Annotated in this window: 77 protein-coding genes, 1 tRNA gene and 2 riboswitches (1 of these 80 cut by a window edge); of the genes, 17 read left to right on the plus strand and 61 right to left on the minus strand. The window is 63.5% G+C overall.

What is annotated here, in order from left to right; all coding sequences use genetic code 11:
• From ACMGE0_RS19250 to obgE, 10 genes are all read right to left on the minus strand, one after another.
• Positions 1-267, minus strand: partial view of an RNA pyrophosphohydrolase gene (locus ACMGE0_RS19250; RefSeq protein WP_436817486.1) — the beginning only. Its footprint begins 270 nt before the window's first position; only the first 267 of its 537 coding nucleotides appear in the window; its start codon is at positions 265-267; its stop codon lies beyond the left edge, outside the window.
• A gap of 17 nt (positions 268-284) precedes the next feature.
• The gene (locus ACMGE0_RS19255) at positions 285-1484 is read right to left on the minus strand and encodes a divergent polysaccharide deacetylase family protein (RefSeq protein WP_436817487.1); all 1200 of its coding nucleotides are present in this window, start codon (positions 1482-1484) and stop codon (positions 285-287) included.
• Between the two features lie 86 nt (positions 1485-1570).
• Complete coding sequence (locus tag ACMGE0_RS19260; RefSeq protein WP_436817488.1) at positions 1571-2902, minus strand: S41 family peptidase; 1332 nt, start codon at positions 2900-2902, stop codon at positions 1571-1573.
• A complete protein-coding gene (locus tag ACMGE0_RS19265; RefSeq protein WP_436817489.1) occupies positions 2892-4298 on the minus strand; it encodes a murein hydrolase activator EnvC family protein in 1407 nt (468 codons plus the stop codon). Before ACMGE0_RS19265 ends, ACMGE0_RS19260 begins: the two co-directional genes overlap by 11 nt.
• 107 nt (positions 4299-4405) lie before the next feature.
• Positions 4406-4888: a 23S rRNA (pseudouridine(1915)-N(3))-methyltransferase RlmH gene (gene rlmH / locus ACMGE0_RS19270; protein ID WP_436817490.1), complete on the minus strand. Its 483-nt coding sequence runs from the start codon at positions 4886-4888 to the stop codon at positions 4406-4408.
• Positions 4889-4997: 109 nt separating this feature from the next.
• Positions 4998-5450, minus strand: coding sequence for a ribosome silencing factor (rsfS, locus tag ACMGE0_RS19275; RefSeq protein WP_436817491.1), 453 nt, complete (start codon positions 5448-5450; stop codon positions 4998-5000).
• 134 nt (positions 5451-5584) lie between these two features.
• Positions 5585-6187 carry a nicotinate-nucleotide adenylyltransferase gene (locus tag ACMGE0_RS19280; protein ID WP_436817566.1) on the minus strand — a complete coding sequence of 201 codons (603 nt, stop codon included), beginning with the start codon at positions 6185-6187 and terminating at the stop codon, positions 5585-5587.
• Positions 6188-6229: 42 nt separating this feature from the next.
• Positions 6230-7510: a glutamate-5-semialdehyde dehydrogenase gene (locus ACMGE0_RS19285; protein WP_436817492.1), complete on the minus strand. Its 1281-nt coding sequence runs from the start codon at positions 7508-7510 to the stop codon at positions 6230-6232.
• On the minus strand, positions 7503-8681 hold the full coding sequence (gene proB, locus ACMGE0_RS19290; RefSeq protein ID WP_436817493.1) for a glutamate 5-kinase: 1179 nt from the start codon (positions 8679-8681) through the stop codon (positions 7503-7505). Before proB ends, ACMGE0_RS19285 begins: the two co-directional genes overlap by 8 nt.
• Entirely contained in the window at positions 8678-9739 is a 1062-nt protein-coding gene (gene obgE / locus ACMGE0_RS19295) for a GTPase ObgE (RefSeq protein WP_436817494.1), read from the minus strand. Before obgE ends, proB begins: the two co-directional genes overlap by 4 nt.
• Before the next feature lie 100 nt (positions 9740-9839).
• Between obgE and ACMGE0_RS19300 the strand changes: the two genes are divergently transcribed.
• Complete coding sequence (locus ACMGE0_RS19300; protein ID WP_436817495.1) at positions 9840-10703, plus strand: endonuclease/exonuclease/phosphatase family protein; 864 nt, start codon at positions 9840-9842, stop codon at positions 10701-10703.
• Between the two features lie 43 nt (positions 10704-10746).
• On the opposite strand, the gene ACMGE0_RS19305 is transcribed toward ACMGE0_RS19300, so the two are convergent.
• From ACMGE0_RS19305 to rplU, 4 genes are all read right to left on the minus strand, one after another.
• Positions 10747-11334 carry a GNAT family N-acetyltransferase gene (locus ACMGE0_RS19305; RefSeq protein ID WP_436817496.1) on the minus strand — a complete coding sequence of 196 codons (588 nt, stop codon included), beginning with the start codon at positions 11332-11334 and terminating at the stop codon, positions 10747-10749.
• Positions 11331-11966: a GNAT family N-acetyltransferase gene (locus tag ACMGE0_RS19310; protein ID WP_436817497.1), complete on the minus strand. Its 636-nt coding sequence runs from the start codon at positions 11964-11966 to the stop codon at positions 11331-11333. Before ACMGE0_RS19310 ends, ACMGE0_RS19305 begins: the two co-directional genes overlap by 4 nt.
• Before the next feature lie 129 nt (positions 11967-12095).
• Positions 12096-12365 (minus strand): 50S ribosomal protein L27, encoded by a 270-nt coding sequence (rpmA, locus tag ACMGE0_RS19315; protein WP_436817498.1) that lies wholly within the window; start codon positions 12363-12365, stop codon positions 12096-12098.
• Between the two features lie 31 nt (positions 12366-12396).
• Positions 12397-12708, minus strand: coding sequence for a 50S ribosomal protein L21 (rplU, locus tag ACMGE0_RS19320; protein ID WP_085421546.1), 312 nt, complete (start codon positions 12706-12708; stop codon positions 12397-12399).
• Between the two features lie 312 nt (positions 12709-13020).
• Here rplU and ACMGE0_RS19325 point away from each other — a divergent pair.
• Positions 13021-13110 (plus strand) — tRNA-Ser (locus ACMGE0_RS19325).
• Between the two features lie 169 nt (positions 13111-13279).
• Here the strand turns inward: ACMGE0_RS19325 and ACMGE0_RS19330 are convergent.
• Entirely contained in the window at positions 13280-13975 is a 696-nt protein-coding gene (locus ACMGE0_RS19330; protein ID WP_436817499.1) for an ankyrin repeat domain-containing protein, read from the minus strand.
• Between the two features lie 355 nt (positions 13976-14330).
• On the opposite strand from ACMGE0_RS19330, the gene ACMGE0_RS19335 reads away from it, so the two are divergent.
• Complete coding sequence (locus ACMGE0_RS19335) at positions 14331-15158, plus strand: RibD family protein (RefSeq protein WP_436817500.1); 828 nt, start codon at positions 14331-14333, stop codon at positions 15156-15158.
• Here the strand turns inward: ACMGE0_RS19335 and ACMGE0_RS19340 are convergent.
• From ACMGE0_RS19340 to ACMGE0_RS19355, 4 genes are read right to left on the minus strand one after another with little or no spacing between them, the layout of a single operon-like run.
• Positions 15117-15902, minus strand: a complete 786-nt coding sequence (locus tag ACMGE0_RS19340) for a class I SAM-dependent methyltransferase (RefSeq protein ID WP_436817501.1) — start codon at positions 15900-15902, stop codon at positions 15117-15119. The two genes, ACMGE0_RS19335 and ACMGE0_RS19340, sit on opposite strands and share 42 nt — an antisense overlap.
• The gene (locus ACMGE0_RS19345; protein WP_436817502.1) at positions 15899-16942 is read right to left on the minus strand and encodes a glycosyltransferase family 4 protein; all 1044 of its coding nucleotides are present in this window, start codon (positions 16940-16942) and stop codon (positions 15899-15901) included. Before ACMGE0_RS19345 ends, ACMGE0_RS19340 begins: the two co-directional genes overlap by 4 nt.
• On the minus strand, positions 16939-17337 hold the full coding sequence (locus ACMGE0_RS19350) for a 6-pyruvoyl trahydropterin synthase family protein (RefSeq protein WP_436817503.1): 399 nt from the start codon (positions 17335-17337) through the stop codon (positions 16939-16941). The genes ACMGE0_RS19345 and ACMGE0_RS19350 overlap by 4 nt, the downstream gene beginning before the upstream one ends.
• A gap of 11 nt (positions 17338-17348) precedes the next feature.
• Positions 17349-18350 (minus strand): zinc-dependent alcohol dehydrogenase, encoded by a 1002-nt coding sequence (locus tag ACMGE0_RS19355; protein WP_436817504.1) that lies wholly within the window; start codon positions 18348-18350, stop codon positions 17349-17351.
• 177 nt (positions 18351-18527) lie between these two features.
• Between ACMGE0_RS19355 and ACMGE0_RS19360 the strand changes: the two genes are divergently transcribed.
• From ACMGE0_RS19360 to ACMGE0_RS19370, 3 genes are all read left to right on the plus strand, one after another.
• Positions 18528-19358 (plus strand): CDP-alcohol phosphatidyltransferase family protein, encoded by an 831-nt coding sequence (locus tag ACMGE0_RS19360; protein ID WP_436817505.1) that lies wholly within the window; start codon positions 18528-18530, stop codon positions 19356-19358.
• On the plus strand, positions 19348-20094 hold the full coding sequence (locus ACMGE0_RS19365; RefSeq protein ID WP_436817506.1) for an FkbM family methyltransferase: 747 nt from the start codon (positions 19348-19350) through the stop codon (positions 20092-20094). The genes ACMGE0_RS19360 and ACMGE0_RS19365 overlap by 11 nt, the downstream gene beginning before the upstream one ends.
• 92 nt (positions 20095-20186) lie before the next feature.
• Entirely contained in the window at positions 20187-21746 is a 1560-nt protein-coding gene (locus ACMGE0_RS19370) for a sulfatase-like hydrolase/transferase (RefSeq protein ID WP_436817507.1), read from the plus strand.
• A 9-nt stretch (positions 21747-21755) separates the two neighbouring features.
• Here the strand turns inward: ACMGE0_RS19370 and ACMGE0_RS19375 are convergent, their stop codons facing one another.
• From ACMGE0_RS19375 to kynU, 6 genes are all read right to left on the minus strand, one after another.
• Complete coding sequence (locus tag ACMGE0_RS19375) at positions 21756-22469, minus strand: ABC transporter ATP-binding protein (protein ID WP_436817508.1); 714 nt, start codon at positions 22467-22469, stop codon at positions 21756-21758.
• Complete coding sequence (locus tag ACMGE0_RS19380) at positions 22466-24235, minus strand: branched-chain amino acid ABC transporter ATP-binding protein/permease (protein WP_436817509.1); 1770 nt, start codon at positions 24233-24235, stop codon at positions 22466-22468. Before ACMGE0_RS19380 ends, ACMGE0_RS19375 begins: the two co-directional genes overlap by 4 nt.
• A gap of 3 nt (positions 24236-24238) precedes the next feature.
• Positions 24239-25273 (minus strand): branched-chain amino acid ABC transporter permease, encoded by a 1035-nt coding sequence (locus ACMGE0_RS19385; RefSeq protein ID WP_436817510.1) that lies wholly within the window; start codon positions 25271-25273, stop codon positions 24239-24241.
• 226 nt (positions 25274-25499) lie between these two features.
• A complete protein-coding gene (locus ACMGE0_RS19390; protein WP_436817511.1) occupies positions 25500-26648 on the minus strand; it encodes an ABC transporter substrate-binding protein in 1149 nt (382 codons plus the stop codon).
• Positions 26649-26794: 146 nt separating this feature from the next.
• Positions 26795-27310 carry a MarR family winged helix-turn-helix transcriptional regulator gene (locus ACMGE0_RS19395; RefSeq protein ID WP_436817512.1) on the minus strand — a complete coding sequence of 172 codons (516 nt, stop codon included), beginning with the start codon at positions 27308-27310 and terminating at the stop codon, positions 26795-26797.
• A gap of 4 nt (positions 27311-27314) precedes the next feature.
• Complete coding sequence (gene kynU / locus ACMGE0_RS19400; RefSeq protein WP_436817513.1) at positions 27315-28508, minus strand: kynureninase; 1194 nt, start codon at positions 28506-28508, stop codon at positions 27315-27317.
• 163 nt (positions 28509-28671) lie between these two features.
• On the opposite strand from kynU, the gene ACMGE0_RS19405 reads away from it, so the two are divergent.
• Positions 28672-29604: an alpha/beta hydrolase gene (locus ACMGE0_RS19405; protein WP_436817514.1), complete on the plus strand. Its 933-nt coding sequence runs from the start codon at positions 28672-28674 to the stop codon at positions 29602-29604.
• Here ACMGE0_RS19405 and ACMGE0_RS19410 read toward each other — a convergent pair.
• From ACMGE0_RS19410 to cobA, 7 genes are all read right to left on the minus strand, one after another.
• Positions 29582-31582, minus strand: a complete 2001-nt coding sequence (locus ACMGE0_RS19410) for a CocE/NonD family hydrolase (RefSeq protein WP_436817515.1) — start codon at positions 31580-31582, stop codon at positions 29582-29584. The two genes, ACMGE0_RS19405 and ACMGE0_RS19410, sit on opposite strands and share 23 nt — an antisense overlap.
• Before the next feature lie 27 nt (positions 31583-31609).
• Positions 31610-33253 carry an ABC transporter ATP-binding protein gene (locus ACMGE0_RS19415; RefSeq protein ID WP_436817516.1) on the minus strand — a complete coding sequence of 548 codons (1644 nt, stop codon included), beginning with the start codon at positions 33251-33253 and terminating at the stop codon, positions 31610-31612.
• Positions 33246-34088 carry an ABC transporter permease gene (locus tag ACMGE0_RS19420; RefSeq protein WP_436817517.1) on the minus strand — a complete coding sequence of 281 codons (843 nt, stop codon included), beginning with the start codon at positions 34086-34088 and terminating at the stop codon, positions 33246-33248. The genes ACMGE0_RS19415 and ACMGE0_RS19420 overlap by 8 nt, the downstream gene beginning before the upstream one ends.
• Positions 34085-35092 carry an ABC transporter permease gene (locus ACMGE0_RS19425; protein ID WP_436817518.1) on the minus strand — a complete coding sequence of 336 codons (1008 nt, stop codon included), beginning with the start codon at positions 35090-35092 and terminating at the stop codon, positions 34085-34087. Before ACMGE0_RS19425 ends, ACMGE0_RS19420 begins: the two co-directional genes overlap by 4 nt.
• An 87-nt stretch (positions 35093-35179) precedes the next feature.
• On the minus strand, positions 35180-36769 hold the full coding sequence (locus tag ACMGE0_RS19430) for an ABC transporter substrate-binding protein (RefSeq protein ID WP_436817519.1): 1590 nt from the start codon (positions 36767-36769) through the stop codon (positions 35180-35182).
• A 335-nt stretch (positions 36770-37104) separates the two neighbouring features.
• Positions 37105-38418: a cobyrinic acid a,c-diamide synthase CobB gene (locus ACMGE0_RS19435; protein WP_436817520.1), complete on the minus strand. Its 1314-nt coding sequence runs from the start codon at positions 38416-38418 to the stop codon at positions 37105-37107.
• On the minus strand, positions 38415-39194 hold the full coding sequence (cobA, locus tag ACMGE0_RS19440; protein WP_436817521.1) for a uroporphyrinogen-III C-methyltransferase: 780 nt from the start codon (positions 39192-39194) through the stop codon (positions 38415-38417). The genes ACMGE0_RS19435 and cobA overlap by 4 nt, the downstream gene beginning before the upstream one ends.
• 53 nt (positions 39195-39247) lie before the next feature.
• On the opposite strand from cobA, the gene ACMGE0_RS19445 reads away from it, so the two are divergent.
• A complete protein-coding gene (locus tag ACMGE0_RS19445) occupies positions 39248-40357 on the plus strand; it encodes a cobalt-precorrin-5B (C(1))-methyltransferase (protein WP_436817567.1) in 1110 nt (369 codons plus the stop codon).
• Here ACMGE0_RS19445 and cobM read toward each other — a convergent pair.
• From cobM to cbiE, 3 genes are read right to left on the minus strand one after another with little or no spacing between them, the layout of a single operon-like run.
• Positions 40333-41115 (minus strand): precorrin-4 C(11)-methyltransferase, encoded by a 783-nt coding sequence (gene cobM / locus ACMGE0_RS19450; RefSeq protein WP_436817522.1) that lies wholly within the window; start codon positions 41113-41115, stop codon positions 40333-40335. The two genes, ACMGE0_RS19445 and cobM, sit on opposite strands and share 25 nt — an antisense overlap.
• Positions 41112-41498 carry a cobalamin biosynthesis protein gene (locus ACMGE0_RS19455; protein WP_436817523.1) on the minus strand — a complete coding sequence of 129 codons (387 nt, stop codon included), beginning with the start codon at positions 41496-41498 and terminating at the stop codon, positions 41112-41114. Before ACMGE0_RS19455 ends, cobM begins: the two co-directional genes overlap by 4 nt.
• Positions 41495-42763: a precorrin-6y C5,15-methyltransferase (decarboxylating) subunit CbiE gene (cbiE, locus tag ACMGE0_RS19460; protein ID WP_436817524.1), complete on the minus strand. Its 1269-nt coding sequence runs from the start codon at positions 42761-42763 to the stop codon at positions 41495-41497. Before cbiE ends, ACMGE0_RS19455 begins: the two co-directional genes overlap by 4 nt.
• Between cbiE and ACMGE0_RS19465 the strand changes: the two genes are divergently transcribed.
• On the plus strand, positions 42750-43502 hold the full coding sequence (locus ACMGE0_RS19465; protein ID WP_436817525.1) for a cobalt-precorrin-6A reductase: 753 nt from the start codon (positions 42750-42752) through the stop codon (positions 43500-43502). The genes cbiE and ACMGE0_RS19465 overlap by 14 nt on opposite strands.
• On the opposite strand, the gene ACMGE0_RS19470 is transcribed toward ACMGE0_RS19465, so the two are convergent.
• The 7 genes from ACMGE0_RS19470 to ACMGE0_RS19500 are packed head-to-tail and all read right to left on the minus strand — an operon-like array spanning position 43481 to position 51714.
• Positions 43481-44257 carry a precorrin-3B C(17)-methyltransferase gene (locus tag ACMGE0_RS19470; RefSeq protein WP_436817526.1) on the minus strand — a complete coding sequence of 259 codons (777 nt, stop codon included), beginning with the start codon at positions 44255-44257 and terminating at the stop codon, positions 43481-43483. The two genes, ACMGE0_RS19465 and ACMGE0_RS19470, sit on opposite strands and share 22 nt — an antisense overlap.
• Complete coding sequence (locus ACMGE0_RS19475; RefSeq protein WP_436817527.1) at positions 44254-45012, minus strand: precorrin-2 C(20)-methyltransferase; 759 nt, start codon at positions 45010-45012, stop codon at positions 44254-44256. The genes ACMGE0_RS19470 and ACMGE0_RS19475 overlap by 4 nt, the downstream gene beginning before the upstream one ends.
• Positions 45009-45638, minus strand: a complete 630-nt coding sequence (locus ACMGE0_RS19480; RefSeq protein ID WP_436817528.1) for a precorrin-8X methylmutase — start codon at positions 45636-45638, stop codon at positions 45009-45011. The genes ACMGE0_RS19475 and ACMGE0_RS19480 overlap by 4 nt, the downstream gene beginning before the upstream one ends.
• A complete protein-coding gene (cobG, locus tag ACMGE0_RS19485; protein ID WP_436817529.1) occupies positions 45635-46966 on the minus strand; it encodes a precorrin-3B synthase in 1332 nt (443 codons plus the stop codon). The genes ACMGE0_RS19480 and cobG overlap by 4 nt, the downstream gene beginning before the upstream one ends.
• On the minus strand, positions 46963-50253 hold the full coding sequence (cobN, locus tag ACMGE0_RS19490) for a cobaltochelatase subunit CobN (protein WP_436817530.1): 3291 nt from the start codon (positions 50251-50253) through the stop codon (positions 46963-46965). Before cobN ends, cobG begins: the two co-directional genes overlap by 4 nt.
• A gap of 10 nt (positions 50254-50263) precedes the next feature.
• Positions 50264-51301 carry a cobalamin biosynthesis protein CobW gene (gene cobW, locus ACMGE0_RS19495; protein ID WP_436817531.1) on the minus strand — a complete coding sequence of 346 codons (1038 nt, stop codon included), beginning with the start codon at positions 51299-51301 and terminating at the stop codon, positions 50264-50266.
• Complete coding sequence (locus ACMGE0_RS19500; protein WP_436817532.1) at positions 51298-51714, minus strand: DUF1636 family protein; 417 nt, start codon at positions 51712-51714, stop codon at positions 51298-51300. Before ACMGE0_RS19500 ends, cobW begins: the two co-directional genes overlap by 4 nt.
• Positions 51715-51815: 101 nt before the next feature.
• A riboswitch (cobalamin riboswitch) is annotated at positions 51816-52037 on the minus strand.
• 71 nt (positions 52038-52108) lie between these two features.
• A riboswitch (cobalamin riboswitch) is annotated at positions 52109-52321 on the plus strand.
• A gap of 37 nt (positions 52322-52358) precedes the next feature.
• On the opposite strand from ACMGE0_RS19500, the gene ACMGE0_RS19505 reads away from it, so the two are divergent.
• The 4 genes from ACMGE0_RS19505 to ACMGE0_RS19520 are packed head-to-tail and all read left to right on the plus strand — an operon-like array spanning position 52359 to position 55394.
• Positions 52359-52535 (plus strand): CbtB domain-containing protein, encoded by a 177-nt coding sequence (locus tag ACMGE0_RS19505; protein WP_436817533.1) that lies wholly within the window; start codon positions 52359-52361, stop codon positions 52533-52535.
• Between the two features lie 13 nt (positions 52536-52548).
• Positions 52549-53322, plus strand: a complete 774-nt coding sequence (locus ACMGE0_RS19510) for a CbtA family protein (protein ID WP_436817534.1) — start codon at positions 52549-52551, stop codon at positions 53320-53322.
• Positions 53319-53933, plus strand: a complete 615-nt coding sequence (gene cobO / locus ACMGE0_RS19515) for a cob(I)yrinic acid a,c-diamide adenosyltransferase (RefSeq protein WP_436817535.1) — start codon at positions 53319-53321, stop codon at positions 53931-53933. The genes ACMGE0_RS19510 and cobO overlap by 4 nt, the downstream gene beginning before the upstream one ends.
• 3 nt (positions 53934-53936) lie before the next feature.
• On the plus strand, positions 53937-55394 hold the full coding sequence (locus tag ACMGE0_RS19520; protein WP_436817536.1) for a cobyric acid synthase: 1458 nt from the start codon (positions 53937-53939) through the stop codon (positions 55392-55394).
• Here the strand turns inward: ACMGE0_RS19520 and cbiB are convergent.
• On the minus strand, positions 55378-56343 hold the full coding sequence (gene cbiB, locus ACMGE0_RS19525) for an adenosylcobinamide-phosphate synthase CbiB (RefSeq protein WP_436817537.1): 966 nt from the start codon (positions 56341-56343) through the stop codon (positions 55378-55380). The genes ACMGE0_RS19520 and cbiB overlap by 17 nt on opposite strands.
• A 5-nt stretch (positions 56344-56348) precedes the next feature.
• Here cbiB and cobD point away from each other — a divergent pair, with 5 nt between their 5' ends.
• Positions 56349-57359: a threonine-phosphate decarboxylase CobD gene (gene cobD / locus ACMGE0_RS19530; protein WP_436817538.1), complete on the plus strand. Its 1011-nt coding sequence runs from the start codon at positions 56349-56351 to the stop codon at positions 57357-57359.
• Here the strand turns inward: cobD and ACMGE0_RS19535 are convergent.
• From ACMGE0_RS19535 to ACMGE0_RS19545, 3 genes are read right to left on the minus strand one after another with little or no spacing between them, the layout of a single operon-like run.
• Entirely contained in the window at positions 57352-58365 is a 1014-nt protein-coding gene (locus ACMGE0_RS19535; RefSeq protein ID WP_436817539.1) for a P1 family peptidase, read from the minus strand. The genes cobD and ACMGE0_RS19535 overlap by 8 nt on opposite strands.
• Positions 58362-59903, minus strand: coding sequence for an L-piperidine-6-carboxylate dehydrogenase (gene amaB / locus ACMGE0_RS19540; RefSeq protein WP_436817540.1), 1542 nt, complete (start codon positions 59901-59903; stop codon positions 58362-58364). Before amaB ends, ACMGE0_RS19535 begins: the two co-directional genes overlap by 4 nt.
• Positions 59904-59959: 56 nt before the next feature.
• A complete protein-coding gene (locus ACMGE0_RS19545) occupies positions 59960-61243 on the minus strand; it encodes an NAD(P)/FAD-dependent oxidoreductase (protein ID WP_436817541.1) in 1284 nt (427 codons plus the stop codon).
• Between the two features lie 99 nt (positions 61244-61342).
• On the opposite strand from ACMGE0_RS19545, the gene ACMGE0_RS19550 reads away from it, so the two are divergent.
• On the plus strand, positions 61343-62266 hold the full coding sequence (locus ACMGE0_RS19550) for a LysR family transcriptional regulator (protein WP_436817542.1): 924 nt from the start codon (positions 61343-61345) through the stop codon (positions 62264-62266).
• 56 nt (positions 62267-62322) lie between these two features.
• Positions 62323-62559 carry an Lrp/AsnC ligand binding domain-containing protein gene (locus ACMGE0_RS19555; protein WP_085421505.1) on the plus strand — a complete coding sequence of 79 codons (237 nt, stop codon included), beginning with the start codon at positions 62323-62325 and terminating at the stop codon, positions 62557-62559.
• 68 nt (positions 62560-62627) lie between these two features.
• Here the strand turns inward: ACMGE0_RS19555 and ACMGE0_RS19560 are convergent, their stop codons facing one another.
• The 10 genes from ACMGE0_RS19560 to epmA form a co-directional block, all read right to left on the minus strand.
• On the minus strand, positions 62628-62825 hold the full coding sequence (locus ACMGE0_RS19560) for a hypothetical protein (protein ID WP_436817543.1): 198 nt from the start codon (positions 62823-62825) through the stop codon (positions 62628-62630).
• Positions 62826-63242: 417 nt separating this feature from the next.
• A complete protein-coding gene (locus ACMGE0_RS19565; RefSeq protein ID WP_436817544.1) occupies positions 63243-65891 on the minus strand; it encodes an aminotransferase class III-fold pyridoxal phosphate-dependent enzyme in 2649 nt (882 codons plus the stop codon).
• Positions 65892-65967: 76 nt separating this feature from the next.
• Positions 65968-66852 (minus strand): formyltetrahydrofolate deformylase, encoded by an 885-nt coding sequence (gene purU / locus ACMGE0_RS19570; RefSeq protein WP_436817545.1) that lies wholly within the window; start codon positions 66850-66852, stop codon positions 65968-65970.
• 286 nt (positions 66853-67138) lie between these two features.
• Positions 67139-69565: a glycoside hydrolase family 2 protein gene (locus ACMGE0_RS19575; protein ID WP_436817546.1), complete on the minus strand. Its 2427-nt coding sequence runs from the start codon at positions 69563-69565 to the stop codon at positions 67139-67141.
• Positions 69562-70545 (minus strand): DUF1839 family protein, encoded by a 984-nt coding sequence (locus ACMGE0_RS19580; protein WP_436817547.1) that lies wholly within the window; start codon positions 70543-70545, stop codon positions 69562-69564. Before ACMGE0_RS19580 ends, ACMGE0_RS19575 begins: the two co-directional genes overlap by 4 nt.
• Positions 70546-70549: 4 nt before the next feature.
• Positions 70550-71458, minus strand: coding sequence for an amino acid--[acyl-carrier-protein] ligase (locus ACMGE0_RS19585; RefSeq protein ID WP_436817548.1), 909 nt, complete (start codon positions 71456-71458; stop codon positions 70550-70552).
• 50 nt (positions 71459-71508) lie between these two features.
• Positions 71509-72690, minus strand: a complete 1182-nt coding sequence (locus tag ACMGE0_RS19590; protein WP_436817549.1) for an acyl-CoA dehydrogenase family protein — start codon at positions 72688-72690, stop codon at positions 71509-71511.
• Positions 72690-72941, minus strand: coding sequence for an acyl carrier protein (locus ACMGE0_RS19595; RefSeq protein ID WP_436817550.1), 252 nt, complete (start codon positions 72939-72941; stop codon positions 72690-72692). Before ACMGE0_RS19595 ends, ACMGE0_RS19590 begins: the two co-directional genes overlap by 1 nt.
• Before the next feature lie 267 nt (positions 72942-73208).
• Entirely contained in the window at positions 73209-74261 is a 1053-nt protein-coding gene (locus ACMGE0_RS19600; RefSeq protein WP_436817551.1) for a lysine-2,3-aminomutase-like protein, read from the minus strand.
• The gene (gene epmA / locus ACMGE0_RS19605) at positions 74258-75328 is read right to left on the minus strand and encodes an EF-P lysine aminoacylase EpmA (protein WP_436817552.1); all 1071 of its coding nucleotides are present in this window, start codon (positions 75326-75328) and stop codon (positions 74258-74260) included. Before epmA ends, ACMGE0_RS19600 begins: the two co-directional genes overlap by 4 nt.
• A 177-nt stretch (positions 75329-75505) precedes the next feature.
• On the opposite strand from epmA, the gene efp reads away from it, so the two are divergent.
• Positions 75506-76075 (plus strand): elongation factor P, encoded by a 570-nt coding sequence (efp, locus tag ACMGE0_RS19610; RefSeq protein ID WP_436817553.1) that lies wholly within the window; start codon positions 75506-75508, stop codon positions 76073-76075.
• An 83-nt stretch (positions 76076-76158) separates the two neighbouring features.
• Here efp and ACMGE0_RS19615 read toward each other — a convergent pair whose 3' ends face one another.
• The 5 genes from ACMGE0_RS19615 to ACMGE0_RS19635 all read right to left on the minus strand — a co-directional run bounded on the left by ACMGE0_RS19615 (position 76159) and on the right by ACMGE0_RS19635 (position 83840).
• Positions 76159-77601 carry an efflux transporter outer membrane subunit gene (locus ACMGE0_RS19615; protein WP_436817554.1) on the minus strand — a complete coding sequence of 481 codons (1443 nt, stop codon included), beginning with the start codon at positions 77599-77601 and terminating at the stop codon, positions 76159-76161.
• A gap of 133 nt (positions 77602-77734) precedes the next feature.
• Positions 77735-80833, minus strand: a complete 3099-nt coding sequence (locus tag ACMGE0_RS19620) for an efflux RND transporter permease subunit (protein WP_436817555.1) — start codon at positions 80831-80833, stop codon at positions 77735-77737.
• Between the two features lie 48 nt (positions 80834-80881).
• The gene (locus ACMGE0_RS19625) at positions 80882-82078 is read right to left on the minus strand and encodes an efflux RND transporter periplasmic adaptor subunit (RefSeq protein WP_436817556.1); all 1197 of its coding nucleotides are present in this window, start codon (positions 82076-82078) and stop codon (positions 80882-80884) included.
• A gap of 165 nt (positions 82079-82243) precedes the next feature.
• Complete coding sequence (locus ACMGE0_RS19630) at positions 82244-82846, minus strand: TetR family transcriptional regulator (RefSeq protein WP_436817557.1); 603 nt, start codon at positions 82844-82846, stop codon at positions 82244-82246.
• Positions 82847-82889: 43 nt separating this feature from the next.
• Complete coding sequence (locus ACMGE0_RS19635) at positions 82890-83840, minus strand: phosphoribosylaminoimidazolesuccinocarboxamide synthase (RefSeq protein ID WP_436817558.1); 951 nt, start codon at positions 83838-83840, stop codon at positions 82890-82892.
• Positions 83841-84186: the final 346 nt, after the last annotated feature.

Raw genomic sequence — 84186 nt, forward strand, 5'->3', positions numbered from 1 at the left:
GTCGCGCGATTGGGCCAGCAGCGTCACTGAGCGGATGCCGGTCTCCTCGTAAAGCTCGCGGCGGGCGGCGGGAAGAGGATCCTCACCCTTGTCGATGCCACCCTGCGGCATCTGCCAAAGTTGTGGAGAGCCATCGTATTCGCTATTGCCTTCCGAGATGCGCCGGCCGACCCAGACAAGACCGGCACGGTTCAGCACCATGATGCCGACGCAGGGCCTGTATGGCAGATCCTCTGCCCGCACGGGGCGTTTGTCTTTCTTGCTCATGCCGCAATTCCTGTCGATCAAGGTTCGATGCTTTCGCTCGCCAATGCCGCGATGCCGACGATCTCGATCCCGCGCCCCGATGCCTCCTCGCTCCATTGCCTTATCGCATCGATGCTCTCGTCGAAAGCGGACGCAATACCGACTGCCGTACCCTTCCGGCCGGCGATGCGCTCGAGCTCGTCCAATTTCTTGAGGATCGCGTCCTTCTGCAACTGCCCGTCAAGAACGAGGTCGCCGAAAGCATGGGGCAGTTCGATTGTCTTGGCGATGGTTCCGGTTTTGGATTGAGCGGACGTTCCGTCATCCAGGAACAGCAGGCCGCGCTTGGCGATGTCACGCAGAACGGGCTCCAGCGCACCGGCATCGGAAAGATAACGGCCACCAAGATAGTTCATGATGCCTGTGTAGTTCGTGATCCTGGCCATGGCTTCATGCAGCCGGCCGAGATTCTTCTCCGGCGATGTCCGTGTGAGCAGGGTGTCGGGGCCGGGATCGTTCGCCGGGTAGTCGAAAGGTTCGAACGGCACCTGGATCAGGATCTCATGGCCGTTGCGGCGAGCCTCCTGCATCCAGCGCTGCAGGCTGTTGCCGCTTGCGGCGAAGGCGAGCGTGACGGCCGGCGGCAATTGCCGGATCGCCCGCTGCGTGCCCGTCTGGCTGAGACCCAGACCGCCCACGACGATCGCGATCCGGGTGCCGCGCGCTCCGGACCACGGCCTTGCGTATTGATCCATTGGCCGAAACCCGTCAGGCCCGACGATCGGCAGCCGCCCATGGGAAGAGTCTTCGAGCAACGCTTCATTCGGCTGGGCGGCCATACGGGGATCCTGGCCGATCCTGCGCGCATCGATCAGAACCGGTCCGCCGCCGTCACGGGAGCCAGGCGTATATTTCGTCACGACGGTGCCGTCGTCTGTCAGCGTCCGCTCGACGTTGGCCCCCGAATTCGGGTTGACGCGGGACATGCCGGAGGACTGCTGCGCAGCAACGTCCTGACCGCTCCTGGCGGAAGACTGAACCTGTTCCGGCTTGGATGTCGTCGAGATGTTGGACGCGGCCTGTTTTAGAGCATCGTCCCCCTGCATGGCATAGATCGAAAGGCCGAGAATGCCGGCGGCAGCGAAAGCCACAACGACGATCGCGGGGGAAATCTTTCTGGTCCGTCGCCGAACGGCCGGCCGGTTTTGTCCGAGCGGTGCGTGGAGATCGGTGCCCAAGGTCAAGTCCGCGTCAGGTCTGCAGGTAAAGAAGAACCGGCCAGCAGGCGCTTTCGAAGCACTATGCTGGCCGGCCCCGGAATGGCTTATTTATTGACAGCGGCGGCAGCCTTGTCCGGGCTGGCCGGGAAGGACGGATCGGTCTTCACGCCGCGGAAGAGATCCAGGGCGTAGTTGAGCTGGATATCGTCCTTGGCTTCCGGCGGCACGTAGGCGACGGAGCCGGAACCTTCTTCCGTCTCGGCAGCGCCCTGGATGTGGCCGCGCAGGCTCGATTCACCTTCGGCGCGAACCTTGCCCTGCAGCTCCGGCGGCAGCGGCTGATCGATCTTGATGTCAGGGTTGATGCCGGTGCCCTGGATCGACTTGCCCGACGGCGTGTAATAGAGCGCCGTGGTCAGACGCAGCGCGCCGGCATCGCCGAGCGGAATGATCGTCTGGACAGAGCCCTTGCCGAAGGAACGGGTACCGAGAACCGTTGCACGTTTCAGATCCTGCAGCGCGCCGGCGACGATTTCCGAAGCGGAAGCCGAGCCACCATTGACGAGCACGATCACCGGCTTGCCGTCGGTGAGGTCACCCGGGCCGGCGTTGAAGCGGCGGGTTTCGTCGGCATTGCGGCCGCGGGTGGAAACCACCTCGCCGCGTTCCAGGAAGGCGTCGGAAACGTTGATCGCCTGATCGAGAAGGCCGCCCGGATTGAGGCGAAGGTCGAGGACATAGCCTTTCAGCTTATCGGCCGGCACGTCCTCCTTGATCTTCTTGATCGCCTTTTCGAGGTCGTCATAAGTCTTTTCGGTGAAGGAGATGACGCGCAGATAGCCGACGTCGCCGCCTTCGACGCGGGACTTGACGGCGCGAACCGCGATGATGTCGCGCACGACGGTGATGTCGAGCGGCTTGTCGGCGCCCTGGCGGATCACGGTCAGCTTGATCGGCGTGTTGACGGCACCGCGCATCTTCTCGACGGCGTCTTCCAGCTTCAGGCCGCGAACCGGCTGGCCGTCGATCTCGGAGATGAAGTCGCCTGCGAGAATGCCGGCGCGCGAAGCGGGCGTATCGTCGATCGGGGCGATGACCTTGACGAGTTCGTTCTCCATCGTCACTTCGATGCCGAGGCCGCCGAATTCGCCGCGCGTCTGGGTGCGCATATCCTCGGCATCCTTGGCATTCATGAAGCTCGAATGCGGATCCAGCGAGCTCAGCATGCCGTTGATGGCATTTTCGACCAGTTTCTCTTCATCCGGCGGCGTCACATACTGGGCACGAACCCGTTCGAATACGTCACCGAAAATCGACAATTCCCGATAGGTCGACGGACCCGCGGCCTGGGCCGGCACGCCCGCTGAATAGATCACACTCATCGCAGTCGCACCCATGAGTGCACCGACGATGACAAGAGAAGCCCTACGAATCATTTCGTGCCCTTCCAATTTCTTTCGCGGTCCACCACGGCCTGGAATCGACCGGAGTGCCGTCCTTTCGGAATTCAATGTAAAGCGTTGGACGATCTGTTTCCAGCGCCAATGCCGTTGCGCTTGCGACTCTTTTTTCACCCATCACGGCGATCGGCTCGCCCGCAAAGACGAACTTGCCCTGCCGCGCATTCACCTCATCCATGCCGGTCAGAACCAAATGGTATCCGTCTCCGGCATTCAGGATGATCATCTGTCCATAGCTTCGGAAAGCCCCGGCGAAAACGACGAGGCCGTCAGCCGGCGCCGTCACCACTGCCCCGGGGCTCGAAGCGATTGTCATGCCCCTCGCCGTATGCCCCGTCCCGTCAGCGTTGCCGAACCAACGCAATACATCTCCGGCAACCGGAAGCTCCAGCTTCTGCTTGAGGCTCGAAAACGCATATGCGGGCGCAATGCGGTTTTTGTCGGGCACACCGCTTTCGGCGAGCTGCTTCGCCTTCTCGCGCTCGGCTTCGGAGAGCATGCGCTGCCGCTCCTCTTCGGCGCGAGCCTGGTCGATCGCCTCACGCACCGAAGCAATCTCGCCCTCAAGCGATTGAATGAGGTTTTCAAGCGTGCCGGCCCGGCCGGCAAGCTCCTCCGAGCGGCGCCGTTCGGCGTCCAGATCGGTGATATTGCGCTTGTTCAACTTTTCGTTTTCGGCAAGCAGCAGGTCCATGCGCCGGTCTTCTTCGAGGCTCGCGGCGATGGTGTCGGAGACGTCCGCCTTCTCGGCCAGCGCCGCCGTCTGCAGCGAGGCGAGCGACTGGAGGTCTGCGACCAGCTTGTCCGCCTCATGGCGCATGCCGGGAACCACGGCGCCGAGCAGGATGGCACTCCGCACGGATGCGAGCGCGTCTTCGGGCGTGACAAGAAGAGCGGGGGGCGGATTGCGGCCCATGCGCTGGAGCGCGGCGAGCACCTCGGCCAGCACGGCGCGGCGGCCGTGCAGCGAGGCGCGGACGCCGTCCTCCTTGACCTTGAATTCCGCGATCTTCTTCCCGCTTTCCAGGATCTTCTTCTCGAGATCCTTGCGGCGCGCTGCGGAATCGATCAGCGCCTGACGGATATCCGCGCTGTTCTTCCTGACGTCGGCAATGTTCTTCTCGATGGCGGCGGCCTTGTCGGCCGAAAGCTTCATGTTCTTGGTCAGAACTTCGAGCTCGCCGCGCGTCTCGTTGCGCCGGCGCTGCAGATCGGCCGTGGGATCGACGAGGGAAGCGGAAGGCGGCGTTGCTTGCGGGGACGCAGGCATGCCGGTTTCCTGCGCCCTTGCAGCAACAGGAAGATCAGGCGGCGGAATCAGGGCGAAACCGAAACCCGCCGCCAGAAGCAGCGCATGCCGGTACGATATCATCCCCGTTATCCTCATTCTCGCTCCGATGTTTGCCGGATCGAGGAAGCGTAAGCTGATTTGCCCGATGAGGCCACAAACAACATCGTGTTTGAATCTAAATGAAAGGTTTACGCGCGGTGATAGGGATGGCCGGAAAGAATGGTCACGGCGCGATAAAGCTGTTCGGCGACGAGGATGCGCACGAGCTGGTGCGGCCAGGTCATCGAGCCCAGATTGAGCACCATGTCGGCACGCGAGCGCAGGTCGGCGTCGAGCCCGTCGGCACCGCCGATCGCCAGCATGAGGTCACGCTTGCCATTGTCGCGGTATCGGCCGATGAGCTCGGCAAAGGTTTCGCTGTCGAGGGCTTTGCCGCGTTCGTCGAGAAGAATGAGGATCGCGCCTTCGGGCAGCGCCTTTTCCAGTGCGCCGACTTCCTCGCGCTTGCGGGTTTCGGCGTTCGCCGCGCGGCTTTCCTGAACCTCGACGAGTTTCGACAATTCCAGACCCACCGCCGGGCCAGCCTTGGCGAAGCGGTCCAAATAACGGGAAGCAAGGTCCTTTTCCGGTCCGGCTTTCAACCGTCCCACCGCAAAAAGGCTTATCCGCATATCCTGATCCGTTGATTTGCGGCCGACAGCACCGTCAGGCAGCGAGCTTACGCCCGGCCTCGTTTCCGACCTCGGCCCCGACCGGTTCAGGACGTGCCCCGAACTCCCGTCAGTGCAGCAGCGTTCCTTCCTCGATATCCGGAGCGGCCCACATCTTTTCGATATTGTAGAACTCGCGGATTTCAGGGCGGAACACATGGATGATGATGTCACCCGTGTCAATGAGCACCCAGTCGCCAGCCTCCAGACCTTCGACGCGGGCCGTTCCCAGGCCTTCGTCCTTCAGATCGGAAATCAGGTGATCGCAGATGGCCATGACATGCCGGTTCGATCGTCCGGAGACGACGACCATATAGTCTCCGAGCGCTGATTTTCCGGCGATGTTGATGGTGACAATATCTTCGGCTTTGGAGTCCTCAAGGCTCGTGAGGACCAGTTCGAGAGCACGGGCAGCAGCATCGGCGCCGCGTTCCAGGCTCTGCGGGAGGACGGGGGCCGTCTTTCCCTTGGCGTGTACTGTTGTCAGGGTCTGTCCTTTCTTCCAGGTAACAGCAGCATGCACTTTCAGCGAATCCGATTCATGCTCGGCCGCTTTCCGAAAGGTGGCATCGAATGGTTAATCTTTCAAGGGAGAGTCCGAAAAGGTGATCGCGGCGGCCGGAATCTTCATGGTGACGTCATAAGGGGCGGCTCCGGTCACCCGTGGCCGGAGTTTTCACCGTTGGTGGCGCGGATCGCGGTTGAGCTCAGGGTGGAACGCGGCCCGTGGATGAAGGTCCAGGCAGGGGCCCGGCGTTTCCAGAGCGTGCCGGCGTCATCCTCGTCGACGCGGGCGTAATCGAAGGTGCGGGCCATCTTCGAGGACAGGAACGACAGGGTCGAACCCGGCCGGTCGACAACCGCGATGGGGAAGGTCGAGGCGATCTCCCGCCATTTCTGCCAGAAATGAAAGGTCCTCAGACTGTCGGCGCCCATGACCCATATGAAATGCACATGCGGGTTCTTCGCTTTCACGAAAGCCAGGGTATCGGCGGTATAGGAGCCGCCAAGCGTTTTCTCGAACGCGGTGACCTTGATGCGCGGATCGTGGATCAGCCTCTCGCTCATAGCGAGCCGGTCGGCCAGGGAAGCGAGTTCCGAGCGGCTTTTCAGCGGATTGCCGGGGGTCACCATCCACCAGAGCTGGTCGAGGCCGAGACGCCGCAGCGCGATCTCGGCGACCAGCAGATGCCCTTCATGCGGCGGATTGAACGAGCCGCCGAAAAGGCCGACGGCCATGCCGCGTTCCACATGCGGCATCGAGAGGTACCGGCGGTCGATCGTCTCTTCCGTCACGTGCGGTCAAGGCCGGATCTGGCCGGTGCCGTGCACGCGGTATTTGAAGGAGGTGAGCTGTTCGACGCCGACCGGGCCGCGGGCGTGCATCTTGCCCGTCGAGATGCCGATCTCGCCGCCCATGCCGAACTCGCCGCCGTCGGCGAACTGGGTGGAAGCATTGTGCAGCAGGATCGCCGAGTCGAGCTCGTTGAAGAAGCGCGCCACGACTTGCGGGTCCTCGGCGATCACTGCTTCCGTGTGATTGGAGGAATAGGTGTTGATATGGCGGATCGCGCCGGAAATGCCGTCGACGATCGCGACCGAAATGACTGCATCGAGATATTCGGTGCGCCAGTCCTCCTCCGTCGCAGGCTTGAAGCCAGGAAAGACCTTCAGCACGGCGGCGGAGGCGCGTATTTCGCAACCGGCTTCCGTCAGCGCCTCGAGGAGCGGCATCAGGTGGGTGCCGATCGCGGCGCTGTCGACGAGCAGCGTTTCGGCCGCACCGCAAACGCCGGTGCGGCGCATCTTGGCGTTGACGACGATCCTCTTCGCCATTTCGAGGTCCGCCGAGGCATCCACATAGATGTGGCAGAGGCCCTCGAGATGGGCGAAGACCGGCACGCGCGCCTCGCTCTGGACGCGGGCAACCAGGCTTTTGCCACCGCGCGGCACGATCACGTCGATCGCGCCATCGAGGCCCGACAGCATGGCGCCGACGGCGGCGCGGTCCGTGGTCGGCACGATCTGGATCGCGTGTTCGGGAAGTCCGGCAGTTTTCAGCCCGGCCACAAGGCAATCATGGATCGCCTGCGATGAAAGAGCGGAATCGGAGCCGCCGCGCAGGATCACCGCATTGCCGGCCTTGAGGCAGAGCGCACCGGCATCCGCCGTCACGTTCGGGCGGCTTTCATAGATCACGCCGATGACGCCGAGCGGCGTGCGGACCCGTTCGATCTTCAGCCCGTTCGGCCGGTCCCAGGCAGCGATGACCTCGCCGACCGGATCCTTGAATTCGGCGATCTCCCGGATGGCCTCTGCCATGCCTGCGATGCTCTTTTCCGTCAGCGTCAGCCGGTCGATGAACGAAGGCAGCAGGTCCTTGCCTTCGACGTTCTTGAGGTCGGCGGCGTTCGCGGCAAGGATTTTGTCCTTGGCGGCGAGGATCGCATCCGCCATGGCATGAAGCGCCCTGTTCTTCGCTTCGGTCGAGGCCGTCGCCAGCGCGCGGGCCGCCGCTTTGGCGTTGCGGCCGATCTCGTCCATCACGGCGCCGACGTCGGTCGTTGCAACCTTGTCAAGCATGGGCGGCATCCTCCCTATGATCTTCTTTTTTCGTCTTGCGGCGAACCGGACCGGTCATCACCAAGTCGTCCCGATGGACCATGGCGGCACGGCCGGCATAACCGAGGATCGCTTCGATCTCGCCCGACTTGCGGCCGGTGATCTGGCGGGCCTCCTCGGCATCGTAGCTCACGAGCCCGCGGGCGATCTCGTGTCCCTCAGCGCTGACGATCGCAACCGTATCGCCGCGATGGAACAGGCCTTCGATGCGGCGGACGCCGGCGGGCAGCAGGCTCTTGCCGGTGCCGAGCGCATTTTCCGCGCCCTCGTCGACAAAGAGCTGGCCAGCCGGCTGGAGTTGGCCGGCGATCCACGTCTTGCGGGCCGTCACGGGCGTGCCGGAAGGCGCGAACCAGGAGGAGCGCGTGCCCTGCTCGATCGCGCGCAGCGGATGGTCGGTCTTGCCCGACGCGATGATCATGGCGCAGCCGGCACCCGTCGCGATCTTGCCGGCATCGATCTTCGTCCGCATGCCGCCGCGCGACAGTTCCGAGGCGGCGCCGCCGGCCATGGCTTCGATCTCCGGCGTGATCGCCGGGATGATTTCCAGGAACTCGGCTTCCGGGTCGAGATGCGGCGGAGCCGTATAGAGCCCGTCGATATCCGAGAGCAGGACCAGAAGGTCGGCGCTGGCCATCGTCGCAACGCGGGCGGCGAGCCGGTCATTGTCGCCGTAGCGGATTTCGGTGGTGGCGACCGTGTCGTTCTCGTTGATGAGCGGAACTGCGCCGATTTTCAGGAGCTGGTTGATCGTCGCGCGGGCGTTGAGATAGCGGCGGCGCTCTTCCGTGTCGCCCAGCGTCAGCAGGATCTGGCCGGCCACGATGCCGTCGCGCGACAGGCTTTCCGACCAGGCGCGGGCAAGCGAGATCTGGCCGACGGCCGCTGCCGCCTGGCTTTCCTCCAGCTTCAAGGCGCCGGAAGGCAAATCAAGGACGGTGCGGCCCAGGGCGATTGCGCCGGACGAAACGACCAGGACATCGATGCCCTTGGCTTTCAACGCGGCGATATCGGCGCAGATGGCATCGAGCCATTGCGATTTCAGGCCGGTCCTGCGATCGACGAGCAGGGCCGAGCCGATCTTGATGACGATCCGGCGATGGCTGGCGAGCGGTTTTCGGACGGCGGTCATTCCCCGTCCTCCTCGTCGAAATCCCCGACCGGCACGGACCGATCCGGCAGCGCCGTTTCCTCGCCTTCGCTCGCCTCGATAATGACATCGCGGAGGGCGCGCAGAACGTCGGTCATGCCATTGCCGGTTACGGCGGAGATCAGGAACGGCGTCCGGCCTGAGGCCTTCTCCAATTCCTTGGCCTTCTTCTTCAATTCCTTCTCGTCCAGCACGTCGATCTGCGAAAGTGCTACGATTTCCTGCTTGTCGGTCAGACCGCCACCATAGGCTTCAAGCTCCGTCTTCACGGTCTTGTAGGCCTTGCCGACCTTCTCCTCGACGGCCGAAACCAGATGCAGCAGAACGCGGGTGCGCTCCACATGGCCCAAAAACCGGTCGCCGATGCCGACACCTTCATGAGCGCCTTCGATAAGTCCCGGAATGTCGGCCAGCACGAATTCGCGTTCGTCGATCGTGGCAACCCCGAGGTTCGGATGCAGCGTGGTGAATGGATAGTTGGCGATTTTCGGCCGCGCCCGCGTCACCGCCGCCAGGAAGGTGGACTTGCCGGCGTTCGGCAGGCCGACGAGGCCGGCATCTGCGATCAGCTTCAGCCGCAGCCAGATGGTCTTTTCCTCGCCTTCGAGGCCCGGATTGGCCCAGTTCGGCGCCTGGTTGGTCGAGGTCTTGAAATGCGTATTGCCGAAACCACCGTTGCCGCCCTTGGCGAGCCGGAACTTCTGGCCTTCCTTGGTCATATCGACGATCAGCGTCTCGTTGTCTTCCTCGAAGATCTGCGTGCCGACTGGGACTTTCAGCGTCACGTGATCGCCGTTGGCGCCGGTGCGGTTCCTGCCCATGCCATGTGTGCCGGTCTTGGCCTTGAAATGCTGCTGAAAGCGGAAATCGATCAGCGTGTTGAGGCCGTTGACCGCCTCCACCCAGACATCACCGCCACGGCCGCCGTCCCCGCCGTCCGGACCTCCGAACTCGATGAATTTTTCCCGGCGGAACGAGACCGCGCCCGCGCCGCCGTCGCCGGAGCGTATGTAGACCTTTGCCTCGTCGAGAAATTTCATCTTACTGCCGTCAGTCTTGTGTTAGTCGGAGCGCCTTGTTTTACGTTGGGCACCCGGTGGGTTTCGATATCGCCGGTTGGGGCAGAGGTCAAAGACTATCATGAAGTTCGTCAGTTATAACATTCAATACGGGATCGGCATGGATGGCCGGTTCGATCCCGAACGTATCGCCGAAAGTATCGAAGGCGCCGACGTCATCGCATTGCAGGAGGTGACGCGCGGCTTTCCGAAGAATGGTCATGTCGATCTCGTCGCCCGTTTCGCCGGTCTCTTCCCGGACCATTTTCATGTCTATGCCGCGCCCTGCGATCTGCTGCTCGACGTTTCCGTCGAGAGCGGCCGGCGGGTCGAACGCCGCTTCCAGTTCGGCAACATGATCCTGTCGCGCTGGCCGATCCTCGCCACCCGTCATCTTCTCCTGCCGCGCAGCCGCACGATCGAGAAGCTCAACCTGCAGCGGGGTGCCTTGGAAGCCGTCATCGTCGCGCCGGGCGGGCCGCTGCGCGTCTATTCCGTGCATCTCGACCACGTTTCGCCGGACGAGCGGCTTGGCCAAATCCGTTATCTGAAGGAACGGGTCCTGAATTTCGTGGCCGAAGGCGGGGCGCTGACCGGCGCCGCGGAAGAGGGCTTTCCCGATCCGCCGCTGCCGGAGGATTTTCTGCTGATGGGCGATTTCAACATGGAACCGGAATCGACCGAATATATTGCCATGGCCGGCCAGCGGGACCGCTATTACGGCCGCATTCTGCGCGCCAACGAGCCGGTCGACGCGCTGGAACGTCTCGGATTGCTCACTCCGGAGAGCTATACCTGGGCGAAGCCGCCGGGTGACGGACCGATGAAGATGCATCTCGATCATTGCTTCGTGAATTCCGGGCTGGCGCCCCGTCTGAAAAGCGCCTGGATCGACTATGAGGCGCCTGGTTCCGACCATTTCCCGCTCTGGGTCGAGGTCGAGTGAGAGACTGGCGGAGTTTCCTCCGCCGGATGTTTTCATATGAATGTCACGGTCGGCCAGGCCGCCGGAAGTCCTCGGCCAGCAGCATGGTTTCGATATGCGGCACCATGCGGTTCTGGGACATGCTGAAGATCTGGTTCGCGTCGGCGATACGGAAACCGAGCTTCTTCTGGACATTCAGCGAGGCGAGGTTGTCCGCGAATGCGCCGGAATATATCCGCACGTCCGGCATGCGCCGGAAGAAGCGCTCCAGCGTGCCGGCCACCGCCTCCGTCATGTAACCGCGGTCCCAGTAGAGCCGGTTCAGCCAGTAACCAAGGCGCCATCCGCCATGCCTCTGCTCCAGTGCAACGACCCCGATATGGATGTCGTCACCCGTGGTGATCGCAAGCGTCCAGTCCGGCAAGAGGCCGGAGGCCTGCGGCACGAGCCAGTCGAGCGCATCCTGGCGATCATAGGGCTGCGGCACGCGTGCGAGCATGCGGCTGACCTTGAAATCGCCGAGCGATTCGGCGATCGCCGGCGCGTCGGAGAGCTTGTGCGGGCGCAGAACCAGCCTTTCCGTGGTGATGACCGGGCAGGGGCCCGGCATCGTTACGGTCGCATTCGTCTTCTGGAGAACGGCGGCGTTCATCTCAGTTCTCCCCAGCTTCTGAGCGACATCCAGGTCTTGCGGTCGAGCCGGAACCACTCGACGGCAACCATGCCGCCGAGCGCCAGGCAATCGATCATGCCGGTGCCCTGGTACTGGAAGCCGCATTTCTGGATCACCCGCTTGGAGGCGACGTTGGTCACCCGGCAGCGCGCATCGATGTGGTCGATGTTGTTGCGGGTACGGAAGGCCATGTCGATCAGCACATGGGCGGCCTCTGTGGCGTAACCCCTGTTCCAATGGGGCTCGCCCAGCCAATAGCCTATTTCCAGCGTTCGCTCGTCCTGCTGGGGTTCCAGCGCGCAGCAACCGAGGAAGGCGCCGTTATCTCCTCGCGTGATGGCATAGACGCACTTGCCAATCTCGCCAGCTTTCGCACGTCGTACGAAATCGGCTGCGTCTTTTGCCGTGTAGGGATGCGGCATACGCGACACCATGGTCGCGATATTCGCATTGTTGGCGAGATGGGCAAGGGCGTCGATGTCTTCTTCATGGGGGGCGCGCAGAACCAGTCTCTGCGACAGTAAGACAGGGCAATCGCTTTTTAACCGCTCCGGCCGCGGCTGTTCCTCTGGCGGCCGGGATTGGCTCGCCCTCAGTAATTCGCCTTGCATGTTCAGTCCTCCAGTTGGGGATAAAGAAAAAGGGAAGATGGTGGCGCCCCATCTTCCCTTTTTCTGACTGAACCTTTGACGTTCAACCGGGTCGATGTGACACCGGCTGCTTAAGAACGCTTACCGGCTTTATTCTGCTGCTTCGGCTTTCGGCATTACGGACACGTATACTCGGCCATTGGCCTTCGTGCGGTAATTCACGTTGCCGGCGGTAAGCGCAAAAATGGTGTGGTCCTTACCGAGGCCAACGTTCTGGCCCGGATGCCACTGCGTACCGCGCTGGCGCACAATGATGTTGCCCGGAATGACGGCTTCGCCGCCGAACTTCTTCACGCCAAGGCGCTTGGATTCGGAATCGCGACCGTTACGCGACGAACCGCCAGCTTTCTTATGTGCCATTGGTGTTCTCCTTTACCCTTAGAAATCCTGATTAGCCGAGAATGTCCGTGATGCGGACAACCGTGTGATGCTGGCGATGGCCGCGAATCCGCTTGGAATTCTGGCGACGGCGCTTCTTGAAGGAAAGAACCTTCTTGCCACGGTTATGCTCGACCACTTCGGCCTTGACCGTCGCACCCGAAACGAACGGGGCGCCGATCTTGGCATCGGCGCCTTCGCCGACGACCAGGACTTCGTTGAACTCGATCACTGCACCAGCTTCGGCTTCCAGCTTCTCGATGGTAAGCACGTCGTTGGCTGCCACGCGGTACTGCTTACCGCCGGTCTTGATGACTGCGAACATTCTTTATCCTTTCATGTTCGGTCCGGCTCTGTCCCGAGGACGGCCGTCTTTTTATCAGTCGGGCTCTGGCAGGTTTCTAAAGAGACGATCTTTTGAACTTGTCTGCCGGTGAAATCTGCGCGGAAGATTGATGGCCCCCACACAAACAAAGAGGCATGGACACTTTTCCACGCCTGATCGCGTGCGGGGATACGCGACAGACAAAAAACTGTCAAGGCAAAAGGATATAAAGTCTTGATATTCGCCCCTTGCCAGCCCCATCTTTCGTCGCTATGAGAACGCCGCACTGACCAACGCGTCATCGGTTTCCGTGGAGAGGTGGCTGAGTGGTCGAAAGCACCGCACTCGAAATGCGGCATACGGGCAACCGTATCGTGGGTTCGAATCCCACCCTCTCCGCCATCATGAACCTCTGCCAAGGTTCTTCCGCTACAGCTGTTTCCATCCAGCTTAACTGCCGCTACCCGTTATCCGAGCTGCCCCGCTGCTTTGATTGCTGGCCATTGGTCATTCCCTGATATCGATCTAGGATGAAATGCGAAAAGCCAGGGCATGGCAAGGTCAATACGCGCTATCGCTGCGCCGTTTCCAGTACGGCGGCGATGTCCTTGTAGCCGCGAGTCCGCGCATGTTGCAGAGGGGTTACGCCATCTTTGTCAGCAATATCGATCCTCGCTCCGCCAGCGACAAGAAGCCTTACGACCGATAGATGACGTGTGCCACCGTCGCCCAGGATGATTGCCTCAAGAAGCGCAGTCCATCCGAGATCGTTGACGTGATTCACATCCACGCCGGCCTTGATCAAAGTCTCCACTGTCTCGACATGCCCTCGTTCGGAAGCCGGGATGAGCGCCGTCCCGCCAAAGCGATTGGTGCTTTCAAGATCCGCGCCATGGGACAATGTCATTCGAAGGATTTCGAGATAGCCACTGGCTCCGGCATAAAGATAGGCGCTGTCCTGAATGGCGTCCTTTGCGTTAACATCGGCGCCTGCTTCGATGAGAAGCTGCGCTGTCTCGATATCATTGGCGCGGGTTGCGATCAGAAGCGCGGTCTGGCCACGTTCGTCACGTGCATCGATCGCAACGCCTTCCTTGAGAAGAGAGGCGACAGCCTCGCCGTCACACCTCTTGGAAGCATCCAGCAGCAATTTCTCTTTCGTTTCCGACATCGCAGGTTCGATGAAGACGGACAATACCATGATTATGACAATCAGGATGCGGAGTAGCGCCTCGGCAAGAGGACGACCGAATAATGATCCCGTCATTTCTGCCATCCCGTTTGGAGATAAAAATACATCCGGGCATGCCTGAGAATCGCGTGGTCGCTACGGTATGCAAGGGAAATAACCGAAGCAACTCGAAATGCGGTATATGAGCAATTCCGTATCGTGAGTTCGAATCTCCCCACCCTTTTGCCAATGTGTTGTGTCTTTTCTTAAGTCGCCTTTCTCCAAGTCATGGCGGTCTGCCAAGCATCCTTTCAAGATTCGACATCCGGTTGACGGATTGTTGATCTGGTGAAATTTTCCACACGTATGACAGCCCTATATGAGTACGCAGGCAAGGAACCTTTGGCGCAGCCCGGCATTCTCATCAATCGGCCGGAAGACGAGGCGGGAGATGCAATCAGTCAATATGACCGAGGATCTGTGGGAGCATCTGCTTTCGCTTCGCGAAGGTACGGTTCGTCCGGTCGCGCTGTCTGCCGAGACGGACGCCTCCTGCCTGTCGCTTTATAAACCGGTTGCATCGCGCAGCGCCCCTTTCGTCCTGGCGCAGGTCGGTCAATCACTGGATGGCCGTGTGGCGACGCCCAGCGGCGACGCTCAGGACGTATCCGGTTGCGACGGCATCGTCCATCTGCACCGATGCCGCGCCCTGGTGGATGCGGTGATCGTCGGCGTCGGCACTGTCGTTGCCGACGATCCGAGCCTTTCCGTGCGCGCCGTCAGCGGCCAAAGCCCGGTCCGTGTCGTGGTGGACTGCAACGGCCGCATGCCGGAACGGGCGAAGATGCTGCACGACGGAGGCATGCCCGTGCTGCTCCTGCAGGCGGACGACGTGCCGTCCCGCAGCGGCAGGCACGAAATCGTGCGGCTGCCGCGCCGGACGGATGGCGGACTGGCCCCGCGCGATATCCTTGATGCTCTCGCCGAACGTGGCCTGACCACCGTTCTTGTGGAGGGCGGAGCGAACACGATCTCCCGCTTCGTCGACGCGGACCTGATCGACCGGCTGCATGTCTCGGTCGCGCCGATCATCATCGGTTCCGGCCCGGCCGGAATCCGGCTTTCGCCGATCGACCGGCTCTCCGAAGCCCGCAGGCCCGAGGTTCAGGTTTACAATCTGGGCACGGACGTCGTCTTCGACTGCAATCTGCGTGCGGAAGCGCAACGGAAGGTCGCCTCACTGGAGCGCCAGGACATCCTGATGGCCGACATGGCATAGGCTGTCTTCCCGATCGACCATCCGGTGCCGGAAATCGGCCCAATCTCCGATCTCTTCTTCGTCGAGTTCCCCGTATTCGAAAACCGCCCGCATGACGCCGGCGAGAAAGAGCCGCTGCAGGTCCGCTTCGGCGGCCGTCATGATCCAGGGGCTTCCGGCGGTCCGCACCGTATAGCCGTTCTTCCTGAGCCGGTCCGCCAGAAATTCCCACGCCGAGGGGCCAAGCGCCACGCCGAAACCCTTGTCGCTCAACTGATGCGCATTGAAGATCGCGGCGATCACCTCGTCGAGCGGGTGAGGCTTGGACCAGCGCATCTCTCCGTCATAGTTCAGCGCCGCGTAAAGGCCGATGCCGGCCTCGGCAATGCGATGGACGAAACGATGGACGAATTCCTCCGAACAGAGATCGAAAAGCGCCGAAGCCGTCACGAGGCCCACATCGGCCAAGGGCAGGGCTTCGATATCGTTCAGATCGCCCTGAAGGAGTTCCAGTACATTGCCATGGCGCCGTCCCGCTTCGTCGAGCAGATGCGGGTCGCGGTCGAAGAGCCGCCAGCGGACATCCTTTCCGACTTCCGGCGCGAGCATGCGGAAGGTCGAGCCGGTGCCGCAACCGATGTCGAGGACGGTCCCCTTTGCGGCATTTTCGATGGCTTCGACTGCGCCCTCCAACAAAGCCCTGTCGCGCGATCGGGCATCCACCGGCTCCCGTAAGGCCAGCCAGTTCCTATCGAAACCGCTCATGATATCGCCTCGAGAAAATCGGAGATGATCACCGCCGTATTCCGCCACGTTGGCAATTTCGAGCCTGCGATCGCCGCGGCATCCGCGCTGGCGATGCGGGTTTCGGGCTCCTCCAGCAGCCGGCGCAGAGCGGCGGCAAACGCTTCGGGATCATCCGGAGGAACGAGGAAGCCGGCATTTTCCGGCACGACATCCGGGACGGCGCCGGTCGCGCAGCCGACGATCGGCAGGCCCTGAGCAAGCGCCTCGGCGAATACCATGCCGTAGCCCTCGTAGCGGCTGGCGAGCGCAAAAATGTCGGCCCTGGCATATTCCGCACGCGTGTCGTCGATCTGGCCGGCGAGTTCGATGCGGTCGCCGAGCCCGGATCGTGCGATCTGCCGTTCGAGTTCCGAGGCGACATCGGGGTCGAGGGTCTTGCTGCCGACGATGCGACAGATCCAGGAAAGATCGCGCAGCCTTGCGAGCGCCGCGATCAGCACGTCGTGACCCTTGCGGCGGGTGAGGGTGCCGACGCTGAGTATGAGCGGCGGATCGTTGCCGCCGGCCGCCAGCGGCGCCGGGTCCATGCCCGGAATGGCAACCGCGATCCTTTCCTCCGGCACGGCGTAATGGGCGGCAAGCTCGGCCGCCGTCGTCTGCGAGGTGACGATGACGCCGCGTGTTTGCGCCAGTGCGGCCTTTTCACTCGCGAAAAGCGCCCTTTTCCGGTCTTCGTCAATCCCGGTTTCCAGAGCCAGCGGGTGGTGTACCAGTGCCACGATCTTCAGGCGCCCGGCCTTGCGGCTTGCCCATTCGTCTAGGACGCCGAAGGCAAGGCCATCCACCAGCACGAGGGCGCCGTCGTTCAACTCCGAAAGCCTGCGCTCCGCGGCTTCGAGTTGCGCGGCGCTTGGATTCGGAAAACCTTCGCCGAGCGAAATCGTCTCGACAGCCCAGCCGAGGTCGCCGAGTATCGCGATGACGCGCCGGTCGTAACCATAGCCGCCGGTTCGGGTTTCGATGTCGCCCGGATAGGCGAAAACGAGATCGCGGCTCATAGCTCGGCCTCGTACCAGCCGCGCGCGGCGTGGGATTCGTGCAGCATGACGCGGAGCTTGCGGATGCGCTTGCCGCCTTCGCCCAGCCTGCCGTTGCCGATTGCCTCGGCGAGCCGGTCGAAGATATGCTTGGCAAGGAATTCCGTCGTCGTCACCCTGCCGGCGAAAATATCCAGCGTATCGAGGTTCTGGTAATTCAACGGCGCCAGCACTTCCTTGAGTATCTCCGTGGCGAGCCCGATATCGACTGCCAGGCCGTTGTCGTCGAGATCCGTGGTGAAGAAGGCCGCATCGACCACGAAGGTCGCCCCATGCAGGCCCTGAGCGGGGCCGAAAACGGGGCGGGGGAGACTATGCGCGATCATGATGTGATCGCGGACTTCGACGGCGAACATGCAAAGATTCCTCAATAGCGGATGCGATGACAGAGCGTGGCGCCGGAGCCGATAATATCGGCATAGTCGGCGGCTACGGTTTCGAACGGGGTCTCGCCCGAAATCAGGTGGTCGAGCCGGTCCTCGGCAAGAAGCTCGAGCGCCTTTGCCATGCGGCGGCGCGTATCCCAGCGGGCACGCCGCGCCTGTGGCAGCGCGGCGACCTGCGAACTGACGATCGAGAGGCGCTTGGCGTGGAAGGCGCCGCCAAGCGGGATTTCCGCAAACCTTTCGCCGTACCAGCTCGCCTCGACGACGCGCGCCTCGAAGCCGGCACGATCGAGCGCGGTGGCGAGCGCTTCGGAAGAGGCGGAGGCGTTGATCAGCACGTCGCATTCATCGGGTATAGCGTCCGGGGAAGCGAAGCGAAGGCCGAGAGCCTGCGCGGTCCCGGCGCGCTCCGGCTCAATATCGGAAATGACGACCTCCGTGCCGATGACGCGCGCGGCGAGATAGGCGACGAGGAGCCCGACCACGCCGGCGCCGAAGACCGCCACGCGGTCGCCCGGCTGGATATCGGCGTCCCAGGCGATGTTGAGCGCGGTCTCCATGTTGGCGGCCAGAACCGCGCGGTGCGGCGGAAGTGCATCGGGTAACGGATGTACCGCGCAAGCCGGCACGCGAAAGCGGTCCTGATGGGGGTACAGACAGAAGACGACACCGCCTGCAAGGTGTTGCGGCCCTTCTTCGACCATGCCGACGGCGGCATAGCCGTATTTTACGGGAAACGGAAACTCTCCGCCCTGGTGCGGCGCGCGCATGCGCTCGTATTCGCTTTCCGGCACCCGCCCCCCGAAAACGAGAGATTCGGTGCCGCGGCTGATGCCGCTGAACAGCGTGCGAACCAGAACCTCGCCGTCGCATCCCGGCGGCAGCGGCTCGCGACGAAGGGTGCAGCGGCCTGCCTCTTCGAACCAAAGGGCCCGTCCGTCCGTCTCCGGCGCCGGTCGCGGAGCTGTCTCACGCCTTGTCACAAATCAGCCCTTTCAAGCCAAACAATTCTCACCTAGGGGCCTCGACGATGACGGCAAGGGAGCGTTTCTACGAGAAGACTATGTCGGTATCACGTTTATTTGACGGGGCCTGTTCTCCAGCGGGACATGGCGGTTTGGCACCGTCTCCTCCATGTATTGTTCTGCGAGGAGAATGTCATGAATGCTTCACATGACGCCGGGGAGGCGGTTCCGACGGCCAAATGGATGAATGCCGGCTATCCGGACGAGATGGCGGCCCGCGAGGCTTATCGCTCTCTCTCCCTCAATGCCTGCACAACAACCGTGGCGGTCGCCGCGGTTCTCCTCGTTGCGATCCATTCCTTCGGTGATCGCCTGGGCATGGATACGGCCGCAGCCGGCACGGCCTTCATCATCTATGCTGCGATTTCATCACTCGCTCTCGGCAATCTGCATGCGCATGGACACGGCCGTTTCGGCGCTGCGAACAGCATCACGACGGTACGGGCCGCGGTCACCGCTGTACTGGGCGGGCTGGTGCTGGCCTCCGACCAGTTCGGGACGGCCTCCGATACGGATCCCCTATGGCTCATCGGCTTCGTCGTCGCCGTCGCGCTCGCTCTGGACGGCATCGACGGCTATCTTGCCCGGCGAACCGGGACCGTCTCGCGCTTCGGCGCCCGCTTCGACATGGAAGTGGACGCCCTGCTGATCCTTTTCCTGTCGCTTGCGGCCTTCCTGCTCGCCAAAGCCGGGGTCTGGGTGCTGCTGATCGGCCTGATGCGCTATGCCTATGTGGCGCTGCAATTCATTGTTCCGTCGCTTCAGCGCGAGCTGCCGCCTTCCATGCGCCGCAAGGCGATCTGCGTCATCCAGGGCGTGGCGCTCTGTCTGATGCTGTTTCCGGTCGTCATGCCGCCGGTTTCGACTGCGCTTGCGGTGGGGGCGCTCGTATCGCTCGCCTATTCCTTCGCCGTGGACGTGATCTTTCTCACGCAGGCAAGTCGAGGCCGCAGTCATGCGGCATGACTTCCTCGCCTCGCTGGGGCTTACCCGATCGCTGCTGATCTATTACGGCCAGCCCTGGCGGCGCTCCTCGCTCAGGCGGTTTTACGCCGGCTTCATCAAACCCGGCGATCTCGTCTTCGACATCGGCGCACATGCCGGCAGCCGCAGCCGCACGCTTCTGTCGCTCGGAGCCAGGGTCATTGCCCTGGAGCCGCAGCCGCTGTTTGCCGATTTCATCGCAAGTTCCTTTGCCGGCGAGGACCTCACCCTGCTGCGCAAGGCGGCCGGCAAGGAGAAGGGCAGCATCGACCTCCACATTTCCAGCCGCCACCCGACGGTTACGAGCATTTCGTCCTCCTGGATTTCGAAGGTTGGAAGCACTCCAGGGTTCAGGAATGTCGCCTGGGACCGGGTCGAGCGCGTGGAAATGACGACGCTCGATGCGCTGATCGATGATTATGGACTGCCGGCCTTCTGCAAGATCGACGTGGAAGGGGCGGAAGCGGATATCCTCGCCGGCCTGCACCATCCCATCCCTCTCGTCGCTTTCGAGTATATCTCGGCAGTGATGGAAATCGCTGTTGAAGCGATCGGCCATCTCAAGAGGCTCGGCCCTTATCGGTTCAACCGCGTCGAAGGCGAGCGGCATCGTTTCGTCCATCGCGACTGGATGTCCGCCGATGCCATACTGGTTGAGCTTGCCGGAATGGCCGGTCGTGGATCGTCCGGCGATATCTATGCCCGGCTCGATGCGTGATGGTTCGTCGGCGAAACCCTGGCGGGGCGAGGGCGAAGGTTGGGCCTGACCCGGCCCCGAGCCGGTTTTCCCCGCTGCGGATCATTATCTCGGTGGCGATTATCCTGGTGGTCCTGGTTCTGCCTTCCAATCCTGCTGCGCTTTCCGATTTTTCCGAGTGGCGGTTTCCGCTGGAGATCGCAGGGATCACTCTGCTTGCATCGGCGCTCGCCAGAGGCGCTTTCACCTTTCTCCGTGTCGTCATCACGCTGCTTCTGGCTACGATGCTGCTCCTGAAGCTTGCGGATATCGGCACAGGCATAGCGTTCCAGAGACCATTCAATCCCTATCTCGACCTCAAGATCCTGACCGACGGATGGAATCTGCTGAGCGGTGCCGTCGGCGTGAAGGAAGCCGTCGGTATCGTCTGCGCCGGCCTGCTCGGCTGGCTTCTGATAGCCGCGGTGTTTTACTGGTCCCTTGGCGGCTTCCGGCATTTGACGGCTGAAAGCCGCCGGAAGTCCGCGCTCGTCAGCGGCATCATCCTTCTTGTCGGCCTGGCCATGTTCATCACGCAGGACCATGAGCGCCGCAATTTGGGCGTGGAGGCATCTGCCGGGCCTTACTTCATCAATCGCGTCGCCATGGTGAGGGAGTCCGTTGCCGACCTGGAGCGTTTCGAGGAGGAGCTGAAACAGGATCCGGTGCCTGCCGGGCTGCATTTTTCGGCGCTTGCCGGTATGGATGTCGTGCTGATCTTCATCGAATCCTATGGCCGCAGCGCCGTCGAGGATCCCCGTTATTCCGCGCGCATCCACGATCGGCTGTCTTCCATGGAACGGGAGCTGCAGGCAGCAGGGCTTCGGGCGCGCAGCGGCTGGCTCACCTCATCGACTGTCGGCGGCATGAGCTGGCTTGCGCATGGCACGCTGCTTTCCGGTCTTTGGGTGGACAGTCAGGCTCGCTACGACCGGATGATCACCAGCGAGCGCCCGAGCCTCAACAGCCTTTTCCGGGCTTCGGGATGGCGGACGACGGCCATCATGCCGGCGATCACGCTCGATTGGCCGGAGGCCGGCTATTTCGCCTACGACAGCGTGCACGCCGCCAGAGGCCTCGGCTACAAGGGCAAACCGTTCAACTGGGTCACCATGCCGGATCAATATACGCTTTCCGCCTTCGAAAGGCTGGAGCGTCAGGGACGAGACAAGCCCGACCGCAAGCCGGTCATGGCGGAAATAGCGCTGATCTCCAGCCACGCGCCCTGGACGCCGATCCCGACGCTGATCGGTTGGGAGAAGGTCGGCGACGGGGCGGTGTTCGATGCCCAGGCGGAAAGCGGCGATCCGCCTTCCGTCGTCTGGGCCGATCCCGACCGTGTCCGCGCGCAATATATCGCGTCTATTGACTACACGCTCGAAACCCTGGGCTCCTACATGGCACGCTACGGCCGAAACACGCTGTTCATCCTGCTCGGCGATCATCAGCCGGTATCCATCATCACCGGGAACGGCGCATCGCGCGACGTGCCTATGCATATCGTCACAAGCAATCCGGAACTGTTGCGACAGCTCGACGGCTGGAACTGGCATGAGGGCATGATACCGACACGGGATACGCCGGTTTATCGGATGGACGAGTTCCGCCGGAAATTCATCGAGAGCTTCAATTGACCATGCCCCTCACGAGTGCGTGCCGAGATAGCTCTCCATCAAGGCCGGGTCGGCGGCAAGTTCCGCAGCGGGACCGGAGCGGCGCACTTCGCCGAGTTCGATGAGATATCCCTCGTCGGCGATTTCGAGTGCGGCGCGGGCATTCTGCTCGACAAGCAGAATCGAGACGCCGGTCTTGCGAAGTTCCGAGACGATATCGAGAATGTCGGTAACGATCTTCGGCGCTAGCCCCAGGCTCGGCTCGTCGAGCAGCAGCAGGCGCGGCCGGCTCATCAGCGCGCGGGCGAGCGCCAGCATCTGCCGTTCGCCGCCGGAGAGCGTACCGGCAAGCTGCTTGCGCCGTTCGGCAAGCCGCGGAAAACGCGCGTAAAGCTCCTCCCGCGTCTCGGCCCTCTCGGAAGCGCTGCGCAGGAAGCCGCCGAGCTCGATATTGTCCTCGACGGACATGCTGGCGAAAAGTTCGCGCTTTTCCGGAACGAGGCAGAGGCCGGCCGCCACCCGGCCCTCGACCGATTGCGGCACCGGGGCTCCGTCGTAAAGGATCGTGCCTCTTGCGGGCATGATTCCCATGACGGCATTGAGCAACGTCGTCTTGCCGGCGCCGTTGGCTCCGATCACGGTGACGATGCTGCCGGGTTTCATGGAAAGCGAAATGCCGTGCAGCACTTCGGCGCGGCCGTAGGAGGCGTGGATATCTGAGAGTTCGAGCAAGTTCCGGGTCACGCCGCACCTCCGAGATAGGCGGTAACGACGGCCGGATGCCTGCGCACCTCCGCCGGCCTGCCTTCGGCGATCAACGTGCCGAAATCGAGCACGACCAAATGATCGACCAGCCCCATCACAAATCCCATGTCGTGCTCTACGAGCAGCACGCTGACACCCTCCTCGCGGAGTTTCCTGAGGAGGTTCGCAAGCTCCTGCTTCTCTCCGTGGCGCAGCCCCGCCGCCGGCTCATCCAGAAGCAGAACCGCCGGATCGGCAGCAAGCGCGCGGGCAATTTCCAGGATGCGGATCTGGCCGAGCGCCAGATCGCCTGCCGGGCGGTCGCGATACTGGCCAAGGCCGACGCGTTCGAGCTGGTATGCGGCTTCAGTGAGCAGCGTTGCCTCCTCTTCCCGTTCGAGCCGCAGGAAACTGCGGAAGACGCCGGCCGAGCCCCGCAGATGCGCGCCGAGCGCGACGTTTTCCAGCACCGACATGTCGGGAAGGATTTTCGCGTGCTGGAAGGTGCGGGCGATGCCATGTCTGGCGATCTGGCGCGGACTGTCGCCGGTGAGCGGCTGGCCTTCGTAGAAGACCGAGCCGGTGGTGAGCGATGCTATGCCGGTGATGAGATTGAAGGTCGTGCTTTTTCCCGCGCCGTTCGGGCCGATCAGCCCGACGATCTGGCCTGCCGTCACTTCGAAGCTCACATCGTTGACCGCCACCAGCCCGCCGAAGGTCTTGCGCACTTTTTCGACCTTGATGAGCGGCGAGCCTGCCGGCGCGAGCGCGCGCTTGGCGAGCTTGCGTTCGGAAGCCGGCACCGGCCGCGGCGGCCGCTTCGGCAGGAGCCGCAGCACGAAAGGCCAGAGACCTTCCCGCGCGAGCTGCAGGATGAGGACGAGCAGGATGCCGAAGACGATCATCTCGAAATTGGCGGTCGTGCCAATGATCCCCGGCAGGAAGCGCTGCAGGGCGTCCTTCAGGATCAGCACGATGCTGGCGCCGAAGATCGCCCCCCAGACATGGCCGGAGCCGCCGACCACCGCCATCAGCAGATATTCGATACCCATGGAAAGGCCGAAGGGCGTCGGGTTTACCGAGCGCTGCATATGGGCATAGAGCCAGCCGGAGAGCGCGGCCACGACGCCGGCGAAGACGAAGACGGTAAGCTTGGCGCGGACGATGTTGACGCCGAAGGCTTCCGCCGCCTGGCCGCCGCCCCGCAGGGCCCTTATGCCGCGGCCGGCGCGGGAATCGAGCAGGTTACGGGCACCGATCGCCACCGCGATGACGAAAAACCAGATGAGATAGTAGATCGAGCCGTCGCTCAGGAAACGATAGCCGGCGAATTCGATCGGCGGAATTCCGGAAATGCCGTCATAGCGACCGAGCAGATCGATCTTGCCGAAGAGATAATAGAGCGCCAGGCCCCAGGCGATCGTGCCGAGCGGCAGGAAATGGCCGGAAAGGCGCACGGTAATGAGGCCGAGCGGCAGGGCTATCACCGCGCCGACGATGAGCGACAGCGGCAGGGTCAGCCAGGGCGAGACGCCGTAATGGGTGCTCAGCACGGCTGTCGTATAAGCACCGAAGCCGCAGAAAGCCGCCTGGCCGAAGGAGGTCAGACCGCCGACGCCGGTGAGCAGCACGAGGCCGATCGTCACCAGCGAGGCGAGGCCGATATTGTTAAGCAGCGTGATCCAGAAGGGCGGGACAGGCAGGATCGGGATCGCGGCGAGCAGCAGGATGCAGACGAGGCCGGGGAGCATGCGCTGGAAGGTCATCGTTCACTCCTCCTCGTGGAACGTGTGGCTAAGGGACAACCAGATCAGCACGGGAATGATCAGCCCGAAGACGATGACTTCCTTGTAGGAGCTGGCGAAGAAGGAGGAGAAGGACTCGATCAGGCCGACGCCGATTGCGGCAGCGGCGGTGATGGGGAAGCTCGCGAGCCCGCCGATGATGGCCGCCACGAAGCCTTTCAGGCCGATCAGGAAACCCGTGTCGTAATAGATCGTGGTGATCGAGCCGATCAGCACGCCGGAGACTGCGCCGATCGTCGCGGCCAGCATGAAGGCGGTGACGCCGGTCAATTGCGTCCGCACCCCGACCAGCCGTGCGCCGAGACGGTTGACGGCGGTCGCACGCAGAGCCTTTCCAAGCAGCGTCCGCTCGAAGAAGACGTAGAGGGCGATGATGATCGCGATCGTGGAACCGTAGATCCAGAGGCTCTGTGCGGGCACCATCAGCGATCCAAGCGTATAGTTCGCATCGGCGAGCGGCTGGGCACGCAGGCCCTCGGCGCCGAAAAAGATGAGACCAAGCCCCATCATGGCGAGGTGCACGCCGACCGAGCAGATCAGCAGCACGAGCACCGAAGCATCGGCAAGCGGTCGATAGGCGATGCGGTAGACGTAAAGTCCCATTGGCGCGATGACCAGGATGGTCAGCAATGCCTTGGCGAAGGAGGGCAGGCTGAGCGGGGCGAGCGCTGTCACGATCCCGTAGATGATGCCGGGCAGCAGGAGATTGAGCCCCAGGCTGCGCAGGAAGGTGCGCGCATCCGCCGCCCGGCGCATCTCCCAGAGATCGAGCAGGAAGGCGACCGCGCCGAAGCACACGAGCAGCGAGATGGTTGGAGGAATACGCCCGTTGTCGAGCAGCGCGAGCGTCAGCGCCCCATAGGCGACGAACTCGCCCTGGGGAATGAAGATCACCCGCGTGACCGAGAAGACGAGAACCAGCGCCAGGCCGAGAAGCGCGTAGATCGCACCGCTGGTGACCCCATCCTGGATCAGGAAGGTCGCAATCATCGCGTCCAAATGAATTTCCTCCGATCGCGAAATATGAAATGCCCGTCACGCCCGCCGGGTCATGGTTTGTCGATAGGCTTGGCCTCGTATCCGCGTCATCCTCCGGCCTTACCGAGGATCTATCCACGTCCGAAGCGGGCAGATGCTCGGGACAGGCCCGAGCATGACGACGGAATGTCTGACGGCCCCTTTAAGAAGACCCGGCGCGGACGCCGGGCCTCGCTAAATTGCTGCCTTACTTGACGAGCTCGAACTTGCCGTCCTTGGCCGTCAGCAGAACAACGGCTCGATCGTCGAGGCCCAGATGGTCGTCGGCCTTGTACTCGAAGACCCCTTGGCTCGCCGGAAACGGGCCGTCCGTCTCGATCGCATCGCGCAAGGCCGCGCGGAATTCCGGCGTTCCCGGCTTTGCGACCTTGAGCGCCGTCGGGATCGCCTTCTTGAGGATCGCCATGGCGTCGTGGATATGGGCGCCGAACTGCGTGCGCGTGCCGGCGCCGAACTTCTTCTCATAGGCCGTCACATAGGCGAGGCCTTCCTGCTTGGTTTCGGAGCTGTCCGGCTGGGCTTCCGGCACCATGACCGGGCCGGAGGCGAAAATCGTGTTATCGGCCGCCTTGCCGGCGATGCGCAGGAAGTCGAAGGTCACGGCGCCATGGGTCTGATAGATCTTGCCGGCGAAGCCGCGTTCCCGGAGCCCGATCTGCGGCAGAGCCGCGCCGGTGCCGGAGGCACCGATGAAGACGGCATCCGGACGTGCGGCCACGAGCTTCAGCACCTGCCCGGAAACGGAGGTGTCGGGGCGGGCATACCGTTCCTCGGCCACGACCTTCAGGCCGTATTGCTCGCCCATCGCCTTGAACTGGTTCACCCAGAGGTCGCCATAGGAATCCGAGAAGCCGATGTACCCGACCGTCTTGACGCCGTCGGCCTTCATCCTGGCGAAGAGATTCTTGGCGATGAGGCCGGCGTCCTGCGGCAGGATGAAAGTCCACTTGCCCTTGGAAATGTTCGGCGGAACCGGCGAGGCGGCAAGATGCGGCGTGCTGGTTTCGCCCGCGACACCGGCAACAGCGATCGACGCGGGGGTGAGCGCCGAACCGACGATCACGTCGACCTTGTCGTCGTTGACGAAGCGGCGGGCGTTGGTGGTGGCGACGGACGGGTCGCCAGCGTCATCGAGGACGATGACCTTGAGTTTCTCTCCGCCGACTTCGGCCGGCCAGAGTTCGACGGAATTCTTGAGCGGAATGCCGAGTGCGGCGCCCGGGCCGGTCGAGGATACGGTGACGCCGATGGTCACGTCGGCGAGCGCAGGGACAGCAACAAACGGAAGGGACAGGACGGCAACCGCCGCTATCCCAGCAAAGAACCGGTTCTTCATAGGATCCTCCCAGATCAACAGCGGGGCGATCTCCTCCCGCCCGCCTGTTTGTTTACATGGAGATTGTTTCTTTGTAAACAATCTTGGCCCATCGCAAATCGGAATGCGCCAAGGCGCTCCGCCTCAGATTTCGGCAACGGCAACTGTCAGGGTTCTTCCTCCCCAAGCAGCCGCGCGAGATCTGTTTTCCTGTTCAGCTCGACCCTTTCGCGCGTTCGGCGGACACGCCGTTCCACGAACCCCAGCATGTCCATGAATTCTTCGACTTTGCCGGCAGGAAGGTCGCCAAACAGATGCTTTTCGAGGGCATCGATCTCAGCCACCATCTTATCGTAGATGGCCGTGCCTTCCGGCGTCAGCTCGACCTGCGCCCATCGCGCATCGCGCTCGTCCGAACGGCGATCCGCCAGACCGCGATCGACGAGCTCGCGGATCGCGCGCGACACCATGGCCTTGTCGATGGTCGTGTGCCGGCCGATTTCCATCGGCGAAATAGGCTGGTAGCTGCCGACCGCCGACATCACCCGCCAGATGTTCAGCTTGAACCCGTTGATCTCGCAAAGAAGGCTGATCAGTTTGACCATTTCCGCATTGCTGCGGGCGAGCCTGTAAGGCACGACCTTGGAGAGCTTCCTGGGCGACGAAGGCTGTTCATCCGTCATCGGCTCAGGTCACCAGCGCCCGCTGCTTGTATTCCGCGGTGTCCCAGAGCCGGTTCGTCATGATGTCTTCAAGGATATCGACGGCCTTGATGACGTCGTGCTCGCCGATATAAAGCGGCGTGAAGCCGAAGCGTATGGCATTGGGGGCGCGGAAATCGCCGATCACGCCGCGGGCGATCAAAGCCTGCATGATCGCGTAGCCTTCCTCGTGCAGGAAGGAGATCTGGCTGCCGCGCTTTTCCCCATCACGCGGCGAGCCGAGCTTGAGCGACGGGCAGCGGTTCTCGACCTCGGCGACGAAAAGGTCGCATAGCCTGATCGACTGCCGGCGCACATCCCGCATGTCGACGCCTTCCCAGGCATCGAGTGCCGCATCGAGCGCCGCAAGCCCGAGGATCGGCGGCGTGCCGACGCGCATGCGGTCGATGCCGCTGCCGGGTCGATAGCCGAGCTCGAAGGCGAAAGGTGACTCATGCCCCAGCCAGCCGGAAAGCGCCGGCCGCACCTTTTCCGCATGACGCGGCGCGACATAGACGAAGGCTGGGGCGCCGGGTCCGCCGTTCAAATACTTGTAGGTGCAGCCGACGGCAAAATCCGCCTCCGCCCCTGCAAGATCGACCGGCAGGGCGCCGGCGGTGTGGGCGAGGTCCCAGATGGCGCCGGCGCCGGCGGAATGGGCTTTCTTCGTCAGCGTCTTCATGTCGTGCAGACGGCCGGTGCGGTAGTCCACTTCCGTCAGCATCAGCACGGCGACGGTCTCGTCGATCGCCGCCTCGACCTCTCCCGGCTCTACGATCTTCAGCTCGTGACCCTTGGCGAGCGAGCCGATCAGGCCCTCTGCCATATAGAGATCGGAGGGAAAGTTGCCGCTGTCGGAAAGGACGACCTTGCGTTCCGGCACGAGTTCCAGCGCCGAGGCAAGCGCCTGATAGACCTTGACCGAGAGCGTGTCGCCCATGACCACGGTGCCCGGCTCCGCGCCGATCAACCTGCCCACCCGGTCGCCGATCCGGCGCGGCATCGTCATCCAGCCGGCCTTGTTCCAGCCCTTGATGAGCAGCTCGCCCCATTCCTCGGTCATCAGCTTCGCGACGCGGTCCCTTGCGGCAAGCGGCAGCGGCCCCAGCGAATTGCCGTCGAGATAGATCACGCCCTCCGGCAGATAGAAGAGCGAGCGGGTCTTTTCGAAATCCGTCACGAGCCACCTTTCCGAACCAACGACATTGAAGCAACGCAGACTAGAAGCTCATGCGGGTCATGCAAGATGAAATCGCAATCGCCTCCCGGTGCATTCCGGCCTTGTGGGCCATCGTTTGCCGCCGTAACCTGCCTTTACCGATGTCCGATCGAGGCTCACGACGGTGGATCCTTCCTCTTCCAAGACAGGACCGTTTCCCGAAGAGACGGGAATTCTGGAATTCCTGAAAATCTGTGACGGCTTCTATCCGCCGGATGCGGTAAATGCGCCGATCGGGCAGCAACGCGCCTGGTATGACGCGCTCTGCGCCCGCTTCGACCGCGCTTTGCCGGAAGGCCTCACGTTCGAGGACGGGATGCTGTTCGTGCCGATCCGCCGCTATAGGCCGGGGAATTTCCGCACGGCAACGGTGCTGCTTTATCTGCATGGCGGCGGGTTCGTGGTCGGTTCTCTGCAGAGCCATCATGCCATCTGCGCCGAGATCGCCGATTTTGCCGGGGCGGAGCTTGTCTCGGTGGATTATCGTCTCGCACCGGAGCATGTGTGGCCGGCCCAGACGGACGATTGTTTTGCGGTGCTGAAGCAGCTTCTCGGGCAGGGCAGGAAAGTCGTGGTGATCGGCGACAGTGCCGGCGGCAATCTGGCGGCCGGGCTTGTTCTTCGCGCCCGTGACGAGGGGCTGACCGGCATTGCCGGACAGGTGCTGATCTATCCGGCGCTCGGCGGCGATCTGGTATCGGGCTCCTACGAGGAAATGGCCGAGGCGCCGGGCCTGACGACAGCAGATGTCGCCTACTACCGCGCGATCTTGAAGGCGCCGGCGGACGAGCCCGTGGCGCATCCGCTGCTTTCGGCCGAGCTCTCCGGCCTGCCGCCGGCCTATATCACCGTTGCGCATTTCGATCCGCTCAGAGACGACGGACGGATGTATGCCGAGAGGCTTCGCCGGGCAGATGTAGAAGTGATTTTCCGTGAGGAGCCGCAGATGGTGCATGCCTGGCTACGCGCCCGGCACATGAGCCAAGGCGCCCGCGAAGGCTTTCAGGCGCTTTGCGAGGCGATCCGGCGGTTTGCTACATCAGGTCGCGCGGGATGACCTTCTCGAAGGTCTTCCGGAATACCTGCTTTTCACCCTCATAAGCGATGACCGAAGCACTGATCAGCCAGTCCTTCGCCGTGCAGGCGATGCGCGACGTCGAAACCGTCCTGACGGACCAGTCGGGCCGCTGCATATCGCACGTCCATGTGGAGGTGCCGGTCATGGATAGGGGATCATCCGGCTCGATCGACCAGAGCTCTTCGCGTATCTGACGGGTCGCAAGTCCCGTGCCGGGGTGTTCGTGAAGCCCTGTATCCTCGTGGATACGATAATCCGTGCGGTTGGCGGAAAGATCGCGGGTGACGCTGCGTTTCGTTTCGGCCGGAGCGTGCTCGATATATTCCGGCAGCGGATCGGGATTGTCCGGCTCCCTCATCTCGAACACCTCATGCGCGCCGAGCTTCGGCATCGCCAAGCCCAAGGAGGCTATGTCGATCGTCAAACCCGGATCGTCTGGCGGCGGCAATACGGTCGGCCAATAGGCAGTGGAGAGCGACAGCCGGATGCGGTGACCCTCACCGAAACGGTAACCGCAGGCATCGAGCTCGAGCCGGACCGTTACGGGCTCATCCGGCTTCAGCGGCTCAGGTTCGGCATTGCCGTTGCGATGGGCAAGGTTGACGACGCCGAAAGAAACCCGTGTCGCCGTCCCATCGGGATGGACGTCGACGATGCGGGCGCAGAGATTGGCGAGGTCGGCATCCGAGCGGAGCGTAAGCGTCAAAACCGGCCGCCCGAGATAGGTCCGAGCTTCGGCAAGCGGCGGGGTTTCGAAGGTCAGGGATCCCGCGTCGTCGCCCCGCTGGTCGCCGGCCATTTCTGCGTCCGGTTTCAGCGTGAACCATTCGCCGGACGCGGTGCCGATGTCGAGCGGTGATTTGAGACAGGCCTCGTGAGCCGGAGCATGCGGGATCGGGAGGCCTTCGACGAGCGTTCCGAACTGCTCCACATAGAAGCATTGCGCGTCCGGTTCGGACCATGCCCGCTTGGCGATCCAGAAGCCGGGATCGTGGTCGCGGCGCGGTGCCGGCTTCGGCCCGTCGAGAATATAGGCGCGCACCTGCGGCAGGTCGTCGATGCCGTTCTTCTCGCCGCGCAGCCAGCGGTTCCAGAACGCGATCGCTTCGCCGTGGAAATCAGCACGCGGCTTCGGCCAGGCGAAATGCGGATACTTATGCACCCAGGGGCCGATCAGCGCCTTGGACTTTTCGCCAAGGCCCTCGACCGCAAGCAGCGGCGTGTTGCGGTAACCGTCGGCCCAACCGGCGATCACCAGCGTCGGGATTTGGATGGCCGAATAATCTTCGCAGATCGAGCCATGCTTCCAGAAAGCATCGCGACGCTGATGCGACAGCCAGTCCTCCATGAAGAAAGGCTCGTTTTCCAGCCGCTCCATCCACATGTCGCGCCAACGGTCGCCGGCCAGTTCCGGATCCGGCGGTCGCGACTGGTAGGCGAGCATAGTCGCCGCCCAGGAGAGCTGGGCCGAGAGATGGCAGCCGTTCTTGTAATGGATGTCGTCGTTGTAGCGATCGGTCGTGGAAGCGATGGAAATCACCGCCTTCAACGCCGGCGGTCGCAGCGCTGCGACCTGCAGGCTGTTGAAGCCGCCCCAGGAAATGCCCATCATACCGACATTGCCGTTCGACCAGGGCTGTTCGGCGATCCAGGCGATCAGCTCGCAAGCGTTCGCCAGCTCCAGCTCGGTATATTCGCCGTCGATCACGCCGTCGGACTCGCCGGAGCCGCGGATATCGACGCGCACGCCGGCAATGCCCGCCGCCGCGAAGACGGGATAGGTCGATTCATCCCGGGCGCTCGTTCCGTCCCGCTTGCGGTAGGGCAGGAATTCGAAGACGGCCGGCACCGGATCGGCCCCGGCACCGTCCGGCATCCAGATCCGGGCGGAAAGCCGCGTTCCGCCCTTCAGCGCGATCCATTGGTTTTCGATGACGGTGAAGGAGCGTTCAGCCATTGCCACATGCACTTTCAATGTTCACGGTCAGTTTCCGGCGCTTTCCATGCGCCGCGTGTTCAGCACCTTCTCCAGCCAGCCGATCTCCATCTCGGGTACCGATTTCAGCAGGAGGTCGGTATAGTCGTCAAAGGGCGGCGAAAGCGCTTGCGATTTCGGACCGAAGCGCACCAGCCGGCCGCGATGCATGACGGCGACGGAATCGGCGATCGCGCGGACGATCGCGATGTCATGGGTGATGAAGACATAGGAAAGCTGCTGCTCCTCCTGCAGTTTCATCAGAAGTTTCAGGATGCCTTCCGCCACCAAGGGATCGAGCGCCGAAGTCGGTTCGTCGCAAAGGATGAGCTCCGGCCTCGCAGCCAGAGCGCGGGCGATCGCGACGCGCTGCTTCTGGCCGCCGGAAAGCTCGGCCGGGTAGCGGTCGATGAAGCCGTTGCCCATCTCGATCTGGTCCAGCAGTTCCTTGACCCGCGCCGTCTTCGCCGCGCCCCGAAGGCCGTCGTAGAAGGTGAGCGGCCGGCCGATGATGTCGCGCACCGTCTGGCGCGGGTTCATGGCGGTATCGGCCATCTGGTAGATGAGCTGGATGCGGCGTAGGTCGTCGCGGGGACGGTTCTTGAGCGCCGGCGTCAGCGGTTTGCCGTCGAAAATGATTCGCCCTTCGCTCGGCGGCAGGAGGCCGGTGACGACGCGCGCGAGCGTCGATTTGCCCGAGCCGGATTCTCCGACGATCGCCAGCGTCTGGCCCTTGCAGAGATGCAGCGAGACGCCGTGGAGTACCTTGAAGCCGTTGGAATATTGGGCGCTGACGTTGTCGACCTTCAACAGCGGCTTCGACTGGTCGGCCGCCTCCTGCCGCGCCGTCTGGCGGACGTTGACCAGGGCGCGGGTATAATCCTGCGTCGGAGCCTCGATGATCTGTTTCACGGAGCCGTATTCCACCGTCCTGCCGTGGCGCAGAACCATGATGTCGTCGGAAATCTGCGCGACGACGGCGAGGTCGTGGGTGATGTAGAGCGCGGCGGTATTGGTTTCCTCGATCGCATGCTTGATCGCCGCCAGCACGTCGATCTGGGTGGTCACGTCGAGCGCCGTGGTCGGCTCGTCGAAAACGATCAGTTCCGGATTGGGACACAGCGCCATGGCGGTCATGGCGCGCTGGAGCTGGCCGCCGGAAACCTGATGCGGAAAGCGGTCGCCGAAGCTTTCCGGGTTCGGCAGGCCGAGCACGCGGAAGAGGTAAAGGGCGCGTTTTCTCGCTTCGTCCTTCGTCATCAGCCCGTGCTTGACGGAAGCCTCGATCACCTGATCGCCGAGGCGGTGGGCGGGATTGAAGGCGGCTGCGGCCGATTGGGCGACGTAGCAGACGCGGGCGCCGCGCACCTTGCGGATGCCGGCCTTGTCGAGCGCCAGGATATTCGTCCCGTTGAGGAAGACCTCGCCGCCGGTGATCTCGGCGCCACCGCGACCGTAGGCGAGTGCGGAGAGGCCGATCGTCGATTTGCCGGCACCCGATTCGCCGATGAGCCCGAGCACCCTGCCCTTCTCAAGATCGAAGGACACGCCGTCGACGATGGTGATGCGCTTTGGCGGTTCGCCGGGCGGATAGCTGGTCGCCTCGATCTTCAGATTGCGGACGGCCAAAAGGTTTGACGAAGTCTCAGGCATCGCCGCGCCCTCCCTTCAGGCTGGAGGTTCGCTTGAGCAGCCAATCGACGACGAGGTTGACGCAGACGGCGAGCGCCGCGATCGCGGAGCCGGGCACCAGCGCTGCCGAGATGCCGAATATGATGCCGTCCTTATTCTCCTTCACCATGCCGCCCCAGTCGGCCGTCGGCGGCTGGATGCCGAGGCCGAGGAAGGAGAGGGTGGAGAGGAAGAGGATCGAGAAGGCGAAGCGAAGGCCGAATTCCGCAAGCAGCGGCGAAAGCGTGTTCGGAAGGATCTCGCGGAAGATGATCCAGGTGGTGCCTTCGCCGCGCAGCCTTGCGGCCTCGACGAATTCCATCACCGCGACGTCCAGGGCCACGGCTCGGCCAAGACGGTAGACGCGGGTCGAATCCAAGATCGCCATGACGAGGATCAATACGACCAAGTGCTGCGGCAGGACGGCCAGCACGACCAGCGCGAAGATCAGCGTCGGGATCGACATCATCAGGTCGTTGAAGCGGGAAAAGACGGTATCGATGACGCCACCCGAAACGGCAGCGATGAAGCTCAGCAGGATGCCGAGCGAAAACGAGATGACGGTGGCCGCGAGCGCCACGGAGAGCGTGGTGCGGGCGCCGTAGATCAGCCGCGAAAGGATGTCGCGGCCGAGATTGTCGAGCCCGAAGAAGAATTGCGCATCCGCTTCCTGCCAGACGCCGCCGACCACTTCGGTCTCGCCATAGGGGGCGATCAGCGGCGCAAAGACGGCACAGATCAGGGCCAGTGCGATGCCGATCATGCCGATCCATGCGGTTATGGGCCAGGCGGTGATGGAAATGTCTCTCAGCCTCATCGCGGATGCCTCAGGCGCGGGTTGGCGACGATCGCGAGGATATCCGCCAGCATGTTGAGGAAGATGTAGACGGCCGCGAAGATCAGTCCGCAGGCCTGCACTACGGGCATGTCACGCACCGTCACCGCATCGACCATGTACTGGCCCATGCCGGGATAGACGAAGACCACTTCCACCACCACGACCCCGACAACGAGGTAGGCGAGGTTGAGGGCCACGACATTGATGATCGGCGCGAGCGCATTGGGCGCGGCGTGCTTGACGATCGCCCGCCAGGCGGAAAGCCCCTTGAGTTCGGCCGTTTCCATATAGGCCGACGACATGACGGAAAGGATCGCCGCACGCGTCATGCGCATCATGTGGGCAAGAACCACGAGCACCAGCGTTGCGGTGGGAAGCGCGATCGCCTTGATCCGCTCGAGCAAACCCATGCCGTCGAAGACGGTGGCCGGGAAAGTCGCGACGCCGAAATTCACCGCAAAATAGAGGATCAGCAGATAGCCGATGAAGAATTCCGGCAGCGAGATCGCCGCGAGCGAAATGACATTGATGATCTTGTCCGGCAGGCGGTTGCGGAAATGTACGGACAGCATGCCGAGACCGACGGCGAGCGGCACGGCGATCACCGCCGCGAAACCCGCGAGGAAGAGCGAATTGCCGAGCCTGTTGGCCACCTGTTCGGAAACGGAGTTCCTGCTTGCCCAGGACGTGCCGAAATCACCCTGCACGGCACCGCCCAGCCATTCGAAGTAACGGGTAACGAGCGGCCGGTCGAGGCCGAGTTCGGCGCGGATGTTGGCGACCGCCTGGGGCGTGGCCGACTGGCCGAGATAGGTCGTGGCGAAATCGCCCGGCAGCGCCTCGACGCCGCCGAAGATCAGCACCGAGACGGCGAACAGCAGCAGGATCGACAGGAGCATCCGCTCGATAACCAGCGCAAGAAGCGGAAACCGCTCCCTGAAACGCTGCCCGGGCAGGCTCTCTGTTCCGGTGGAATTGGACATCGGCAAGGCCCTCGTTCTGAAACGGAAGGAGGATCGCAGGCGGATCTGCGATCCCTCGGTCATGCGGCGAACCCACGGTTTCAGAAATCAGGCGTCGAGCCAGACGCGGGTCGCGACATAGCCGTTCGACATGTCGTTGCCGATATCGTGGACGTAGCCCTTCACCTTCTTGCTGGCGGCATTCACGAAGTCGTTGAACATCGGCAGGATGAGGCCGCCTTCGTCGCGCACCATCAGCGCCATGGTGCGATACATGTCCCTGCGCTTGGCCTCGTCCAGTTCGGAGCGCGCCTCCAGAAGCAGCTTGTCGAAGTCCGGCCGCTGGAAGCGGGTGTCGTTCCAGTCGGCAGTGGAAAGATAGGCGGTGGAATACATCTGGTCCTGGGTCGGACGGCCGCCCCAATAGGAGGTCGAGAAGGGCTGAACGTTCCAGACGTTGGTCCAGTAGCCGTCGCCCGGCTCGCGCTTCACCTCGACATTGATGCCGGCCTTCTTGGCGCTCTGCTGGTAGAGCACGGCGGCATCGACCGCGCCCGGGAAGGCGACTTCCGACGTGCGCAGCAGGACCGATCCGCTGTGGCCGGACTTCTTGTAATGGAAGGAGGCCTTGTCCGGATCGTAGGCGCGCTGCTCGATCCCTTCCGGGAAGAGGGCGTAGGTGCTGTTGACCGGAAAATCGTTGCCCACCTTGCCGTAGCCGCCGAGAATGGTCTTAACCATGTTCTCGCGGTCCATGGCGTATTTCAGCGCAAGGCGCAGGTCGTTGTTGTCGAACGGTGCGGTATTGCAATGCATGATGAAGACGTAGTGGCCGCGGCCTGAGGTCGACAGGATTTCGACGGTTGGTGCACGTTTCAGGAGCGCCACAGTCTTCGGATCGACGCGGTTGATGTAATGCACCTGGCCGGAGGAGAGCGCGGCAATACGGGCCGTGGCGTCATTCATGGCGATGAGCTCGACGGAATCCACGAAACCACGATCAGAACGCCAGTCGTCCGCGTTCTTCTCGAACGTGGCGCGCACGCCGGGTTCGAAACTCGCCACCTTGTAAGGCCCGGTGCCGATCATCGCGTTCGGATCGTCAACGCCGCCGTTTGGCTGGACCACGAGGTGATAGTCGGTGAGCAGGAGCGGCAGGTCGGCATTGCCTTCGGTCAATGTCAGGACGAGATTGCCGCCGTCGGCCTTGATGTCCTTGATCGACTTCATGACGCCGAGCGCGCCGGATTCCGACTTCTCGTCCGTATGGCGTTTGAGTGTGGCAACGATGTCGTCGACGGTCAGCGTCTTGCCGTTGTGGAATTTCACGCCGGAACGGATCTTGAAGGTCCAGGTGACGGCGTCGGGGGACGGTTCCCAGCTTTCGGCGAGCGCCGGCACGGGCTTGCCGGTCAGCGGTTCGGATTCCACGATCATGTCGCCCCAGCAGCGGCCAACGACGAACATGAACTGCGAGAGCGCCTTGGCGGGGTCCCTGGAGTCGGTGGCGGCGGCGCCCTCGAGGCCGAGCTTCAAATGACCGCCCTTCTTTGGCTGCTGCGCCTCGGCGCTTTCGGCGAAGAGCTGGCTTGCGGCCGTCAGCGTCAGGCCTGCGGCCATGGCGCGGCCCATGAATTCGCGGCGGCTCATGCCCCCTGCGGTCACACGGCCGGCGAGATATTTTGTAAAGTCGTTCATTCCCCTGTTCCTTTTATCGTTGAGCGTTGAAATTGCATATTCAGGCGCGTCCGGCGGTTTCCTCTTCCGCTTGATCGAATCCGCCTGTCATCGATGTCTGGGAAATGCTCCGGTTGCTGCCGGTCTTTCCATCCTTTCAGAGAGCGCGATTCCTGCGGCTGTTCGGCCGTCAAGGTCGCACCGGATTTCGCTTCTTGCCCTCGGGCAAAGCCTTCCAAGGGATTAAGGTGTGTATCCCAAGCATGCGCTGCATTCTAAGCGACATAAAGTGATGCCGATGCGACGGTTCCCGTCCCGGCGGAAAACGGCTGCAACCGAAGGTGACTTTCGCCTGCTTATGCGCGGGCGATCGCGTGGAAAAAGGCGCCGCTGACCGATCCGCGCCGGCCGCCGGTCTGGCCGATCGGCCGGTCGGCGCCATCCGCAATGGCTGCGAACGGCGCATCGGTCCCGGCCGAGATCACGCTGGCATAATGGAATTCATGACCCCGGATGACCGTGCCTTTCCGGCCGAGGGGGCTATCGGCCACAAGCTCGGCCTGGCGATAGCCGAGATTCATCTTGCGTTTCGCGAAGCTGGTGCGATGGGAGAGCAGCCCGGTCATGACATGGGTGACGCCGTCGGCATCCTCCAGAGTTTCGCCGAGAACCATATAGCCGCCGCATTCGCCGTGAACCGGCCTGGTATCGGCGAAGCGCTTCAGGCCTCTCTTGAAGTTTTCTGCCGCCGCCAGCTTTCCGGCATGCAGTTCGGGATAGCCGCCCGGCAGCCAGCAGATATCGCAATCGGCGGACGGCGCGTCATCGGCCAGCGGAGAGAAAGGAATGATCTCCGCGCCGGCTTCCCGCCAGCCGCGCCTAAGATGCGGGTAGAGAAAAGTGAAGGCGGCGTCCTCGGCCAGCGCGATCCGCTGTCCCGGCGGCGGCAGGTTTTTCTCCAATGAACCGGGCGGGATATCGAAAGGTTTGGCGGCGGCGTAGATTGCATCGAGATCGAGCGACGCTTCCATGGCATCCGCCAGCCGCTCGATATGCGTATCCATTTCCGGATGTTCGCTCGCCTGCACGAGGCCGAGATGCCGTTCCGGCAGGATCAGCGTCGGGTCGCGCAGGATCGCGCCGATGACCGGCAGGCCGATCGCCTCGATCGCGTCGCCGCTGAGTTTTTTGTGCCGTTCGCTGCCTGCGCGGTTCAGGATGCAGGCGGCGATCTTCACCTGTGGATCGTAATGAGCAAAGCCGTAGGCGATCGCCGCCGCCGTCTGCGACTGGCCGGAGACGTCCAGCACCAGCAGAACCGGCAGGCCGAAGAGGCGTGCGAGATCGGAAGCTGCGCCGGAACGGTTCTTTTCTCCCGGAATCCCGTCGAACAGGCCCATGGCGCTTTCGATCAGGATGAGCTCGGTATCGTCGGCCTGTTGCCGCGCCAGATGCCGCAAGAGATCCGGCGCCATGGCCCAGCTGTCGAGATTGAGTCCTGGCAGACGCGTCGCTGCCTCGTGGAAGCCGGGGTCGATATAGTCCGGGCCGGTCTTGATGCCGCGCACCTTCACGCCGCGCCTGGCGAAGGCCCGCAGCAGGCCGATCGTGACGCTGGTCTTGCCGGAACCGGAGCGTGGCGCGCCGATGATGAGGGCGCGTGCGGTCATCGGTTTTGACCCGAAAGTATCGCCTGCATCGAGACGATCCTGCCGATAACGATCAGCGCGGGCGCGGCAAAATTCTGGCGCTCGACCTCGGTTGCGACGGTCGCGAGCGTCGCGGTGAGCGTGCGTTCGTCCGGCGTGGTGGCAGCCATCAGCACGGCGACCGGCGTTTCCGGCGGCAACCCGCCCTCTATCAGCAGCCGGGCGATCGCGCCGATGGTCTTCAGGCCCATATAGACGACGATCGGTTCGCCGGTTTTTGCCAATGCCTTCCAATCGAGATCGTCCGGGCTGCCGGCGGCATGGCCGGTCGCCAGCGTGATCGCACGGCTAAGCCCGCGCATCGTCGCCGGGATGTTGGCCGCGGCGAGCGCCGCCAGTGCGGAGGTCATGCCCGGCAGGATACGGAAAGGGATGCTTTCCCTGGCGAGGGCTTCGGCCTCCTCGCCGCCGCGTCCAAAAACGAAGGGGTCACCGCCCTTCAGCCGCAGGACGCGCCTGCCCTGGCGGGCGAGATCGATCAGCAGGCCGATGATCTCCTCCTGCGCAACGGACGGCCTGCCGCCGCGTTTTCCGACGAAGAACAGCTCGCCCTTTCCGGCGAGAGAGAGCACGGCATCGGAGACCAGAGCGTCATGCACGATCACGTCGGCCTTGCCGATCGCATCGGCCACTTCCAGCGTCAGGTAACGCGGATGCCCGGGACCTGCGCCGGCGAGCCAGACATGGCCGGGTCCGAAGACGGGCGCCTCGACGATCTTTTCAATGCTTTCATTCATATGCGGACCTTTGGCCGATGACGCGTGCCATCGGTCGGGCTATAGAAACGGCCATGGAAGCGGATGGCAAGAACCTGCGCCGTGGCTGGACCACGGGAACCTGCGCGGCGGCAGCCAGCCAGGCGGCCTGTCTTGCACTCGTTTCCGGCACATTTCCGGACATGGTGGAGGTGACGCTGCCGGGCGGCCAGCGGCCGAGCTTTGCGCTCGCTCTGGAGGAAAGGGGTGACGGTTTCGCCAGGGCCGGCATCGTCAAGGATGCCGGCGACGATCCGGACGTTACCCATGGCGCCCTTATCATGAGTACCGTTCGGCGCGGTTCGCCCGGCAGCGGCATCACGTTCAAGGCCGGCAAAGGCGTCGGCACCGTCACCCGCCCGGGCCTGCCTCTTGCCGTGGGGGAACCCGCCATCAATCCGGTGCCGCGGAAGATGATCGCCGGAGCGATCATCGAGGTGGCGGGTGGTGAAGCCGATTTCGAGGTGGAGATTTCCGTCGCGGACGGCGAAAAGATCGCCGAGAAGACGCTCAATGGCCGGCTCGGCATCCTGGGCGGCATCTCGATCCTGGGCACGACCGGGATCGTCATCCCCTTTTCCTGCTCGGCCTGGATCCATTCCATCTGGCGGGGCATCGACGTGGCGCGGGCGGCCGGTCTCGCCCATGTAGCCGGTTCCACCGGCAACACGTCGGAAAAGGCGGTACAGGCGCATCACGGCCTGCCGGAGATCGCATTGATCGACATGGGCGATTTCGTCGGCGGCATGCTGAAATACCTGCGGGACCACCCTGTGCCGAAGGTGACGATCGCCGGCGGCGTCGCCAAGATGACCAAGCTCGCCCAGGGCATGCTCGACGTGCATTCCAAACGCGGACTTGCCGATCTCGAAGCGCTCGCGAAGGTCGCGGCGGAAGCCGGTGCGGATGCCGCTCTCGTGGAGCGCATCGCAGGAGCGAACACGGTCTCCCAGGCCTTCAGCCTTGCCGGCGAAAACGGGCTGGCGCTCGGCGATCGCATAGCGGCGCTCGCCTGGACGACGGCCGCCAGGGCGCTCAAGGACCCGGCAATCTCGCTGGAGATCCTCGTCTTCGATCGCGAAGGCCGATTGGTCGGCCAAACTCAGTTCACTTCCTCCGATCATTCCGAGCCCTTGTGCGCCTGATCCCAGCCGGGACGAAAGCGCCTTACATAGTCGGCATTGTAAAGCTGGCTTTCGACGAATTCGGTCGAGCCGAGCCCCTTGCCGACGAAGATCAATGCAGTACGCTCGACCGGTTCTTCCGCAAGCTTCGCCTCGATGTCGGCGAGCGTGCCGCGGATGATCCGCTCCTCCGGCCAGGAGGCGCGCACCACGATCGCCACCGGGCAATCGGGCCCATAAAGCGGCGTCAGTTCCGTGACGATCTTCCCGAGTGCATGGATGGCGAGATGGATCGCCAGCGTTGCGCCCGTCGCACCGAATGCGGCGAGCGTCTCCCCTTCCGGCATTTTCGACGCCCGGCCCGAGACGCGGGTGAGCACCAGGCTTTGCGCCACTTCCGGGATTGTCAGCTCGCGCTTCAGCGCCGCCGCGGCGGCCGCAAAGGACGGCACGCCCGGCGTCAGCGTATAATCGATGCCGTGTTTTTCCAGCCGGCGGATCTGCTCGGCCACCGCGCTCCAGACGGAAAGGTCGCCGGAATGCAGCCGGGCCACGTCCTTTCCGGCCTTGTGCGCGGCCACATATTCCGCCTCGATATCGTCAAGCGAAAGAGAACCGGTATCGACGATCCGCGCATCCTTGGGGCAGTAGTCGAGCAGCTCCTTCGGCATGATCGAGCCGGCATAGAGGCAGACGGGCGAACGGGCGAGAATATCGCGTCCGCGCACGGTGATGAGGTCGGCGGCGCCAGGTCCGGCGCCAATGAAATGGACGGTCATCGATGATCCTTCGAGCGCGCCAGCGCGCAGGTGGCGCCATTGGCAATCAGCCGGGCGACGATCAGCTCCGATCCTTCCCCGGCGCCGGCAAGGGCCGCGGCTTCCGAGAGACTCGGCGTGGCGGTCTGCGCGAGGCTATGTTTCGACACGGTTTTCGTACGGCCTTCGGCCTGTTTCAGCACGGTTTCGTCCAGAACATGCAGAGGTAGAACCAGTTTCCCGGCGAGTTCGAGCAGACCCGGCTCGTCGCGTTTGATCTCGCCCGTCGCCAGTGCCGTCACCGATTCACGTGAAATACCGGCTTGCGAACAGGCCGCATCCAATGCGGAAAGCACATTTTCTGCCGATGTCCCCTTCCGGCAGCCGAGACCTGCTACGATCATTTCGGCTCTCCCGGCTTCGTCCAGCGCCATTGGGTCACCGGCATGGCGGGGCGCCAGCCGGACATGCTACCGATCGGCGCTGAGCGCGAAACCTCGATGCGGGTCAGTTCTCCGCCCAATCTCGCGTAGGCGGCGAGCAGTATGGCCTCCATTTCCAGCGTCACCGCATTGGCGACCAGCCGCCCGCCCGGTCTTAACGCGTCCACGGCAGCGTCGAAGACGCCCGGCTCGCTGCCACCGCCGCCGATGAAGACCGCGTCCGGCTGCGGCAAACCGGCCAATGCCGCCGGCGCTTTCCCCGCGACGATCTGCAGGCCTGGCACACCAAAGGAAGCGGCATTTCTCCGAATGCGCGCCGCCCGTTCAGCATCGGCCTCGATGGCAATCGCCTTGAGCGACGGATCGGCGAGCATCCATTCGATGCCGATCGAGCCGGATCCGGCGCCTATGTCCCACAGAAGCTCGCCGCGCCGGGGTGCCAGCGCAGAGAGGGTCAGCGCCCGGATTTCCCGTTTGGTGATCTGGCCGTCATGCTCGAATAGCGCATCGTCCAGGCCGGAGGCACGGGGCAGGATACGGGCGTCGTGACCTGCCTCCACCTCCACGGCAACCACGTTCAGAGCATTGATAGCCGGCAATGCAAATTGGTCTGCCTGCGCGGTCTGGGCGCGCTCCGCCTCGCCGCCCAGCGCCTCCAGGACCGCCATCCGAGATAGACCAAAGCCCGTACTGGCAAGCAGTTCCGCCAGTTCCGCCGGCCCTTTTTCATCAGAGGTCAGAGCGATGATCCGCCGTCCGGGGTGCAGGAGCGGCCGGATGAGATCAACCGGCCGGCCATGCAGCGATACAGTTTCTACCTCCTGCAGCGGCCAACCGAGCCTTGAAGCAGCCAGCGAAAAGGCGGAAGGCGCCGGATAGGCGGTAAACTCCTCGGCGGTCACATGGCGCGAAAGGGTGGCGCCGACACCGAAGAGGAACGGATCGCCGGAGGCCAGCACGCATACCTTCTGCCCGCGCAGCGCCACGACATCGCGCATGGCGGCATCGAAAGGCGTCGGCCAGACCCGCGATCCACCGGTGATCAGCGGTGCAGCCAGCTCCAGATGCCGCTTGCCGCCGAAGACCACCGAGGCGGAGGAAATCGCATTGCGAGCGTTCTCGCCAAGACCTCTCACCCCATCTTCCCCGATACCGACGATGGACAGCCAGCGGCTTTGGTTTAAAGCTTTTTCCGCTGAATCAGGAGGCACCTTGAAACACTCCATCCTCATTCTCGGCGGAACGGCGGAAGCCCGAAAACTGGCCGAAAAGCTCGCCGGCGATCCGCGTTTTGCCACGGAACTCTCGCTGGCCGGCCGCACCCGCGCGCCGGCCGAACAGCCGGTGCCGGTGCGTGCCGGCGGGTTCGGCGGTGCGGAGGGTCTGGCGGCCTACATCCGGCAAAAGGGCATCTCGATCCTGATCGATGCGACCCATCCCTATGCGGCGCAAATGTCCCGCAACGCGGCGGAAGCGGGCAGGCTGGCGGATGTGCCGCTGATAGCGCTCCGCCGCTTGCCTTGGCGACGGTTGACCGGAGACCGCTGGACCGAGGTCGCGAGCGTCGATGATGCCGTTGGCGTGCTGGGCAAACATCCGCGAAAGGTTTTTCTCACCCTCGGCCGGCAGGAGCTTTTGCCCTTCGAAGAGGCTCCTCAGCACCATTACCTGATCCGCAGCGTCGATCCGGTCGATCCGCCGCTGGATGTACCGCATGCGATCTATCTCACCTCGCGCGGTCCTTTCGCAGAAGCGGACGAGGCGCGGCTTCTTGAAGAGCATGCGATAGAGGCGATCGTCGCCAAGAACAGCGGGGGGCCTTCGAGCTACGGCAAGATTGCCGCTGCCCGCGCGCTCGGCATCGAGGTCATCCTCGTGCGCAGGCCGGACCTGCCGGCTGTGCCGTCCGTCGAGACTATCGAAGAGCTGCTGACCTGGCTCGATCATGTGCCGGTGCTCCCGTAATCGCCCCTGAAATAACGCGGCGAGTAGACGATCGGCCGCTTTCCTTCCCGTCCGACGATCCGCGTTTCCGCCGTTCCGACGATGACGCAGGTAGCCATGTCGGCCATGCCGCTTTCGGCCTCGGCAAGCGGCACGATGCGGATCGCCTCATACGGCCGACCCGCAGCCCGGCCGAAGATCACCGGCACCTCGCCGGGCAGGTGCCGGCGCAGAAGCGCGAAAGCATCGCCGAGCTGGTGTGGCCGCGCCTTGCTGACGGGGTTGTAGAAGGCCATCACGAAGCCTGCCGTTGCGGCGGCCACGAGCCGTTTCTCGATGATTTCCCAGGGCTTCAGGTTGTTTGACAGCGAGATGGCGCAGAAATCATGGCCCAGCGGTGCGCCGGCCTTGGCCGCGACCGCCAGCATGGCCGTCACCCCCGGCACGACGGAAAAATCGATATCGCGCCATTCGGCCGGCCCTTCGTCGATCGCCTCGCAGATCGCCGCCGCCATGGCGAAGACGCCGGGATCGCCGCCGGACACGACGCAGACCTTGCCGCCCTTCGCCGCCAGCTCCAGCGCCGCTCTTGCGCGCGCCAGTTCCTCGCGGTTGTCGGAAGCGTGGCGACGCTGGTCCGGCCTGAGATTCAGACGGTCGATATAAGGGAAATAGCCGAAAAAATCCTCCGCCGCCGCCACTGCCGCGAGCGCCTCCGGCGTCATCTGGTCGGGATTTCCCGGCCCGAGGCCGACAACGACGAGGGAGCCGCTCATCGATCCGCTTCCCCCTTGGGCCGCGTCTTCCAGCCGGGCACGAGCACGATGGAAAAATAGGGTGCGGGGCTTTCGTCGCGTTCCTCCAGCGGCTGCGCCGCGCCGTTCGCCATGGTGCCGCGTTCGACATAGAGCGCGCCGGAGAGCTTTCCGACCGAAGCCAGCGCCCGGCGGATCTTCGGAAGGTTGCGGCCGACCTTCATGATGACGGCGCCGTCGGTGTCCTCCAGCCGCTCGACAAGCTTTTCCTCCGGCAAGGTGCCCGGCAGCACGCTCAGGATATCGTCGCCCTGCACCAGCGGCAGGCCGGTCATCGACCAGCAGCCGGACATGGCGGTGACGCCCGCTACGACCTCGGCTTGGTAGCGCTTCGAAAGCCGCACATGCAGGTGCATGTAGGAACCGTAGAACAGCGGATCGCCTTCGCTCAGGATAGCGACGTTCTTGCCCGCATCGAGATGCGCGGCGATCTCTTCCGCCGACCGGTCGAAGAAGTCGGCGATCGGGCCGCGATACTCCGCCTCGTCCTTGTTGGTCTCGGTCGTTACGGGGTAAACGAGCGGCAGTTCCAGCGTGCCTGGACGGACATGTGCGTCGACGATGGCGCGGCCGTTGCCGTTACTTCCCTTCTTGCAGAAGAAGGCGATGACATCCGCCTCGTTGATGGCCCGCACGGCCTTCAGCGTCAGAAGCTCCGGATCGCCCGGCCCGGTGCCGACGCCGGTCAGCCGCCCTTTGAGGATCGCCGCGTTCAAAGCCCCGCCCTCGCAAGCGCGTTGATGCAGGCCGCCGTCATCGCCGAGCCGCCCATGCGGCCGCGCACCACGGCATAGGGAATGCCGAGCCTCGATTCTATCAGCGCCTCCTTGGATTCGGCCGCGCCGACGAAGCCGACCGGCATGCCGATGATCGCGGCCGGCCGCGGCGCGCCGGCATCCAGCATTTCGAGCAGGCGGAAGAGCGCGGTCGGCGCGTTGCCGATCGCCACCAGCGCGCCCTCCGTCTCGTCCCAGAGGTCGAGGGCGGCGGCGGAGCGGGTGTTGCCGATCGTTTTCGCGAGCTCGATCGTGCGGCTGTCGCGCAGCGTGCAGATCACGTCATTGTCGGCCGGCAGGCGGGCGCGGGTGATGCCGTGCGCCACCATCTCGGCGTCGCAATAGATCGGTCTGCCGTCATAAAGTGCGCCGCGCGCCCGGGAGACGAAATCCTTGGAGAAGCGGAAATGCTGGGCCGCCTCGACAAGTCCGCAGGCATGGATCATGCGCACGGCGATTTCCGCCTGTTCAGAGGAAAAGGCGGAAAGATCGGCCTCCTCGCGGATGATCGCGAAGGACCGTTCGTAGATCGCGTCGCCTTCGCGGATATAATCGTAGCTGTTCATGGTCGTCCTGACATTACGGCGGCTGCCAGTCGCTCCGGTCCCAACCGGGTTAGACAGGCCGCAGAATTCTCTCCGTCGCGCCGTTCCGTCTGAACGAGGTCGGCGATGCGGCGAAGGGAGGCGTTGGTATCGGCAATTATCGTGGAAGCAAAGGGTGAATCCGCTGCTTTTCCCTGATGGATAAATGAAAGTCCGGCCGCCGTGCCGCAAAGGGTAAGAGCGGAGGGCTCCGGATGGGCACAACCTTTCGGGCAGCCGGTGATGTGCAGCTTGAACGAACCGTCGAGCAGGTCAGCCGCTTCGCCTGCAGCATTCGCGGCAATCTCGTGCGTGGCAATCGTCGCGGACTTGCAGGCCGGAGTTCCGGGGCAGGCGGCGATGTTTCCGCGCGGGTCGCTCGGGGCGGTGATAAAGCCCTTGCTTCCGGCAAAATCCGCCAGGAGCTCGCAGGCCGATCGCGGCCCGAAGAGCATCAGGGAGTGATCGGGCGCCGGCTTCAGCGATTTTACTCCCAACCGCTCGGCTTCTGTGCAGAGCGCGATGAGGCCCTCAGCCTGTGCCTGGCCGAAGGCCGCGCCGATGCCGACCGCACAAAGATTGTTTGAGAGCGTAAAAGTGCCGAGGGGCGAGGCGGAAGGCGCGGCGTCACCGTTCAAGGAAAGGCCGCTTCCCAGATCGCGGCCACGGGCCTTGCTGCCCATCGCGGCGAGCTTTCGAAGCAGAGAGAGCGTCGCCTCGATGGCTTCAATCTCTCCGAACACGCCATGGACCTTACCCACGGCTTCAGTACCACCGAGCAGCAGCCTCCAGCGGATGCTTCCATCCGATCGGACGGCGACCAGCCGGATATCCGCCAGAAGATGGGAGAGGCGCAAACTCCCCTGCCCGTCTACGACGACGGATATTTTCGGCGCCAGGCCTTCGATATCGCGTGCTTCCCGGCGGATGGCCTCGGCGAGTGCACGAGGGTCGGCGATCTCGGCAATGTCGAGGCCGGCGAGGGGTGGAACCTCTACGGCAAGGCCGTCGCGGAGCGGCAGGTTCAGTGCACGCACATCAATGTCGAGTAACGGTGCCGATACCTCGCTCAAGCCCCGGACTTGCAGATTGCCGCGGGCTGAAATATCGAGAATGCCGTTGCCGTGGCAGCGGGCCAGCCGGCAAAGGTCTGCAAGCTGCGCAGGCGTTATCGCATCGGTCAGCGCGACGCGGGCGAGAAGTCCGTCGCCGGTCATCATCGGAGCGGAAAGCGCAGGGCAGGCGCCCCTTTGCATATTCAGGTGGGGCCGCATATCCAAAGTCGCGTGATCGAGGGAAAGCGCCGTCATGCGACCTCCCTCGCGAGCATTTCGAGCTCCGCATCGATCGCGTTCCGGCGCGGATGCCAGAGGCCGCGGCGAAGCGCCGAGCGAAAACGCTCGCCCATATGGCGAGTGCCTTCCGGGTTCTGGGAAAGCAGGAAGTCGCGCACGGTTTCGTCGCCGAGATAGGCATCATAGGTGGCCTCGATCAGCGATTGCGGAACGGCGTGGGTGGTTTCTGCAAAGCCGATCAGCCGGTCGACGGTTTCGACGAGTTCCGCCGCTCCGCGGGGGCCGTGGCGCATCTGGCCGGCGATGAAACGCGGATTGACGGCGCGGGCACGCACCACGCGCGTCACGGCTTCGGAAATCGAGCGCGCTTTTGGCCTCAGCGGATCGGTCGTGTCGAGGGCGATCACATCCGCCTTGCCGCCAAGAGCCGCAACGGCTGCGGAAAACCCGCCGATGAAGGCGACATCCGCCGAGCCGTCCAGCAGGTCGCGGCCAGGGTCGTCGCCTGTATGAACCAGGAGGTCGGCTGTTCCAATCCGATCCGCAAACTTGCCGGGCACATGGGTTCCCTCGCCGTCGGGGCCGCCGAAAGCATGGCTCGTGGCATCGAGATAGATGCGACCGAGTTCCTCCCGCTCTGCCCAGATGCCGTCGGCAAGCTTTTCCTCGATTCCGGAGCCATAGGAGCCGGGCGCCGAACCGAAGATGCGCGGCGGCACGTGCCCAAGTCTCCGGGTATCCTCGGCCAGCGGATTGTCGCCCGGCGCTTCCTCGCGGGCGGCGATCGCGCGTGTGGCCGCATCAAGAAGCGCGATCAGCGCCGGAAACATGTCTCGGAAGAGGCCGGAAATCCTGAGCGTCACGTCAACACGCGGCCGGCCGAGCTGCGCCGGCGGCAAAACCTCGATGCCGGTCACGCGGCCGGTCGCCGTATCCTGCATCGGCCTGGCACCCATCAGGGCCAGAGCCTGTGCGACCTCTTCGCCGCCGCTTCGGAGCGACGCGCTGCCCCAGAGATCGAAGACGAGGCTCTTCGGCCAATCGCCGTGATCCTGCACGTAGCGGCGCAGGATTTCATCCGCCGCGTGCCTACCGAGTTCGAAGGCGGTCGGCGTCGGCAGCGTACGTGGATCGCTGGCAAAGAGGTTGCGGCCGGTCGGCATCACGTCGAGACGGCCGCGCGAGGGCGCGCCGGAGGGGCCGGGGCGGATGTGTTTTCCGTCCAACGCGTCAAGCAGTGCCTGCCGTTCGGATTGTGCACTCGCAATCCGCAGCGGATCGACGTCGCCAGGCGCCACTTCGCCGAAGACATGCTGCCCGTCCTTGATGGCGAAATCCTTGAGATCGCAAAGGAAGGCATCGATGCGGGTAAGCGCCGCGTCCGGATCGTCGTCGCGGGACACGCCCGCTTCGGTCGCCAAGCCCGTCTCGCGGGCAGTCTCGACGATCAGCCTGGCCAGCCGGTCGCGGCGGCGGCGGTCGAGCCCGTCGGCTTGCGCGTATTCATCGACCAGCAGTTCGAGCTTCTTCTGCCCGTCGGAAAGGCCGGCTCCGGTCAGCACCGGCGGCAGGTGGCCGACAGTGACGGCGGCAATCCGCCGCTTGGCGACGGCCGCCTCGCCCGGGTTGGAGACGATGAATGGATAGACGACCGGCAGGCCGCCGGTAACGAGTTCCGGGAAGCAATCCTTCGACAGAGCCACCGTCTTGCCCGGCAGCCATTCCAGCGTGCCATGCGCGCCGACATGAACGATCGCGTGGGCGCCGAGCTGTTTGCGCATCCACTGGCCGAAGGCGATGAGGGCATGGCGCGGCGGCAAATCGGGGCTGTGATAATCAGCACGGCGATCGGCGTTGCGCCCGCGATCCGGCGCAAGCGCGACGGTTATGTTGCCGAACTGCGCGGCGCGGAAGCGATAGGCACCGTCTTCCAGGTCCTCGTCCGTCTCAGGCGCACCCCAGGCCGCTTCGGCATGGGATGCCGAGATGTAATCCGAAAGCGGCAAAGCTGCGGATTTCGGAGCCAGAAGGTCCAGCAAATCGCGGGCCGTCTCCGGGATATCCGAAACAGAATAGCCGGCTATCACAAGCTCTCGAAGCATTGAAAGCACGCTTTGCGGCACGTCCAGCCCGACGGCGTAGCCCGTGCGTCCGGGCGCACTCGGATAGTCCGGCATCAGGATGACGACTTTTCGCTCGGAGCGCGATGCGAGTCTCAGCCTCAGGAAGGCGGCGATGCGGTTTGCCACTTGCTCAACCCGGTCCGGTTCCGATCGGTTGACGAGACTGGCGGAGTTTTCGCCTGCCTTGAATGAGATCGCTCCGGCAAGAATGCGGCCGTCGAGTTCCGGCAGGACGACATGCATGGCGAGGTCGGCAGGATTCAGGCCGCGGCGGCCTTCCGCCCAGCCTTCTCGGCGCGTCGTGGCGACGACAACCTGGAAAACCGGCACGCCGGTGCGGTCGAAGATCGTTTCGCCCTTTTCATCCGTGCCGCTGGCGAAAGCCGTCGTGGCTATGATCGCCGCAGGATCGAGGCCTGCAATCGTCCGTTCGACGAAAGCGACCGCATCCGCATCCTTCAGGCCGCTGACGAAGATCGGCAGCGGCGCGAAACCGCGAGCAGCCAGAGCTTCGAAGAGCGCATCGATCGGCGCGGCATCGTTGGCAAGCAGCATGGAACGGTAGAAGAGGATCGGCAGGCGCGGCGCATCGGCAGCGAGGCTGGAAAGCAGCCTCTCGACGCTGACGATGCCATGGCCGGGCTTGTAGAAACCGGCCTTCGGCATCGCCGCCGCGCCAGGCAGGGGCGCTGTTTCGTTTCGCGCCAGCGCGGCCAGTCGCCTTGCCAGCCGCCGCATATTGTCCGGGCCGCCCTCGCGGAAGCAGGCGAGAATGCCGGCAAGCTGCTCTTCGGAAACCGTCGAGGCGCCGACAAGCCGCTCGTCACGAATGCTGCATTCGCCGGGCAGAAGCACGAGCGCGATCCTCTTGCGCTTCGCCATGCGTGAAAGTTCATCCACCCCATAGGCCCAGCGGTCATAGCCGCCGAGAATGCGCACAAGGATGACCTTCGCATGTGCCGCCGTCTTCTCCACCCAGAGGTCGACGGACATCGGGTGCCGCAGGTCGGAAAGGTTGGCCAGCCGCAGGCTCGCCCGACCCTTGTCCCAGGCTGCAGCGATGCCGTTCAGGTCGCTGCCGGAAAAGGACAGCACCACCACATCGGCGGGCGACTGGTTGAGGTCGACCGGCTCGATCAGGTCGTCGAGCGACGACGATGTGGTGGCAAGTATGTGCATTTCCGTTGCCTTATGCGGCCAGCATCCTTTCGATCGCCGCGCGGTCGATCCCTTTTTCGCCGATCACGACAAGACGGCCGTGCCGCGCTTCGCCGGGCGCCCAGGCGCGGTCGAAATAATGGTTCACGCGCGATCCTACAGCCTGGACCTGCAGGCGCATCGGCTTATCCGCGACCTCCACAAAGCCTTTTATGCGCAGGACGTTCTCGGCTTCCGCCGTCACGGAGATGCGGGCGGCGAGTGCTTCGGCATCCGCCACGGCCGGCAGGTCGACGACAAAGCTGTCGAAGTCGTCGTGGTCGTGATCGAGCTCGTCGTCGTGATGCGTCTTGCGGTTCCCGATGTCATCCTCGACGGCGAGCCCGAGGCCGATCAGCACTGCCGGATCGATCGCCCCATTCGCGGCCGAGACGATCTTCACGGCCCGCGGCAGGTGGGCGGTAACGCGATCCTTGGCGGTGGCGAGCCCTGCGGCATCCAGAAGATCGGTCTTGGTCAGAACGATCATGTCGGCACAGGCGACCTGGTCCTCGAAGACTTCCTCGACCGGGTCGTCATGGTCGATCGAGTCGTCTGCCTGCCGCTGGGCTTCCAGCGCGCCGTGATCGTCGGCGACCCGGCCCTCCGCCAGAGCCACGCCGTCGACCACGGCGACGACGCCATCCACCGTCACGCGCGCCTTCACATCCGGCCACTGGAAGGCCTGGACGAGCGGCTTCGGCAGCGCAAGTCCGGAAGTCTCGATGAGGATATGGTCGACGCGCGGTTCGCGGGAGAGGATCTGGTCGATCGCCGGCACGAAGTCGTCGGCGACGGTGCAGCAGATGCAGCCGTTGGCGAGCTCGATGATATTGTCTTCCGGGCAGGTCTCGATGCCGCAGCCCTTCAGCACGTCGCCGTCGATGCCGACATCGCCGAATTCGTTGACGATGATCGCCAGGCGCTTACCGTCGAGCTTCTCGATCAGGCTGCGGATCAGCGTGGTCTTGCCGGCGCCCAGGAACCCGGTGACGACGGTGCAGGGAACGCGGTCGAAATTGACGCTCATGAAGGCATGTCCTCGTGATGGTGGAAGGGTGGAATGCGGGCCGTCATGCCTTTGCCGCGGAGGCAGGCGGGACGGCCACGAAGGGGAAGGAAGCCGCGCTCGTCCCCGGCGAGCATCATTGCGCCGGTCACGATGTCTTCGACATTCTCCAGCGTCAGATGCCCGAAAACGTAAGACCAGCCGGATCGGTGGTTGAAGGCCGCGCTCGGGCTCTTTTCGCAATTGGCGAGGCAGGTGACGGGCTTTACGGCAAGCGGCTTGCCGGCTGTAGCTTCCCGCAGAGCGGCGATCATCCCGATGCCGGGGCGTGTTTCGGGATCGATCTCGTCGCGGCAATTGGTGCAGACGAAGATCGTCACATCCACGGCTTCCGGGACGGTTTCCAGATCGTCTTTTCGCTCGTCACTCATCATCTAAGCCGCGTTACCGCCAGTTCGAAAAATCGGGGCGCGGAGCAGAAGGGCAAGCCCGCCTGCGGTGAATGACAAGACTTCCTCCGGAGCACCCCGCCCGGCGAAGCTTAAATCGAACGGCAGGTCTCCTGGCTCGCGGGTCGCCGCCATTTGCCTGCCTTCCCGGTTTTCCCAGTGGCTTTCCGGCCCAGAGGCCTTGCTCGGCAAAATGGCTCGCCGCCTACAGTTGCGGGGGCAGCCGCGGCATTGATCCCAAGGATCGCACCGCATTCTCTCTTAGCCCTTCCCGTTGCCGGAAAAGGACCGTCTTCTTTCAACTAAGCCCGGTCATAGCCCTATGTCAATGGAGTGCGGCGGGCGTCGCAAAGGCGATTGCGGGGCTCGCGAATTCGTCTATAGTGACCGGACCTATGGTGCCCGAAAGGGTTTTGAGGGAATGCGGTGCGACGGATTTGCCGTCAAACCCGTGGCTGCCCCCGCAACTGTAAGCGGAAAGTCTTCGTCCAAAACGGCCGGTTGGCCGTCAAGCCACTGGAGCAATCCGGGAAGGCGGGCGAGAGGCGCCTGATCCGCGAGCCAGGAGACCTGCCAGAGGTGGTGAGAAACTTGAACAGCCCTCGGGTGGAGGGCGAAAGGACGAGACCATGGTAACGAATTCTGCCGCAAGTGCGGTCAGCGTTTCCGCTTCGAAGATCATTCCCCTCGGCATGACGGCCATTCTCGGCCTGTTCATCGTCGGTTTTGTCGGCTTCTCGCATCTGGAAGTCGTCCACAACGCCGCCCACGACACGCGCCATTCCCTGGCCTTCCCCTGCCACTGAGAGGAATTTCCAAATGTCGCTGTTTCGTAACATCGTCTTCACGGCGGTGATCGCCGGGCTGTTGTCGGGACTTCTCCTCACCGTCATGCAGCATTTCTCGACGGTGCCGCTCATCCTGCAGGCCGAGACCTATGAAAATGCCGGCGGTGCCGAGGCCGGTCACAGCCACAACCATGAGGCTGCCCCGGCTGGCGGTGTCGCGCCCCCTGCGGCGGCTGAACATAGCCACGACGAGGAGGCCTGGGCTCCCGCCGACGGTTTTGAGCGCCTCATCTACACCGCCGCAGCCGATATCTTGTCGGCAATCGGCTTCGGTCTCGTGCTGATCGCCGCTTCGGAAGCCCTGGGAGGCTTCAAGGGCTGGCGCGGCGGGTTGATGTTCGGCATTGCCGGCTTCCTCACCGTCAGCCTCGCTCCCGGCCTCGGCCTGCCGCCGGAACTGCCGGGCATGCCGGCCGCCGAGCTCGGTCCGCGCCAGATCTGGTGGATTTCGACGGCCATCTGCACCGCTCTCGGCCTCGGCCTGCTCGCCTATACCCGTTCGGTCGTGTTTGCCGTGCTGGCGATCGTTCTGCTGGTCGCTCCGCATCTGGTTGGCGCTCCCCTGCCGCCGACGCATGAGACGGCGGTGCCGCTGGAGCTGCATGCCCGCTTCGTCAATGCCGTTTACGTCACCAATCTGGTGTTCTGGGCAGTGCTCGGCGCGCTCATCGCGGTGGTCCGCGAGAAGTTCCGCGCCGGCGAAGATGTCGCGGTGCGCCCTTCGGCGGGGCTTGCTTCGCGGTGAAGGAGATCGATCAGGCGGCAGCCGAGCGCCACCGCGCCAAGATGGCGAACCGCAAGGCGGTGCAGGATGCGGAAGTGGCCGGGAAGATCCTCGAAAAGGGCCTTCTCATCGTCCATACCGGTTCCGGCAAGGGTAAATCCACCGCCGCATTCGGTCTGGCGCTGCGCATGCTCGGCAACAACCGCCGCGTCGGCGTGGTGCAGTTCATCAAGGGTGCCTGGTCGACCGGCGAACAGCCGGCGCTGGCCGTCTTCGGCGATCGGGTCGTCTGGCATACGATGGGCGAGGGCTTCACCTGGGAAACGCAGGACCTGCAACGGGATATCGCCGCCGCCGAAAAGGCATGGGGGAAGGCGCTGGACCTGATGGCGGACGAGACGATCGGCCTCGTCATTCTCGACGAGCTCAATATCGCGCTGCGTTACGATTATCTCAATCTCGGCACGGTGATCGCCGCATTGCAGGCCCGCCGGCCGGACCTGCATGTGGTCGTCACCGGCCGCAACGCCAAACCGGCGCTCATCGAAGCCGCCGACATGGTGACCGAAATGACGCTGGTGAAGCACCATTTCAAGGCCGGCGTGAAGGCCCAGGCCGGCATCGAGTTCTAAGCCATGACCGCCCGCGCGCTGATGTTTCAGGGAACGGGCTCGGATGTGGGCAAGTCGCTGGTCGTGGCCGGGCTTGCCCGCGCCTTCACCTTGCGCGGCCTGAAGGTCCTGCCGTTCAAGCCGCAGAACATGTCGAACAATGCGGCCGTGACGGCGGATGGCGGCGAGATCGGCCGGGCGCAGGCGCTGCAGGCGCGCGCTGGGAAAGCACCGCTCAGCGTCCACATGAACCCGGTCCTGCTGAAGCCCCAGAGCGAGGTAGGCGCGCAGGTCGTCGTGCAGGGCAAGGTCGAAGGCAATGCCAAAGCGGCTGAATACCAGGATCTCAAGCCGAAGCTGATGCAGCGGGTGATGGAAAGTTTCGAACTGCTCCGCAGCCAGGCCGACCTTGTGCTGGTGGAAGGGGCCGGCAGCGCATCGGAAGTCAATCTCCGCCGGAACGACATCGCCAATATGGGTTTCGCGCGCGCGGCGGACGTGCCGGTCGTGCTGATCGGCGATATCGACCGCGGCGGGGTGATCGCAAGCCTCGCCGGCACGAAACTGGTGCTCGATCCGGACGATGCGGCGATGATCCGCGGCTTCATCGTCAACCGGTTTCGCGGCGACCCGGCGCTGTTTGCGGATGGCATGCGGATGATCGCCGAACTGAACGGCTGGCAGCCGATCGGGCTGCTGCCGCATTTTCCCGATGCCGTCCGGCTGCCGGCGGAAGATGCGCTCGGCCTCGACGCGCCGCCAGCCCGCAAGGCTGGGGCAAACATCCGTATTGGGGTGCCGATCCTGCCGCATATCTCCAATTTCGACGATCTCGATCCGCTGGAAGCCGAACCGGATGTGGAACTGATTCGGGTTCGGGCAGGTCAGGCGATCCCCGGCGATTGCGATCTCGTTCTGCTGGTCGGCTCGAAGGCGACGATCTCGGATCTTCAGGCATTAAAGTCGGTGGGTTTCGATGTCGATATAGCTGCGCATGTCCGCCGTGGGGGGAAGGTGCTTGGCCTCTGTGGCGGCTATCAGATGCTCGGAAAGAAAATTTCCGATCCGGATGGTATCGAAGGTCGGCCGGGTTCGGTGGAAGGGCTTGGTTTGCTCGATGTCGAGACGGTTCTTTCGGACGACAAGCGACTGGAGGCCGTCTCGGGCACCAGTTTCGACGGAGTTTCCTTATCCGGCTATGAAATGCATATCGGGCGAACAATCGGACCGGATTGCGCCCGACCGTTTTCGGCGATCGGCGGCAGTCCGGAAGGGGCTATCTCGGCCGATGGAAAGGTTTGCGGCACCTATATCCACGGGCTCTTTTCGGACGACCGGCAGCGCTCGGCCTGGTTGATGCGGCTCGGCGGGACGGCGTCCGGCCTCGACTACGAGGCGGGTGTGGACGACGTGCTCGATCGGCTCGCCGCTCATATGGAACGACATCTCGATCTCGACGGATTGCTCAGACTTGCCAGATGATCCATGCCAGAAGGCCGAAAAGGCCGATCAGCAGGGCGTCCGCCACGCGGGCGAGCTTCAGCGCCTGGCGGATGTCCTCATAGGTGAGTTCCGTGCGTCCGCCCTCACCCATGAAGCGCGCCTCGATCATCTGTCCGCCATAGCTTCTCGGTCCCGCCAGCGCGATGCCGAGCGCGCCGGCCATCGCCGCTTCCGGCCATCCGGCATTCGGCGAGCGATGATGTCCGGCGTCCCGCAGCACAGCCCTGATCGCATTCCGGGGCGAAGCCTTGTCGATGAAAAAGGCCGCGGTCACGAACAGAAGCGCGCTCAGCCGCGAGGCGGGCAGGTTGATCAGGTCGTCGAAACGTGCTGCCGCCCAGCCGAAGGCTTCGTGGCGCGGGCTGCGGTGGCCGATCATGCTGTCGGCCGTATTGGCCGCCTTGTAAGCCACGCCGCCCGCCAATCCACCAACGCCCATCCAGAAGGCCGGCGCCACGACACCATCGGAAAAATTCTCCGCCAGGCTCTCGATCGCAGCGCGGCAGACGGCGGCTTCGTCGAGCTTTTCCGGATCGCGGCCGACGATCATCGAAACGGCTTTCCGGCCGGCTTCGAGCCCGCCATATTTCATCGCATCGGCAACGGCCTCGACATGACTTTCGAGGCTCTTCTGGGCGGGCAGGCTGACTGCGACCAGAACCAGCAGGATCGGCCCGAGCGGCAGCGCCAGCAAACAGTATTCGACTGCCAGAGCGACGAAGATCGCCACGCCGAGAAGCGTCAGCAGCGCGAAAACGCCTCTGCGTCTGCGGGTGGGAAAGTCGTCGGCCTCGCGGTTCCAGTCGGCATCGAGCCGGGAAATCAGCCGGCCGATCCAGGTTACCGGATGGCCGATACGCCGGAACAACCAGTCGGGATAGCCGAATATGCGCTCCACGATCAGGGCGAAGAATGCGAGAAGGAACATTAGCGGTGGCAGGCTCTGAGGTTGGCGGTTCAATTGAGCATGGCGGCAGTCTCGCTGGAGCGCGGGCGCTGTTTCCGCATGCACCCGAGCCGTGGATCGACCTGTCGACCGGTATCAGCCCCTATTCCTATCCGCACTCGCCGGTGCCGGGCAATGCCTTCGCGCGACTGCCGGAGCCGGCTTTGGCGCAAGAGCTGAAGGTGATCGCGGCCAATGCCTATGGCGCGCCGTCGGCGGCGCATGTCGCGGCAGGGCCGGGGACGCAGATCCTCTTGCCGATCATCGCCAGCCTTGTCCGAAGCGGGGGCTTGGCGGCGGTTTTATCGCCTACCTATGCGGAGCATGCCCGGGCCGCCAAAATGGCCGGTTTCGACGTCACCGAAACGGACGACCTGGATCGGCTAGCTTCCGCAGATCTCGCCGTCATCGTCAATCCCAATAACCCAACCGGCGGCATCGTCCCGGAGAGTGATCTCCTGGCGCTTGCCGCCGCAATGCGGGCGAAGCGCGGTCTGCTGGTTGCGGACGAGGCCTTCATGGACGTGTCCGAGGCCAAAAGCACGGCTGACATGGTCGATGAAGGCGGCCTTCTGGTCCTGCGCTCCTTCGGCAAATTCTACGGCATGGCGGGCCTAAGGCTCGGCTTTGCGATTTCGCATCCGGATATCATCGCGAAGATCGAAAACCGGCTCGGCCCCTGGGCCGTTTCCGGACCGGCACTGCACGTGGCGGGCGAGGCGCTGGCCGATATCCCTTGGCGGCAGGCGATGCGAGCGACGTTGGGGGAAGATGCTGCGCGGCTGGACGCCCTGCTGACTGCAGCCGGAATTCCGGTTGCAGGCGGCACGTCGCTCTTCCGCTTCATCCGCGATCCGCGGGCACAGGCGCTTTTCCGGCATCTCGGCGAGCGTGGTATCCTCACCCGCCGCTTTCAGGAGCGGCCGGACGATCTCCGGATCGGCCTTCCGGGTGAAAACGACTGGTCTCGCGTGGAAGCAGCGCTAAAAGCTATTTAGCTGGCGAACCAAATTTATCCCGCCATGCCGGCTGCGCGTTCGGAACCGCTAGTGCTGCCGCTTCATACACGCCCCGCGCAACCGCCCTTGCGGTTACCAGCGTCGCCAGATGGCAGAGTTCGGCAAAGGCGGTCATGTCGCGGAGCGGTTTTGCGCCGGTGGCCGCAGAAAAGATCGTGTCGCCGTCGCCCGGTAGATGCGCCGGCAGCACGGCGCGGGCGAGCCCGTCATGCGCCATGATCGAAAGGCGGTGCGCCTGCGCCTTGGTGAGCACCGCATCGGTGACGATCACGCCGATCGTCGTCGCCTTCAGGTTGACGCCCTTCATTCTGAGCGCCGAATGGCCCTCGTTGAATTTCTCCGGCAGGCCGAGTCCGCCGAATTCTCCCTTCCGCTCGAAGGGGGCCGCCCAGAAATGCGGGCCGTCGCCAACCGTCGCCGACCCCATGGCATTGACGGCCATCAGCACCGCGACGGTGTGGCCCGCCGAGTTTTTGGCACTTGCCGAGCCGATGCCGCCCTTGAAGGTCGCGGTCGTGGCGCCCGTGCCGGCGCCCACGGTGCCGAGCGCAAACGGTCCCGCCTCCGCCGCCTTGAAGGCCTCGTAGCCCATGCCGCGATAGGGCGAGTGCAGGCCCCAATCCTTGTTGCCGCCGTTCAGCAGGTCCATCAGGATCGCCTGCGGCACGATCGGCACGCGGACGCTGCCGACCTGGAAACCCCGGCCAATCTCCCGCAGCCCTGCCTGCACCCCGCCCGCCGCATCGAGCCCGAAGGCCGAGCCGCCGGAGAGAACGAAGGCGTCCACCGTCTGCACGGTCATCGATGGGTCGAGCAGCGCGGTATCCCGCCCGCCGGGCGCGCCGCCGAGCACCGAGCCGGAGGCGATCGCCGGCTCGTCGAAAACGACCGCCGTCACGCCGGAGCCGAGCGCGAGATCGGTGGCATGGCCGACGGCCACGCCGTCGATATCGGTCAGGAGATTCAGCGGACCGGCCGTCATCATTCGATGTCGAACTTGACGCCCTGCGCCAGCGGCAGGGTGCGGCCGTAGTTCAGCGTGTTGGTGGCGCGGCGCATATAGGCCTTCCAGGCATCCGAGCCGGATTCGCGGCCGCCGCCGGTCTCCTTCTCGCCGCCGAAGGCCCCGCCGATTTCGGCGCCCGAAGGGCCGATATTGACGTTGGCAATGCCGCAATCGGACCCGCGGGCGGAGACGAAGGTCTCGGCCTCGCGCATGTCGTTGGTGAATATCGAGGAGGAAAGGCCCTGCGGCACGTGGTTGTGCAGCGCCAGCGCCTCGTCGAAGCCCGAATATTTCATCACATAGAGGATCGGCGCGAAGGTTTCTTCCTTCACCGGCCCCGTCTGCGCCGGCATCTCGACGATCGCCGGCCGTACGTAATAGGCATCGGCCGCCTCGTTCTGATGGACGCGCTCGCCGCCGGTCACCTTGCCGCCCTCGGCCTTGGCGGCTTCCAGCGCTTTTTGCATCTTGTCATAGGCCGTCCTGTCGATCAGCGGACCAACCAGCGTTCCGTTTTCGAGCGGGCTGCCGACCGTGACCGACTGGTAAGCCTTGGTGAGGCGCGGCACGAAAGTGCCGTAGACGCTGTCGTGCACGAAGAGACGGCGGAGCGTCGTGCAGCGCTGGCCAGCCGTGCCCATCGCGGCGAAGGCGACACCACGCAGCGTCAGATCGAGATCGGCGGAGGGCGCCACGATCGCGGCGTTGTTGCCGCCGAGTTCGAGGATCGAGCGGGCGAAACGCTGCGCCAGGCGGGGACCGACGGCGCGGCCCATGGCGGTCGAGCCGGTCGCCGAAACTAGGGGAACCTTCTCGTGGTCGACCAGCGCTTCGCCGACCTCGCGGCCGCCGATCAGGAGGGTCGAGAGGTTCTTCGGCGCCTTGACGCCATCGGCGACGAAACGGGCAAGCGCCTTGTCGAAGATCGCCTGGGTGGCGAGCGCCGTCAGCGGCGTCTTTTCGGAGGGTTTCCAGACAGTGGAATTGCCGCAGACGATGGCAAGCGCCGCATTCCAGGACCAGACAGCCACGGGGAAGTTGAAGGCCGAGATGATGCCGATCGCGCCGAGCGGATGCCATGTCTCCATCATGCGGTGATCGGCACGCTCGGTGGCGATCGTCAGGCCGTAGAGCTGGCGGGAAAGGCCGACCGCGAAATCGCAGATGTCGATCATTTCCTGCACCTCGCCGAGACCTTCGGAGGTGACCTTGCCCACCTCGATCGAGACGAGCCGGCCGAGCGCGCTCTTTGCGGCGCGCAGTTCCTCGCCGAGCAGGCGGATCAGCTCGCCGCGCTTCGGCGCCGGCACCAGCCGCCATTCCAGGAAGGCCTCGTGAGCGGCTTCGATGGCCTTTTTGGCGCTGACGGGCGTCTCTTCCGGCAGCCTGCCGATTTCCGCGCCGGTGATCGGCGAGCGGACCGCAAGCGTGCCGCCCGTATAGCTTTCGGCCTTCACGCCGAGATCGCTCAGAATGGTTTTCACCTCAGCGGCGAGATCGAGAGTGGCGAGCGTCATGTCAGTCTCCGGTATCGAATTTCGGTCAATCTTAGAAATCTGCGGCGGTTTTACAATCAGAACCGCTCGCCGGCGAAATGGGCGATCTGCGCGCCCGCCTCGTAATAGGCTTCCTTCAGCGCACGTAAGCCCGGTTCCTTCGGTTCGGTCGGCGGCAGCGGCAGGTCGGTTTCCGGTACTTCGCCGAGAACATGGCGAGCCAGGAGCCTGCCGAAGGCCGTGCCAGGCGCGATGCCGCGGCCATTGTAGCCGGAAAAGCCGATGACGTTCTTGCCGAACTTATGGAAGCGCGGCAGCGCGTTGTCGGTCATGCCGATCTTCCCGTACCACTCGGCCTCGAATTCCACCTCGCCGAGCTGCGGAAAGATGCGCCTTAAGGATCGCCGCGCCCAGGCCTTGTGGATCGCCGTGCCGGTGCCGCGCAGCGCGCCGACCGAACCGAAGACAAGCCGGCCGGCCTGGTCCATGCGGAAGGAGGAGAGGATTTCCTTCGTATCCCAGCAGCCTTCGCGGTTGGGCAGGATGGAACGGCGCAGATTGTCGCCGAGCGGCACCGTGGCGAGGTTGAAATAGGGAAGATGCACCTGCTCGCGGCGCACGGTTTCCCAGGGGCCGGTGCTGTAGGCGTCGGTCGCGACGATGACCCAGTCGGCGGAGACTTCTCCCTCAGCTGTCGTTACGACTTTCCGGCCACTCGCTTCGCCGGCACTGATCACCGCGCTGCCGGTATGGAGTTTCGCGCCGGCCTTGACGGCCGCATGCGCCAGGCCGCGGGCATAGGCGAGCGGCTGCAGCGTGCCGGCGCGCATGTCGAGCAAGGAACCGGCATAGGCCCTGGTGCCGATGCGCCGCTCGGTCTCGACGGAATCGAGAAGCGTCACCGGCGCGCCCCGCTTCTGCCACTGCCGGGCGCGCTCCTCCAGTTCCTTCATTCCTGCCGGGCCGACGGCGCAATGCAGGGTGCCGTTCTTCTCAAGCTCGCAGGCAATGCCATGCTTCTCGATCAGCTCGCGGACGAGATAGGGTGCGCCGCCCAGCAGATCGAGCAACTTTTCGCCGTAAACCGGACCGAGCTCTTTCGGAAAATCGTCGGGCATCACCCACATGCCGGCGTTGATGAGACCGACATTGCGGCCCGCGCCGCCGAAGCCTATCTCCGCCGCCTCCAGCAGCCTTACATCGACGCCGGCCTCGGCCAGATGCAGCGCCGCCGAAAGGCCCGTATAACCCCCGCCGACGATCACCACGTCGGCCGAAACGTATTCTGCCAGCCGCGGCGCGGGAGGCGGCAGGGGCGCGGTCTTTTCCCAGAGGCCGTGAGAGCGGGGATCGTTCAGCATGATGGATTGTCCGGAGGCATCACTCACCAACTCTTTACAGAGGGCTGTTATCGATGAATATCGACATGTTCTCAACAGGTCATTCGCCGGAGGAATGACATGCTGCCGCCCCGGCGCTTCCTTCCCTCATTCTCGCTTCTGGCGGCTTTCGAAGCGGCTGCCCGCACCGGCAGCGTCACGGCGGCGGCGAATGAGCTCGGCCTCACCCAAAGCGCCGTCAGCCGTCAGATCTCGGCGCTGGAAAAGCAGCTCGGGGTGGCGCTGTTCCTGCGCGAGCGCCAGACGATCCGCCTGACGATCGCGGGCGACACCTATGCCCGGGAGGTGCGGGAGGCGCTGCGCCGCATCTCGAACGCCTCGCTCAATCTCCGGGCCAATCCCTCCGGCGGCACGCTCAACCTCGCCATCCTGCCTTTCTTCGGCACCCGCTGGCTGACCCCGCGGATCAGGCATTTTCTCGAGGCCCATCCGGGCATGGTCGTGAATCTCATCACGCGGCTCGAGCCCTTCGACTTTCGTTTCGATACGCTGGACGCGGCGATCCATTTCGGCGCGGCGCGCTGGCCGGGCGCGGCGCTCACCTTCCTGATGGACGAGGAGGTGCTGCCGGCCTGCAGCCCGGAATTCCGGCTGCGGCACAATCTTCGGACGCCTGCGGATGTGCTGAAGGTGCCGCTCCTGCATCTCAACACGCGGCCCGATGCATGGGAACGGTGGTTCAAGACGAACCGGATCGCGTTCGATGCGTTGCACGGCATGCTGTTCGACCAGTTCATGCCGATGGTCGAGGCCGCGGCTGCGGGCCTTGGTGCTGCGCTTCTGCCACGCTTCCTGATCGGCCGCGAACTGGAACAGGGTCTTCTGGTGCCGGCGGTGGAAGCCGAGAGGATGGAGACAGGGCAGTATTATCTTGCCTATCCGCCGGATCGCGCCACCTATCCGCCGCTCGCCGCCTTCCGGAACTGGATCATCACGGAGATCGAGAAGGAGCAGCTTGCGAACGGCGGCCGCATCGGCCAATAGTCGTTCTCTATCCATCATGATCGCAAAAGGCGATCCGACCGACGGGAAGACGTCCGATGAAACCCATTTTCGTCCAACTCCGCTGCAAGCCCGGCAAGACCTATGAGGTCGCCGATGCCATCTACAAGACCGAACTCGTATCCGAACTCTATTCCACCAGCGGCGATTGGGACCTGCTGCTCAAGGTCTATATCAAGGAAAACGATGAAATCGGCCGGTTCGTGAATGAGAAGATCGCGGCAATTCCGGGCATCGAGCGGTCGCTGACGACGATCACGTTTACCGCGTTCTGATTGCGGCACCGCGGCGGCCAACAAAAAAGCCGCCCGAAGGCGGCTTTTGCAAGGACTTTAAAAAAGGTTCAGACATGCGCCGTCGGCGCGATATTGCGCGAGCGCACCAGATCGCGAATGGCAAGGCGCACTTCGTCGGCGGAATTGAAACGCCGCTCGTCGAGATCGATGACATGGAATTTGACGGCGATGAACTTCAGCCGGTCCTCATCCGGAATGACAATACCGACGGGCTCCCCGCCGAATTCAATAACTTGCTTCTGCATGGCAGACTCCCGCTATGGCCGCTTGAATGCAGCTTTGGCGAATGAAATTTTCAGGAACGATTGAACCGAAAGCGTTACATTCGACAGCACGGAAGGGAGCGGCGATCCGTGCCGATCATTTTGGACGCACCTTCACCGAAGGCGGCGACGAAAACATATTTGACCATGTCACTCTCCCTCTTGGCGTTGCGCGAAACCGATCAGATTCTTCCGATCGAATGATGATCAGCTGTAAGCGAGTCCCACAGCGTGATCAACGGAAATCGGTATAACTAGAATTTTTTTCTTTCCGATGACAGGAAGAAGGCGGAATTGTGAAATTTCGTTCGCGAATTCCGGCTCCCGTCCGTCAACGCTTAAATAGGTGGTGTTGAAACCGGCGCAAGGATTGCGCGGAAAATTTTCGTCAGGGCGGTGTCAACTTTCCGAGAGAAGCGCTTCGAGACGGGCGGCAACAAGGTCGGCGCTTTCCCGGCTGAAGCAGAGCGGCGGCGCAATCCGCAGATCACCATGGCCGCTCCAGGTGGTGAAAATGCCGTCTTTCCTCAGGTCGTCGTGAAGGGCTTTTGCCGTTGCGTCGTCCACAAATTCGAGCATCAGGCAAAGACCCATGCCCTGCACTGAACGGATCGCCGGACGACGGACCGCCAATTCCTCAAGGGCCGATCTCAGGTGATTGCCGACAAGGCGGGCGTTTTCGCGGAGCGCCTCCTCTTCGCAGACGTCGAGGATCGCCGCGGCGGCCGCGCAGGCAACCGGGTTCATCTGTTTCTCGATGCGGCCTGCGGCTGCGACAGCTTCGCGCGTAAACAGGGCCGCTACATCGTCATTGCTGGGAAAGCTTGCGATGACGATGTCGGGTGAGAGGCCTGGCGCCTCAAAACCCCAGGCATGATGGCCGAGCCTTCCCCATCCCGTGCGGGTCTCATCGACGATGAGGAGGCCTTCGTTTCGGGCAAGCGCGCCGAGCGCTTCCGAAAGGCTCTCGACTGAATGTGGAAAGCCGGCAAGCAGCAATCCGGCCCTGCCGCCTTCTTCGAGCGCTGCCTTGGCATCCTGGACGCTCCCGGTTCGGAGGATCGCCGTATTCGCGGCCATCTCAGGCAATAGGCCGGTGAGGCAGACGATATCGCTCTTCCCGGTATGCAAACGTGCGAGTTGCAGGGCGTGATCCAGCGCCTCGCGATATCCCGGCAGGACAAGCACGGCCTCAAGTCCTTCCGGTGCCAGTTCGCGGAGCCGTTGGGAGAGGAGCTGCTCGGCCTCGGACGGACCGGAGGGCGCAGCGTCCAGCACGAGAAGCTGGCGGTAGGCCGCGACGGCGACCTGCGGATGGCCATGGCCGATCAATGGAGCATCATCCGTGAGATCGAAGCGGATGTGCGCCGCGGCATCGAAGAGATACTCCTTCCAACCGCGGACGGGCCGGTCGAGATGCTTGGGGGCCGGCGCATCCGCATCGAAGCCGAGCAGAGCCGCCGGCGAGGGGCATAGCTTCGACCACGTTCCCGCCGTGTCGGCGGCGCAGAAGAGCGGCGGTACGAGATCCGGATCGCGGCAGAAGCGCAGGCGCAGGCCGCCGACGGAATTTTCAGCGCCGGCGACCTGCCCGAGCGGGTCTCCCGCTTCAAGCTCCGTATCTTCGGCTGCCATGCAGTCGAGGCCTTCGACATGGAGGGTGAGATCGCGGCCTGCGAAGACAAGCCGTGGACCAGCGCTCCTGAGTGTCCCCGCGAAGGGCGCAACCGCCGCCGTGCCGGCCGGCACGCAGATATCGATATGGAGCGAGAAGCTCTCCGGTTCCTGCTGCGGATCGGTGGAACCCTTCGACAGGCGGTATTCTCCGTAGCGCGTGCTTCCGCGGCCGGTTTCCCACGCGACGCGCGCTAGCAGTTTCCAGTCGTTTTCCGGATCGGTCCAGTTGCCGCCGTATAGCAGGGGGCTTGTCACGCTCAAATCGACGAGCCGGATGCTGTCGGGGTCGACGCTCGGCAGCAGACGGCCAATGTCCGGCAGAGGTTTCGTCATTCCCGCCACATCGAGAATTGCCGCAAACATCAGCGCCGGGGAGACGGCGGTCGCCTTGTCCAGGACCATGCGGCGCCTTTCGGTCTCCTCCTGCAACTGGCGGATATCCGGAGACTGGGCGCGCCCGTTCTCCGCTTTGGCGGCGAGGATCGCCGTGCGGGCAACGACGAGCGGCCAGAGCGCTTCAAGCTCGACCGGTGTGAGCGGGTGGATGTCGTGATAGGCGCGAATCGCCGGCAGAAGGGCGAACGGGTCGCCTTCCTGATTCGACAGCAGATAGGCGCAGGTATTGGCGAGGCCTGCGATCAGCCAGCCCCTGGAAATGCTGGTGAAATCCGTCACCCCGGTCGGCAGCCAGAAACCATCCGCCACATCGCCGACGACGGCATCGGCATCGAGGTTCTGATGTGCGGCCGCGACGCGCAGGCCCGTCGCGAGCGGCTGTATGCGCCGCAGCATCGTCACCATGGCCTTGGCGATCACGTCGCGGATTTCCTGGTCGGTGACGGTGGAGAGAAGCGCAACCGTCTGCGGGCCCGCCCTGCGCAGGTCGTTCTCCGGCTCGCGCTCCAGAACCGGATGCTCGAAGCCTTCAAGATTTCTGGCGAGCGTGGCGGCGATCGAGCCGAAGGCGGCGATGGCCTGTTCCGACAGTTTTCCGTCTGCCGGCGGAGGCGTGCCGTCGAGAAAGGTGAGGAGGCGAACGCGCCGGTCCTCGCCGCCAAGCGGCAGGACGATCGCATCCGCTCCATCCTTGGCAGCCACGGGCTCGGGAACGCGCGGGCCGTCGGGCTCACGCAGGATATGGCGCATCAGCGCATGCTCGGCCTCGATTTCCTCGAGAGGCGCATCGGCGGGCGCAATCTTTAAAAGATAGCGCATGTGGCCGTTGTCGATCAGGAAGTAAGGATTCTGCCGTCCCTCGATCGGGAAGACCTGTCCGGAAAGCCCGTACTGCTCACGCAGAACCTCCTCCACCACCTCCATCGAGAGATCGGTTGAAGAAGGCTCTGGCTGCTCTGGCTGCATGTCCGACATGAACCTCTCCGGATGGGGCGCTTCCGAAGAGGATAGTGCGGCAAAACCGCGCGTCCATAGGACCCTCGCCCGGGTTTCAACCCATGCGTTCGGAAGCGTAGGAGCCCGGGCTTGGCGGGAAGACGACGGTGCGGTTGCCGTTGATGAAGGTGCGATGGTGGATATGCGCATGGATGGCGCGGGCCAGAACCTGGCTTTCCACGTCACGGCCGAGCGAGACATAGTCGTCCGGCGACTGCGCGTGGGTGATGCGCACCGTGTCCTGCTCGATGATCGGGCCCTCGTCGAGGTCGGCCGTGACGTAATGCGCCGTCGCGCCGATCAGCTTCACGCCGCGCTGGTAGGCCTGCTTGTAAGGGTTGGCGCCCTTGAAGCTCGGCAGGAAAGAGTGGTGGATGTTGATGATCCTGCCCGACATTTTCGCGCAGAGCTGGTCGGAGAGAACCTGCATGTAGCGCGCGAGCACGATCAGCTCGGTGCCAGTCGATTCGACCACTTCCAGGAGCTGGGCTTCGGCCTGCGGCTTGTTCTCCTTCGTCACCTTGATGTGGTGGAAGGGAATGTCGTTGTTGACCACGAGCTTCTGGTAATCGAAATGGTTCGACACGACGCCGACGATATCGATCGGCAGCGCGCCGATCTTCCAGCGGTAGAGCAGGTCGTTGAGGCAGTGGCCGAAGCGGGAGACCATCAGCAGCACCTTCATGCGGTTTTCCGCGTCGAAGATGTCCCAATTCATGGCGAACTTCTCGGCGATGGGTGCGAAGCCTTCGATCAGTGCGGGACGCTCGGCACCTTCTTCGGACAGAAAGCTGACGCGCATGAAGAACTTGCCGGTATCGAGGTCGTCGAACTGCGAACTATCGATGATGTTGCAACCGTTCTCGGCCAGGAAGCCGGAAATAGCAGCGACAATGCCGCGGGTCGTCTTGCAGGATACCGTCAGGACATAGTTCTTCATCTAAATCTCCCTCCTCCGCCATCGGTGGCCATTCCGTGTATACATAAAACCGGCGCCGGACAATATCCAGTCCGAATTGAAGAGGAAAAATGCCTAACGCAGCCGCTGTCACTCTTGAAATGTGTACAGCGTTCGCTCGCTTCCGCTTCCTGTTCCTCGCTGAGCTTAAAGCCCGCCGGGCAAAACTCCGTCCCTTTTGCGGCGTCCGGCTGCGCATCGCCGCCGCTTGAGTACGCATCCTCCCGAAACAACGCCTTTCGCTTTCCCGCAGGACGAAGCGAGTTACTCAGAAATGCGTGACGCGATCGCTGCCGAGCGCGCGGATGGCGCCGATCGGCCGGCCGTCAGCGCCGGGCAATGCGTCGAGGCGCACCCGTTTCGGTGTGCCGGGTGCCAGATGGAACCAGTTGTCACCGGCACGGTATCCAGCCGTGTCGATGTTGACCGACTGCGCGAAAATATCCGCCGAAAGCTCCAGCCAAAACTCTTCCCGCTCCTCGATCAGGGCGGCGGTGATTTCCGCCGGGTGCATGGCTTTTGCGCGGCCGAGCGGGAAATGAAAGGCTTCGGCAATTGGCTCTCCCGTCTCCGCGTGTTTCAGCCGGGCCACCGTCACGTCATGCGAAGGCGGACCGAAGCGGTAGGCGTAATTCGTATCGAAGAAGGCGCCGAACAGGTCGGTGCAGGCGATGCTTTGGCTGCCGCGGGAGCCAAGCATCAGCTCACGCAGGCCGGATATCACCGGCATCTTGCCGTCACGCAGGCAGGCGACTTCCAGCGTGACCGGCAAGTCGGCAGCGGTCTCGTTGAGCAGATGAACGTCAAGGCCGTTGGTGCCCTCGTCGGCAAACACGACCTGCACCGGTCGGAAGGCGCGTCTCAGCGCATGCCAGGCGGGTTTCGGCCGGCCGTCGACGCCGACCACGCCCCAGCCAGGGCCGGCCATCACGTCCTGGAGGGTGAAGACGAGCGCGCCGTTGCAGGTCGAGCCCGGCCGGCGCCATTCGGCGAAGGTCGCCTCCATCACCTCGCCGGTAACGGCGCGGGAGAGCGCCAGATAGCGTTCGAAATCGGTCTGCCGCAGTTCTTCCGGATCGGTGCCGTAAAGTTCGCCGAGATAATGATCTCTTACGTCCTCGAAGTCCCAGTCCGCGCTGGCATCGCGCGGAATGCCGGCCTTGCCGCGGCCAAGCGTCTCGGTTTCGGAAAGGTTGGAGAAGGCGAGGCATTCGGCGGCGAAACGCACATTGGCGCGCCGCGCATCCTCAAGCGGACGCTTGTAGGCGCCGACGCCGTAATAATGTGCCACACCGGCATCGGGATAGAAGGGCAGCGCGCCGCCGGAAGGCGAGTTCGCGACATAGGGAATATCCGGCCGATGTTCAGCCGAGAGGCCTGCAAGGATCTCTTCGCAGAGCGGAACCTTCCAGACGCGCTCCGGCAGGCCGAGCATCGCGCCCTGCTGCCAGATCTCGCTGCCGCCGCAAAGGACGGCAAGCGAAGGCGAGGCTTGCGTCGCCGCCAGGAATTGCCCGGCTTCCTTTTTCACGTGAATCACGAAATCCGGATCGCCGGCCGGATAATCGAAATTGGCGAACATGAAGTCCTGCCAGACCATCAGGCCGAGCTCGTCGCAGAGCGCGAAGAATTCAGGGCTCTCATAAGCCGCGATGCCGGGAACGCGGATCATGTTCATGCCCGCTTCTTTCGCGAGCCTCAGCCACGGCTCGTAGACTTTCCGGCTGCCCGGCAGCTTCACGATGTCGGCGGAAGTCCAGACCGCGCCGCGGCAGAAGGTCCTCTCGCCGTTGACGATCAGGCCGAAGTCGTCGCCATCGGCGCCGCGATCTACCACGACGCTTCGGAAGCCGGTGCGGGCGAGCGGAAATTCCTCACCGTCGATCCGAAGCGTCACGTCGTAAAGCGCCGGCTCGCCATGGGTGTGCGGCCACCAGGGTTCTACATCGGGCAGGCGGAGTTCGGCGGAATATCGGCCCTCGGTGAAGGTAAAGGCCGCTTCGCGTCCGCCACAGATCAGATGGAAATCGCGGCCGGCTTGCGCGCAGGCGAAGCCGACCTTGAGGATGCCTCCGCCATCTGCGAACTCCGGGGTGACCACAAGGTCGGCCATGCGGTTCGTGCCCGGCCTTATCAGCGAAACCGGCCGCCACGGCCCGACGGCATGGATTTCGGGACACCAGCCCGGCATGAAACCGAGCGTCGTGGTGCGGGTGAGGCGCAGGCCCTGATGGTTCATCAATCGCGGCCGCCAGCGGGCCCGCGGGCCTGTCTTTTCCAGATGCGGTTTCAGAGCCCGGAAGCAGATCGACAGTGTTTCGCCGCCGGTCAGCTCCACCGGCACGTCGTGGCTTTCGAACATGCTCTCGGAGGACAGGATCGGCCGGTCGTCGAGGAAAACTTCGGCCATCGTCGCAAGGCCGGCCAGACGCAGGATAGCCGGTCCCGGCGCTTCGCCGGCAAGCGAGCGGCGATACCAGACATCCGTGTCGATCAGCGGATCGGGATTGTCGCGGTCGAAGCGACCGACGGCCTCCAGGGCGGCGGCCGCCGTCCCCGGCACGATGGCCGGAATGTTTTCGAGTGTCGAAGGAAGATCGTCCGGCAGTCGGTAAGCACCCGGCTCGGTCAAAACCAGCGACCACCCTTCGCCAAGGAGGCTGGTCTCGGCACCGATGACCGAAAGAGCGCTCACGCCGCCTCGCGATTCTCGGTTACCGTCAGAGCCAGGTCGGCCATCAGCACGTCCCAGGCTTCGGCGGCCGGATCGAGCGCGGTCATCAGCGGCTCGAACTTCCTGCGGGTGACGGCGCGGGCAAGCTGGAATTGCGCGGATTTCGCCACTTCCGAGATCTTCAGCGCCTGCTTCTCCGCTTGCGCGAAACCCTTGCCGCTCAGCCACGCGAGATGGCTCGCCAGCAGCTCGAAATTGGCCCCGACCTGCCGCAGCGTGTTGAAGGCGTATTTGTGGAAGAAGCCGAAATCGCGCTCCGCCACGCTCTCCACCTGTGCCGGAAAGACGTCCGCGAAGGTGCGGATCGGGTTTTCCCCGGGCCGCCGGGCATAGTGGCGCCGCAGCAGCTTCCAGGCTGTTTCGCGAATCTCTTTCACGCCTGGATGGGCTTCCGGGAATTTCGCGAACTCCGTATAGGGCAGGAATGGCAGTGCGTCCGGAGCGGCATTCCTCTGGAACAGCCCGTCGAAATCCTCGCCGGACAGATGGAAGAAGCCGCCGTTGTGGAAGTAGTCCAGCTTGCGGTCCTGGGGATCGAGCCGGTTGATCGCCACGGTCGTCTTGCCGTGCTCCTGGCGGTAGGTGATGCCGCGCGTGTCTGGCAGGTAATAGCTGTCGAGTTCCATCAGCGTCAGCCGGCCGCGGCCGATCTGCTCCACCACATGCCGTTCCGGCCGGTCGAAGATCGCGAGCTCCGTCACGCGGATGCTGTAGAGCGCCTCGAGGTCCTCCAGCGGCACCTTGAAGAAGGTGAACTGGTCGCCCTCGAAATCCTGGGTCAGGGTGAAGCCGAGCATGGCTTCCGGCGGCAGGTTCCGGGCGGAAAGCACTTCGATCCAGAGATCGGCATAGCAGTTCGTCTCCGGCCACATGCGCTCAGCCGCATGCAGCGCATGCGGCTTGTAGCCTGCCGGATCGAGAGCGGGAAAGACGGCCGTCATGGCGTCAGCCCCACAGGATGGCGCGCACGTTTTCCGGCCACGCCTTCATGTCAAGGCCGTGCGTGTGGAAGAGGGCGAGCGCGATGCGCTCCAGGCCGAAGCCGACGCAGGCGGTGTGTGCCGTGGAGCCGTCCTCAAGGTAGAGGCCCCATTTCGTGCCGAATGCATCCTGATGGTAGTTGAAGCTCATGCAGGCGGTCGGCTTGGCGGCAGAGGTGATGGGGATCAGGAGCTCGAACTTCAGGTTCTGGTCCCGCTGGTTGTTGGCGAGCATTTTTCCGGCGCGGCCGAAGAAGGGGTCGTTGGCGACGTCGATCGTCACGTCGAGGCCGACCGACTTCATCATCTCGACGCCGCGGTCCATCCAGCGCTGGCGGAAATCCGTGACATGCCGTTCGCTCCCCATGCAGACGTACTCGCGCATGCGGAACAGCTGCTGGCGGGCCGGGTCCTTGGAGGGCTCGTGGCGGAAGCAGTAGCTCTGCAGGTCGTAGAGGCCGCCGGTCCCCGGCAGCCTGCCGCGGCGCGCCACCGTCGGGTAGAGCGGATAGCAGGCGGCCGGCGTCAGCACGATGTCGGTCGCCTCCTGGCCTTTGGTCCAGTCGTCGCCGACCTCAATGCATTTCAATAGGCTCATGTGGTCGAGCTCGCTGCCGCAGAAGGAATGCACCGTGCCGGCGAGCTGGGGGAAGCTCTTCATATAGCCGCTCGTCTCGAAGAATTCGCGGTTCATGCCCGGCGGAAAACGCATGGCCTCCGCGCCGTCGGCACCGCCCACCTTGTCGATCAGCCGTTCGAAGGCGGCGATCACGTCCTCGAACTGGCCGCTGCGGCCATAGAGCCCGTCGACGCCGGTCTCGATCAGAAGGCCCGCATCGAACAGGCGATCGAGAAAGGAAACTTGCATATCCATGGCTTCACCTCATTCAATTCCCTGACGGGCAATTCATTTGACGGGGGGCGTCAGCCGAGAAGGCTGGTGTCCGGTTTCTGCACGAGCAGCATGGTCGACGTATTGCCGAGGATGCGGTCGTTGGAGATCATCAGCTGGGCGGAATGGGCATCGCGCAAGTGCCGGCCGAGGCTGTAGGGCGTGCCGTTCTTGTAGCCCATGATGCCGCAGATGATCATCGCCTGGTTGATGATCGTCAGGATCGTCTCGGAAGAAGCGAGCTTGACGTTGTTCATGGCGATCGTGAAGGCCATGGAGGAGAGCCGGTCCGGATCGGCCTTGGCATCCGCATAGACCTTCAGGCCGGAAAGGATGCTGGCCTTCAGGAGCTGCAGCAGGTTCGATGCTTCCGCCAGCCTGAGGGCGCCGGGAGGCTGGGTGCCGTTCGCTTTGCGGGCGGCGGCGCGCACGAAGGCCTGGGCGCGAAGGACAGCGTCCGCCGCGATGCCGTACCAGACGGCGCTCCAGAGCAGGTGCGATGTCGCGAGCATGGACTGTGCTGCAATCTCGGCAAACGGCTTCGGGAATATCTGGATCGCTGGCGCCTCTCCCTGGAACAGGAAGCCGTCGGAGCAGGTACCGCGCATGCCGAGCGTATCCCAATCGACCGTCTTCCGGAGCGTGTATTGCCCCTTCTTGAAAACGGTCATGACCTGATCGCCCGAAGCGGCCTTCTCGTGTGACCGCGAAGTGACCATGATCGCATCCGCATGGGCGCCGTAGGAAATGACGGTAGCGTCCTTCGTCAGCCGGCAGATGCCGTCCTCGACCTCGATCGCGCAGATGGAGTTGCGCATGTTGCCGCCGATGCCGGCTTCCGTCGTCGCGGAGGCGACGAGGAGCTGCCGGGCGGCGAGCTCGCGCATGAAATCCCTGTGCCATTCGCTGTCGCCGCCGTGCTCGACAAGGCTCGACACCTTGATCTGGTGCATGGCGAAGACCATGGCGCTTGCGGCGCAGGCCTGCCCCAGAATGGAGCAGACCTCCGCGATCTCCTGCGTCGTTGCGCCTTCGCCGCCAAGGGCCGGGGGGATCTGGATGCCGAGCAGGCGCTCGGCCTTCATGGCCTCGACCGCCTCGCGGGGGAAGCGGCCTTCCTGATCGACGCGATCGGCGAATTCGGCGGCCGTCGTTGCCACGCGATGGGCGCGCGCGCCGAGGCTCATATCGGTTGCAACAGCGGCGAGGCTCATTACGCTGCCTCGCGGGCTTTCATGATCTGGGATACGGTCTCCTCGATCGCCGAGATGCTGGAGAAGGACTTGCGATTCAAGAGGTTATCCGGAAACTCGATATCGAAGGCCTCTTCGATCGCCAGCATAAGCTGCACGGATGCGAAGGAAGAAAGGCCCGCCGCATAGAGATCGGCGCCGTCCTCAAGCCCGGTCACGGCGACGGGGAGGCCGCCAACCCGTGTCAGCAATTCGCGAATGGTCTCGTTCATCAGACATCCCCCGGATGGTGTTGCGTTCATCGCTGAAGAGATGATTTAGGCCGGAAAGCATAAGATTCCGGTAAGAAACGTGATGAAATTAGGGCTGCGGGATTCGCTAAAATTCAAACGAAAAGCTTAAACCGGGCGGCACGGTTTCTTGTTTGGGGAGGCCGGCGCGCCCGTCCGATCTCCCTTCAGGGGGAGATGCCCGGCAGGGCAGAGGGAGTGTGACGAGGCAAATCAGAGCCTTAAGCTGCGCGCGAACGACAAGCCGCATCATTTCGGAGGGTACCGATGTTCCTCTCCGTGGAAATCGCTGACCGAATAACAGCCGCCGTCGTCCCGTCGCGCAGCGCTTTTCCCGATCACTGCCTTGCCGTGACCGCCGGGAATATCCAGCACATAGGTCGGCTGGCAGAGGCCGGAAATGTTTCCGCGCAAGGCTGCAACGATCTTCTGCCCTTCGGCGATATCCAGCCGGAAATGGCCGGTGCCGGGCGCGAGGTCCGGATGATGCAGGTAATAGGGTTTGATCCGCGTCTCGACGAAGGCCTTCATCAATTCGCCGAGCACGGCCGGATCGTCGTTGACGCCCTTCAGCAATACCGTCTGGCTGACCATCGGAAAGCCGGCGTCGATCAGCCGGGCGCAGGCGGCCCGAGCCGCTTCCGTCAGCTCGCGCGGATGGTTGGCGTGGAGCGCCACATAGACCACCTTGCCGCTTTCCTTGAGCGCCGCGATCAGTGCCTCGTCGATATGGGCGGGATCGACCGCCGGCACGCGGGTGTGGAAGCGGACGATCTTCACATGCGGGATGTCCGCAAGTCCGCGCATGATGGCGGCAAGCCGGCGGGGCGAGAGCACCAGCGGGTCGCCGCCGGTCAGGATGACTTCCCAGATGTCCGCATGCTGCCGGATATAGGCGAGCGCGGCCGTCAATTCTTCCGGGGCAAGCGTGCCTTCCCCTTGGGGGCCGACCATTTCGCGGCGGAAGCAGAAGCGGCAATAGACCGGGCAGATATGCACCGCCTTCAGCAGCACGCGATCCGGATAGCGGTGCACGATGCCCTTGACCGGGCTGTGCGCGTGGTCGCCGATCGGATCGAGGCGTTCCTCCGGCGTGATTAGCAGTTCGCCCGGATCGGGCACGAACTGCCTCGCGATCGGGTCTTCGAGGTCGGCGCGGTCGATTAGCGAGACGACGGTCGGCGTCAGCGCAATCGCATAGCGATCAGCCACGGCGCGGATGCCGTCGAGACTTGCCGGCTCGATTAGCCCGGCCGATGCCAGATCTTCGGGCGTTTTCAATGAGCGCGCGGCGGCCGTCATTCAAACACCTCCGCGACGGGCGCCCACATCACCTGGTCGATGCGGGACGCGCCCGTCGCCAGCATGGCGAACCGGTCGAAGCCAAGTGCTGCGCCGCTCGCCTCCGGCATGATCGCAAGCGCGTCGAGGAAATCCTCGTCAATCGGATAGCGTTCGCCGTAGATGCGCGCCTTCTCCGCCATCTCGTGCTCGAAGCGGCGGCGCTGCTCGCCGGCATCGGTCAGTTCGCCGAAAGCGTTAGCCAGTTCGACGCCGCAGGCATAGAGCTCGAAACGTTCGGCCACGCGCGGATCGCGGACAGATGGTCGCGCAAGGGCGGCTTCGGAAACGGGATATTCGCAAAGGATCGTCGCGCAGCCCTGGCCGAGATGCGGTTCGACCCTTTCGATCAGAACCTTGCTGAAGAGGTCGGCCCAGGTGTCGTCCGCAGCAAACCGGATGCCGGCCTGTTTCAGACCCTCTGCCAGGCAATCGCGGTCGGTCTCGCCATGCGGGGTAACGGAAGCCAACAGATCGATACCGGCAAACTTATCGAACGCTTCCGCAAGCGTCAGGCGTTCCGGCTCCGCGAACGGATCGATCTCCATGCCGCGGAAGGCGAAGCGCTCCGTCTTCGTGGTTTCGGCCGCAAGCGCCAGTATCTCGGCGCAATCGGCCATGAGCCGCCCGTAATCTTCGCCAGTGCGGTACCATTCGAGCATGGTGAATTCCGGATGATGCAGCGGTCCGCGCTCCCGGTTGCGGTAGACATGCGCGAAGGTGAAGGTGCGCTTCTCGCCGGCGGCCAGCAGCTTCTTGCATGCGAATTCCGGCGAGGTGTGCAGGTAGAGCGGCGCCCTTGCGCCGTCGATCGCGACCGCCTCCGTCGCGAAAGCATGCAGATGCGTTTCGTTGCCCGGCGAGACCTGCAGCGTCGCGGTATCGATCTCGATGAAATCCCTTTCGCCGAAAAAATTACGCAGCGCCGCCTGAACTGCGTTGCGGCCCATCAGGAAGGGCCGGCGGTCCGCATGGTTTTCCGGCGTCCACCAGGACGAACGGGATATGGCGGCTCGGGACAGGTTCATTTACGGCTTTCTTCGCCGGTTCTTTCCGGCAAGGCTTCCACTTTGCGCGGTTTTAGGGTAGTTCCGCCCGGAAAACAGACACTCGGTAACGAGGGCCGTCCTTCGGGCCGGTTATCGCCCGGTCCTCTACGACGCATTTTTGGCAGTTACAAGCCGGTACGCACCACAAGGAATCCCATGGTCAAGATCATCGCCTCTTCCGTCCGCAAGGGCAATGTCCTCGAAGTCGACGGCAAGCTCTATGTCGTTCTCACTGCCCAGAACTTCCACCCGGGCAAGGGCACGCCGGTCACCCAGGTGGACATGCGCCGCATCGTCGATGGCGTGAAGGTGTCGGAGCGCTGGCGCACCACCGAACAGGTCGAGCGCGCCTTCGTGGAAGACGTCAACTTCCAGTACCTCTACGAAGACGGCGAAGGCTTCCACTTCATGAATCCGGCGACCTACGACCAGGTCGTGGTCGATGTCGATACCATGGGCGACCAGAAGGCCTATCTCCAGGAAGGCATGACCTGCATCCTCTCGATCCACGAAGGCGTGCCGCTGGCGATCGAGCTGCCGCGCCATGTGACGCTCGAAATCGTCGAAACGGAACCGGTCGTCAAGGGGCAGACGGCGTCCTCCTCCTATAAGCCGGCCATCCTCTCCAACGGCATCCGGACCATGGTGCCGCCGCATATCGATGCCGGCACCCGCGTCGTCATCGCGACGGAGGACAATTCCTACGTCGAACGCGCCAAGAACTGATTTCTCCAGTTTTTCAAGCTGTCATAAAAAAAACCTCCGGAGCCGCTGCTCCGGAGGTTTTTTGTTGTCGGCGAATGCCGGGCTTATTTCTTGGCCAGTGCCGCGGCGACCTTGGCATCGACCTGGCCGAAGCCGTAGCCGCCGCCGATCGCCACGTTGAGCGAGACAAAGTCCTGGGCGACCTGCTGCACGGCCTGAGCAAGGCTGGCCTGAGCGGTCGAGACCTGACGCTGCGCATCGAGAACGTCGAGCAGCGAGGATGCGCCGTCGCGATAGCTCGCGGTCGCGAGCTGCAACGCTTCCTGATAGGATCTCACCGTAGCCTGCAGGGCCTCGACCGTGCGGCGGTCGCGGGCCACGGCGGCAAGCGCATTTTCCACTTCTTCCACGGCGCCCAGCACTGTCTGCTTCCAGACGAGATACTGTTCGCGGGCCGCGGATTCGGAGGCGGACAGGTTCGCACGGAGCGCGCCGCCATCGAAAATGGGCAGGCTGAGACCCGGTCCGAACGACCAGCCGAGAACGCCGCTCTCGCCACTGGCGATCCTGGTGTAGGACGGAGTGATCGAACCACCGAGCGTGATGGCCGGATAAAGCTGCGCTTCCGCGACGCCGATTTCCGCAACGGCGGCTGCGAGCTGGCGTTCGGCAGCACGAATGTCGGGCCGGTTGCGGATGAGGTCGGCAGGAATGCCGGCCCTCGCGTTGAAGCGTGCGACGGGCTGGCGCGCACCCTTCTGAAGCTCGCTAACCAGGGACGAGGCCGGCAAGCCGAGAAGAGTGGCGATGCGGTGGGCCGCAGTCCGGAACTGGGTTTCGAGACCGGGCAACTCCGCGAGCGTCGAATTCACGAGACCTTCCGACTGGACGACGTCGAGCCTGGATGCGGCACCCGCTTCAAGCTGCAGTTTCGTGAGGTTCAACGTTTCGCGGCGTGATTCGAGGTTCTGCCGGGCGATGGCGATCCGTTCCTGATAGTAGCGCACATCGATATAGGAGGAGGCGACCTGCGACAGAAGCGTCAGCCGCGCCACGTCGACATTGGCATAGGCCGCATCGAGATTGGCAAGGGCGGATTCCTTGGAGCGGCGATAAAGCCCGAAAAGATCGAGGAACCAGGAGGCCGTCAGATTGCCTCCGACTGTCGTCTGGGGGCTGGCCGACGTCGGGCTGAGCGGCCCTCCGATGTCCTTGGTGCCGCTCCGTTCAGCCGAAGCGCCGAGATCGAGCGACGGCAGGGAGCCTGCGCCGGCGCTGACGACGGAGGCCTGGGCCTGGTTGATTCGCTCCAGCGCCTGCAGCACGTCGAGGTTCTGGTTCAGACCCTGCTGCACATAGCCGTTCAGGCGGCTGTCGTTGAAGGCCTTCCACCAGGCGACCTGCGACACGTCCCCGTTGCTGGCGGCGCCGGCTTCCGCAAACTTGCCCGGGAGGGCAATTTCCGGCGGCGTATGGTCAGGGCCGACGACGCAGCCCGAGAGGAGGAGTACGGTGGTCAGAGGAGCGACAACACGAATGAATAACATTTTTCTGTCCCGGTGCCCTACAACGCGTGGAAGTCAGACATTCATGCCGCTTCCGATTTGCACCGTCAGGAACGATTCGTGCGGCCCCTGACGGCATTCAACGTCTAATACGTTAACGAACGTATGCTTTATGCTACGCTTTTTCACGGTTTGATAACCGCCTAACGACAACAAAGAAGGACGGAACAAAGAAAATTCCGAGGAGTGTTGCAGAAAGCATACCACCCAATACCCCGATACCGATCGCGTTCTGGGCGGCGGAGCCGGCTCCGGTCGCGATGGCCAGCGGGACGACGCCCAGAATAAAGGCGAGCGACGTCATGACGATCGGCCTCAAGCGCAGCCGGGCCGCCTCCAGGGTCGCTTCGACCATGCTCATTCCGCCCTCCTGACGATCCTTGGCGAATTCCACGATCAGGATCGCATTCTTCGCCGCCAGGCCGATCGTCGTCAGAAGGCCGACCTTGAAGTAGACGTCATTCTCCTGCCCGAGGAAATGCGCCGCAGCCAGCGCGCCGAGCACGCCGACCGGGACCGCCAGAATGACCGAAAAGGGAATCGACCAGCTTTCATAGAGCGCCGCGAGGCAGAGGAAGACGATCAGCACCGAGAGCGCGTAGAGCATCGGTGCCTGCGAACCAGAAAGCCGTTCCTGATAGGAGATCCCCTGCCACGCTACGGAGTAGCCGCCCGGCAATTGCGCCGTCAGCCGTTCCATTTCGTCCATCGCCTGGCCGGTGCTGACGCCTGGGCCTGCAGCGCCTTCCAGCGGGATCGCACTCGTGCCGTTGAAGCGCGCGAGCTGCGGAGTGCCGCTGATCCATTCGACCGTGCTGAAGGACGAGAAGGGAACCATTTCGCCCTTGTTGTTGCGCGCATACCAGTGCTTCAGGTCGTCCGGTTGCATGCGATAGGCCGCATCGCCCTGGACATAGACCGGTTTCAACTCGTTGTTCAGCGTGAAATCGTTGACGTCGCGGCCGGCGAAGATGGTGGCGAGCATCAGGTTGACCGAAGCGAGATCGACGCCCATGGCGCCCAGCTTTTCCTGGTCGAGCAGGATTTTCAGCTGGGTTTCGGAGCGCTGGGTGCTGCTGCGCAGCGAGCTGATGTTCGGGTTGCCCGTGCCGGCCTGCATGAGCTGCTGCGATGCCCGCGTCAGGGCGTCATTGCCGTTGTTGCCGCTGTCCACGAGATACATGGAGAAGCCGCTCGATGTGCCGAGACCCTGGATGGCAGGCGGCAGCAGCGCGAAGACCTGAGCATCGCGCAGCGTGAAGAAATAGCCGCCAGCGCGCTGCACGACGGCTGCGGCCGACTGTTCCGGCCTCGTGCGCTCCGCGAAGTCCTTGAGCTTCGTGAAGACGATCGCATTGTTCTGCCCGCTGCCGCCGAAGCTGAAGCCGAGGACGCCGAACACGGTATCGACGCTATCCTTCTCCTGCTCCCTGAAATAGGCTTCGACCTTCTTGACGACTTCATCCGTGCGCGTGGTGGTGGAGCCGGTGGGCGTCTGAATGATGGTCAGCAGCACGCCCTGGTCTTCCTGCGGCAGGAAGGAACTTGGAAGCTTCGTGAAGAGCCAGGCACAGCCGCCGATGACCAGCGCGAACATCACCATCACCCGCAGCGGACGCTTCAACAGGTAGCCGATCGTGGAGACGTATCCGCCGGTCGTGCGGTCGAAACCGCGATTGAACCAGGCGCCGATGCCGCGCCGCTTCTTGTGATGATCGATCGGCTTCAGCATGGTGGCGCAAAGCGCCGGCGTCAGTACGATGGCGACCAGCGCCGACAGGAGCATGGCCGACACGATGGTGACCGAGAACTGGCGGTAGATGATGCCGGTCGAGCCGCCGAAGAAAGCCATCGGAATGAAGACGGCGGTGAGTACGAGCGCAATGCCGATGATCGCGCCGGTGATCTCGCCCATGGATTTTTCGGTCGCTTCGAGAGGACCCAGGCCCTCCTCGTCCATGATGCGTTCGACGTTTTCCACCACGACGATGGCGTCATCGACCAGCAGGCCGATCGCCAGAACCATGGCGAACATGGTGAGCGTGTTGATCGAATAGCCGGTGATCGCCAGGATGCCGAAGGTACCGAGCAACACCACCGGCACCGCAATCATCGGAATGAATGTTGCCCTCAGGTTCTGCAGGAAAATCAAAAGCACCACGAAGACGAGGATGATGGCCTCGATCAGAGTATGGACGACCTTTTCGATCGAAAGCTGAACAAATGGCGTGGTGTCATAGGGATAGGTGATTTCCACGCCGTCCGGAAGATTGGGCGCGAGCTCAGCCAATTGCGCCTTCACGCGCGCTGCCGTGTCGAGCGCATTGGCGCCGGTTGCCAAGTTGACGGCAAAACCGGTGGAGGGAAGGCCGTTCTGACGTGAGCTGCCGCCATAGGATTCCTGACCGATCTCGACACGGGCGACATCGCTCAGACGTACGGTGGCGCCGTCCTGCTCCACCTTCAGGATGATCCGCTCGAACTCGTCGACCGTGGTCAACTGGCTCTGCGCCGTCATGGTGACGGTCAATTGCTGACCTTCCGTTGCAGGAAGACCTCCAAGGGAACCGACCGAAACCTGCGTGTTCTGCGCCTCGATGGCCGAGGTCACGTCGGCTGCCGTCAGCTGGTACTTCTGCAACTTGAAGGGATCGAGCCAGACGCGCATGGCGTAGCCGGAGCCGAAGATATCGATGCTGCCGACGCCTTCGAGCCGCTTTACCTGGTCTTCGATCTGCGTGGCGAAGACGTCGCCGAGATCGACCGAGCTGCGTTTGCCGTCGGTAGAGACGAGCGCACCGACCATCAGGATGCTTGAGGTGGACCGTGCCACCTGAATGCCCGCCTGCTGTACCACGTCCGGCAGCTGCGACTGCACAAGCTGCAGCTTGTTCTGTACCTGAACCTGGGCGATGTCCGGCAGGATGCTGTTGCCGAAGGTCAGGGAGACTTCCGAGCGTCCCGTCGATGACGAAGACGTCATGTAGGTGAGGTCATCGAGCCCGGTCATGCCGTCTTCGATGATGCTTGTCACCGATTTCTCGACCGTTTCGGCGCTTGCGCCGTTGTAGGACGCGGTAATGCGAACCGTTGTCGGGGCGATCTCCGGGTATTGCGAAATGGACAGCGTCACGATGGCAAGCGCGCCGCCGAGCATGATGACGATCGCGATGACCCAGGCGAAGACCGGTCGCCGGATGAAGAAGTTGGCCATTCAATTGTTTCCTTGCGGCGTTTCGTCGTTACCGGTTCTGCTCTGTTCTCAAGGCTGGGCGGCCGCAGGCTTTGCCGCTTCGACGACGAAGCCCTGATCATCGACCGTCGCCTCGACAGGCTGGACGGTCGCGCCTTCGGCGATCCACTGGAAGCCGTCGACGATCAGGCGGTCGCCATCGGCAATTCCCTCCGTGACGAGCCAATTGTTGCCGGAAACATTGCTGGTGGGGAAAGTGCGGGTCTCGACCTTGCTGTCGGCAGTCACGAACTTGGCGGAAAGCTCGCCGCGAGCGTTGCGTGTCGCGGCCCGCTGCGGGATGAGATAGCCGTTCTCGTTGCCGAGCGTGACCGTGGCGCGCATATACATGCCCGGCAGGATGATGTTGTCGGGATTGTCGAACTGGGCGCGGATCTGATAGGTGCCGGTGGTTTCGCTGACTGCCATTTCCGACATATCCAGTTTCCCGGTGTGGGAATATTCGGTTCCATCTTCCAGGGTGAGGCGTATATCCGCCTTGCGCGGGTCGCCGCTCAGCCGGCCGGAAGCCATGGCGGAGCGCAGTTCCAGAAGATTGGCGCTCGAATCGATCAGATCGATGTAGATCGGGTCCAGCTGCCGGAGCGTCGTCAGAGCGGTCGTCTGGTTGGCGGTGACGATATTGCCGATGCTGACATTGGAGATGGAGGTGACGCCGTCGAAGGGGGCCCGGATTTCGGTGAGGCCGAGATTGATTTCGGCGGCCTGCAGCGCGGCTTTGGACTGCTCGACATCGGCCTGCGCCTGGAGCAGGGTCACGCGCGCGTTCTCGTATTCGATCTGCGTCGCGCCGCTATTCACCAGCCGCTCGTAACGGGAAAGGTTGGCCTGGGCGCTCGGAATGCTGGCTTCCGCCTTGGAAACGCTGGCGCGCGCCTGCGCAGTCTCCGCCGCATAGGTGCTGTCCTCGATCTTGTAGAGAAGATCACCGGCCTTGACCTCGCTACCCTGCTTGAAGGCGATCTCCTTGATCTCTCCCGTCACGCGCGGCCGGATGTCGGCGATCTGGAAAGCGGAGGCGCGGCCCGGCAGGACGGCGGTGATCGGCTGCTCGGATTTCTTCATAGCCACGACGCTGACCGGTTGCGGCGGCCGCTGCGGTGCGCCGCCCGCGCCACCATCTCCGGCGGCCTGCTGGCCCGAATCGCTGCAAGCCGCGAGCAGCACGGAAAGAAGCAGGGGAAGGATCAATTTGCGTCCGGTCATGGCGTCATCCAAGCAAAGCGTCTGGGCAATCGCCACGGCAGACGGTATTGCCGGGGCGGGGGGCAGAGAAGTTAACCCGTCTTAGTCAGTCAGGCCAGTGGGGGTCGAAAAAGACGATTCAACCGGCATTTTCATGGCCGGGGAAGTGACGTAAGTTAAAAATCGTCACTTTACAAGAGGATTTTGCAGCGCAGCATTCACAAGTCTGGTGAGGCCCTCGCACCGGTCGTAGAGTTCGGTCTCGCCCGACTTGGCCAGAATGACGGGGTGCAGCACGCTTGCGAAGGCCGCCGCCACATGCCGGCTGACCGCATGGGGATCGACGCATTTGTAGGCGCCGCTCTCGACCCCCTGGCGGATGAGATCGGCGAACAGGGTCTCGATCAATGCCTTGTAATGCCGTCCGCTCGGCAGATCGGCTTCGGACATCAGGAAGATCATCTCGAACAGGAAGGGGTTTTCGCGAATGTCCTGGAGATGCGCCTCCATGAGCTTGCGAACGACGATCGCAAGCCGCTCAGGCGCCGGCGCCGGTTCGTCCAGTGTCCCGAACCGGCCGATCATGCGGCTGATATGCCGGTCGCAGATGGCGTCCGCGAGCGCCGCCTTGGAGTGGAAATGCTTGAAGATATTGGCGGGCGACATATGCAGCGCATGGGCGACATCGGCGATCGAGCACTTTGCGATGCCGCGCTCGCGGAACAGGGTTTCCGCCGTAGCGAGGATATCCTCCCGCGTCTCTTCCGCTTTTCGCCTCGGTCTTCGCACTCTCATCTCTTCAAAATACCGGACAGTTTTTTCGGACGGCAGCTCAATGCGTGCCGAAAAAGGGCTCCAGGTTCCTGCGGATGCGGTCGAGCACGGTCGCGCCGCTGGTATCGGGAACGAAAGCCTCTCCGGTGATCGTTTCATAGGCGGTGCGGTAAACCCCGGCGGTCGCCTCGACCAGATCCGCGGGGATCGGCGGGATCTCGTCCTTATATGGATCGCAACGCTCGACCACCCAGGCCCGGATGAAATCCTTGTCGAAACTTTTCGGCCGCGTGCCGTTCCGGAAGGCTTCTTCATACCCTTCGGCGATCCAGTAGCGGCTGCTGTCCGGCGTGTGGATCTCGTCGGCGAGAATGATGTTGCCTTCCCTATCCGTGCCGAATTCGTATTTGGTGTCGACGAGGATAAGGCCGCGCTGTTCGGCCAATTCCTGTCCGCGGGCAAAAAGCGCCAGCGCGTAGCGGGAGAGCGTCGCCCATTGTTCCGGAGCCAGAAGGCCGCGGTCGATAATCTCCTCCGGCGTCAGCGGCTCGTCATGGCCGCCGTCGAAGGCCTTACTGGTGGGCGTGATCACCGGTTCAGGCAGCACTTCGTTGTCCTTCAGTCCGTTGGGAAGGTTAAGCCCGTACATGGTCCGCTCGCCCTTCCTGTAAAGAGTAAGAAGGGATGTGCCTGTCGTGCCGGCGAGATAACCCCGCACGACGATCTCGACCGGCAGGATATCGAGGCGCCTGCCAATCACGACGTTGGGGTCCGGGTGGGCGATGACGTGATTGGGGCAGATATCCCTGGTCGCCTCGAACCAGTAGCGCGCAGTCTGCGTCAGCACGTGCCCCTTGTCGGGGATCGCGGTCAGGATCCGGTCGAAGGCGCTCAGGCGATCCGTGGCGATGATGATACGGCTGCCGTCGGCAAGGTCGTAATTCTCGCGCACCTTGCCGCGGTAATAGTTCGGCAGTTCGGGAATGAAGGCATCGGAGAGAACGCGCACGGAACCACTTTCTGAAGAATTTTCGGGGTGCCTCCGCTATCGCATGTTTTGCTGCGGCTGCACAAGAATGGCCGAAAATTGCACGCTGCGGCTTCAAGCCATCCCCGGCCTGCGGCGCGTTCTCCCGACGAATGCGTTAACAATGGTTAACAGCGAAGAAAGGCCGTGTGAACCGGAATTTCACATTCATTCCAACGTGTTGCACGATTCTTCGTTTTTTCCGATTCAAGCCTGTTGACTTGTTTCTTGGGGAGCGATTATAACGCCGCTCACTGACGAGGGCGGCGGCGCTGCTGGCGACGAAGTCCTTTGTTCTGAGACCTCCTAGAGAAGTTGGCGGATGCTG

The sequence above is a fragment of the Neorhizobium descurainiae genome (assembly GCF_051400715.1).
In the GTDB taxonomy this organism is placed as follows: Bacteria; Pseudomonadota; Alphaproteobacteria; order Rhizobiales; family Rhizobiaceae; genus Neorhizobium.

Excerpts from the sequence above, each read along its gene's own strand:
- ACMGE0_RS19595 (WP_436817550.1), bottom strand. The coding sequence starts at position 72,941 with ATGAACGAGACCATTCGCGAATTGCTGACACGGGTTGGCGGCCTCCCC.
- ACMGE0_RS19615 (WP_436817554.1), bottom strand. The coding sequence starts at position 77,601 with ATGTTATTCATTCGTGTTGTCGCTCCTCTGACCACCGTACTCCTCCTC.
- ACMGE0_RS19420 (WP_436817517.1), bottom strand. The coding sequence starts at position 34,088 with ATGAGGCTGAGAGACATTTCCATCACCGCCTGGCCCATAACCGCATGG.
- ACMGE0_RS19600 (WP_436817551.1), bottom strand. The coding sequence starts at position 74,261 with ATGACGGCCGCCGCGCGCTCATTGAAAACGCCCGAAGATCTGGCATCG.
- ACMGE0_RS19285 (WP_436817492.1), bottom strand. The coding sequence starts at position 7,510 with ATGCTTGACAAGGTTGCAACGACCGACGTCGGCGCCGTGATGGACGAG.
- ACMGE0_RS19510 (WP_436817534.1), top strand. The coding sequence starts at position 52,549 with ATGTCGCTGTTTCGTAACATCGTCTTCACGGCGGTGATCGCCGGGCTG.
- ACMGE0_RS19425 (WP_436817518.1), bottom strand. The coding sequence starts at position 35,092 with ATGTCCAATTCCACCGGAACAGAGAGCCTGCCCGGGCAGCGTTTCAGG.
- ACMGE0_RS19545 (WP_436817541.1), bottom strand. The coding sequence starts at position 61,243 with ATGCTGAACGATCCCCGCTCTCACGGCCTCTGGGAAAAGACCGCGCCC.
- ACMGE0_RS19280 (WP_436817566.1), bottom strand. The coding sequence starts at position 6,187 with ATGCCGCATGTGGAACGCGGCATGGCCGTCGGCCTTTTCGGCGGCTCG.
- rplU (WP_085421546.1), bottom strand. The coding sequence starts at position 12,708 with ATGTTCGCAGTCATCAAGACCGGCGGTAAGCAGTACCGCGTGGCAGCC.
- cobA (WP_436817521.1), bottom strand. The coding sequence starts at position 39,194 with ATGAATGAAAGCATTGAAAAGATCGTCGAGGCGCCCGTCTTCGGACCC.
- cbiB (WP_436817537.1), bottom strand. The coding sequence starts at position 56,343 with ATGTTCCTTCTCGCATTCTTCGCCCTGATCGTGGAGCGCATATTCGGC.
- ACMGE0_RS19415 (WP_436817516.1), bottom strand. The coding sequence starts at position 33,253 with ATGCCTGAGACTTCGTCAAACCTTTTGGCCGTCCGCAATCTGAAGATC.
- amaB (WP_436817540.1), bottom strand. The coding sequence starts at position 59,903 with ATGACGCTCGCCACTCTCGATCTCGCCGCTGAGGTGAAAACCATTCTG.
- ACMGE0_RS19390 (WP_436817511.1), bottom strand. The coding sequence starts at position 26,648 with ATGAAGAACCGGTTCTTTGCTGGGATAGCGGCGGTTGCCGTCCTGTCC.
- ACMGE0_RS19580 (WP_436817547.1), bottom strand. The coding sequence starts at position 70,545 with ATGACGGCCGTCTTTCCCGCTCTCGATCCGGCAGGCTACAAGCCGCAT.
- rpmA (WP_436817498.1), bottom strand. The coding sequence starts at position 12,365 with ATGGCACATAAGAAAGCTGGCGGTTCGTCGCGTAACGGTCGCGATTCC.
- proB (WP_436817493.1), bottom strand. The coding sequence starts at position 8,681 with ATGACCGCCGTCCGAAAACCGCTCGCCAGCCATCGCCGGATCGTCATC.
- ACMGE0_RS19620 (WP_436817555.1), bottom strand. The coding sequence starts at position 80,833 with ATGGCCAACTTCTTCATCCGGCGACCGGTCTTCGCCTGGGTCATCGCG.
- ACMGE0_RS19410 (WP_436817515.1), bottom strand. The coding sequence starts at position 31,582 with ATGGCTGAACGCTCCTTCACCGTCATCGAAAACCAATGGATCGCGCTG.
- ACMGE0_RS19455 (WP_436817523.1), bottom strand. The coding sequence starts at position 41,498 with ATGATCGTAGCAGGTCTCGGCTGCCGGAAGGGGACATCGGCAGAAAAT.
- cobG (WP_436817529.1), bottom strand. The coding sequence starts at position 46,966 with ATGACGGCGCTTTCCCTCGATCACGCGACTTTGGATATGCGGCCCCAC.
- ACMGE0_RS19330 (WP_436817499.1), bottom strand. The coding sequence starts at position 13,975 with ATGACGGGATCATTATTCGGTCGTCCTCTTGCCGAGGCGCTACTCCGC.
- ACMGE0_RS19500 (WP_436817532.1), bottom strand. The coding sequence starts at position 51,714 with ATGATGAGTGACGAGCGAAAAGACGATCTGGAAACCGTCCCGGAAGCC.
- ACMGE0_RS19535 (WP_436817539.1), bottom strand. The coding sequence starts at position 58,365 with ATGATGACGGCCGGTCCGCTGAATCTCCTGACCGATATCGACGGCGTG.
- ACMGE0_RS19555 (WP_085421505.1), top strand. The coding sequence starts at position 62,323 with ATGAAACCCATTTTCGTCCAACTCCGCTGCAAGCCCGGCAAGACCTAT.
- ACMGE0_RS19560 (WP_436817543.1), bottom strand. The coding sequence starts at position 62,825 with ATGCAGAAGCAAGTTATTGAATTCGGCGGGGAGCCCGTCGGTATTGTC.
- obgE (WP_436817494.1), bottom strand. The coding sequence starts at position 9,739 with ATGAAATTTCTCGACGAGGCAAAGGTCTACATACGCTCCGGCGACGGC.
- cobM (WP_436817522.1), bottom strand. The coding sequence starts at position 41,115 with ATGACCGTCCATTTCATTGGCGCCGGACCTGGCGCCGCCGACCTCATC.
- purU (WP_436817545.1), bottom strand. The coding sequence starts at position 66,852 with ATGAAGAACTATGTCCTGACGGTATCCTGCAAGACGACCCGCGGCATT.
- ACMGE0_RS19550 (WP_436817542.1), top strand. The coding sequence starts at position 61,343 with ATGCTGCCGCCCCGGCGCTTCCTTCCCTCATTCTCGCTTCTGGCGGCT.
- ACMGE0_RS19260 (WP_436817488.1), bottom strand. The coding sequence starts at position 2,902 with ATGATTCGTAGGGCTTCTCTTGTCATCGTCGGTGCACTCATGGGTGCG.
- ACMGE0_RS19505 (WP_436817533.1), top strand. The coding sequence starts at position 52,359 with ATGGTAACGAATTCTGCCGCAAGTGCGGTCAGCGTTTCCGCTTCGAAG.
- ACMGE0_RS19565 (WP_436817544.1), bottom strand. The coding sequence starts at position 65,891 with ATGTCGGACATGCAGCCAGAGCAGCCAGAGCCTTCTTCAACCGATCTC.
- cbiE (WP_436817524.1), bottom strand. The coding sequence starts at position 42,763 with ATGGAGTGTTTCAAGGTGCCTCCTGATTCAGCGGAAAAAGCTTTAAAC.
- ACMGE0_RS19625 (WP_436817556.1), bottom strand. The coding sequence starts at position 82,078 with ATGACCGGACGCAAATTGATCCTTCCCCTGCTTCTTTCCGTGCTGCTC.
- ACMGE0_RS19470 (WP_436817526.1), bottom strand. The coding sequence starts at position 44,257 with ATGAGCGGCTCCCTCGTCGTTGTCGGCCTCGGGCCGGGAAATCCCGAC.
- ACMGE0_RS19480 (WP_436817528.1), bottom strand. The coding sequence starts at position 45,638 with ATGAACAGCTACGATTATATCCGCGAAGGCGACGCGATCTACGAACGG.
- ACMGE0_RS19430 (WP_436817519.1), bottom strand. The coding sequence starts at position 36,769 with ATGAACGACTTTACAAAATATCTCGCCGGCCGTGTGACCGCAGGGGGC.
- cobW (WP_436817531.1), bottom strand. The coding sequence starts at position 51,301 with ATGAGCGTCAATTTCGACCGCGTTCCCTGCACCGTCGTCACCGGGTTC.
- ACMGE0_RS19300 (WP_436817495.1), top strand. The coding sequence starts at position 9,840 with ATGAAGTTCGTCAGTTATAACATTCAATACGGGATCGGCATGGATGGC.
- ACMGE0_RS19395 (WP_436817512.1), bottom strand. The coding sequence starts at position 27,310 with ATGACGGATGAACAGCCTTCGTCGCCCAGGAAGCTCTCCAAGGTCGTG.
- ACMGE0_RS19445 (WP_436817567.1), top strand. The coding sequence starts at position 39,248 with ATGGAAGCGGATGGCAAGAACCTGCGCCGTGGCTGGACCACGGGAACC.
- ACMGE0_RS19350 (WP_436817503.1), bottom strand. The coding sequence starts at position 17,337 with ATGTTCGCCGTCGAAGTCCGCGATCACATCATGATCGCGCATAGTCTC.
- ACMGE0_RS19585 (WP_436817548.1), bottom strand. The coding sequence starts at position 71,458 with ATGGATATGCAAGTTTCCTTTCTCGATCGCCTGTTCGATGCGGGCCTT.
- cobN (WP_436817530.1), bottom strand. The coding sequence starts at position 50,253 with ATGCACATACTTGCCACCACATCGTCGTCGCTCGACGACCTGATCGAG.
- ACMGE0_RS19435 (WP_436817520.1), bottom strand. The coding sequence starts at position 38,418 with ATGACCGCACGCGCCCTCATCATCGGCGCGCCACGCTCCGGTTCCGGC.
- ACMGE0_RS19590 (WP_436817549.1), bottom strand. The coding sequence starts at position 72,690 with ATGAGCCTCGCCGCTGTTGCAACCGATATGAGCCTCGGCGCGCGCGCC.
- ACMGE0_RS19265 (WP_436817489.1), bottom strand. The coding sequence starts at position 4,298 with ATGATATCGTACCGGCATGCGCTGCTTCTGGCGGCGGGTTTCGGTTTC.
- epmA (WP_436817552.1), bottom strand. The coding sequence starts at position 75,328 with ATGAACCTGTCCCGAGCCGCCATATCCCGTTCGTCCTGGTGGACGCCG.
- ACMGE0_RS19305 (WP_436817496.1), bottom strand. The coding sequence starts at position 11,334 with ATGAACGCCGCCGTTCTCCAGAAGACGAATGCGACCGTAACGATGCCG.
- efp (WP_436817553.1), top strand. The coding sequence starts at position 75,506 with ATGGTCAAGATCATCGCCTCTTCCGTCCGCAAGGGCAATGTCCTCGAA.
- ACMGE0_RS19335 (WP_436817500.1), top strand. The coding sequence starts at position 14,331 with ATGCAATCAGTCAATATGACCGAGGATCTGTGGGAGCATCTGCTTTCG.
- ACMGE0_RS19310 (WP_436817497.1), bottom strand. The coding sequence starts at position 11,966 with ATGCAAGGCGAATTACTGAGGGCGAGCCAATCCCGGCCGCCAGAGGAA.
- ACMGE0_RS19520 (WP_436817536.1), top strand. The coding sequence starts at position 53,937 with ATGACCGCCCGCGCGCTGATGTTTCAGGGAACGGGCTCGGATGTGGGC.
- ACMGE0_RS19365 (WP_436817506.1), top strand. The coding sequence starts at position 19,348 with ATGCGGCATGACTTCCTCGCCTCGCTGGGGCTTACCCGATCGCTGCTG.
- ACMGE0_RS19340 (WP_436817501.1), bottom strand. The coding sequence starts at position 15,902 with ATGAGCGGTTTCGATAGGAACTGGCTGGCCTTACGGGAGCCGGTGGAT.
- ACMGE0_RS19345 (WP_436817502.1), bottom strand. The coding sequence starts at position 16,942 with ATGAGCCGCGATCTCGTTTTCGCCTATCCGGGCGACATCGAAACCCGA.
- rlmH (WP_436817490.1), bottom strand. The coding sequence starts at position 4,888 with ATGCGGATAAGCCTTTTTGCGGTGGGACGGTTGAAAGCCGGACCGGAA.
- ACMGE0_RS19380 (WP_436817509.1), bottom strand. The coding sequence starts at position 24,235 with ATGACCTTCCAGCGCATGCTCCCCGGCCTCGTCTGCATCCTGCTGCTC.
- ACMGE0_RS19360 (WP_436817505.1), top strand. The coding sequence starts at position 18,528 with ATGAATGCTTCACATGACGCCGGGGAGGCGGTTCCGACGGCCAAATGG.